Annotated in this window: 92 protein-coding genes (1 of these 92 running past the window's edge); 33 read left to right on the top strand and 59 right to left on the bottom strand. The window is 65.3% G+C overall.

Translation table 11 applies throughout. The annotated features are described in order from the left end of the window. Together U5768_RS19935 and U5768_RS19930 are read right to left on the bottom strand one after the other, a co-directional pair. A protein-coding gene (locus U5768_RS19935) for an acyclic terpene utilization AtuA family protein (protein ID WP_322032121.1) crosses the window boundary here: on the bottom strand, positions 1-407 show its 5' end (the start). 982 nt of this gene lie to the left of the window's left edge; only the first 407 of its 1,389 coding nucleotides appear in the window; it begins with the start codon at positions 405-407; its stop codon lies beyond the left edge, outside the window. Continuing rightward, positions 404-1,768: an LLM class flavin-dependent oxidoreductase gene (locus U5768_RS19930; protein WP_322032120.1), complete on the bottom strand. Its 1,365-nt coding sequence runs from the start codon at positions 1,766-1,768 to the stop codon at positions 404-406. Before U5768_RS19930 ends, U5768_RS19935 begins: the two co-directional genes overlap by 4 nt. 138 nt (positions 1,769-1,906) lie before the next feature. Between U5768_RS19930 and U5768_RS19925 the strand changes: the two genes are divergently transcribed. From U5768_RS19925 to U5768_RS19915, 3 genes are all read left to right on the top strand, one after another. Continuing rightward, positions 1,907-2,845 (top strand): LysR family transcriptional regulator, encoded by a 939-nt coding sequence (locus U5768_RS19925; protein ID WP_322032119.1) that lies wholly within the window; start codon positions 1,907-1,909, stop codon positions 2,843-2,845. A 218-nt stretch (positions 2,846-3,063) separates the two neighbouring features. Next, positions 3,064-4,434, top strand: coding sequence for an LLM class flavin-dependent oxidoreductase (locus U5768_RS19920; RefSeq protein ID WP_322032118.1), 1,371 nt, complete (start codon positions 3,064-3,066; stop codon positions 4,432-4,434). 51 nt (positions 4,435-4,485) lie between these two features. Beyond that, complete coding sequence (locus U5768_RS19915) at positions 4,486-5,844, top strand: acyclic terpene utilization AtuA family protein (RefSeq protein WP_322032117.1); 1,359 nt, start codon at positions 4,486-4,488, stop codon at positions 5,842-5,844. A 70-nt stretch (positions 5,845-5,914) separates the two neighbouring features. Here the strand turns inward: U5768_RS19915 and U5768_RS19910 are convergent, their stop codons facing one another. After that, on the bottom strand, positions 5,915-7,018 hold the full coding sequence (locus tag U5768_RS19910) for a porin (protein ID WP_322032116.1): 1,104 nt from the start codon (positions 7,016-7,018) through the stop codon (positions 5,915-5,917). A gap of 240 nt (positions 7,019-7,258) precedes the next feature. Further along, positions 7,259-8,695, bottom strand: coding sequence for an MmgE/PrpD family protein (locus tag U5768_RS19905; protein ID WP_322032115.1), 1,437 nt, complete (start codon positions 8,693-8,695; stop codon positions 7,259-7,261). A gap of 164 nt (positions 8,696-8,859) precedes the next feature. On the opposite strand from U5768_RS19905, the gene U5768_RS19900 reads away from it, so the two are divergent. Next, on the top strand, positions 8,860-9,801 hold the full coding sequence (locus tag U5768_RS19900) for a LysR family transcriptional regulator (protein ID WP_322032261.1): 942 nt from the start codon (positions 8,860-8,862) through the stop codon (positions 9,799-9,801). A gap of 10 nt (positions 9,802-9,811) precedes the next feature. Here U5768_RS19900 and U5768_RS19895 read toward each other — a convergent pair whose 3' ends face one another. The 3 genes from U5768_RS19895 to U5768_RS19885 form a co-directional block, all read right to left on the bottom strand. Then, complete coding sequence (locus tag U5768_RS19895) at positions 9,812-10,156, bottom strand: hypothetical protein (protein WP_322032114.1); 345 nt, start codon at positions 10,154-10,156, stop codon at positions 9,812-9,814. 99 nt (positions 10,157-10,255) lie between these two features. Further along, positions 10,256-11,515: an MFS transporter gene (locus tag U5768_RS19890; protein ID WP_415913948.1), complete on the bottom strand. Its 1,260-nt coding sequence runs from the start codon at positions 11,513-11,515 to the stop codon at positions 10,256-10,258. 93 nt (positions 11,516-11,608) lie between these two features. Then, entirely contained in the window at positions 11,609-12,679 is a 1,071-nt protein-coding gene (locus tag U5768_RS19885) for an ABC transporter substrate-binding protein (protein WP_322032112.1), read from the bottom strand. Between the two features lie 126 nt (positions 12,680-12,805). Here U5768_RS19885 and U5768_RS19880 point away from each other — a divergent pair, with 126 nt between their 5' ends. After that, positions 12,806-13,471, top strand: coding sequence for a response regulator transcription factor (locus U5768_RS19880; protein ID WP_321910299.1), 666 nt, complete (start codon positions 12,806-12,808; stop codon positions 13,469-13,471). Further along, positions 13,458-14,885, top strand: a complete 1,428-nt coding sequence (locus U5768_RS19875) for a sensor histidine kinase (protein WP_322032111.1) — start codon at positions 13,458-13,460, stop codon at positions 14,883-14,885. The genes U5768_RS19880 and U5768_RS19875 overlap by 14 nt, the downstream gene beginning before the upstream one ends. Before the next feature lie 88 nt (positions 14,886-14,973). On the opposite strand, the gene U5768_RS19870 is transcribed toward U5768_RS19875, so the two are convergent. The 4 genes from U5768_RS19870 to leuC form a co-directional block, all read right to left on the bottom strand. Beyond that, the gene (locus tag U5768_RS19870) at positions 14,974-16,167 is read right to left on the bottom strand and encodes a sugar transporter (protein ID WP_322032110.1); all 1,194 of its coding nucleotides are present in this window, start codon (positions 16,165-16,167) and stop codon (positions 14,974-14,976) included. 104 nt (positions 16,168-16,271) lie between these two features. Further along, complete coding sequence (locus U5768_RS19865; protein WP_322032109.1) at positions 16,272-17,594, bottom strand: MFS transporter; 1,323 nt, start codon at positions 17,592-17,594, stop codon at positions 16,272-16,274. 120 nt (positions 17,595-17,714) lie between these two features. Beyond that, positions 17,715-18,353 (bottom strand): 3-isopropylmalate dehydratase small subunit, encoded by a 639-nt coding sequence (gene leuD / locus U5768_RS19860; protein WP_322032108.1) that lies wholly within the window; start codon positions 18,351-18,353, stop codon positions 17,715-17,717. Then, the gene (gene leuC, locus U5768_RS19855) at positions 18,346-19,764 is read right to left on the bottom strand and encodes a 3-isopropylmalate dehydratase large subunit (RefSeq protein WP_322032107.1); all 1,419 of its coding nucleotides are present in this window, start codon (positions 19,762-19,764) and stop codon (positions 18,346-18,348) included. Before leuC ends, leuD begins: the two co-directional genes overlap by 8 nt. A 250-nt stretch (positions 19,765-20,014) precedes the next feature. Here leuC and U5768_RS19850 point away from each other — a divergent pair, with 250 nt between their 5' ends. Then, positions 20,015-20,923: a LysR family transcriptional regulator gene (locus U5768_RS19850; RefSeq protein WP_322032106.1), complete on the top strand. Its 909-nt coding sequence runs from the start codon at positions 20,015-20,017 to the stop codon at positions 20,921-20,923. A 292-nt stretch (positions 20,924-21,215) separates the two neighbouring features. Beyond that, positions 21,216-22,040: an alpha/beta hydrolase gene (locus tag U5768_RS19845; protein WP_322032105.1), complete on the top strand. Its 825-nt coding sequence runs from the start codon at positions 21,216-21,218 to the stop codon at positions 22,038-22,040. Between the two features lie 33 nt (positions 22,041-22,073). Here the strand turns inward: U5768_RS19845 and U5768_RS19840 are convergent, their stop codons facing one another. After that, the gene (locus U5768_RS19840; RefSeq protein WP_322032104.1) at positions 22,074-22,322 is read right to left on the bottom strand and encodes a hypothetical protein; all 249 of its coding nucleotides are present in this window, start codon (positions 22,320-22,322) and stop codon (positions 22,074-22,076) included. Positions 22,323-22,384: 62 nt separating this feature from the next. Beyond that, positions 22,385-22,801 (bottom strand): MarR family winged helix-turn-helix transcriptional regulator, encoded by a 417-nt coding sequence (locus U5768_RS19835; RefSeq protein WP_322032103.1) that lies wholly within the window; start codon positions 22,799-22,801, stop codon positions 22,385-22,387. Between the two features lie 432 nt (positions 22,802-23,233). Here U5768_RS19835 and U5768_RS19830 point away from each other — a divergent pair, with 432 nt between their 5' ends. Continuing rightward, positions 23,234-25,477, top strand: a complete 2,244-nt coding sequence (locus U5768_RS19830; protein ID WP_322032102.1) for an NADP-dependent isocitrate dehydrogenase — start codon at positions 23,234-23,236, stop codon at positions 25,475-25,477. Positions 25,478-25,602: 125 nt separating this feature from the next. Here U5768_RS19830 and ilvD read toward each other — a convergent pair whose 3' ends face one another. The 6 genes from ilvD to nirB all read right to left on the bottom strand — a co-directional run bounded on the left by ilvD (position 25,603) and on the right by nirB (position 36,156). Further along, a complete protein-coding gene (ilvD, locus tag U5768_RS19825) occupies positions 25,603-27,462 on the bottom strand; it encodes a dihydroxy-acid dehydratase (protein WP_322032101.1) in 1,860 nt (619 codons plus the stop codon). 177 nt (positions 27,463-27,639) lie between these two features. Then, entirely contained in the window at positions 27,640-28,536 is an 897-nt protein-coding gene (cynR, locus tag U5768_RS19820) for a transcriptional regulator CynR (RefSeq protein WP_322032100.1), read from the bottom strand. Between the two features lie 164 nt (positions 28,537-28,700). Continuing rightward, on the bottom strand, positions 28,701-28,949 hold the full coding sequence (locus U5768_RS19815) for a hypothetical protein (protein WP_322032099.1): 249 nt from the start codon (positions 28,947-28,949) through the stop codon (positions 28,701-28,703). A gap of 22 nt (positions 28,950-28,971) precedes the next feature. Continuing rightward, positions 28,972-33,126, bottom strand: a complete 4,155-nt coding sequence (locus U5768_RS19810; RefSeq protein WP_322032098.1) for a bifunctional nitrate reductase/sulfite reductase flavoprotein subunit alpha — start codon at positions 33,124-33,126, stop codon at positions 28,972-28,974. A gap of 73 nt (positions 33,127-33,199) precedes the next feature. After that, a complete protein-coding gene (nirD, locus tag U5768_RS19805; RefSeq protein ID WP_322032097.1) occupies positions 33,200-33,538 on the bottom strand; it encodes a nitrite reductase small subunit NirD in 339 nt (112 codons plus the stop codon). 41 nt (positions 33,539-33,579) lie between these two features. Beyond that, a complete protein-coding gene (gene nirB, locus U5768_RS19800) occupies positions 33,580-36,156 on the bottom strand; it encodes a nitrite reductase large subunit NirB (RefSeq protein WP_322032260.1) in 2,577 nt (858 codons plus the stop codon). 584 nt (positions 36,157-36,740) lie between these two features. Here nirB and cobA point away from each other — a divergent pair. Both cobA and U5768_RS19790 read left to right on the top strand, forming a co-directional pair. Then, positions 36,741-37,520 (top strand): uroporphyrinogen-III C-methyltransferase, encoded by a 780-nt coding sequence (gene cobA, locus U5768_RS19795; RefSeq protein ID WP_415913942.1) that lies wholly within the window; start codon positions 36,741-36,743, stop codon positions 37,518-37,520. A 518-nt stretch (positions 37,521-38,038) separates the two neighbouring features. After that, positions 38,039-38,749: a response regulator gene (locus U5768_RS19790; protein ID WP_322032095.1), complete on the top strand. Its 711-nt coding sequence runs from the start codon at positions 38,039-38,041 to the stop codon at positions 38,747-38,749. A 6-nt stretch (positions 38,750-38,755) separates the two neighbouring features. Here the strand turns inward: U5768_RS19790 and U5768_RS19785 are convergent, their stop codons facing one another. Both U5768_RS19785 and U5768_RS19780 read right to left on the bottom strand, forming a co-directional pair. Then, the gene (locus U5768_RS19785) at positions 38,756-40,150 is read right to left on the bottom strand and encodes an MFS transporter (RefSeq protein WP_322032094.1); all 1,395 of its coding nucleotides are present in this window, start codon (positions 40,148-40,150) and stop codon (positions 38,756-38,758) included. A 515-nt stretch (positions 40,151-40,665) separates the two neighbouring features. Beyond that, positions 40,666-41,442: an NAD(P)H-dependent oxidoreductase gene (locus tag U5768_RS19780; protein WP_322032093.1), complete on the bottom strand. Its 777-nt coding sequence runs from the start codon at positions 41,440-41,442 to the stop codon at positions 40,666-40,668. A gap of 85 nt (positions 41,443-41,527) precedes the next feature. Here U5768_RS19780 and U5768_RS19775 point away from each other — a divergent pair, with 85 nt between their 5' ends. The 5 genes from U5768_RS19775 to U5768_RS19755 all read left to right on the top strand — a co-directional run bounded on the left by U5768_RS19775 (position 41,528) and on the right by U5768_RS19755 (position 45,940). Beyond that, positions 41,528-42,424, top strand: coding sequence for a LysR family transcriptional regulator (locus U5768_RS19775; protein ID WP_322032092.1), 897 nt, complete (start codon positions 41,528-41,530; stop codon positions 42,422-42,424). A gap of 117 nt (positions 42,425-42,541) precedes the next feature. Then, positions 42,542-43,408, top strand: a complete 867-nt coding sequence (locus U5768_RS19770) for an AraC family transcriptional regulator (RefSeq protein ID WP_322032091.1) — start codon at positions 42,542-42,544, stop codon at positions 43,406-43,408. A 55-nt stretch (positions 43,409-43,463) separates the two neighbouring features. After that, on the top strand, positions 43,464-43,871 hold the full coding sequence (locus tag U5768_RS19765; RefSeq protein ID WP_322032090.1) for a cupin domain-containing protein: 408 nt from the start codon (positions 43,464-43,466) through the stop codon (positions 43,869-43,871). A 243-nt stretch (positions 43,872-44,114) separates the two neighbouring features. After that, positions 44,115-44,690, top strand: a complete 576-nt coding sequence (locus U5768_RS19760) for a helix-turn-helix domain-containing protein (protein ID WP_322032089.1) — start codon at positions 44,115-44,117, stop codon at positions 44,688-44,690. An 83-nt stretch (positions 44,691-44,773) separates the two neighbouring features. Then, entirely contained in the window at positions 44,774-45,940 is a 1,167-nt protein-coding gene (locus tag U5768_RS19755; RefSeq protein ID WP_322032088.1) for a porin, read from the top strand. Between the two features lie 94 nt (positions 45,941-46,034). Here the strand turns inward: U5768_RS19755 and U5768_RS19750 are convergent, their stop codons facing one another. Next, complete coding sequence (locus tag U5768_RS19750; protein ID WP_322032087.1) at positions 46,035-47,408, bottom strand: FAD-binding oxidoreductase; 1,374 nt, start codon at positions 47,406-47,408, stop codon at positions 46,035-46,037. Positions 47,409-47,627: 219 nt separating this feature from the next. Between U5768_RS19750 and U5768_RS19745 the strand changes: the two genes are divergently transcribed. Both U5768_RS19745 and U5768_RS19740 read left to right on the top strand, forming a co-directional pair. Further along, on the top strand, positions 47,628-47,885 hold the full coding sequence (locus tag U5768_RS19745) for a DUF4242 domain-containing protein (protein WP_322032086.1): 258 nt from the start codon (positions 47,628-47,630) through the stop codon (positions 47,883-47,885). 18 nt (positions 47,886-47,903) lie between these two features. Beyond that, positions 47,904-50,963: a helix-turn-helix transcriptional regulator gene (locus U5768_RS19740; RefSeq protein WP_322032085.1), complete on the top strand. Its 3,060-nt coding sequence runs from the start codon at positions 47,904-47,906 to the stop codon at positions 50,961-50,963. Positions 50,964-51,036: 73 nt separating this feature from the next. Here U5768_RS19740 and U5768_RS19735 read toward each other — a convergent pair whose 3' ends face one another. The 3 genes from U5768_RS19735 to U5768_RS19725 all read right to left on the bottom strand — a co-directional run bounded on the left by U5768_RS19735 (position 51,037) and on the right by U5768_RS19725 (position 52,782). Beyond that, positions 51,037-51,432 carry a carboxymuconolactone decarboxylase family protein gene (locus U5768_RS19735; protein WP_415913941.1) on the bottom strand — a complete coding sequence of 132 codons (396 nt, stop codon included), beginning with the start codon at positions 51,430-51,432 and terminating at the stop codon, positions 51,037-51,039. After that, entirely contained in the window at positions 51,362-51,805 is a 444-nt protein-coding gene (locus U5768_RS19730) for a MerR family transcriptional regulator (protein WP_322032083.1), read from the bottom strand. The genes U5768_RS19735 and U5768_RS19730 overlap by 71 nt, the downstream gene beginning before the upstream one ends. 89 nt (positions 51,806-51,894) lie before the next feature. After that, complete coding sequence (locus tag U5768_RS19725) at positions 51,895-52,782, bottom strand: LysR family transcriptional regulator (RefSeq protein ID WP_322032082.1); 888 nt, start codon at positions 52,780-52,782, stop codon at positions 51,895-51,897. Between the two features lie 106 nt (positions 52,783-52,888). Between U5768_RS19725 and U5768_RS19720 the strand changes: the two genes are divergently transcribed. After that, positions 52,889-53,488 carry a short chain dehydrogenase gene (locus tag U5768_RS19720; RefSeq protein WP_322032081.1) on the top strand — a complete coding sequence of 200 codons (600 nt, stop codon included), beginning with the start codon at positions 52,889-52,891 and terminating at the stop codon, positions 53,486-53,488. 49 nt (positions 53,489-53,537) lie between these two features. Here U5768_RS19720 and U5768_RS19715 read toward each other — a convergent pair whose 3' ends face one another. The 9 genes from U5768_RS19715 to U5768_RS19675 form a co-directional block, all read right to left on the bottom strand. Beyond that, a complete protein-coding gene (locus U5768_RS19715; protein WP_322032080.1) occupies positions 53,538-55,037 on the bottom strand; it encodes a SulP family inorganic anion transporter in 1,500 nt (499 codons plus the stop codon). Between the two features lie 448 nt (positions 55,038-55,485). Beyond that, positions 55,486-55,920: a Rap1a/Tai family immunity protein gene (locus U5768_RS19710; protein ID WP_322032079.1), complete on the bottom strand. Its 435-nt coding sequence runs from the start codon at positions 55,918-55,920 to the stop codon at positions 55,486-55,488. A gap of 158 nt (positions 55,921-56,078) precedes the next feature. Next, a complete protein-coding gene (locus tag U5768_RS19705; protein ID WP_322032078.1) occupies positions 56,079-56,780 on the bottom strand; it encodes an ABC transporter ATP-binding protein in 702 nt (233 codons plus the stop codon). Continuing rightward, a complete protein-coding gene (locus U5768_RS19700; protein ID WP_322032077.1) occupies positions 56,773-57,513 on the bottom strand; it encodes an ABC transporter ATP-binding protein in 741 nt (246 codons plus the stop codon). The genes U5768_RS19705 and U5768_RS19700 overlap by 8 nt, the downstream gene beginning before the upstream one ends. Continuing rightward, on the bottom strand, positions 57,500-58,489 hold the full coding sequence (locus U5768_RS19695; protein WP_322032076.1) for a branched-chain amino acid ABC transporter permease: 990 nt from the start codon (positions 58,487-58,489) through the stop codon (positions 57,500-57,502). Before U5768_RS19695 ends, U5768_RS19700 begins: the two co-directional genes overlap by 14 nt. 5 nt (positions 58,490-58,494) lie before the next feature. Beyond that, positions 58,495-59,367: a branched-chain amino acid ABC transporter permease gene (locus U5768_RS19690; RefSeq protein ID WP_322032075.1), complete on the bottom strand. Its 873-nt coding sequence runs from the start codon at positions 59,365-59,367 to the stop codon at positions 58,495-58,497. A 28-nt stretch (positions 59,368-59,395) separates the two neighbouring features. After that, the gene (locus tag U5768_RS19685) at positions 59,396-60,619 is read right to left on the bottom strand and encodes an ABC transporter substrate-binding protein (RefSeq protein WP_322032074.1); all 1,224 of its coding nucleotides are present in this window, start codon (positions 60,617-60,619) and stop codon (positions 59,396-59,398) included. Between the two features lie 85 nt (positions 60,620-60,704). Next, positions 60,705-61,940 carry an ABC transporter substrate-binding protein gene (locus U5768_RS19680; RefSeq protein WP_322032073.1) on the bottom strand — a complete coding sequence of 412 codons (1,236 nt, stop codon included), beginning with the start codon at positions 61,938-61,940 and terminating at the stop codon, positions 60,705-60,707. A gap of 298 nt (positions 61,941-62,238) precedes the next feature. Beyond that, complete coding sequence (locus U5768_RS19675; RefSeq protein ID WP_322032072.1) at positions 62,239-63,666, bottom strand: DNA-binding protein; 1,428 nt, start codon at positions 63,664-63,666, stop codon at positions 62,239-62,241. 276 nt (positions 63,667-63,942) lie between these two features. On the opposite strand from U5768_RS19675, the gene U5768_RS19670 reads away from it, so the two are divergent. Continuing rightward, on the top strand, positions 63,943-64,110 hold the full coding sequence (locus tag U5768_RS19670; RefSeq protein WP_322032071.1) for a hypothetical protein: 168 nt from the start codon (positions 63,943-63,945) through the stop codon (positions 64,108-64,110). A gap of 21 nt (positions 64,111-64,131) precedes the next feature. On the opposite strand, the gene U5768_RS19665 is transcribed toward U5768_RS19670, so the two are convergent. Continuing rightward, entirely contained in the window at positions 64,132-64,524 is a 393-nt protein-coding gene (locus U5768_RS19665; protein WP_322032070.1) for a carboxymuconolactone decarboxylase family protein, read from the bottom strand. Between the two features lie 122 nt (positions 64,525-64,646). On the opposite strand from U5768_RS19665, the gene U5768_RS19660 reads away from it, so the two are divergent. Next, positions 64,647-65,561, top strand: a complete 915-nt coding sequence (locus U5768_RS19660) for a LysR family transcriptional regulator (RefSeq protein WP_322032069.1) — start codon at positions 64,647-64,649, stop codon at positions 65,559-65,561. 93 nt (positions 65,562-65,654) lie between these two features. Here U5768_RS19660 and U5768_RS19655 read toward each other — a convergent pair whose 3' ends face one another. Next, positions 65,655-66,869 (bottom strand): MFS transporter, encoded by a 1,215-nt coding sequence (locus U5768_RS19655; RefSeq protein WP_322032068.1) that lies wholly within the window; start codon positions 66,867-66,869, stop codon positions 65,655-65,657. 78 nt (positions 66,870-66,947) lie between these two features. Between U5768_RS19655 and U5768_RS19650 the strand changes: the two genes are divergently transcribed. After that, positions 66,948-67,340 (top strand): transcriptional regulator, encoded by a 393-nt coding sequence (locus U5768_RS19650; RefSeq protein ID WP_322032067.1) that lies wholly within the window; start codon positions 66,948-66,950, stop codon positions 67,338-67,340. Between the two features lie 46 nt (positions 67,341-67,386). On the opposite strand, the gene U5768_RS19645 is transcribed toward U5768_RS19650, so the two are convergent. The 7 genes from U5768_RS19645 to U5768_RS19615 all read right to left on the bottom strand — a co-directional run bounded on the left by U5768_RS19645 (position 67,387) and on the right by U5768_RS19615 (position 75,374). After that, positions 67,387-68,601 (bottom strand): hypothetical protein, encoded by a 1,215-nt coding sequence (locus U5768_RS19645; RefSeq protein WP_322032066.1) that lies wholly within the window; start codon positions 68,599-68,601, stop codon positions 67,387-67,389. Between the two features lie 67 nt (positions 68,602-68,668). Beyond that, positions 68,669-69,064 (bottom strand): hypothetical protein, encoded by a 396-nt coding sequence (locus U5768_RS19640; RefSeq protein WP_322032065.1) that lies wholly within the window; start codon positions 69,062-69,064, stop codon positions 68,669-68,671. Between the two features lie 25 nt (positions 69,065-69,089). Further along, positions 69,090-70,217, bottom strand: a complete 1,128-nt coding sequence (locus U5768_RS19635) for a transporter substrate-binding domain-containing protein (RefSeq protein ID WP_322032064.1) — start codon at positions 70,215-70,217, stop codon at positions 69,090-69,092. Positions 70,218-70,465: 248 nt separating this feature from the next. Next, positions 70,466-71,605 carry a porin gene (locus tag U5768_RS19630; RefSeq protein WP_322032063.1) on the bottom strand — a complete coding sequence of 380 codons (1,140 nt, stop codon included), beginning with the start codon at positions 71,603-71,605 and terminating at the stop codon, positions 70,466-70,468. 54 nt (positions 71,606-71,659) lie between these two features. After that, positions 71,660-72,946, bottom strand: coding sequence for an MFS transporter (locus tag U5768_RS19625; protein WP_322032062.1), 1,287 nt, complete (start codon positions 72,944-72,946; stop codon positions 71,660-71,662). Between the two features lie 47 nt (positions 72,947-72,993). Further along, positions 72,994-74,439 (bottom strand): aldehyde dehydrogenase family protein, encoded by a 1,446-nt coding sequence (locus U5768_RS19620; RefSeq protein WP_322032061.1) that lies wholly within the window; start codon positions 74,437-74,439, stop codon positions 72,994-72,996. Between the two features lie 35 nt (positions 74,440-74,474). Further along, positions 74,475-75,374 (bottom strand): TauD/TfdA dioxygenase family protein, encoded by a 900-nt coding sequence (locus tag U5768_RS19615; RefSeq protein ID WP_322032060.1) that lies wholly within the window; start codon positions 75,372-75,374, stop codon positions 74,475-74,477. A gap of 106 nt (positions 75,375-75,480) precedes the next feature. On the opposite strand from U5768_RS19615, the gene U5768_RS19610 reads away from it, so the two are divergent. The 4 genes from U5768_RS19610 (at position 75,481) to U5768_RS19595 (ending at position 79,297) form a co-directional block, all read left to right on the top strand. Continuing rightward, a complete protein-coding gene (locus U5768_RS19610) occupies positions 75,481-76,164 on the top strand; it encodes a helix-turn-helix domain-containing protein (RefSeq protein WP_322032059.1) in 684 nt (227 codons plus the stop codon). Between the two features lie 146 nt (positions 76,165-76,310). Then, on the top strand, positions 76,311-77,723 hold the full coding sequence (locus U5768_RS19605) for a DUF2252 domain-containing protein (protein WP_322032058.1): 1,413 nt from the start codon (positions 76,311-76,313) through the stop codon (positions 77,721-77,723). A gap of 292 nt (positions 77,724-78,015) precedes the next feature. Beyond that, positions 78,016-78,792, top strand: coding sequence for a DUF2092 domain-containing protein (locus U5768_RS19600; protein ID WP_322032057.1), 777 nt, complete (start codon positions 78,016-78,018; stop codon positions 78,790-78,792). A gap of 4 nt (positions 78,793-78,796) precedes the next feature. Beyond that, on the top strand, positions 78,797-79,297 hold the full coding sequence (locus U5768_RS19595; protein WP_322032056.1) for a hypothetical protein: 501 nt from the start codon (positions 78,797-78,799) through the stop codon (positions 79,295-79,297). A 22-nt stretch (positions 79,298-79,319) separates the two neighbouring features. Here U5768_RS19595 and U5768_RS19590 read toward each other — a convergent pair whose 3' ends face one another. From U5768_RS19590 to U5768_RS19535, 12 genes are all read right to left on the bottom strand, one after another. Further along, positions 79,320-81,236, bottom strand: a complete 1,917-nt coding sequence (locus tag U5768_RS19590) for an ATP-binding protein (RefSeq protein WP_322032055.1) — start codon at positions 81,234-81,236, stop codon at positions 79,320-79,322. Positions 81,237-81,404: 168 nt separating this feature from the next. Beyond that, positions 81,405-82,091, bottom strand: coding sequence for a response regulator transcription factor (locus tag U5768_RS19585; RefSeq protein ID WP_322032259.1), 687 nt, complete (start codon positions 82,089-82,091; stop codon positions 81,405-81,407). A 185-nt stretch (positions 82,092-82,276) separates the two neighbouring features. Next, positions 82,277-83,191 carry a hypothetical protein gene (locus U5768_RS19580; RefSeq protein WP_322032054.1) on the bottom strand — a complete coding sequence of 305 codons (915 nt, stop codon included), beginning with the start codon at positions 83,189-83,191 and terminating at the stop codon, positions 82,277-82,279. A 99-nt stretch (positions 83,192-83,290) separates the two neighbouring features. Then, on the bottom strand, positions 83,291-85,264 hold the full coding sequence (locus U5768_RS19575) for an alkyl/aryl-sulfatase (RefSeq protein WP_415913940.1): 1,974 nt from the start codon (positions 85,262-85,264) through the stop codon (positions 83,291-83,293). Positions 85,265-85,304: 40 nt separating this feature from the next. After that, entirely contained in the window at positions 85,305-87,239 is a 1,935-nt protein-coding gene (locus tag U5768_RS19570; protein ID WP_322032052.1) for a cation-translocating P-type ATPase, read from the bottom strand. A gap of 113 nt (positions 87,240-87,352) precedes the next feature. After that, positions 87,353-88,429 carry an SPFH domain-containing protein gene (locus U5768_RS19565; protein ID WP_322032051.1) on the bottom strand — a complete coding sequence of 359 codons (1,077 nt, stop codon included), beginning with the start codon at positions 88,427-88,429 and terminating at the stop codon, positions 87,353-87,355. Positions 88,430-88,492: 63 nt separating this feature from the next. Continuing rightward, positions 88,493-88,939 carry a hypothetical protein gene (locus U5768_RS19560; protein ID WP_322032050.1) on the bottom strand — a complete coding sequence of 149 codons (447 nt, stop codon included), beginning with the start codon at positions 88,937-88,939 and terminating at the stop codon, positions 88,493-88,495. 18 nt (positions 88,940-88,957) lie between these two features. Beyond that, positions 88,958-89,536, bottom strand: coding sequence for an SPFH domain-containing protein (locus U5768_RS19555; RefSeq protein WP_322032049.1), 579 nt, complete (start codon positions 89,534-89,536; stop codon positions 88,958-88,960). Positions 89,537-89,590: 54 nt separating this feature from the next. After that, positions 89,591-91,480, bottom strand: a complete 1,890-nt coding sequence (locus tag U5768_RS19550) for an SPFH domain-containing protein (protein ID WP_322032048.1) — start codon at positions 91,478-91,480, stop codon at positions 89,591-89,593. A gap of 150 nt (positions 91,481-91,630) precedes the next feature. After that, positions 91,631-92,002 carry a response regulator gene (locus U5768_RS19545; RefSeq protein WP_322032047.1) on the bottom strand — a complete coding sequence of 124 codons (372 nt, stop codon included), beginning with the start codon at positions 92,000-92,002 and terminating at the stop codon, positions 91,631-91,633. Positions 92,003-92,070: 68 nt separating this feature from the next. Beyond that, the gene (locus tag U5768_RS19540) at positions 92,071-93,771 is read right to left on the bottom strand and encodes a ShlB/FhaC/HecB family hemolysin secretion/activation protein (RefSeq protein ID WP_322032046.1); all 1,701 of its coding nucleotides are present in this window, start codon (positions 93,769-93,771) and stop codon (positions 92,071-92,073) included. A 65-nt stretch (positions 93,772-93,836) separates the two neighbouring features. Continuing rightward, positions 93,837-103,568 carry a YDG domain-containing protein gene (locus U5768_RS19535; RefSeq protein ID WP_322032045.1) on the bottom strand — a complete coding sequence of 3,244 codons (9,732 nt, stop codon included), beginning with the start codon at positions 103,566-103,568 and terminating at the stop codon, positions 93,837-93,839. A 349-nt stretch (positions 103,569-103,917) separates the two neighbouring features. Here U5768_RS19535 and U5768_RS19530 point away from each other — a divergent pair, with 349 nt between their 5' ends. From U5768_RS19530 to U5768_RS19515, 4 genes are read left to right on the top strand one after another with little or no spacing between them, the layout of a single operon-like run. Next, entirely contained in the window at positions 103,918-104,835 is a 918-nt protein-coding gene (locus U5768_RS19530) for a formylglycine-generating enzyme family protein (protein WP_322032044.1), read from the top strand. A 48-nt stretch (positions 104,836-104,883) separates the two neighbouring features. Further along, positions 104,884-106,395 carry an arylsulfatase gene (locus U5768_RS19525; RefSeq protein ID WP_322032043.1) on the top strand — a complete coding sequence of 504 codons (1,512 nt, stop codon included), beginning with the start codon at positions 104,884-104,886 and terminating at the stop codon, positions 106,393-106,395. A gap of 59 nt (positions 106,396-106,454) precedes the next feature. Next, positions 106,455-107,318: a hypothetical protein gene (locus U5768_RS19520; RefSeq protein ID WP_322032042.1), complete on the top strand. Its 864-nt coding sequence runs from the start codon at positions 106,455-106,457 to the stop codon at positions 107,316-107,318. A 10-nt stretch (positions 107,319-107,328) separates the two neighbouring features. Next, positions 107,329-107,790 (top strand): DUF202 domain-containing protein, encoded by a 462-nt coding sequence (locus U5768_RS19515; RefSeq protein ID WP_322032041.1) that lies wholly within the window; start codon positions 107,329-107,331, stop codon positions 107,788-107,790. A gap of 7 nt (positions 107,791-107,797) precedes the next feature. Here the strand turns inward: U5768_RS19515 and U5768_RS19510 are convergent, their stop codons facing one another. The 3 genes from U5768_RS19510 to U5768_RS19500 all read right to left on the bottom strand — a co-directional run bounded on the left by U5768_RS19510 (position 107,798) and on the right by U5768_RS19500 (position 111,395). Beyond that, a complete protein-coding gene (locus U5768_RS19510) occupies positions 107,798-108,625 on the bottom strand; it encodes an IclR family transcriptional regulator (RefSeq protein WP_322032040.1) in 828 nt (275 codons plus the stop codon). An 86-nt stretch (positions 108,626-108,711) separates the two neighbouring features. Beyond that, entirely contained in the window at positions 108,712-110,037 is a 1,326-nt protein-coding gene (locus U5768_RS19505; RefSeq protein ID WP_322032039.1) for a CaiB/BaiF CoA-transferase family protein, read from the bottom strand. 50 nt (positions 110,038-110,087) lie between these two features. Further along, entirely contained in the window at positions 110,088-111,395 is a 1,308-nt protein-coding gene (locus tag U5768_RS19500) for an MFS transporter (RefSeq protein WP_322032038.1), read from the bottom strand. 286 nt (positions 111,396-111,681) lie between these two features. Between U5768_RS19500 and U5768_RS19495 the strand changes: the two genes are divergently transcribed. From U5768_RS19495 to U5768_RS19485, 3 genes are read left to right on the top strand one after another with little or no spacing between them, the layout of a single operon-like run. Next, positions 111,682-112,152 carry a MaoC family dehydratase gene (locus tag U5768_RS19495; protein ID WP_322032037.1) on the top strand — a complete coding sequence of 157 codons (471 nt, stop codon included), beginning with the start codon at positions 111,682-111,684 and terminating at the stop codon, positions 112,150-112,152. 59 nt (positions 112,153-112,211) lie between these two features. Next, complete coding sequence (locus U5768_RS19490) at positions 112,212-113,378, top strand: acyl-CoA dehydrogenase family protein (RefSeq protein ID WP_322032036.1); 1,167 nt, start codon at positions 112,212-112,214, stop codon at positions 113,376-113,378. A 28-nt stretch (positions 113,379-113,406) separates the two neighbouring features. Beyond that, the gene (locus U5768_RS19485) at positions 113,407-114,420 is read left to right on the top strand and encodes an acyl-CoA dehydrogenase family protein (RefSeq protein ID WP_322032035.1); all 1,014 of its coding nucleotides are present in this window, start codon (positions 113,407-113,409) and stop codon (positions 114,418-114,420) included. 313 nt (positions 114,421-114,733) lie between these two features. Here the strand turns inward: U5768_RS19485 and U5768_RS19480 are convergent. After that, a partial coding sequence (locus tag U5768_RS19480; RefSeq protein ID WP_322032034.1) for an electron transfer flavoprotein subunit alpha/FixB family protein occupies positions 114,734-115,343 on the bottom strand: 610 nt, incomplete at its 5' end.

The following is a 115,343-nucleotide window of genomic DNA, read 5'->3' as shown; positions in this document are numbered from 1 at the left end:
CGCCCCGCCTCATGGCGCGCGCGCACGACCGCCGCATCGACATCGGCGTAGATCGCGGCGATCTTCAGCGGCCGCCCGAATTCGCGCGCAAGCGTGCGCACCTGCTCGACCATCGCGTCGACATGCGCGCCGATGCCAGGGCCGCCTGCCGAGCCGATCAGAAGCGGAATGCGCCGCTGCGAAACGGCCTGCACCAGGAGGCGTAAATCGCGCTCATAGGCGTCGGGTTTCACGAGCGTTTCGGCGAGTCCAAGCTGGTACGGGCCGGGATCGGTCGAACCCGAATCGACCACGATCGCGTCGGCGCCCGCCTCGATGCCGCGCCAGAAGTCGTCGGCCGGAATGCCGTAGCCGAGCATGCCGACGGGCGTGAGAATGCGGACCTCTCCTTCGACACGCGGCTTCATGCGGTTTTCCTCCATGCGCGCGGCGCCGGGCGAGCGATGCCGAGCGTATCGCGCAGCGTCTCGCCCGTGTATTCCTTGCGATACAACCCGCGCCGCTGAAGCTCCGGCACGAGCAGGCGCACCACGTCTTCGTAGGAACCCGGCACGGAAAGCGCCTGAACCACGAAGCCATCGCAGGCGCTTTCGAACCATTCCTGCATTTCGTCGGCCACCTGCTTTGGAGTGCCAACGAAAACGGGACCCTCGTGCACGGTGCCGCGCCCGGATTGCTCGACGAAATCGCGCACGCTCGGATTCTTCTTGCCGCTCTTCTGGATCACGCGGTCGCGCAGGCTGTGCCACGACACGGACGCCAGTTCGGCGTCGGTAAAAGGCGCTTCGTACGGGCGCGTCGAAAAGTCCACGTTCAACACTTCGCACAGCAGCGCGAGCGAGTCGATCGGCTTCGCGAGCGAGGCGACCATTTCGTACTCGTCGCGCGCCTGAGCTTCGCTTGCGGCAACCACGATCTTGACAGCGGGTGCGACCTTCACCGCTTCTGCATCGCGTCCCGCCTCGCGCAGCGACTCCTTGAACTGCGCGTAAAGCTTGCGGCCCGCTTCCAGATTCGGATACGCCGCGAACACCAGTTCGGCCCAGCGCGCGGCGAACGCCATGCCCCGCCCGCTCTGCCCCGCCTGCAACAGCACGGGATGGCCCTGGCGCGAGCGCGGCACCGGCAGCGGTCCGCGCGACCTGAAATAGCGGCCGGCATGATCGAGACGGTGAACTTTGCCTGGTTCTGCGAAGCGTCCGCTCGCCTTGTCGACGATGAGCGCGTCGTCCTCCCACGAGTCCCAATGGCCCATCACGACTTCCATGAACTCGTCGGCGCGGTCGTAGCGCAGGTCGTGTTCGAGATGTTCTTCGCGGCCGAAATTTTCGGCCTCCGAATCGTTCAGCGAGGTCACGACGTTCCAGGCCACGCGGCCCTTCGTCATGAGATCGAGCGTGGCGAACAGGCGCGCGACGTGAAAAGGCTCGTAGTAGGTCGTGGAATAAGTCGCGCCAAGGCCGAGCCGCGAGGTGGCGCCCGCCATGGCCATGAGTATCGGGGTCGGGTCCATCTTCACCGCGCGCACGCCGTGCTCCACAGTCGCGCGATGATCGTTGCCGTAGATGTCTGGCATGGCAAGGCGGTCGTCGAAAAACGCCATGTCGAACTTGCCGTCTTCGAGCGTGCGCGCGATGCGTTGATAGTATTCGGGAGTCAGAAAGTCGCTCGCACTCGCGGGATGGCGCCAGGAGCCGACATAATTCGAGCAGTTCTGCGCCTGCAGGAAGGCAATCAGGCTCATCTGGCGGGAAGGGCTTGCTTTCATGATGGATGCTTGTGGGGGGAAGGTGAGGTGGTGTTGCGGTGCATGCCGCGCCAATTCATTGTTCGGGATTCCCCGCGCTTGAACAAATCACAAGCGTCAATACACTTATAAGCCTTGCTGATAGACCCCGTTCCCTCTATGCCCACGCCCCCCAAACCCAACGGGCGCACCCATGCATCGCCGTTGCTCAACCTCGATCTCGCGGAACTGGAAACGTTCGTCGCCGTGGCCGAAGCCGGAAGCTTCAGCGCGGCCGCGCAGCAGTTGTGCGTCACGCAGCCCGCCGTGACCGGCCGCGTGCGCCGGCTCGAAACCACGCTCGGCACGACTCTGCTGCACAGAACGACGCGGCGCGTGGAAACGACGGAACACGGCGCACGGCTGCTCGACGAAGCCAATCACGCGTTGCGCGGCCTGCGCGCCGTCGTTGCGGGGTTTCAGGAGGAAGCGCGTCTCGCGCGGCAGCGTGTTGCCGTCGCGGCCACGCCCATGCTCGCCGCGCTCGCCATGCCCGCGGTGATCCAGCGCTATTCGCAGCGCTACCCCGACGTGCAGATCGATCTGCTCGACATGCAATATCGCAACGCGCTGGAAGCAATCGACACCGGCGTAGCCGATTTCGCGCTGCTCTGCCTCGAAGCGGAAGACGAACGCTATGCGTTCGAACCGCTGCGCAGCGACGATATGGTGCTCGTCGTGCCGCCGGGGCATGCCCTCGCACAGGAGCCGCGAGTGGACGCCACCGTGTTCGTCACGCACAGCATGATGATTATCGAGCAGTACCGCGCGCTGTGCGATCGCATCGACGCAATACTCGGCTCGCGCGGTCTCTCGCTCGCGCCGGTACGCGTGGTCGGCAATCTCACCACGCTCGTGGGCATGCTCGAAGCCGGGCTCGGTATCACGCTGCTGCCGCGCGCCATTGCGCAGCGCGGCGATGCAAAGCGGCACGTGATCGTCGAAGTGGACGGCATCGACATGCGCCGCACCTTCGGCATCGTGCAGACTTCCGGCGCAAGGCCGGGCGTTGCCGCCGCGAGCTTCTGCCAGTTCCTGCGCGATACGTTCAGCGCTTGAGCACTCGCGCGGCCCGCGCGCGCCGCGCTCATTTTTGCGCCGCAGCCGGCGATCTATAGCAGTTCGCAATAAATGCATCGGTCTTTGCGAATTGCCCCTCTCACGTCCCTTCGCGATACTCGTTTCGTCCCCCGCGGCGCATTCGAGCGTCGCGGGCCGCCCCGCCAACAGGCGGCGTTGCGCGCTCGCGCGCCGCCGCTCGACGCACGAGGAAGCCCATGTCCGCCCCCCGCCAGATGACCCTGATTGCGTTTTTACAGGCGCAAAACTGCTCCAACTATGTCGGCTCGTGGCGCCACCCCGCCGCCGCGCCCGACTTTCTCGCGCCCGACTACTACCAGCGCATTGCGCGCACGCTCGAAGACGGCAAATTCGACATGGCTTTCTTCGACGACCGGCTCGCCATGCCCGACATCTACGGCGACGATCATCGCGCAACGGTCGAGCACGGCGTGCGCGCGGTGAAGCTCGACCCCACGGTCATCCTCACGGTGATGGCCATGGCCACGTCGAAGCTCGGCCTCGGCGCCACTTATTCGACGACCTACTACGAGCCGTACCACGTGGCGCGCCACTTCGCGACGCTGGATCTCATGTCGCGCGGCCGCGTGGCCTGGAACATCGTCACCTCGCTCAACGACTCCGAAGCTGCGAATTTCGGCCGCGACGAACATCTGGAGCACGACCTGCGCTACGACCGCGCCGACGAATTCATGGAAGTGGTCACGGGACTGTGGGACTCGTGGGCCGACGACGCGCTCGTATGCGACCGCGCGAGCGGTCGCTTCGCCGTGCCGGAGAAAGTCTCGCGGCTCGATTACAGCGGGCGCTTTTTCCAGTCGCGCGGCCCGCTCACGGTGCCGCGCTCGCGCCAGGGCCATCCGGTGCTGCTTCAGGCGGGCCAAAGCGGGCGCGGGCGCGCGTTCGCTGCGCGCTGGGCCGAACTGGTGTTCGCGTCGTATTCGAATCTCGAAGCGGGCCGCAAACAATATGCCGACCTCAAAGCATCGGTGGCCGAAGCCGGACGCGACCCCGCGCAAGTGAAGGTCGCGCCGGCGGTCAAGATCGTAGTGGGCGAGACCGGGTCGCTGGCGCGCGAGAAATATGCGTTGCTCGATTCGCTCGCGCGACCGGTGGACGGGCTCACACTGCTGTGCGAAGTGCTCAATGTCGACTTCTCGAAGCGCCCCATCGACGCGCCCTTTACCGATGCCGAACTGGCCGCCATGTCATGGCATGGCCTGCGCGACCGTGTGATCGCCGCGAGCGGAAAGCGCAATCCTTCGGTGCAGGACTTCGTGGAATTCTCGGGACGCGGCACGCTGCGCGAGGGTCCGACCTTCGTTGGGACACCGAAGCAGATTGCGGACGAAATGGAAGCGTGGTTCGGCAGCGCATGCGACGGATTCGTCGTCTCCGCACCGCTCGTGCCGGGAACCTATGAGGATTTCGTGCGGCTCGTCGTGCCCGAACTCCAGCGTCGCGGACTGTTCCGCCGCGAGTACGCGGGCGACACGCTGCGCGAAAACCTCGGACTCGCGCGGCCGGCAAGAGGCGCGTGGCAGCGCGAGCGCGGCGTCGCGGCCTGATGCGTCCCTTCTCTGTCGCGAGAACTGCGTCGAAAACTGGTTGAGAACACAATGAACCGAAACGAATTCAGGATCCTCACGCCGGTCGGCATGCTCGGCTATGGCATTCCCGCCGCGCATTTCTGGCGCGGCATCGAGAGCGGCGTGGACGCCATGGTCGTCGACTCGGGCTCGACGGACCCCGGCCCGTATCAGCTCGGACTCGGCGCGACGCTCGTGCCGCGCGCCGCCTACGTGCGCGACCTTTCGCTCATGCTCGAAGCGTGCCATCGCTACCGCGTGCCCATCTATATCGGCTCGGCGGGCGGACCCGGCATCGATGCGCACGTCGACGCGATGATCGACATCATCCGCGAGATATCGGCGCGCGAGGGCTACCGCTTCAACGTGGCAGCGATATACGCCGGCGTCGACAAGGCAATCGTGCACCGCAAGCTCGAAGAAGGAAGCGTGACGTCGTGCGCCTCGTCGCCACCGCTCACCCACGACGACATCGACGCCACGACACACATCGTCGCGCAGATGGGCGCCGAGCCGTTCGTGGAAGCCATGCTGCATGGCGGCGTGGATATCGTCGTGGCGGGGCGCGCCTACGATCCCGCGCCCTACGCGGCGCTCGGCATCGTGCATGATGTGCGGCCTGGCGTGTACTGGCACATGGGCAAGATCATGGAATGCGGGGCGAACTGCGCGCGCCCGAAAGGCAAGGTGATTGTCGCGACCGTGCGGCGCGACAGCTTCGATCTCGAGCCCATGAATCCCGCCGAAACCTGCACGCCGCTCTCGGTGGCCGCGCACACGCTCTACGAGAAAACGCGCCCCGACCGGCTGCCCGGCCCCGGCGGCGTGCTCGATCTGCGCGGCGCGCGTTACGAGCAGATCGACGAGCGCACCGTGCGCGTGAGCGGCAGCCAGTTCGAGCCGAGCCCGCGCTATGCCGTCAAACTGGAAGGCGCCGGGCCAATTGGCTATCGCACCGCCTTCATCGGCGGCATACGCGACCCCATTCTGATCGGGCAGATCGACGACTTCGAAGCGCGCATCCACGCGCATTTGCGCGCCGTGTATCCCGAGGTCGCGTCGGGGGAGGCGCGCTTCGTCTTTCACACCTACGGCAAGAACGGCGTGATGGGTGAACTCGAACCGCTGACGCAGCCCGCGCACGAACTCGCCCTGCTCGGCGAAGCAACGGCGCCCAACCAGGCGCTCGCCGACGCCATCTGCAGCAGTGCGCGCATCAGCGCCCTGCACTTCCCGTATCCTGGGCAGCTCGCGACCGCCGGCAATCTGGCGCTGCCGCTCAATCCGCCGGAAACGCCGCTCGGGCCGGTCTGCGCGTTCCAGGTCTACCACCTCATGGAGATCGATTCGCCGACCGCCCTCTTTCCGATACGTTATCTGGAGATTTAATCGCGCTTTGGATGCGAAAGCGGGCGATGCCGCGTTGGCGGCATCGCCCGTTTTGCGTGCTGTACGTGCTTCAGAAGCTATGCGTCATGCCCATCGTCGCGCCCACCGTCGTACCGTGCGGCGCATGCATCAAGCCGTCGAGCGAGAGGCCGATGTTTTCCGTGCCGTGGTTGTCGACCATGCCGACCTGCGCATAGAGCGAAGTGTGCCTGGAAAGGAAGTACTGCGTACCGAGTGCGGCCACGACCGAATGGCTGCTCGAATCGTCGCGATCGTCCACGTAGAACGCCGTGGCCGTGAGGTCGAGATACGGCAGCACGTGATATGCGAAACCGAGGTTGTACACGTTGTTGTTGCCGCCGCTGCGCACGTTCTCGCTGAACGTGAGCGGCGCCTTGTAGTTGGCGAACGACGCCTTCACCGTCACGGCCGAAAAGCTATAGCCCGCGCCGATGATGCGCGCCTCCACCGGCGCCGTGAACGGGTTGGCGTTGAATGCGGGCACGTCGCTCTGCGAAGCGTCGAGGATGGCCGCATCGATATTCAGGCCGCCGCGCGCATACTTGAGGAGCGCCGAATACTGCCGGCCCGCGACGAAATTGCCGGGCACGCCGCCCAATGCCATCAGCACGCTGGCCGAAAAGCCCGCAATCTCCGGCGAGGTGTATGAAATCGCGTTGGAATCGAAGATGCCGTTGAAACTGTTGCCCGCGTACACGACGATCGCGCTGCCGAACTGCGAGAAGCTGCGCGGATCGAGATCGAACGCCGCTTCCAGGTATGGCGAGTACTGCAAGCCGGCTTTGACCTCGCCGTAAGGACTCGCGAGCGAAACCCACGCCTGCCGGCCGAACAGATTGGTGTTCGAATTATCGAAACCGCCGTTCGCCACGCTGACGCCGCTTTCAATCTGGAATTTCGCGGCCAGTCCGCCGCCCAGATCCTCCTTTCCGCTCATGCCGAAACGCGATGGCGCGTAGCCGCTATTGATGAGCGAAAACTGCTTGCCGCCGTTATCGCCTTGCGCATTGAGCGTGCGGTTCGTGTAGAGCAGGCCCGCGTCCAGTTCGCCGTACAGCGTGACACTGCTTTGCGCATGGGCACACCCCGCCCAGCATGCCGCCACCGCAACGGCAATCGTCGCGGCACGGCGCTTTGCTGCCAGTCCTTTCATTTTGTCTCCATCGTTCGTTGTACTATGTAATAAATCAAAAGACTTCCATCCGGGCGCGAGACTTCACTGTTGCCGGTGAAGACGGCGCGCAGCGACTGCGGAAAATACCGGCCCCAAGCGACGCAAAGCCGCCGGATGGCGATGGGCCGAACGGCATGGCGCGCCGCCTTCGCAGTGAGGGCGGCGCGCGTTTTGCTGGTGAGACAAGCGGCGAAGCGCTATGAATGCGCGCTCAGGCGCTCAGGCGCGGCAAAGCTCCATGAGCGCGCCGAGCGAAGGCGCGCGATCGAGCGCGTAGACCTGAGCGATGATCTGCAAGGCACGCTCGCGCGATACCGCGCGCGACGCGTTGGCGATGAACTTCTCTTCCAGCGCCTGGCGCGGCAACGGACGCTCGGGCGTGCCAAGGCTCGTCGTCTTACGCACGCTCAGGCGTCGGCCATCCTTGAGTATCACGTTCACTTCGCCGGGGAAGTGGCGTGGGAAATCGCTTGCGGTATCGGGCACGCACCAGGTTTTTTCCGCGAGCGCGAGCACGTCGGGGGCGTCGAGCGGCTCGTCATGGAAGGTCGAAAGATCCACGCGTCCGCGCGCGAGCGCCACCGCCACCACGTACTGAACGCTGAAAAGCGCCGCATACGGATCGGCGGGGCGAATGCAGCGCTCGCGCGGTTCGGCCACGATCTTGTGCAGGGCCGGCGTAAGCGGACACTCGATACGCTCCACCTCGTCGGCGGAAAACTGGCCGCGCAGTTCGAGCGCGGCGTCCACGAAGGCGTGAATGAAGTGGCAGCACGGGTAGGGCTTGAGCGCGATGCCGAGCGTGTGCCACTCCTCGCCCAGACGATGTGTGGGCATTGCATCGCCGGACGGTACGCGGTCGATATGCGCCGAATAGAAACCGCGCGCGGCCTCGAATACCGTCGCGGGCCCCTTGAAACCGGCGCGCCCGAGTTCGACGGCCACCATGCCGCTATGCGCGGCCCAGCCCGGATGCATGCGCTTGAGCCACGACTTCTCGCCCACGAGAATGCCCGCGGCCATACTGCCGCACAGGCCCAGCGCCGAAGTCAGCGCACTTTCGTCGAGACGCGCGAGGCGCCCAGCGGCCGCCGCGGCCGCGAACGTGCCGCACAGCGCGGTGGGATGAAACGCGCGATCGTGCAGCGTGCCCGCGCCGACCCTGGCGAGACGGCAACCCACTTCGAGCGCGACGATAAAGGCGGCCAGCACTTCGCGGCCGCTCGCGCCGTGCGCCTGTCCCGCCGCGAATGCGGCGGCCATGGCCTGTGCGCTTGCGTGATAGATCGCGCCGATGTGCGTGTCGTCGAAGTCGAGGCCGTGCGCCAGCACGCCGTTGACAAGCGCCGCCGACGGCGCGGGCAACGCCGCGCCGCTGCCTAGCGCGTGCGCCTGTTGTCCGTCGCCGAGCGCGCGGGCCGCCGCGAGCACGGCGTCGCCGAAATCGAAGCGGGTGGAGGCGAGCGCAATGCCGATCACATCGAGCAAATGCTCGCGTGCGAGTTCGACGACTTCTCGCGGCATCGCGTCGAGGTCTGCCGTGAGCGCAAAACGGGCGAGGCGCGACGCTTCTGTTTGCGGCAGCGTGAGGTCGGCGGGGGCGCGGCTATTCGCGCGGCTATTCGAATCAGGTGCGGATACAGCACGTTCCTGCATGACATCGTCTCCATTGAAGTCGCGATTCTTCGCTGATTCTCCGCTGCGCCGTAGAGCAATCGCAGCGGGACGTCGAGTCATTCTTGGGGATTTCTCGCGATTGAACAAATCAGGATGTGCGATACACTTATAACGCCCGCCAACGAATCGCCTCACGTTTGTCTATGCATTCCCTCACCTCGCAGCAAGACCGGGAAACCGGCTCAACGCTACAAGGCATCGATCTGGTCGAGCTAGAAACTTTCATTGCGGTTGCGGAAACCGGCAGCTTCAGCGCCGCCGCCCAGCGACTCCACGTAGCCCAGCCTTCGGTAACAGGCCGCGTGCAGCGCCTCGAAACCGCGCTCGGCACCAAACTGCTGTTACGTACGACGCGCAAGGTCGAGACCACGCCGGATGGCGCGTTACTGCTCGAACAGGCCACGGAAGCGCTGCGCGGCTTGCGCCGCATCGTGGGCCAGTTCCGCTCGAACGCGCGTCTCGCGCGCCATCGCGTGGTCGTTGCGGCCACACCGATGCTGGCGGCGCATACCCTGCCCGCGCTTATCCAGCGCTACGCCGCGCGTTTTCCCGACGTGCAGGTAGAACTCTGCGATCTTCAATACGCCGACGCCCTCGCCGCGCTCGACGGCGGTACGGCGGACCTCGCCGTCCTCGCGCTCGAAGGCAACGATCCGCGCTATCGATTCGAAAAATTGTGGACGCGGGAAATGGCGCTCGTCGTGCCGCCGGGGCACGAGCTGGCCGGTCTGGAACGCGTGGACCTCGAAGTCCTTGCGCGCTTTCCGCTCATGGTCGTCGAGCAGTATCAGCCTATTGTCGGCCGCATACGCGAAGCATTGGCGCAACGCGGGCTTACGCTGCCGCCGGTACGCGCCGTCGCCAATCTGAACACCCTGCTCGGCATGTTCGACGCCGGCATGGGCGTCACCCTCCTGCCGCGCTCGAGCCTCACGCGATTCGGCAGCAACGAGCGCGCCGGCATCGAGATCGAAGGCGTGGACTTGCAGCGCCACTTCGGCATCGCCGTCGCGCGCCACAGCGAGCCCAACACTTCGACCTTGAGCTTCTGGCAGTTTCTGCGGGAAAACGTGAGCAGCGATTAAGCGCGGCGCCTCAGGTCCTGGGATGGCACTCGAAGCGGATCACGGAAGCCTGCTGCTGCAGCGCCTCGATCCCTTCGGTATGTTCGATGCCGAGGCTCGTTTGCATGCCGCGGCTTTCGCAGTAGTCGGTGGCTTCGCTTACCGCGCGTTTGTGGGCGCGCGCCCACGCGAGGCGCCCGCCTGTTGCCGACGCCGAAACGACATACGTACCCTGCTTGTCCGCCGCCGTGACGTCGCCGCCCGACGCGCAGCCCGCGAGCACCGCGCACGCCGCGACGCCGGTTACTACGACTTTGGACCAGGACCGGCTCGCGACGCCCGCAAGCCCTCCGGTCCCTTCGAAAATCCGCTGCATGAATCCCTCTCTCGTATGAGAGGAGGATTTTAGGGTTGTGCTATCGAAAGTCTATGCCAATAGAATGAATTCACCGTTACCGTAAAAAGAACAATCGCCTCAAGCCGGCACGCCCGCCATGGCGCGACCCGAACGCCCCCACGCCACCACGACGCCCACGCCAAGCACCGCGAGACACACGATCGGCACGATCATCGGCCCGAAGGCGGTGCCGGTGAGCTTGCCCGCGAGCGGCATGAGGTTCTGCGCGAAGAAGCCGCCCAGATTGCCGATGGAGTTGATGGCCGCAACGCTCGCCGCCGCCCGCGCGCCGGTGAAGTAACGCGGCGGCATGGACCAGAAGCACGGGTACAGCAGCGGAATGCATGCGCCGCCGAACACGAGCGCCACGAAGCGCAGCGGCGTGGAAGGCAGCAGGAGACTCAGCAGGAAGCCCAGCGTGCCGAGCGCCGCGACGATCGCCATCGCGCGGAGAATGCTTTTCGCGCGGCGCAGTTTCGACGGCAGCCACAGCAGGAGCAACACCGCCAGCGCCCACGGCAGCATGCTCAACAGCCCGTTCACGCTGCTCGACACGCCAAACGACTTCACGAGCGTCGGCAGCCAGTAAGTCACGCCATAAAGCGACGTCGACATCAGCATGTAGGTCGCCGCGAACAGCATCACGCGCGGGTCGAGCAGCGCCTTCCAGGGTTGCGCGTGTTCCGCGTGCTCGGGCTTCTCGCGCTCGTGCGCGGCCGCCACAAGCTGTTTTTCGCGCTCGTTCAGGAAGCGCGCTTCCTGGTACGACGCCGGCAGCAGTCTGAACACGGCGATACCCACAATCACGGCGGGCAGGCCCGTGGCGATGAACACCCACTGCCAGCCCGCGAGCCCCCACACGCCATTGAGGCTCAGCAGCCAGCCGCCCACGAGCGAGCCCACCATGTTCGCGAGCGCGCTGCCCAGCGTGAAGATGCCCAGCACGCGTGCGCGGTAGCTTTGCGGAAACCACAGCGTGAGGTAGTAGATGACGCCGGGATAGAAGCCGGCTTCGGCCACACCCAGCGCGAGACGCAGACCGCAGAACACCTTCATCGAAGTGGTGAAGCCCATCAGCACCGTAATCAAGCCCCAGGTGAGCATGATGCGCGCGAGCCACACGCGCGCGCCGAAGCGGTGCAGCGCGAGCGTGCTGGGCACTTCGAACAGGAGATAGCCGATGAAGAACAGCGACGACGCCAGGCCGAACGCCGTTTCGGTCATGTTGAGGCTGTGCACCATCTGCAGCTTGGCGAAGCCGACGTTTTGCCGGTCGATGAACGAGATCAGAAACATCACGACGAGGATCGGCATGAGTCGGCGCGCGATCTTCGACATGACGTCCTGCTCTTCTACGGACGGTTGATCGACGGTTGAGTTTGTATTCACCTGGTTCTCCTATGTTTATTTCTGCGTTGCCTGTGCGTGTATCTACGATGGACGGAAGTCCGCGAGCATCGCCACGAACATGTCGCTCCACACGCGCGGTTTCGCCTTGATCGTGCCCACCATGTACAGAAAATCCACGTACTCCATCAACTGCTCGGGCCACACCGAAAAGCGCGACTCCGGCGCGGCGAGCGTCTGCACCACATGCTCGCGCGAAGCGCCGAAGCCCGACGAATCCACATAGATTTGCGCCGCCGCGGCCTTGTCCTGCGCGATCATCCGGTTCGCCTCGTCCAGCGCCTGAAGGAACGCGCGTGCGAGCGCCGGTTCGGTGTCGACTAGGCGCCTGGGCGCGAACACCACGTCGAGCGTGAGCGGCCCGAGCACGTCCACCGAATTCACCACGCGGTGTATGCCCGGCTGCTGCAATTCGAGCGTCGAAAATGGCGGCGACGCGAAATGCGCCGTCACGCCGCCCTCGCGCCGGATCAGCGCCTGCATGGCCTGCGGATGCGGCATGCCCACGGTGATCGAATCGAGCTTCGCGAAGTGCTGCGGGCCGAGCAGTTTGCTCGCCACCATTTGCAGCACCACAGCCGAAAGCGAGGTGCGAATGCCCGGCACCGCAATGCGGTCGTTGGGCGTGAAGTCGTGCAGCGTCGCGATCTGCGGGCGGTTCGTGTTGAGCGAGAGCGCCGTGGCCGAAAGGCCGCTGATGCCGATCACCTCGACGTTCGGAATGCCGCGCGCCCGCGCCCACAATTCGATGAAGCCGGGCGCGCCCACGGCGGCGAAGTCGAGCGTGCCGGCCATCATGGCGTCGTCTACGGAATTGCCGCCGTCGAGCCTCACCCATTCCACGCTCACGTTCGCGAGCCCCTGGCGGGCCGCATGCCGTTCGAAGAGCCGCGCCTTTTCCATCACGAGCAAGGGCAGATACAGCAGGCCATAGCCCTTCGAAATGCGCACCGTGCGCGGCGCGGCCCTGAGCGGGCCGGAAGCGAGCCCCGCGGCAACGGCTGCCGCGCCGAGTCCGGCCGCGACGAGCGAGCGCCGCCGCGGCGACTTCACGCGCAGCAGCTTGCCGTCTCCAGAGGTTCGTGTCGTAATCACGTCGCTGCATCTTCCATGGTTCGCGAGATTACCGGGCGAGTCTGAGAAAATGCTGAGAAAACACGCATCATAGACCTCGGGAAAACCCGCAATCGCACCCATGAAGATTTTGGCAGGAACGGCATCATGCGCATTCTGGTGGTAGAGGACGACGCGGAAATCGGCGCGGCGGTCCGCAGCCGTCTCACGCGCCTCGGTCATGCGGTGGACCTCGAAGCGAACGGCGCCACGGCGAACAGCCTGCTCGGCGTCGAGCGCTTCGACCTGGTCGTGCTCGACGTGATGCTACCCGCCATGGACGGCTTCGCGATCCTGCGCAACCTGCGCGCGGCGGGCTCGACCACGCCGGTGCTGCTCCTCACCGCGCGCTCGGCCATCGACGACCGCGTGAGCGGCCTCGGCCTCGGCGCCGACGACTACCTCGTCAAGCCATTCGATTACCGCGAACTCGAAGCGCGCGTGCAGGCGCTCCTGCGCCGCAACAGCGGGCATGCGAACGATGTCGTGAGGCTCGGCGGTCTTGCCATCGACCGCAGCAGCCGGCTTGCCGAACTCGACGGCAAAGCGCTTTCGCTTTCGCGCCAGGAATTCGCGCTGCTCGAAATCCTCGCGAGCCGTCCGCAGCGCATTTTCCCGAAAGAGGAACTGCTGAACCAGTTATTCAGCTACGGCAACGAGCCGACCGCGAACGCGGTCGAACAATACGTCACGCGCCTGCGCAAGAAGCTGCAGGGCAGTTCGGTGGAAATCCGCACGGCGCGCGGCATGGGATATCAAATTGCCGCGCTTTGACTGGTTCCCCAAAACGCTGCTCGGCCGCACGCTGCTCTTCGTCGCGCTCGTGGTGGCGTCGGGGGCAGCGGCGCTCGCGGGCATCGCGCGCTATTACGCGGGCGTCGCTTCCGAGCGCGCCTACGATCAACTGCTTGCGGGCGCAACCATCCAGGTCGCGGAAAACCTCTACGTGCAGGGCGGCGTGCTCGCGCTCAATCCGCCGGTGGCCGCGCTTTCCACGCTCTCGCGCTATGACGTGGTCTACTACAAGGTGGTCGATGCGCGCGGCCTCGTCGTTGCGGGTTATGGCGACCTGCCCGGCCCGGCCAATACGGCGAGCGCAATGCGCGCACGCCAGGGCCCGACGTTCGCGAACGCCCGCTATCAGGGCGAGCGCGTGCGCACGGCGACCATCGGACGCTATATGCCGGACGCGCGGCCGCCCGGCTGGGCCCTCGTCACCGTCGCGCAGACCACCCACGCGCGCCAGCAACTCACGAACGATATGAGCCTGAAGGTGTGGACGCTCATTCTGCTGATGAGCGTGCTCGCCATCGGCGCAAGCGGACTTGCGATCCGGCGCGGCCTGCGCCCGCTCGCGCAGATCGAGCAAATCATCGCCGCGCGCGATCCCGCCGACCTGCGGCCCGTGGCGCACGACACGCCGAGCGAGATCAACGCGCTGATCGGCGCCATCAACGGGTTGATCGGCCGCCTCGCGGAACGCATGACGGCCATGCAGCGCTTTATCGCCGACGCCGCGCATCAGATGCGCACGCCGATTGCGCGGCTCGATGCGCAGATCGAGTTGCTCAGCACGGAGTCCGATCCCGCGCGCCACGCCGCGCGCCTCGAAGCGTTGCGCGCCACCTGTTCGGACGTGGGCCGTCTCACGGGCCAGTTGCTCAATCACGCGATGGTGATTCATCGCACGGAAGTCGTGCCGTTGCAACGCGTGGACCTGGCGAGGCTCGCGAGAGAAGTGCTGGGCCGCACGATTCCGCTTGCCGACGAACGCGACGTGAAAGTGGCGTTCGAAAGCAGCGCGCCGCAAGTGTGGATAGCGGGCGACCCCGTGAGCCTGCAGGAAGCGCTGTCGAACGTGCTGCACAACGCGCTGTTGCATGGCAAGGCCGACGATATCGTCGTCACCGTAAACGCTGCGCGGCAGGCCGTTACGCTGACCGTGACCGACAACGGCGGCGGCATCGCGCGCGAACATTGGGACGCCGCGCTGCGTCCGTTCGAGCGCATCGGCCAGGAAGGCGCGGAGCGCGCGACGGGCTCCGGCCTTGGGCTCGCCATCGTGCAGGCGGTGATGAAGGCGCACGGAGGTCGCGTAAACTTCGCGTTTCCCGCCGGGGGCGGATTTGCAGTAGTGCTGACGTTTCCCTGCGCGGAAGCCGAACCGCCTGCGGCTACGCCAACGTAGACGTCTCGCGAAAGCGCGGGAGCACGAGCATGCCGATATCGAAGCCGGCATCGCGCAGCTTCGCCGCGCCTTGGCCGCAAGCTGCGCGTCAGTGCGCTGAAGGAGGATGCGCGCGCGCGTACATGCGCAACGCGAGCCAGCACACCGCCGCCCCAAGGCCGCCCACGACGCCGCCGAAGCTGCCGATCCACGACACACCGAAGCCATTGGCGATGTGGTTGCCAAGCAGCGCGCCCGCGCCGATCCCCACGTTATAGAGGCCGGAATAGATCGAGACCGCGAGGTCCGAGGCTTCGGGCGCGAGCTTGAGCACCCATGCCTGCATGGCGAGGCCGAAGGAAACGATCGCGCCGCCCCACACCAGCGTATGAACCGACAACGTAACGATGGAGAGCGCGGCGGGAAACAGCACGAGCAGGCACACGCACACGGCAATCACGGCCGCTTGCAGGAACCGCCCCGGATCGCGCGGATAAACGCGATTGAAGCAAATGGCCGCGGGAATGCCGGCACTGCCGAACAGGATCAGGATATACGTGATGCGTTGACTGCTCTGGTTGCCCACTGCATGAATGAAGGGCTCGATATACGTATACGAAGTGAACTGCGCGGTAACGACGAGTACCGTCAGCAGATAGAGCGAAGCCAGCATCGGCTTTCGGAACAATACCGGCACGCTGCTGAACGAACCCGTTTGCTGGCTCGGCAATGCGGGCAGCATCAGGCGCAACAGCAGCAGCGCAAACGCCGCCGCGCCCGCGATGACGAAGAACGTCTGCCGCCAGCCCAGCGTTTCGCCAATCACGCGCCCGAGTGGAATGCCGGCCACCATGGCGATAGACGAGCCCATGCCGAGCATGGCGAGCGCACGGCTCTTGTTGCCGGGCGGCGCGAGCCTCACCACCAGCGAAACGGAGATCGACCAGAATATCGCGTGCGCAAAGGCAATGCCGATCCGGCCAATCATCAGCACCGTAAAATTCCACGCCATGCCGGTCACGATATGGCTGGCGACGAAGAGCGCGAATATCCAGGCCAGCAGCTTGCGGCGTTCGACGTTGCGCGTGAGCAGCATCAACGGCAGCGACGCCACCGCTACCGTCCACGCATAGATCGTCAGCATGAGGCCGACGTCGGTCGGCTCCATGTGCAGGCTCTCGCCAATGGCGCTCAGTAGCGCGACGGGCACGAATTCCGTCGTGTTGAAAATAAAGGCCGAGAGCGCCAATACGAGCACGCCCCACCAGGCGTGTCCCGAAGAAACCGGTTCAGGCGTCGACATACGAAAGAGGCGGGAATCGATAAAGGGCGATTATCGCGTATCAAGCGGATTGCCATGCCTGAACCGTACAGGAGTTCTTCCGGCCCTGCGTCTTCGCCGCCGGCTCATTGGCTTACGCGCACCATCGCGCGCCGCGCGCGCCGCCCGAACGCACAGGCGAGCGCGGCCGAAACGAAGAGCGTGGCGCTCACGAAATACAGCCCCAGCGAATAATCGCCGCTCATATCGCGCAACCGTCCGATCACCATCGGGCCGATCGTGCCGCCGATGAGGCTGCCCATCGCATTGATGATCGCAATGCCTGCCGCCGCGGCGGAGCCCGACAGAAACTGCGTGGGCATGCTCCACAGCGGCGGCTTCGCCGCGTTGATGCCGAAGTTCGCAATCGAAAGCCCGACGATCAGCACGACGGCGTTGGCGGCATGTCCGGACATCAGCATGCCGATACCGGCCGCGAGACACGCAATCGCAACGTGCAGGCGGCGTTCGTTCGTGCGGTCCGAGTTGCGCGCCCACAGCACCATCGTCAAGACTGCGAACAGATTCGGTATCGCGTTTACCAGGCCCAGTTCGAAGTAGCTGAAGCCGAAGCGGTGGATGATCATCGGCGCCCAGATGCCGACGGCGTAGAGGCCCGTCGAGGTCCCCGCATACACGAGCGCGAGCAGCAGCACGCGCGGGTCCTTCACCGCCCCCCACACGCTCGACTGGCTCTGCGCCGCCTTCGCTTCGCGTTCGCGCCGCATTTCGCCGCTCAGCCACTGGCGCTCGGCGGGCGCGAGCCACTGCGCATCTTCGGGCCGGTCGGTCAGATAGAAGTACGAAACGATTCCGAGCAGCACGGTCGGCGCGCCTTCGACGAGAAAGAGCCACTGCCAGCCATGCAGATGCGCCGCGCCCTCCAGGCTCATGAGCGCGCCGGAGATGGGCGAGCCGATCATGTTCGACAGCGGCGCGGCGGTCATGAACATCGCCGTGACGAACGCGCGATGGCGCGCGGGAAACCAGAAGCTCAGATAGAGAATGATGCCGGGAAAAAAGCCCGCTTCCGCGAGGCCCAGCACGAAGCGCAGCGTATAAAAGCTGTACGGGCCCGTAACGAACGCCGTGGCCGCGGAAAGCAGCCCCCACGCAACCATCAGCAGTGCGATCCATCGGCGGGCGCCAACGCGCTGCAACGCGAGATTGGACGGCATGCCCGCCGCGATATAGCCGACGAAGAAAATCCCCGCGCCCACGCCGAACATGGCCTGCGTGAGCCCGATGTCGTGATTCATCGTGAGTCCCGCGAAGCCGACGTTCACGCGGTTCAGAAAGCTGAGGAAATACAGCACGATGATGAACGGCGTGATGCGCCGTGAAACCTTGCGCACGACGCTCGATTCCAGCGTGGCGGCGTCCTGCGGATGGACTGCGGCAATGTTCATGGGTTGTCTCCGTTTGGGCGCACTGGCCGCGTTCGGCGGTCGCCTCGCAGAAAATGCGCCTCTGTGCCGTTGCGTGCGTTGCACGAATGGTCTGGTTATGAATGGGGGTTAGCCGCGAGGTTAGCCGAGCCGCTGCTGCGCCGGCAGGTCGATGCGGCTCCAGGGCTGCGCTGCCCAGTGCTTCGCTTCGAAGGCGTCGATCGCTTCCTGCTGGCGCAGCGTCATGCCGATCATGTCGAGCCCTTCCACGAGCATCTGCTTCTGGCGCTGGGGCAGCGAGAACGCATGGCGCTTGCCTGAAGGCGCGATCACGACTCCGTTATCGACGTCGATCGACACGTGCTTGTCGTCGCCGCTCGCGACTTCCGCGACCAGCGCCTCGATCTGTTGGGGCGGCAGCGTAACGAGCAACAGCCGGTTATTCGTCGCATTGAAGTAGAAAATCTCGCCGTAGCTCGGCGCAATCACGGCTTCGAAACCCGCCTGCTGCAGCCCCCACACCGCATGCTCGCGGCTCGATCCACAGCCGAAATTCGAGCCGCCGATCAGCACTTTCGCACCGCGATACTCAGGCCGGTTAAACACGAAAGCCTCGCGCGCCCGGCCATCGGCATCGAAACGCAAATCGTATAGCAGCCCGCGTGCGAGGCCCGATTTGTCGATGCCGAGCAGAAACTGCTTGGGCATGATCTGGTCGGTGTCGAGGTTGTTGACGGGCAGCGGCGCGGCAACGCCCGAGATCGTGAACGGCTTAGCCATGAGCAAGCTCCTTGCGAATGTCGACGATGCGGCCCGCAATCGCGGCGGCGGCGGCCATCGCGGGACTCATCAAATGCGTTTTGCTGTCGCGCCCCTGGCGCCCTTCGAAGTTGCGGTTCGTCGTCGAGGCGCAGCGCTCGCCCGGCGCGAGCACGTCGTCGTTCATCGCGAGGCACATCGAGCAGCCCGGCTGGCGCCACTCGAAGCCCGCGTCGATCAGCGTGCGCGCAATGCCTTCGCGCTCGGCCTGGTCGCGCACCATGCCCGAACCCGGCACGACCATCGCGCGCACCGTCGCGGCCACCTTGCGCCCGCGCACGACCTGGGCGACCGCGCGCAGGTCTTCGATGCGCGCATTCGTGCAGGAGCCGATGAATACGCGGTCGATCGGCGTGCCCTCGATCGGCGCGCCTTCGGCCAGACCGATGTAATCGAGCGCCTTGTGCAGCGTCGCGGCGTCGAGCCCCGCGCCTTCGGCCGCTGCGGGAATGCGGCCGTCCACCGGCACGGCCTGGTCCGGGCTCGTGCCCCACGTCACGTATGGAGCGACGCGGGCGGCGTCGAAGCGATGCTCGACATCGAAATGGGCGTGGTCGTCGGAACGCAGTTTCGACCACGCGTTGCAGGCCGCGTCGAGCGTCTTTGCATCGAGGTCGCGCACCTTGCCGGCCACGTAGTCGAGCGTCGTGCGGTCCGGCGCGATCAGCGCGGCGCGCGCGCCCGCCTCCACGGTCATGTTGCACAGGGTCATGCGCGCCTCGGCGGAAAGCGCGGCGACCGCTTCGCCCGCATATTCCACGGCGTAGCCGCGCGCGCCCTGCGCGCCGATCTTCGCGATAACGTGCAGCACGAGATCCTTCGACGTCGTGCCCGGCGGCAGCACGCCGTCCACGACGATGCGCATGTCCTTCGCGACGCGATACACGAGCGTCTGCGTCGCCAATACGTGCTCGACTTCCGAGGTGCCGATGCCGAAGCCCAGCGCGCCCAGTGCGCCGTAAGTGGTCGTGTGGCTGTCGCCGCACAGCACGACCATGCCGGGGCGAATCAGCCCGATCTCGGGCGCGACCACATGCTCGATGCCCTGCATGGCGTCGTGAATGTCGAACAGATGAATGCCTTGCTCCACGCAGTTGCGCGTGAAATTCGCGGCCTGCTTCGCGGCATCGGCAATCTCGATCGTGCGCGCGGCCACGGGCACCGGCTTGCTGGGAATCACGTGATCGACCACGCCCATCTGCTGGCGCGGCCGGCGCACGCGCAGGCCCTTCTCGCGCAAGCCCGCGAAAGCTTGCGGGCTCGTGTACTCGTTCATGATGTGCAGATCGGCGTAAAGCAGAACGTGCTCGGCGTCGATAATCGATACGGTGTGCGAATCAACCAGTTTTCGGTAAAGCGTGTGTGAGGACATGACGAAGCCCGACTAGAAAATGACGAACGAATCAGCACAGGAGAAACGGCAGCGCCCCGCCTTTCACGCCCGCGTTCCAGCGATCGGGTGGACGCGAACGCCGTCGATATCCGCCGGCGCCGGGGTGAAACCTTCGAACATGCTTGTCTCCCGAGGTTGCATGCAGTCTAATTGATGCCTTCAGCGATTGGGTTTCCGCAAAAGCAATCCGGTCGTAACTTCCAGGAACGAATCGCACGGGAGCCAAGTCGTGGATGCTTTCTCCGATCTGAATCTGTTCGCGCTCGTGGCGCGCAACCGCAATCTGGCGGCGGCGGCGCGCGAATTGGGCGTCACGCCGCCAGCGGTCAGCAAGCGGCTCGCGCAACTGGAGCAGCGCCTGGGCGTGCGGCTCGTGAACCGCACCACGCGGCGTCTTTCGCTCACGCCGGAAGGCGAGCTTTACCTCGCGAACGGCTCGCGCATCCTCGACGAACTCTCGGAACTGGAACACCTCGTCACGCGCAGCCGCGGCGAGCCGGCCGGGCTGCTGCGCGTGAACGCGTCGTTCGGTTTTGGCCGCGCGCGCGTGGCGCCCGCCGTGTCGGCTTACGTCGAGCGCTTTCCCTCGATGAAAATTCAACTGCAATTGACGGAGCGCCCGCTCAGCCTCCAGGAAGAAGGCTTCGATCTCGGCATCCGCTTCGGCGAGGTGCCCGACGCGCGCATCAACGCGCGTTTGCTGCTGAAGAACCGGCGCATCGTGTGCGCCGCGCCGGCGTATGTGACGCGGCACGGCACGCCCTCCGCGCCGCACGATCTCACGCGCCACGCGTGCATCGTGCTGCGCGAAAACGATTCGGCCTACGGCACGTGGCACTTTTCGCGGGGCAAGCGCGCGGAAACCGTGAAGGTCGACGGCGCGCTGTCGAGCAACGACGGCAGCGCCGTGCTGCGCTGGGCGCTCGACGGGCGCGGCATCGTCGTACGCTCGCAGTGGGAAATCGCCGGGCACATCGAGCGCGGCGAACTCGTGCCGCTGCTGGCCGACTGGGCGCTGCCCAACGCCGATATTCACGCGATCTATCTCGAACGCAACAAGCTCTCTGCGAAGCTGCGCAGCTTTGTCGATTTTCTCGGCGACTACCTGGGCAATACGCCCGGCGCGGAAATGACCTAGCCGCGCGTACGGGCGGCTCGCGGGTTCACGAGCCGTCTGCAAACGTCACTCGCGCCGCGAAGATTTCGGGGCCGCACAGCTTCGTCTCATCGCTCGGGCGTTCTCTCTATACTGGGTCGCGTGCTTCCCGCCTCGTTCGTCTCGTACGATTACGCGCAGGTTCCGGCACGCTCCACCCGCATTGCCCATCCCCGGCCGCCGCCACACCGACGCGCGCAGCGCGAATGCGCGCGCGGCACGCGCCGGCGTCCGTCTGCTTTGTGACGCTGTACTTTGAAACCGGAGAGTTTCCATGAGCACCTTCACCACCCGCGATGGCACGTCGATCTACTACAAGGACTGGGGCAGCGGCAAACCCGTCGTGTTCTCTCACGGCTGGCCGCTGACCGCCGACGCCTGGGACGCCCAGATGCTCTTTCTCGTGCAAAACGGTTTTCGCACGATCGCACACGACCGCCGCGGCCACGGCCGCTCCGATCAGCCCGCGAAGGGCAACGACATGGACACATGGGCCGACGACCTCGCCGACCTGCTCGACAAGCTCGACGTGAACGACGCCACGCTCGTCGGCCACTCCACGGGCGGCGGCGAAGTCGCGCGCTATATCGGCCGCCATGGCACGAAGCGCGTGTCGGGCGCGGTGCTGATCGGCGCGGTGCCGCCCATCATGATCAAGAGCGAGAAGAATCCGGGCGGCCTGCCCAAGGACGTGTTCGACGGCATCCGCAAAGGCGTGATCGCCGATCGCTCGCTGTTCTTCAAGGACCTCGCCACGCCGTTCTACGGTTACAACCGCAGCAGCGCGAAGGTCTCGCAGGGCGTGATCGATTCGTTCTGGCAACAAGGCATGCTGGGCGGCATCCTCGCGCTGCACGACTGCGTGCACGAGTTCTCCGAAGTCGACTACACGGAAGACCTCAAGAAGTTCGACGTGCCCACGCTGATCCTGCACGGCGACGACGACCAGATCGTGCCGATCGACGACTCGGGCAAACTCTCCGCGAAGATCGTCAAGGACGCGACGCTCAAGGTCTACCCGGGCGGCCCGCACGGCATGTGCACGACGATGGCCGACCAGGTCAACGCCGACCTGCTCGCGTTCCTCAACCGCAAATAACAAGGCACGTAACAGCGCGCGCGGCGTGCCCGCTCAACGCGAGCACGCCGTCAACGCTTCGACGTATTGCGCCTGCCACGCCGGGTCTTGCGCGAACGCCGCGAGATCCGCGTGCAGATCGTTCGCGTAGGCCGCCATGCACGCGCGGTTGTTCGCTTCCATGGCGCGCGGCATCACGAGAATGGCCGCAATCACGCCGCCCACCGCCAGCGCGGCGATCGCGACGCCCGTCGCCCAACGCCAGGCTTCATCGCCGCTCCCTTTTAGCGCCGCTTCGTTCATCGCTCTTCTCCTTATTGATTAGCAAGACAATCATTTGGCTTTTAAAAAAGACGCGAACGCCTTTACGCGAGTCCTTTGCGTACCTTGCGCATGGCGCTGACCGTCGATTCGAACAGGTCCGCGCCCACCTGCGCACGCAAACGCCGCGCAACGTCGGCGCTGGCGCCGTTGATCGGGCCGTCGAGCGCCGTGCCGCTCGCCGTGGGAAAGAGGCCCCACTCGCGGCCGTCGGCTTCGCCCTGGCGGCGCGCGAGCAGGTCTTTCTCGCAGAGGTTGTCCACGAGGCGCGTTGCGGTGGGCCGCGCAATGCCGAGCGTTTGCGCAACGTCGCTCGCCAGGCACCCGGGCTTCGCGAGCACCACGCGCAGCACAAAGCCTTGCGCGGGCGTGAGGCCGAACGGCGCATAGGCGGCGCTCCACTCACGCTCGACGAGACGGGCGAGCGCCGACGAATTGAAGTAAAGGCAGTGATCGAACATGAGCGAATAAGACCATGAATTGATTAGCAAGGCAACTGTTATCGCGGGTCGCAGCGAGGCTCGCGAGACAAAATTCTTATATAAGACTCGCCGATTCACTTGCGTTTTCACAAGGGTCTTTACCAGCTTGACAGGATATACGGGGTACGATCCGCAAAAGCTCTCGCCTACGGCCGAATCTGGTATATCGTGCTGCAAAGCCTTATGCAACGGGCCTCCCGCACGAAAACGTTTTCAGCCAAAGGCAGGCCGAACAAGGCAAACGTGCCGCATTTCTCATCAATTAACATGGCGCAAGCGCTTTCCACGATATGAAATACATGCACGCTTGCTCCCCGGCCGAGCGCAAAATCAGGCAAAATCCAGGTGTTTCGCCGACTGCGCGCAGCCGGTGGTGTTATCACCCCGTTTTTGAACCCCGCCAAGAAGCCGATGAGTACCCAGCAACCCACCATCATCTATACCCTGACCGATGAAGCGCCGCTGCTCGCCACCAGCGCGTTTCTGCCGATCATCCGCACCTTCGCTGCGCCGGCCGGCGTGAACGTCGAGACCAGCGATATCTCCGTTGCGGGCCGTATCCTCGGCGAGTTCCCGGAATTCCTCACGGAAGAACAGCGCGTGCCGGACAATCTGGCCGAACTGGGCCGTCTCACGCAGTTGCCGGAAACGAACATCATCAAGCTGCCGAACATCAGCGCATCGGTGCCGCAGCTCGTCGCCGCGATCAAGGAACTCCAGGGCAAGGGCTACAAGGTCCCTGACTTCCCCGAAGATCCGAAGACCGACGAAGAAAAGGCCATCCAGAAGCGCTACTCGAAGTGCCTCGGCTCGGCCGTGAACCCGGTGCTGCGCGAAGGCAACTCGGACCGCCGCGCGCCGCTCGCCGTCAAGAACTACGCGAAGAAGCACCCGCACAGCATGGGCGAGTGGAGCATGGCTTCGCGCACCCACGTCGCGCACATGAAGCACGGCGACTTCTACCACGGCGAAAAGTCGGTCACGAACGACAAGGCGCGCGAAGTGCGCATGGAACTCGTGACGAAGGGCGGCGAAACCATCGTCCTCAAGCCGAAGGTCTCGCTCCAGGCTGGCGAAATCGTCGACAGCATGTTCATGAGCAAGAAGGCCCTGCTGGCTTTCTACGAAGACCAGATGGAAGACGCGCGCAAGACCGGCGTCATGCTTTCGCTGCACGTGAAGGCGACCATGATGAAGGTTTCGCACCCCATCGTGTTCGGCCACGCCGTGCGCGTGTTCTACAAGGACGCGTTCGCGAAGCACGCCAGGCTGTTCGAGCAACTGGGCGTAAACGTCAACAACGGCCTCGTCGATCTCTACACGAAGATCGAAACGCTGCCGGAATCGCAGCGCGAAGAAGTCATCCGCGACATGCACGCGTGCCACGAGCACCGTCCGGCGCTCGCCATGGTCGACTCGGCCAAGGGCATCTCGAACCTGCACGCACCGAACGACGTGATCGTCGACGCTTCGATGCCCGCGATGATCCGCGCCGGCGGCAAGATGTGGGGCGCCGATGGCCGCCCGGCTGACACGAAGTGCCTGATTCCGGAAAGCACGTTCGCGCGCATCTACCAGGAAATCATCAACTTCTGCAAGACCAACGGCGCGTTCGACCCGAAGACCATGGGCACGGTGCCGAACGTCGGCCTGATGGCGCAGAAGGCGGAAGAGTACGGTTCGCACGACAAGACGTTCGAAATCCCGCAGGACGGCACGGCGCGCATCGTCGACAACGCAAGCAACGAAGTGCTCGACGCGCTCACGCAGGAAGTCGAGCAAGGCGACATCTGGCGCATGTGCCTCGTGAAGGACGCGCCGATCCGCGACTGGGTCAAGCTCGCCGTCACGCGCGCAAAGAACTCGAACACGCCGGCCGTGTTCTGGCTCGACCCGTACCGTCCGCACGAAAACGAAGTGATCAAGAAGGTCGAAACGTACCTGAAGGATTACGACACGAACGGCCTGGACATCCAGATCATGTCGCAAGTGCGCGCAATGCGTTACACGCTCGAGCGCGTGATCCGCGGTCTGGACACGATCTCGGTCACGGGCAATATCCTGCGCGACTACCTCACCGACCTGTTCCCGATCATGGAACTGGGCACCTCGGCGAAGATGCTGTCGATCGTTCCGCTGATGGCCGGCGGCGGCATGTACGAAACGGGCGCGGGCGGTTCGGCTCCGAAGCACGTGCAGCAACTGGTTCAGGAAGACCATCTGCGCTGGGACTCGCTCGGCGAATTCCTCGCGCTGGCCGTGTCGCTCGAAGACCTCGGCATCAAGACGAACAACGCACGCGCCAAGCTGCTCGCGAAGACGCTCGACGCCGCCACCGGCAAGCTGCTCGACAACAACAAGGGCCCGTCGCCGAAGACCGGCGAGCTGGACAACCGCGGCAGCCAGTTCTATCTGTCGATGTACTGGGCGCAAGAGCTGGCCGCGCAGAAGGACGACGCGGAACTCGCCGCTCACTTCGCGCCGCTCGCGAAGGCACTGGCCGGTAACGAGCAGAAGATCGTCGGCGAACTCGCCGCTGTTCAGGGCAAGCCGGTCGATATCGGCGGCTACTACAAGCCGGACTTCGCGAAGCTCGCTGAAGTCATGCGCCCGAGCGCGACGTTCAACGCCGCACTCGAAGCCGCTGCGAAGTAAGCAATGGAATGCGTTCCCCGCTTCGGCGGGGAACGGACTTCCCAAATGAATCGAGCCTCCCGCATCGCTGTGGGAGGCTCGATTTTTTTTGGCGGCCTTCACAGGCCGCCTGGTGCTCAAAAGGCCTAATCGTCGAGCAGCGAGAGATCGCGCACGGCGCCCTTGTCCGCCGACATCACGAGCTTGGCATAAGCCTTCAACGCCGCCGACACCTTGCGCGGGCGCGCCTTCGCCGGCTTCCAGCCGTTCGCGTTCTGCTCTTCGCGGCGGCGCGCCAGTTCCTCGTCGGAAACCAGCACGTTGATCGTGCGGTTCGGAATGTCGATGCGGATCTTGTCGCCGTCGCGCACGAGGCCGATCGCGCCGCCCGCCGCCGCTTCCGGCGAGCAGTGACCGATCGACAGGCCCGAGGTGCCGCCGGAGAAGCGGCCGTCGGTCAGCAGCGCGCACGCCTTGCCGAGACCCTTCGACTTGATGTAGCTCGTGGGGTACAGCATTTCCTGCATGCCGGGGCCGCCCTTCGGGCCTTCGTAACGGACGATCACGATGTCGCCGGCCTTGACCTTGTCGGCGAGGATGTTTTCGACCGCTTCGTCCTGCGACTCGGTCACGTGCGCCGTGCCTTCGAACACGAGAATGCTGTCGTCCACGCCCGCCGTCTTCACCACGCAGCCGTCGAGCGCGATGTTGCCCGTCAGCACGGCGAGGCCGCCTTCCTTCGAGAACGCGTGCTCGTACGAGCGGATGCAGCCTTCGGCGCGGTCCGAATCGAGGCTCGGCCAGCGGGTGTTCTGGCTGAACGCGACCTGGCTGGGAACGCCGGCGGGACCCGCCATGTAGAACGTCTTGACCGCTTCGTCCTGCGTGAGCGTGATGTCCCATTGCTTGAGCGCGTCGCCAAGCGTGGGCGCATGCACGGTCGGCACGTCGGTGTGCAGCTTGCCCGCGCGCTCCAGCTCGCCCAGGATCGCCATGATGCCGCCCGCCCGGTGCACGTCTTCGATGTGGTACTTGTTCGTGTTCGGCGCGACCTTGCACAACTGCGGCACGACGCGCGAAAGGCGGTCGATGTCGGCCATGCCGAACTCGATGCCCGCTTCCTGCGCGATGGCGAGCAAGTGCAGGATGGTATTGGTCGAACCGCCCATGGCGATGTCGAGCGTCATGGCGTTTTCGAACGCCTTGAAGCCCACCGAACGCGGCAGCACGCGCTCGTCTTCCTGCTCGTAGTACTGGCGCGCGAGTTCGACGATACGACGGCCGGCGCGCTTGAAGAGTTGCTCGCGATCCGCGTGCGTGGCGACCACGGTGCCGTTGCCCGGCAGCGAGAGGCCCAGCGCTTCGGTCAGGCAGTTCATCGAGTTGGCCGTGAACATGCCCGAGCACGAACCGCAGGTCGGGCAGGCGGAGCGCTCGACTTCGGCCACTTCGGCGTCGGAGTACTTGCTGTCGGCGGCGATCACCATCGCGTCGATCAGGTCGAGCTTCTTGACTTCGATGGCCTTCGTCACCGGATTCGCGAGGCGCGTCTTGCCCGCTTCCATCGGGCCGCCGGAGACGAAGATCACGGGAATGTTCAGGCGCATGGCGGCCATGAGCATGCCCGGGGTGATCTTGTCGCAGTTCGAGATGCAGACCATGGCGTCGGCGCAGTGCGCGTTGACCATGTATTCCACCGAATCGGCGATGATGTCGCGGCTCGGCAGCGAATAGAGCATGCCGTCGTGGCCCATGGCGATGCCGTCGTCCACGGCGATCGTGTTGAATTCCTTGGCCACGCCGCCCGCGGCTTCGATTTCGCGCGCGACGAGCTGGCCGAGGTCCTTCAGATGCACGTGGCCGGGAACGAACTGGGTGAACGAGTTGACGACCGCGATGATCGGCTTGGCGAAGTCTTCGTCTTTCATGCCGGTGGCGCGCCAGAGGGAACGCGCGCCTGCCATGTTGCGGCCGGCGGTGGAGGTTTTGGAACGGTATGCGGGCATTGTGGCTGTAGGAGAAAAATCGCAGAAAGGAAGCGGGCCACGGGAATAAGGCCCCACGCACGCCCTTGCGAACAACCTCTTGAGCTGCGCTCTGGGCAAACTTTGCGATTATCCCACAGGGATGGGGGGCGCGTTGGCGGGAGCGCTGGGCGCGGGGCTACCCAGGCGGCGCCCGCCTCAGGCTTCGCCCAACCCCTCTTGCGCAATCAACCCCAGCACCACGTCTGAAAACGCGTTGGCGGCGAGCGTGCTCGACGCATGCCGCCTTTTGAGCAGCGCGACGGTGCGCTGCGGCAACGCGGGCACGACGGGCAGCGTGACGAGCCCGCGATGCTCGCGCAGCACCGCCGAAGGCAGCAGCGTGGCAAGCGTGCCGTCCTTCACGAGCTTGAGCACCGTGCCCACCGAATTGGCCTGCAACATCACGCGCGGAATCAACTGATGCGCGCGGAAATAGGCATCGGCGAAGCGGCGCACCACGAAGTCGGGGCTCAGCAGCGCAAGCGGCATGGCCGCGAGCTGGTCCGCCGTGACCTCCGCGCGGCGTCGCGCGAGCGGATGGCGCGTGGCCACGAGCAGCGCCATGTGCTCGGCAAAAAGCGGTCGCACTTCGATTTCGTCGGAGCGCACGTCCGTGAAGCCAACGCCGAGATCGAGTTCGTCGCGCTCGAGCCCGCCTTCGATGTCTTCCAGCGGCCGCTCGCTCACTTCGAGCGCGATTGCCGGGTGCGCCTCGCGAAAACCGCGCAGCGCCGGGCCGATCAGATATTCCGCGAACGTGGGCGTATACGCGAGCCGCAGCAGGCCGCGCGTGAGGTCGCGCACCTCGTGCAGCGCGCGCTTGCCGGCGTCGAGATGCGCGAGCGCCTGGCGCGCGTGCTCGATGTACACGCGCCCGAATTCGGTGAGGCTGATGGCGCGGCCGCTGCGGTCGAACAGCGCACCGCCTAGATCGTTTTCCAGTTGGCGGATCTGCTGCGAAAGCGCGGGCTGCGAAACGTGCAGCACTTCGGCGGCGCGCGTGAAATTCTTCAACTCCGCCACGGTGAGCACGTAACGTATCGAGCGAAGCATCAAGATGGCTGTCTCCCGAATCTCTGCGGATTTTTTTCATAAGGTGCGCTTATCGTCACGATCCAAATATCGTCTTGGACGTGGCTGCGCGCCCTGAGCAAAATGGATTGCGACGGCGGCGATGCGCTGCGCGGTACGCGCGGCATTGCGCGCCGCACACCATTCTACCGGGGAGCAAACGGATGTTCGAGTCGATCGCGATGAGCGTGGCGGCGGTGTTCGCAGGCTCGTGCCTGACGTTTCTCATCGCCGTCCTGCTGCCCGAACCCGTCGCGGCCAAAGGCGCCAAAGGCGGTCTTTACGCCGGGCTCGGCAATGAAGATGAAAGTTTCGCGTGCGCGGATCAGGCGCGCACGCGCCGGTTTCGCGCGCTTAAAACATGGCGTGCAGGCGGCGGCCTCCTGCAGAGCCACGCTGAAGCCGTGCCGCGCCCCGTCAGTAGACGTCGCGCACGTAACGTTTGTCCCGTCCGAGCGCACTGACGTAGTCGTGGGCGGCTTCGGCGCTCATGCCGCCATGGGCCGCCACCGCCTCGCGGAGCGCTGCGTCCACGTCCTTCGCCATGCGGCTCGCATCGCCGCACACGTACAGGTGCGCTCCTTCCTGCAGCCACGCCCATAGCTGCGCGCCCTGCTCGCGCATGCGGTCCTGCACGTAGACTTTCTCGCTCTGGTCGCGCGAAAACGCGAGGTCGAGCCGGTTCAGGTGGCCGTCCTTGCGCATTTGCTCCAGTTCGTCGCGGTAGTAGAAGTCGGTGGCCGCGTGCTGCTCGCCGAAGAAGAGCCAGTTGCGGCCCGTGTCGCCGCGCGCCTGGCGCTCGTGCAGAAACGCGCGGAACGGCGCGACACCCGTGCCGGGGCCGACCATGATCATCGGCGCGTCGCCGTTGCGCGGCGGCCTGAAATGCGTGCTCTTTTGCACGAACACGGGCACGCTGCCCTCATGCGCACGGTCGGCGAGGAAGGTCGAGGCCACGCCCTTGCGCTCGCGCCGGCCGTTGTTGTAACGCACCGCCGAAACGGTCAGATGCACCTCGCCCGCATGCGCCTTCGGGCTCGACGAAATCGAATATAAGCGCGGCTGCAGCCGCTTGAGCATGCCGAGCAGTTCCGGCGCGCTCACGTCGACGGGGTATTCGTGGAGCACGTCGGCGAGCTGCTGGCCCCAGAGCCAGTTGCGCAGGTCGCCCTTGCGGGTTTCGTCCAGCATGGCGGCGAGGCCCCGCGAGCGCGTACGCGACGCAATGAACGCCAACGCGTCGGCGGTCGGGCGCGCTATTTCGTAGTGCTTGCCAAGCGCCTCGCCAAGGCGCATCTCGCCGTGGCCGCTCACGGCGACCGGCGTGTCGGCCGCAAGGCGCGTGAGGCCCAGCAATTCGTCCACCAGCGCAGGGCAGTTGGTCGGCCACACGCCGAGCGCGTCGCCCGCTTCGTAGTCGAGGCCCGCTTCGCTCGTCGCGAGCGAGAAGTAGCGCGTGTCTTTCGTCGCGCCCTTCATGTTCAGGCGCACGTTCTTCAGCAGCTTCGAGGCGGCCGGGCGCGCCCTGGTGGTCGCGCAGCCGGGCAGCACTTCGGGGATCGAGCCGTCGGCGGGCACGGCGTGCAGCGCCGCGTCTTCCTGCTTGATACGCACGACGATGCGATCGAGCCATGCGTCGGCGGCGCTCTGGTATTCGCTGTCGCAATCCACGCGCTCCATGAGACGCGTGGCGCCCAGCGCTTCGAGGCGTGCGTCGAGCTTGCGGCCGTGGCCGCAGAACGCGTCGTAGTTGCGGTCGCCGAGGGCGAGCACCGAGAAGCGCAGCGACGCGAGACGCGGCGCGTTTTCTGCCGCGAGCGCGCTCCAGAACCCTTCGCCGTTGTCGGGCGCGTCGCCGTCGCCAAAGGTGCTGGTCATCAGGAGTGCATATTGTGCCTTTTCGAGGGTCGCGAGCGGATAATCCGCCATGCAGGCGGTGCGAATCTCGAAGCCCGATTCCATCAGTTGTGTCGCGGATCGCTCAACGAGCGATTCGACGTTGCCCGTTTGCGAGGCCCACAGCAGCACGACTTTCGGACGCGTATGCGCGATGCGTACGCCGTGCGGTTTTTCTTCCGGCGCGGCTGACGAGGGCGGCGCGGCGGGCGGCGCCGTACGCGCGGCGGGCTCGCCGCGGCTAAAGAGACCGGCCAGCAGGCCGTCCAGCCATACCCGCGTGTCGGCGGGAAACGGCGCGTGCGCGGGCAGCGTCGGCACGCCAATGGGCTCGGCCGCCCGCAACGTGCGCAGGCCGCCCACAAAGCCCGCGAGGTACTGACGTTGCGCGTCGCCCAGTTGCGGTGCGGCGACGTCGTCGAGGCCGAGCAGCGTCGAAAAGGCATCGATACGGGACATGTCGTATTCCTGAGTCGGGTTGGCGGCCCGCGGCGCGCGCCCGGTCTCGCGCGGCGTGGATGGCGGACCGACGCGCGAGAGCGCCACCGCGCAGAATTTCAGTTCGGGCTGCTGGGAAATGGGATCGACCGCATCGCTCGTGACCGCGTTGACGCAAAGTTCCTCGCCATACACGTCGTTCCAGTGCATGGGCGCGAAGCAGTTGCCGGGGCGCACGCGCTCGCTCACCAGCGCGGGCAGCACCACGCGCCCGCGGCGCGAGCGCACTTCCACGCGGTCCTTCGCGGCAATGCCGAGCGCGGCGGCGTCCTCGGGATGAATCTCGACGAAGGGCCCCGGGTTGCGCTTGTTGAGCATCGCCACCTTGCCGGTTTTCGTCATGGTGTGCCACTGGTGCTGCAAGCGGCCCGTGTTGAACACGATCGGGAACGTGCCATCGGGCAGTTCGGCCGGCGCGACATGCGGGCGCGCGAAGAACACGCCCTTGCCGTGCGGCGTGGCGAAGGCGATGCGCGGGCGCGTGCCGTCTGCGTTTTCCTTGAGCGTTTGACTCACGCCGTCGTTCACATAGCGCAGCGGATTGCGGTCGCTCGCGGCATGAGGCGCGACAGGCCATTGCAGCGGCGTTTCGCGCAGTTTCGCGTAGGTCGCGCCGCGCAGGTCGTAACCCGTCTTCGGGTTCGCGAAGCGCGTGATTTCGTCGAACACCTCGGCGGCGCTCGCGTAGTCGAATGCGTGCGCGAATCCCATTTCGCACGCCACGCGCGCGATGATCTGCCAGTCGGGCAGCGCCTCGCCCGGCGGCTCGACGGCCTGCTGCATGAGCGTCATGTTGCGCTCGGAGTTGATCATCACGCCCTCGGCCTCGGCCCAGAGCGCGCCGGGCAGCAGCACGTCGGCGTACTGATTTGTTTCGGTGTCCAGAAAAGCGTCCTGCGCGATCACCAGTTCGGCGGCCCTCAGACCCGCGACCACCGTTTGCCGGTTCGCGACGCTCGCCACGGGGTTCGTGCAAATGATCCAGCACGCCTTGATCTCGCCCGCCGCCATGCGCGAAAACATGTCGACGGCGCCTCCGCCCGCCTTCGCGGGCAGCGTGCCGGGCGCGACGCCCCACGCCGCTTCGACGAACGCGCGATCGTCTTCGGCGAGTGCCGTGCGCTGGCCAGGCAAGCCCGGCCCCATGTAGCCCATCTCGCGGCCGCCCATCGCGTTCGGTTGCCCCGTGAGCGAGAACGGCCCGCTGCCCGGGCGGCAAATCCTGCCCGTCGCCAGATGCAGGTTGCAGATCGCGTTAGTGCTCCACGTGCCATGCGTGCTCTGGTTCAGGCCCATGGTCCAGCAGCTCATCCACTCGGGCGCCTCGCCGATCATCTGCGCGGCGCGGCGAATGTCGTCAGCCGCGAGACCCGTGATTTCGGCGACCTTTTCCGGCGTGTAGTCGTCGAGAAACGCGGGCATCGCGTCCCATCCTTCGGTGTACTGTGCAATGAAACCGGCGTCCGTGTGGCCATTTTTGTGCAGCAAGTGCAGCAGGCCGTTGAGCAGCGCGAGATCGGCGCCCGGCGCGATCTGCAAAAAGAGCGACGCCTTTTCCGCAGTCGCCGTGCGGCGCGGGTCCACGACAATGAGTTTCGCGCCCGCCTTCACGCGGTCCATCATGCGCAGGAACAGGATCGGATGGCAGTCCGCCATGTTCGCGCCGATCACGAAGAAAAGGTCCGCCTTGTCGAAGTCCTGGTACGAGCCCGGCGGCCCGTCCGCGCCCAGCGAGAGCTTGTAGCCGCTGCTCGCGCTCGCCATGCACAGACGCGAGTTCGACTCGATGTTGTTCGTGCGCACGAAGCCCTTGGCAAGCTTGTTCACGAGGTACTGCGCCTCGATCGACATTTGCCCCGAAACATAGAACGAAAGCGCGTCGGGGCCGTGCGCGTCGAGCGTCGAGCGCAGGCGGCGCGCCGTATCCGCGATTGCCTGCGCGAGCGGCAGCGGCACCGGGTCTTCGTCGCGCGCGCGACGCACGAAGGCGCGCTCAAGACGGCCCGACTTGCGCAGCGCCACGTGCGCCGACGACCCTTTCGTGCAGAGGCGGCCGAAGTTGGCCGGATGCTCGGCGTCGCCGGAGATCCTCGCAACCCGGCCGTCCTCCACATGCAGGATCATCCCGCAGCCCACGCCGCAGTACGGGCAAACGCTTTTTACGCTTTCGATGCTCATGCGGTCGATCGATATCGGCTTGAAGCGGTTTCAGAGCGCGCGGCGCTTCGTGCTCGCCGCGCCGTCATGTGGGTCAGGCGGCAATCCAGACCTGACCGTTTTCCACGCGTGCGGGAAACGCGTGGACCGAGTGCTGCGGCGCTTCGATGCACTCGCCGGTAGAGAGATCGAAGTGATGCTTGTAGATGGGCGAGGCCACCACGACGCGCTCGCCGAAGCTGCCCACGAGGCCGCGAGAGAGCACTGCGGCATGCGAGTTCGGATCGTAGTTGCCGATGGCATAGACGCGCGCGGCGCCGTCGTCGACATGGAAGACGGCGACCTGCTCGCCATTCACGAGCGCACACACGCCGGTGTTCGGCACGATGTCGTTGAGCGTGCAGACGGGCACCCAGTTGCTATCGTTGCTCATTTCGTAGTCCTTGGTTCGATGAGAGGAAATCAGCAGGGGAATCAAGCGGTTTCGACGACTACGGGAATTTCAGTCAGCGACTCATAACGGGCGGCCCGGGAAACCTGCGTGCGTTCCTCTGGAGTGGCCGGGCGAATCTGGCCGCGCTCTTCGATGAAGGTCACGTGCTGGTCGCCCGCGTCGCTGTTGACGAAGTGGCGGAAGCGCCGGCGCGTTTCAGGATCGGTCACGGCCTTCTTCCATTCGCATTCGTAGGTGTCCACCACGAGCTGCATTTCCGCTTCGAGTTCGGCGCCAAGGCCAAGCTTGTCGTGCACGACCACGTCGATCAGATAATCGAGGCCGCCTTCGAGGTTGTCGCGCCACACACTCGTACGTTGCAGGCGGTCGGCCGTGCGCACGTAGAACATGAGGAAACGGTCGACGTAACGCATGAGCGTCGCCTGGTCGAGATCGGACGCGAGCAGTTCCGCATGGCGCGGCTTCATGCCGCCGTTGCCGCACACGTAAAGGTTCCAGCCCTTTTCGGTTGCGATGATGCCGACGTCCTTGCCCTGCGCCTCCGCACATTCGCGCGTGCAGCCCGACACGCCGAACTTGATCTTGTGCGGCGCGCGCAGGCCCTTGTAGCGGTTTTCGAGTTCGATTGCGAAGCCTACCGAGTCGCCCACGCCGTAGCGGCACCACGTCGAGCCCACGCACGACTTCACCGTGCGCAGGGCCTTGCCGTAGGCATGACCCGATTCGAAGCCCGCCGCGATCAGTTCTTCCCAGACGAAGGGCAATTGCTCGACGCGCGCCCCGAAGAGGTCCACGCGCTGGCCGCCCGTGATCTTCGTGTAAAGGCCGTATTTCTTCGCCACCTGCCCCACGGCGATCAAGCCTTCGGGCGTGACCTCGCCGCCCGGCATGCGCGGCACCACCGAATACGTACCGTCGCGTTGAATGTTGGCGAGGTAGTAATCGTTCGAATCCTGCAGGCTCGCGTGTTCTTTCTTCAGCACGAATTCGTTCCAGCACGACGCCAGAATGCCGCCGACCGCGGGCTTGCAGATATCGCAGCCGAGTCCCTTGCCATGCTTCGCGAGCAATTCGCCGAAGGTCTTGATGCCTTCCACGCGCACGATGTGATAAAGCTCCTGGCGCGAATAACGGAAGTGCTCGCACAGATGATTGTTGACGGCGAGACCCTGGCGCTTCATCTCCGACTTCATGACCTGCGTGACGAGCGGCACGCAGCCGCCGCACGACGTCCCGGCATTACACGCGCCTTTTACCGCCGCGATGGTCGTCGCGCCTTCGCACACGGCCGCACAAATTTCGGACTTCGAAACGTTGTTGCATGAGCAGATCTGCGCGGCGTCGGGCAATGCTTCCACGCCGAGCGCGGGCCTGGCCTTCCCGTCGGCCTGCGGCAGGATCATGAATTCCGGCGACTCCGGCAGCTCGATGCCGTTGAGCATCGTCTGCAGCAGCGTGCCGTATTCGCTCGCGTCGCCCACCATCACCGCGCCGAGCAGCTTCTTGCCGCAGTCGGACACCACAATCTTCTTGTAGACCTCGCGACGCTCGTCGGCGTAGCGGTACGAACGGCTGCCGGGCGTCTTGCCGTGGGCGTCGCCGATGCTCGCCACGTCCACGCCCATCAGCTTGAGCCTGGTGCTCATATCGGCGCCCGCGAAGGTCGACGCGTCGCCCATTAGCGCCTTCGCCACGATGCGCGCCATGTCGTAGCCGGGTGCGACGAGGCCGAAGATCTGCCCTTGCCAGAGCGCGCATTCGCCGATGGCGTAGATGTTCGCGTCGCTCGTGCGGCACTGGTCGTCGATCACGATGCCGCCGCGCACGCCGGTTTCGAGGCCGCAAGCGCGGGCGATTTCGTCGCGCGGGCGAATGCCGGCGGAGAACACGATCATGTCGGCGTCGAGATGCGTGCCGTCGGCAAACTGCATGCGGTTGGCCGCGGTTTCGCCGTCCACGATGGCCAGAGTGGTCTTCTGCGTATGCACGCTCACACCGAGCGCCTCGATCTTGCCGCGCAGCATGCGGCCGCCGTCGTCGTCCACCTGCACCGCCATGAGGCGCGGCGCGAATTCCACCACGTGCGTGTCGAGGCCCAGGTCGCGCAGGGCTTTCGCGCATTCGAGGCCGAGCAGGCCGCCGCCCACCACCACGCCCGACTTCGCCCGCGCGCCGCGCGCCTGCATCGCTTCGAGGTCCGAAATGGTTCGGTACACGAAGCAATCGGCGCGGTCGTTGCCCGCGATAGGCGGCACGAACGCCGAGGAACCGGTGGCCAGCACAAGTTTGTCGTACGAAAGCGTCTCGCCGTTGGACACCGCAATGGTGCGCGCTTCGCGATCGATCGACACTGCTTTTGCATTCAGCACGAGGCGCACGTTCTCGCGATCGAAGAAGCCGGGCGCCACGAGCGAAAGATCGTCCGCCGACTTGCCCGCGAAGAATCCGGAGAGGTGCACGCGATCATAAGCAGCACGTGGCTCCTCGCAGAGCACGGTCACTCGCGCATTGATACGGGTGTCGAGCGCGCTGTCCGCAAGGATGCATTCGAGAAACTTGTGGCCCACCATGCCATGCCCGACGACCACGATCTCCATCGCGGCGGCGCTGTTCACTGCGTTCGTTGCTTGCACCATGCTGAGCCCCTGCCAATAAAAAAGGCGTCCCGCGATACCCGCTTCTCGCGAAGCCGGATTCGGGGGACGCCGTTGCCCTGAATACGAAACCCTCGTGCGCTGCGCGACTGCTTGCAGCCGAATCTCCATTGATTCGCTATGGCACTTGCTGCGAAGTCATACGCAAGCAATGTGCCAATTGGCGACCATTCAGCGCAAGGCCCGGTCTGGCGGACCTGGACGGCTCGCGCGCGGGGCGTCTACTCGTTCGTGGGCCTGCGCATCGTGATGCAGGGCGGCACAAGGTTGGTGCTGTGCAGCACATCGGGTGTGCGCGTTGAGGGTTCCTGCGTCCGCTCGGCGCGTGCGAGCGCATACTGGTCTGGAACTTGCCTGAACCGAAGCGTCCGGCAACGACGCCGGGCAATGCAACCCAGAGCCGCGCGATGCGCGCCTCGATTCGAGCTGACTGGACAATGGCGTCCCCTCGTCGCAAGCGGCGAGCGGACGCCTTTTTGTATGGCGCGCCCGGCGTGGGCGCACGCAATACCACGCAATACGAAAGGATGACGACGATGACGACAGGCAATGAAGGCAAGGTCACGCTGCTAAGCGCAGGTCCGGGCGATCTCGATCTCCTCACGCTGAAGGCGGCGAAAGTGCTCGCGAGCGCCGATGTCGTGCTGCTCGACGATCTCGTGAACCCGGAGATCGTCACGCTCGCGCCGCAGGCCCGTGTGATCCGCGTGGGCAAGCGAGGCGGCTGCCGCTCCACGCCGCAAGCGTTCATTGAGCGCTTGATGCAACGCTATGCGCGCCGCGGCCTGCACGTAGCGCGTGTGAAAGGCGGCGACGCACTGCTGTTCGGCCGCGCGGGGGAGGAACTCGCAGCATTGCGCAAAGCGGGCGTGACGGTGGAGATCGTGAACGGCGTTTCCGCGGCATTCGCGGCGGCGGCAGGGCTCGGCGTCTCGCTCACGCACCGCGATCATTGCCAGGGCGCGATATTCGTGACGGCGCATTTGCGCGACCATAGCGAGCCCGACTGGCACGCACTCGCCGCAACGGGCATGACGCTCGCCATTTACATGGGCGTGAGCCGCATTGATTCGCTGTGCGCCACCCTCGCCAGCGCGCTCCCTCCGGCGACGCCCGCCGCCGCCGTGCAGTGGGCGGGCAGCGCTAACGAGCGCCGCGTAACGGGCACGCTCGGCACGATCGCGGCGCACGTTCGTGCGGCTGGCCTTGGCAGCCCGGCCATCATTCTCGTGGGCAACGCGATTGGCGAGGCGGCTTCGCTCAGGCTGCCTTCATACGACGAAGAGGTGCGACGGCTAAGCGCGTAAGCCTGCTGCCACGTTCAGAGGTTCGCATGGCTGCGCAACGATGGAGAGTGCGAGTCATTTTCTTTCAAGCTGCACCTTGTACCGGGAATCCACCTTTCATCAAGAATATAATTAATCGACAAAATCATTATCGAACGGTCTTTCATTTTTCGGCTGCGAAATTGATCCCGCTTTAGCATCTCTACGCTTTCATTTCGATTAGAAGCGCGAACAACAGTAAGAGAATTGCGCTTAAGCACTGTCTTTTTAACACTCCCTGACCTTCATCCTACCTAACTCCTACGCACCTCATGGAAATCCCCGATTAAATGGCGATTAACATGAAAGCCTCAGGAAGGGTTTCGTTGCCTAGAATGCAGCCATCAGCGTAGCAAACCGTTTTGAAAAACGATTCAACGTTGGGGAGACTGGCGATGCAACAATTTTTTCAGGAATTACGCCAATACCCGCTTCCAGGCGAATACGGAATTCCTCGCGAAAACAACCATAACCAGAAGACGCAGGTAAGGAACAACACGATGAAGTTGTTGCTAGTCGAGCAAAATCCGAGGCTTGCTCAATGGCTCGTCGGCCTGCTGCGCACGGCGAATTTCACTGTCGACTGCGTGGCCGACGGCGACGCGGCAGACTTCGTGCTGAAGTCCCAGCACTATGATCTCGTGCTGCTCGAAGTGCATTTGCCGGGCTTGAGCGGCATGAGCGTGCTTACGCGTTTGCGGCGCCGGCGCGACAACCTCCCCGTGCTGATGCTGGCCGCGCACGGCGAGATCGAGGACAAGGTGGCGTGCTTCAACGCGGGCGCCGACGACTACCTCGTGAAGCCTTTCGACACGCGCGAACTGCTCGCTCGCATCAGGGCGCTGATACGGCGCCAGGCGAACGACAAGGCCGCGTGCCTGAGTTGCGGCGACCTGCACTATCACACCGGCACACGCACCTTTAGCCACAACGGCGCGCCGCTGAATTTGCGCCGCCGCGAGCACTCCATTCTCGAAACGCTCATGCTGCATCAAGGCAGCACCGTTTCGAAGCGCACGCTCATGGAGAGCCTGTTCGGCCTCGATGAAGAACCGAGCCGCGACGCCATCGACATCTACATTCACCGCTTGCGCAAGCATCTCGTGAATTCGAACGCGCAGATCCTGACTTTGCGCGGCCTCGGCTATATCCTGCGCGTGAAGGACGCCGCGTTGCTCAAGCCCGACTCGGAGCCGTGCCTGGAAACTTAGGCACCCTTAATGGCTCGCGCCGGCCGGAGCGCCTTGCACGACCGCGGGCGCCATCGCCGGTTCCTGGGGGAGCGCCCATTCGAGCCAGCGTGCGCGGTGCAGCACCACCAGACCGAATGCTGCGGCGGCGATCACACCGAACGTCGCGAAGCCCATCTGGTAGCTGCCGGTGCTCTCTCTCGCCATGCCCATGACGACCGGCAAATAGAAACCGCCGATCCCGCCCGCCGCGCCGATGATGCCCGACATCAGCCCCGTGCGGCCCTGCCAGCGGCGCGCGACGAGCTGGAACGTCGCGCCATTGCCGAGTCCGAAGCACACGTAGGTGAACGCGAGCAGTGCAATGCCGGCGGCGAACGGCGGCATCCACAACGCAAAGGCGAAGTCGCACACCGAGATCGCCGCAAGCAGCACCACGAGCGCGCGCACGCCGGAGACGCGATCCGCGATCAGGCCGCCGAGCGGGCGCACCATCGCACCGGTCAGGGCGAGCAACGACATCACCACGCCGGCTTCGAGTTTCGGTACCTGGTAGAGCGAAACAAGCAGCGTCGAGATATAGGACGACATGCCGACGAATCCGCCGAACGTGATGCTGTACACGAGCATCACGACCCACGTGTCGCCTTCGGTGAGCACCGCGCGATAGTGGCGCGGCAGCACGGCAATGGCGAGCAGCGCGCCGAACACCGGCAATAGCAGCACCCCCGTCTTGCCTGCGCCGAACATGCCCGCATGCACGGCGAGCACCAGCGCGATAAGGCCGGCAAGCGTGATGCCGAACGAGCGCATTGCCCGCAGCGCGCTGCCCGACTTCTGGCCGAGATCGCGGGCCCAGAAGACAACCGCCACGGCGGCGAGCGCGAGCAGCGGCAACGCCGCGCCCGTGGCGCGCGCCCAGCCATAGTGGGCGGCGAGGCCCGGAAAGAGAAAGCCGTCAAGCACTGCGCCGATGTTGCCTGCCGCAGCGAGTCCCAGTACAAGGCCCTGCACCTTCGGCGGATAGTTGCTACCGGCCATCGGCAGCGCCACGGCGAAGCTCGCGCCGCCTACGCCGAGCAGTACGCCCAGCACGAGCAACACGGTGTAGGACGGCGTGCCTGGCATGATCAGCAATACGGCAGCGGGAATCGCCGAGAGCGCGATGCCCATCAGCGCGACACGGCGGCCATCGCAGGCCTGATACAGATTGCCGAGCGTCACGCGCAAGATCGCCGCGCCAAGCACGGGCACCGCCACGAGCAGGCCCAGTTCGGCCGGCGTCATTGCAATGTCCTTCTGGACGAACGGCGCGAGCGGGCCGAACATCACCCACACCGTGAAGCCGGTATCGAAGTACAGGAAGCACGCGATCAGCGCGCGCCAGTTACCGCTCTTGAGCGAACTTACCAGGTCTTTCACGAGGTTTCTCCCCAATAGTGTCTTTCGGGCGCGCTGCCGCGCATTTCGGATTCGCCGCTCGCGGCATCGTCATAGTTAGCAGTGCAAATCGCATCGCCAAAGGTTTGCGCCACCATGTCGCTTACCGCGACGCGCACAAAAAAAGCGTCCCGAAGCGGCTCCCCATTCACGTTGTGCCATGGAGTGCCGCTTCGGGACGCCGTTGCCCCGCTTGATCGACTGATCCCGCACACGGCGGGACGATGATGCAATTCATTGGAGCCGTCGTTGGCCCCGCCAGCGATAAAGCAATACGTATGCCACTGGCTCGCGGCCCGAGCACGTGCGACCGCGCAATGCCCGACTGGCGCGGCTTTGGCGCACGCGCCGCGCGCGTCGCGTGCGCGGCTCAATCCGCCAGCGTTCCACCAATGATGGGCTTGAGATGACTACTGCTGGTGCACCGCAGCGAAGCCCCGCACCATCGCCGGGCACCGTCGTGCCCTTCGGCGCGAGCGCACCGCGAGCGCGCTACGCTACCCAACGTGCGCTGCAAACCCCGTACGTTCCGGCGCCACCTCGGCGCGCAGCGTGAGCGCGGGGATTTCATACGCACCGCCATTCTGCTTGCGGAACGCAATGGGCGCGGTGTGCTCCAGCGCGTCGAGGCGTGCGCCGAGCGCATCACGCGTTTGCGCATAGCGCGCCTCGTCCATGCGCCCCGTCTGGTAAACGAGAAACGGCGGCAGCACGTCGTAGCCCGGGTAATACAGCACGCCGTGATGAATCGGGAAGAGAATGTCGTCGATCGGCCCGTTCACGCCGCGCGGCCCGTAGTGCGATGCCCAGCCGCCCATCGTGACGACGAGCATCGCGCGCTTGCCGGCGAGCGTGCCTTCGCCGTAACGGTCTCCCCAGCGCGCTTCGGAGTGCTCGCCCACGCCGTAGGCAAAGCCGTACGCGAAAACACGCTCCACCCAGCCCTTGAGGATGGCAGGCATGGAGAACCACCAGAGCGGAAACTGCAGGATGAGCGTATCGGCCCATAAAAGCTTGGCCTGCTCCCGTGCGATATCGCCGGCCTGAAGGCCGTTCTCGAAAGCGTGCTTCGAGTCGAGCGACGGGTGAAACAGCGCGTCGTCGCGGCGCTCAATGCTGTCTTGCGCGTCGAGCGCCGCTTTCCAGTTCATGGCGTAGAGGTCCGACACCTGCACGGCGTGACCCGCCGCCTCAAGATGCTGGATGGTGAAATCCCTGAGCGCGCCGTTGAGGGACTTCGGTTCGGGATGGGCGTAGACAAGCAGGATATTCATGGCGATGGGCTCTGTGTTCTGACACGTACCCAGCTTAGTTGGCCGGCTGCTATAGTGGAAATGAATAGCGGAAATACCAGCCATTATGTCCATTAATTTGCGCAGTCTCGATCTCAACCTTCTCGTTACGCTCGACGTGCTGCTTGCCGAGCATAATGTGACACGTGCAGCGCGGCGGCTGAACTTCTCGCAACCCGCGGTCAGCGTGCATCTCGCGAAGCTGCGGGAGGTATTGGGCGATCCGCTGTTGCTGCCCGGGCCGCGCGGCATGCAGCCCACGGCTCGCGCGCTGGCGTTGCGCGAGCCGCTGCGCGAGGCGCTCGAATCGCTCCAGCGCGCGATCGCGCCCGAAAGTCCGTTCGATCCGCGCGCCGCGCGCGACACGTGGCGCGTGGCCGCGAGCGATTACGGCGAATCCACCATCGCGCTGCCGGCGCTGCGCGGGTTGCGCGAGGCCGCGCCGCAAACGCGCCTTGCCGTGGTGGAACTCGCGCCCGCGCGCATCGCGAAGCAGGCGGCGCAGGGCGAGATCGATCTGGCGTTCCACACCACCAGCGACGCGCCCGGGAACCTGCGCCGGCGAGCGCTCTTCACCGAGCGCTACGTGCTTGCGGGCCGCGCGGGCCATCCGCGTCTCAAGCGGCGCCCGAACGTCACGCAGTTCTGCGCGCTGGAACACGTCATCGTTTCGCCCGACGGCGGCGGATTTCACGGCGTCACCGACGAAACGCTGTCGCAAGCGGGGCTCACGCGGCGCGTCGTGCTTTCCGTCCCGCACTTTCTTTTCGTCATTTCCGTACTCGAACGCAGCGACCTCGTCGCCATGCTGCCGTGGCGGCTCGTGCGCGAACGCGCGGCGTTGCGCGTGGTCGAGCCGCCCATCGAAGTGCCCGGCTATGAAATGTGCATGCTCTGGCACGAGCGCTCGCACCGCGACCCCGCGCATCGCTGGCTGCGGGAGCAGATCGCCCAAGCCGTATGACACCTAGCGAGGCCCGCGGGTGCGGCGCGCCTGTGCCACAATCCTCGTGGCGCCGCGCATGCCCTCGACTACCCTTGCGGGCCCTTTACCGCGCCGCGACGCACCAGGCCAACCACCATGAATCCGACCCATCCCGCGCGCCACGCCGACTGGCTGCTGCGCGCCGAACCCGTTGCGGGCGTTGAACGCATCGAAGCCTTCTTTCAGGGGAAGGCGTATGCGATGCATCGTCACGACACCTATGCGATCGGCCGCACGCTGGCGGGCGTGCAGAGCTTCAAGTACCGGCGCGGCACGACCCACAGTCTCCCGGGCCATACGATGGTGCTGCATCCCGACGAGCCGCACGATGGCCAGGCCGGCACCGGCGAAGGCTTTCGCTACCGCATGATCTATGTGCAGCCCGCCGTGTTCCAGCAGGTGCTGGGCGGCCGCGCACTGCCTTTCATCGAGGGCGGCGTGACGGGCGATCCCCGCTTATGGGCCGCAACCGAGGCGCTGATGCGACAGGTGTCGCAAGGACTCGACCCGTTCGAGCAGAGCGACGCGCTCGCGGAACTGGCGCACGCGCTCGCCGCAGTGGCAGGCACGCCGCCGCCGCGATCGAAGGGCGACTTCGCAAGCGCGCAGCGCGCCCGCGAATACCTCGACGCACAGTGCCAGCAGGCTGTCTCGCTCGACGCGCTCGAGCAGGCCGTGGGACGCGACCGCTGGAGCCTTTCGCGCGACTTTCGCACCTTCTATGGGACGAGCCCCTACCGCTACCTGACGCAACGGCGCCTAGACGCGGCGCGCACGATGATGCTGCGCGGCATGGCGCTCGCCGACGTCGCGGCCTGCGCGGGCTTCACGGACCAGTCGCACATGACACGCCATTTCACGAAGACCTTCGGCATCGCGCCGGCGCGATGGTTGCGCATCGCGAGTGGCGCTGCGGAGCATGCCGTCACGATCGTGCAAGACGCGCGTCGCCAGGGCGCGTAGTCTCGGCCTGGTCGATATCCACGACTTAAGCGCAATTCAGCGCAGGGAGCCGCATATGACAGCCGAACGGACAGCCACACCCCCCGCCGCGCGCGGCCAGGGCCAGACCATCGACCTGCTCGGGAAGATCGCCCTGATCGAAGGCCACTGGCAACCGCGCGTGGTTGCCGAGATGAACGACTATCAGTTCAAGGTCGTGAAGCTGACTGGAGATTTCGTCTGGCACAGCCACGCCGACACCGACGAAACGTTCATCGTGCTCGAAGGCGAGTTGCGCATCGACACGCGCGAGGGCCCTATCGTCGTGCGCGCGGGCCAATTGGCCGTCGTGCCGAAAGGCGCCGAACACAAGCCCTGCGCAATGGGCGAAGTGAAGCTCCTGCTGATCGAACCGCGCGGCGTGGCCAATACCGGCGACGGCGCACGCAGCGAGCGCACGGTGGAAAACGATCTCTGGATCTGAGCATCGCGTTCTTCATGAAACCACCCCGCGCGCTCGCACGTGGCGCGCGATCATCGCGAGTCCGCGGCCGCCGGATCGCACCACCCACGGTTTACAATTTCATTTCTCGAACGTTCCCCGTGGCCGATCCCACCGGTGCACCGGGGTGATGCCAGACGCCCGCCGGGGTGATATATATCGCAAGCGCATCAAACGATATTTACTTCCATCAAACTAATTTTGACGACAAAAAACGTTCCTGATATGGTCTCGACATCTGGCAAGCACGACCCTACGGCGGTGGCGCTCGGCGAAAAGATTCGCGCCCTGCGCCAGCGGCTCGGACAGACGCTCGACCAGACGGCAACGGCGGCCGGTATTTCCAAGCCGTTTCTGTCCCAGGTGGAGCGCGGTCATGCGTCGCCGTCGCTGACTTCGCTCGCGGGCATCGCCAAGGCGCTGGGTGTCACGGTGCAGTATTTCGTCGAAACGCCGTCGGAGGAGCGCTCGGTCAAGCGCGGCAGCAAGCTGGAGTTCTTCGGCTTCGCGGATTCGGCGAACCTGTTCGCGCGACTCACGAATACCGCAGGCGGGCGGCAGCTCGAAGCGATACTCGTGCGTCTCCCAAAGGGCGTGAAGCGCTCGGAAGTCACGACGCACGCAGGGGAGGAATTCCTCTACGTGATCGAGGGCGAGGTCACGCTGGAACTGGAGGGCAAGCCGTTCGTGCTGCATGCGGGCGACTCGGCACACTACCAGTCGACGGTGCCGCATGGCTGGAGTAACGAAGGCAAGAAGGAGGCGGTCGTGGTCTGGGTAGGGACGCCACGACTGTTTTAACGAGGAGAGGGGCCAGGCGCGGCACAACCGACTGGTCTCCAGGTTTTCAATAAGATCAGGACGACGAATTGAAGGACGACCAGATGAACAACAACAAGATCAAGGCAGGCGTTATCGCCGTTGCCGCTTTCGCAGCATCCCCCTTTGCAATGGCCCAGTCGTCAGTCACCCTGTACGGCATGCTTGACGCAGGTATCGGCTACACCTCGAACGTCGGCGGCCACTCGAAGTTCAGCCTCGATGGCGGCGCCTCCGGTTCGAACAAGTGGGGCATGCAGGGTCAGGAAGACCTCGGCGGCGGTCTCAAGGCAGTCTTCAAGCTCGAAAACGGTTTCAACATTGCGACCGGCGGCATCGGCGGCCAGGGCCCTATCGGCTCCTCGCGTTCGCTGTTCAACCGCCAGGCTTACGTCGGCCTCACGTCGGACCAGTACGGTACGCTGCGCATGGGCCGCCAGATCGACGCCGTGACGGAAATGGTTCAGGGCCTCACGGGCGACGCGATTTCGGCGTCGGCGTTCTCGACCCCGGGTGACGTCGACAACAACGACAACACCACGAACCAGAACAACGCGGTCAAGTACATTTCGCCGATCTTCCACGGCTTCCAGGCCGAAGGCGCGTACTCGTTCGGCGGCGTTGCCGGCGCCATGGGTTCGGGCCAATCGTGGTCGGCAGCGGCAGACTACGCTCAAGGTGGCCTGACGGTCGCCGGCGGCTACTTCAAGGCGGTGAACCAGGGCGAGAACGGCTGGCAGAACGCGACGGCGCAACCGTCGTTCGGCGGCGCGCTGGGCTATCCGAGTTCGGGCTACTACGGTGGCAATGCATTCAAGAGCGCGGGCATCGCACAGGTCGCGGGCCAGTACCAGTTTGGCCAGTACACGGCAGGCCTGCGCTACTCGAACGCGCAGTACCAGGGCAACGGCAGCCAGGAGTCGATTCACTTCAACGTGATCGGCGCCCTTCTGCAGTACCAGGCAACGCCGGCACTGTCGCTGGCGGCGGGCTACACGTACGTGTACGGTTCGGAAGCCACGCCCGCGCAGGCTGCTGAAGGCCGCACGATGGCGTCGATCAACCAGGCGTCGCTGGGTGCAACGTACGCGCTGTCGAAGCTCACCTCGGTCTACGTGATGGGCGCCTACGTGCATGCTCAGGGCGCTCAGGCGTCGGCTGCGGACTTCGGCAACACCGCATCGGGCGGCAACCAGGTTCAAGCCAACATTGGCATGTACCACCGCTTCTAATCGCAGGTTCGCGGGGTAGTGGAAACCGGGGTAGTGGAAACATTACCCCGACGAAGAAGCGCCATCGCAAGCATGAACCTGGTTGGTCAAACAGTCATGCGGGCCGGATGTTCTGATTCACACGGAACAGGTTTTCCGGGTCGTACTCGCGCTTGATAGCGGACAGTCGCGAGTAGTTGTCCCGGAAACTGGCCTTCACCCTGTCCTCGCCTTCTTCCATCATGAAGTTCACGTACGCTCCGCCAGCCGAGTGAGGGTGTAACGCGGTCTGATAATCGCGAGCCCACGCACTGATGGCGTCCGCGTTCGCGGGATCGGGATCGACGCCGACAAACACCGCCGCCCAGCGTGCATCGCGATAACTGAACGCTGTCTCGTTGCGGCCCACTCGATGCGCGGCTCCGTCTACCGGATACAGATGCATGGTCGAGTGCATCGACGGCATCCGTTCTGCGTACTGCACGTGCAGCGCGATCGCTTCATCAGACAATTCGTTTAAAAAGTCGGCGCGCCAATACCATTGCAAGCCCGGTGGATAGAGGCCGTCGAATGCGCTCTGCAACACGGGAAATGGCATCGTTTGCACGCCGTGCAGCATCGGCCCGGTTGCCAGCACCGGGGCAAAAGCCGATTCGGCTTTCGCGGGATCGCCGCTCCAGCACCACACCACCGCACATACCTTCTGCAAGTGCAGCGGTTCGGGAAACGGCGGCCCGGGCGGCACGGTCATGAGCGCGAAAAAGCCGTTGAGTTCGTCCGGCGCATCGGCCATGAACGCGCGATACCACTGCATGATTTCCGTCGTGCGTGCGAGCGGCCACAGCGTCGGACCGGCAACGACTTCCGAAACCGGATGCAGCCGGTATTTGAATGAAGTGACGACACCAAAATTGCCGCCGCCGCCGCGCAACGCCCAAAAGAGATCGCTGTTGCTGTCCTCGCTTGCCGTGACGAGCCGTCCGTCGGCGAGCACCACGTCGGCCGAAAGCAGATTGTCAATCGCAAGCCCATAGTGGCGCGTCAAATGGCCGATGCCGCCCCCCAGCGTGAGGCCACCGACACCGGTCGTGCTGATAATTCCGCTCGGCGTGGCAAGCCCGAACGCATGCGTCGCATGATCGACGCTGCCCCACTGGCACCCGCCTTCCACGCGGACGGTGCGCGCGGATGGATCGACGCGGATGCCCCGCATCGCCGCGAGGTCGATCACGAGGCCATCGTCGCAGATACCGAGGCCGCCGCCGTTGTGTCCGCCGCCCCGCACGGCCAGCAGCAGCCCTTGCTCGCGTGCGAAATTCACGGATGCGATGACGTCCGCCACATCCGCGCATCGCGCGATCAGCTTCGGCCGCTTCGAAATCATCGCGTTGTAGACCTTGCGCGCATCGTCATAGGCGCCGTCGGCGGGCTGGACGAGCGTTCCCCGAAGGCCGGCGCGCCAGGCCGTCAAGTCATTGTCGCTGAACATGTCGATCTCCCCGGTTTCCACACGTTCACGGTAGACCGGCGGGCGCGGCTCGACCATCCACAGGATTGATCAAATTGCACGGCGACGCCGCGTTCGGCGGATAGTCGATTCTGACTACCGCGACGCCGCGCGAGCTTGACACGCCTGATGGGCGTCACTACAACGTAACTGCGCGTAACTGCGGCTCGTCGCAAGTCGTTAGTCAGACGGGAGAAGGCCGTGTCACTATTTCTCATCGAACGCCAGTTCGCCGACGAATTGAAGCTCGACGCCGCGGGCGCCGTGGCGCTCAAGGAAATCAACGACGCGAATGGCGTCAACTGGCTGTTTTCATTCCTGTCGGCGGACAGGCGCAAAACCTACTGCCTGTATGAGGCACCGAGCGCCGAGGCGATTCGCGAAGCGGCCAGACTCGCCGGCCTGCCGGCCGACGTCGTGGTGGAGGTCAGCGAATTGCGGCCGGAGGCGTTTAGCTAGCCATCGGAGGCCAATCCGATGCAGTGCCCGTTGTGTCGTCGGGACAATCGCGAGGACGCCCGCTTCTGCGATGCCTGCGGAACGCGTCTCGCGGCGCACGCGGACGATGAGCGTACCGCGACGGCGAGCGTGGGCCGCGAAAGCGAACTCGCCGCGCTCGTCGACCTGCTCGGACGAACGGCGGCCGGCCATGGCGCGATCGCCATGCTGGCCGGCGAACCCGGCATCGGCAAATCACACACTGCGCAGGCGCTTGCCCAACGCGCCGCCGGCGTGCGGGTGCTATGGGGCCGTTGCAACGAGGAGCCGGGCGCGCCGCCCTATTGGCCATGGCTTCAGATCATGCGGGTCTGGCTCGAAGGCCATGACGAAGAGGCGTTGCGCACCATGCTCGCCGCAGCCGCGCCGGTTGCGGAGGTTCTCCCCGAGATCGGCCGGCGGCTCGGCAATCACGCCCCTTTGCTGCCGACCTCCGATCCGCTGCAACAGCGTTTCCGCCTGTTCGACGCCATCGCCACCTTCTGGAGACTCGCGGCGGCAAGCGAGCCGCTGCTGCTGATCATCGACAATCTCCATTGGGCGGACGCGTCGTCGCTGCGGTTGCTGGAGTTTCTCGCGCCGGAGATCGAGCATCAGCGCATCCTGCTGCTCGCCACGTATCGCGACATCGAATTGAACCGCCAGCATCCGCTGTCGCTCACCCTCGGCGACCTGGCCCGGTACGGTCATTTCCATCGCTTGCGTCTTGCCGGCCTCACCCAACCGGAAACGGAGGCGTTGATCGCCCAGTCGGGCGGCAAGGGCTTCACGCCGGCGCTGCTCGATGCAATCTATGAGCAGACCGAAGGAAATCCCTTGTTCGTCGGCGAGACAACGCGTCTGCTGATTCAGGAGGGCGTGCTCGGACGCCGCGCGCAGGAACGGCCGAACGAGCCGCGCGCCGCGCCGGGCGTTCGCATTCCCGAAGGCGTGAAGGAAGTGATCGGGCGACGCCTGAACCGCCTTTCGGCAATGACGAATCATGTGCTCGAACGGGCCGCGCTGATCGGCAGGACATTCGACCTTCAGTTGCTGCAGCGCGTGCTGGACGAGCCGCTCGCGGAACACATACGGAATACGATCGAAGAAGCCCTGCAATCGCGCATCGTCGAAGCGGAGGAGCGGCCGGGCTGGTTCCAGTTTTCGCACGCGGTGATTCGCGAGACGTTATACGGCGAGATCGCGATACCGACCCGCAGCGGGCTCCATCTACGTGTCGCGCAGGCCATTGAAACCCTGTATGCCGATGATGCGGACCGTCACCTGCCAGCACTTGCGCATCATTACGCACGCGCGCTGCCCGGCGCGGACGCCGCGCGCGCGGCCGATATCGCGCGGCGCGCCGCCGAACGCGCAACCGGGCTGCTCGCACACGAAGAAGCGGCTCGCTACTATCGCCTGGCGCTCCAGGCTGCGGACATGACCCGTGCCTGCGATCCGGCTTTGAAGTGCCGGCTTCTCAACGCGCTCGGTGAATCGCTGACGCTTGCGGGTGAATATCTGCAGGCGCGCGCAGCGTTCGAACAGGCTACGTTGCTGGCGCGCGAGGCACACGCGATCGAAGAGATGACGAGCGCCGCGCTCGGCTTCGAGCGGGCTAGCTGGGCGCCGGGGCTTCCAGGACAGACGGCGGCGCGGCTGCTGCGCGAAGCGCTCGCCGCGCAGGACAGCGGCGACAGCACGATGAAGGCTCATTTGCTCAGCTCGCTTGCGCGGGCGTTGATCTTCAGCGGCGAAGACGCCCAGGCCGAGATCGTGCACCAGCAGGCGGTGGCGATGGCCCGGCGCAGCGGCGACAACGACACGCTGGTCGCGACGCTGGTCTCCACGCTGTCTGCACGCTGGCAGCCGGAGCGCAGTGCGCAGCGGCTGCGCGACATCGAGGAGGCGCGGCAACTGGCCGAGCGCTCGAACAACGTTCTGGGCGCGCTCGACGCACAGGCCTGGCAACTGTTCGAACTGATGGAACTGGGCGACCTTTCAACGTGGCGCGTGCAGCTCGAGCAATTCGAGCGGCGCGCGGCAGACTTGCGGCAGCCGTTCGAACGCTACGTGGGCGCCACCTCGCGCGCGACCTTTGCGTTGATGCAGGGCAGGTTCGACGACGCCGCGCGCCTGATCGAACAGGCCCTGCAGATCGGCCGCCGCATGCCCGGGCTGGATGCGCCGGGCGTGTACGGTATGCAGATGTTCACGTTGCGCTTCGAGCAAGGGCGTTTGCGTGACCTCGCGCCGCTCGTGAGGTGCTTCGTGGACGCGATGCCCAAGGCGGGCACATGGCGTCCAGGCCTCGCGTTGCTCTACTCGGAGATCGGCCTCGTCGACGAAGCGCGTAGCGAGTTCGAGGCGCTCGCTGCCGACCGTTTCGCGATCGTCCGCCACGACGCACTGCGCGCGGCCAGCCTTGCGTATCTGGCGCAGGTGTGCGCGCGGCTCGACGACACGGATCGCGCGGATACGCTGTACTCGATGCTGCTCCCTTACGACGGCCGCAATCTGCTGATCGGGACAACGGTCGGGTGCCTGGGCGCGGCGTCGTCGCTGCTCGGCCTGCTCGCGACGACACGGCGCGAATGGTGCGACGCCGAGCGTCACTTCGAAAGCGCGCTGGCGATGAACCGCCGGCAGGGCGCCGAACCCGCCCTCGCGCGCACGCGCGTGCGCTACGCGTCGATGCGGCTTGCGCGCAACGCCGAAGGCGACGCCGATGCGGCGCGCCTGCTGCTGGACGACGCGCGCACGGCGGCGCAGAGCATGGGCATGCGAGCGCTAGTCGAACAGATCGACGACGTGCGGCGCATGATCGCGCACGCACCGTCCATGGTCTATCCGGCCGGATTGAGCGCGCGTGAAGCCGAGGTGCTGCTGCTGGTATCGAGCGGGCTCGGCAATCGTGAAATCGCCGGGCGGCTCTTTTTGAGTCCGAACACGGTTGCCAATCACATTCGGGCCATTCTTGCCAAGACGCATTGCGCCAATCGAACCGAGGCGGCGGCATTTGCAATCCGCCATGGCCTCACGGAAAAGCGCGGGACGTGACCGCCGTTGATCTGACGCGACGCACGCGACGCGGCGGCGCGGTGCCGCCGCCGTGTCGTGCGTGCCGTGCGCATCAACCCTCGCGGGCGAACACCTCGCGTGCCGCGAAGAGCCCATTGAGCGCCGCGGGAAAGCCCGCATACACGGCCATCTGCATGATCGTCTCGACGATTTCCTCGCGTGAGAGGCCCACATTCAGGCCAGCCGCGATATGCACCTTGAGCTGCGGCTGCGCATGGCCGATGGCCGTGAGCGCCGCGATGGTGGCGATCTCGCGCGAGCGCAGGTCCAGCCCGGGCCGCGAGTAGATGTCGCCAAACGGAAATTCGAGCAGATACTGCGCGAAGTCCGGCGCAATATCGGCAAGCGAGTCGATCACGTGCTCGCCGCCGCTGCCATCAATCGCCGAGAGCATGCGCTTGCCTCTTGCGAGGCGGCTTTCCTGCTGGGCGGCGCTGACCTGATTCATCGTTTCGTGCATTTTCGTTCCTTTGCATGGCGTGGGAATAACCGTCGATCTTTTTGTCGAGGACGAGAAGACACGCGTTGAGTTCGGCCACCTGCGCGCGCACCGCATCGCGATGCGCCGCCAGCAACTCGCCGCGCTCGCGTTCGGTCGACACACCCGCCGCGCGCAGTTGCGCGTAGCGCAACATGCCCTGGATCGGCATGCCCGTGGTCTTCAGCCGGCCCAGGAACTCGATCCAGTCGAGCACCGAGCGGTCGTAAGCGCGCTGGCCCGTTTCGTCGCGCACGGCATAGGGAATCAGCCCGATGCGCTCGTAGTAGCGGATCGTGTGGGCCGAAAGGCCCGTGAGCGCGGCCAGTTCGCCAATCTTCATGCGTTTCTCCTCATCGACGGTTTGCATGTTGGGACTTCGAGTGCACTCCAGGTCAAGCACTTTTTTTGCGCCGGCGAAAAGCGGTCCGCTCACCGCAGAATCCGCCCCGCCCGCTCGACCAGAAACTCCACGAAACTTCGGATCTTTGGCAGCGGCTGCCGGTCCTGCCGGTATAACACGTGAACAGGACGGCTCCCGGGAACCGCCGCGTCGAGCACGCTCACGAGCCGCCCGGAGGCCAGTGCGTCCGCCACCAGGATGCGCGGCTGCAACAGCAGGCCCGCTCCGTGCAGCCCCGCTTCGCGCAGCGCGAAGCCGTCGTTGCAGACGAACGCGGGGTCTTCGGGCCAGTGGCCGCCGCCTGGCAGCCGCCAGCTATTGCGCCGGTGCCACAGACTCAGCCCAAGGCAGCGGTGCGACGCGAGATCGGCCAGCGTTTGCGGCACGCCGTGGCGCGCCAGATAGCCGGGAGCGGCGCAGATCGTCATGCGGTATTGCCCGAGCGGGCGCGCGACGAGGTCGAGATCGGCGTCGAGTTCGCCCACACGGATGGCCAGGTCGAACCCTTCGTCAACGAGATCGACCATGCTGTTGCTTAGATCGAGGTCGATATGCACCTGCGGATGCGCGGCCTGATAGTCGGCGGCGAGCGGCGCGATCACGCAGGCGCCGACGGTCCGCGCCGCACTCACGCGCAGGCGCCCGCGCGGCGCGGCCCGCAAGCTTTCCACCGACGACTCCGCCTGCGCCAGTTGCTCCAGCAGCTTGCGGCTTTCCTCGTAGAAGCGGCGCCCCGCATCGGTCAGGCTTTGCGCACGCGTGTTGCGCTGGAGCAGTTGCGCACCCAGATGCTTCTCCAGTTGGCCGACATATTTGCCGACCATCACCGGGCTCAGGTCGAGCTTGCGCGCGGCCGCGCTGAAACTGCCGCAGTCCACGGCCTCCACGAACGCTTCAATGCTGCGCAACCGGTCCATGATTGCTAACCCAGAGTTTCAAGTGAGCAAAATTATTGCGCATTTATCTCTTTTCGCGTCGGGAAGATAGTGGCGGCTCATCCGTAACTTTGAGAGGAACACCGACATGAAGATCATCATCGTAGGCGCTGCGGGCGTCATCGGGCGGGCCGTTGCGCATGCGCTGGGCAAGCATCACACCGTTCTCGCGGCGGGGCGCACGAGCGGCGACTACCGCGTCGATCTGACCGACGACGCCAGCGTCACCGCACTCTTTCGCGAGACCGGTCCCGTCGACGCCATCGTTTCGGCGGCCGGCAACATGCATTTCGGCCCGCTTTCGCAGATGAGCGCCGCGCAGTTCGACATCGGCCTTCAGGACAAACTGCTGGGACAGGTGCGGCTCGCGCTGATCGGCCAGCATCATCTGAACGAAGGCGGCTCGATCACGCTCACGGCGGGAAGCGTGAGCGAGGACCCCATCGCACAAGGGGCGAATGCGACCACGGTCAATGCCGCGCTCGAAGGGTTCGTGCTCGCCGCCGCGACTGAACTGCGCGGCAATCGGCGCATCAATGTGATCAGTCCGGGGTTGCTGACCGAGTCGTGGGAAACGTACGGCGCGTTCTTTCCGGGCCACGAGACCGTGCCCGCCAGTCGCGTGGCGCTCGCGTATCAGCGTAGTGTGGAAGGCGTGCAGACGGGGCGCGTGTATCGCGTCGTGTAAGCGCAAACAAAAAAGGCGGGGAATCCCCCGCCTCGCCTCGCCTTTCACGTCACGCGGAAACCCGCAGCTCGACATCCGCCCGCGCGAGCAATCCGCTGCAACGCGCCGAAAGATGCGCGAACACGACCCACTTGCCCGCGCGCTCGTAGCGCCCCTGCACCGCTTCGAGCGCGGCGATGGCGGAGTGGTCCGCCACGTGCAGATGCGCACAGTCGATCGTGACGTGCGCGGGATCGTTCTGCGGATCGAACAGCGTCTGGAAGTGCGTGGCCGAGGCGAAGAACAGCGTGCCGCGCGGCACGTACACACGCTCGCCCGAGGCGGTGTCACGGGTATCGCAGCGCAATTCGCGCGCATGATGCCACGCGAAATTGAGCGAGGCGATCACGATGCCGCACAGCACCGCCGTCGCGAGATCCGTGCATACGGTGATGATTGTGACCGCAACGATCACCACGGCGTCGTTGCGCGGCACCTTGTGCAGCACGCGCAGCGAACCCCACGCGAAGGTTTGCGCGGCCACCACGAACATCACGCCCACGAGCGCCGCCAGCGGAATGCGCTCGATCAGCGGCGAAAGGAACAGGATGTAGAGCAGGATCATCACGCCGCTCGTCACGCCCGAAATGCGCGCGCGGCCGCCGGAGCCGAGATTGATGACGGTCTGGCCGATCATCGCGCAGCCGCCCATCGCGCCGAACAGGCCTGAGGCGACATTCGCCGCGCCGAGCGCGACGCACTCGCGGTTGGGGCGGCCGCGCGTGGCCGTCACGTCGTCGGTGAGGTTGAGCGTGAGGAGCGTTTCCAGGAGGCCGACCATCGCCATCAGCACGGCATAAGGCAGCACGATCTTCAACGTGGCGAGGTCGAATGGCACGGCGGGCAGCGCGAACGCGGGCAGGCCGCCCGCGATGTGCGCCATGTCGCCGAGCGTGCGCACCGGCAAATGCAGCAACTGCGCGGCAAGCCCCACACCGACGATCGCCACGAGCGCGGGCGGCGCGGCCTTCGTCACGCGCGGCAGCACGAACACGACCGCCACGGTGAGCGCGACGAGCCCTGCCATGAGCGCGAGCGCCGGGCCGTGCATCCACTGCGGTCCCTGCGGGCCGGGCACCTTGAAGTGCTCGAACTGCGCACGCGCAATGATGATGGCAAGGCCGTTGACGAAGCCGAGCATTACCGGATGCGGCACCATGCGGATCAGCTTGCCCATGCGCAGCGCGCCGAACAGCATCATGACGACGCCGCTCAGCACGACCGTCGCGAACAGATACTGCGGCCCATGCTGAACCACGAGCGCGACGATCACCACGGCCATCGATCCCGCCGCGCCCGAAATCATCCCGGGCCGGCCGCCGAACAGCGCCGTGATCGTGCAGATGAAGAACGCGCCATACAGGCCCGCGAGCGGATTGAGGCGCGCGACGAGCGCGAAGGCGATGCACTCGGGCACGAGCGCAAACGACGACGTGATGCCCGCGAGCAGATCGCTACGCAGCAACGAAAAACGGGAAGGACGGCGCAAGCCGGAACGATCGGATTCCATGGAGCGGTGTGGATTTGCGGCGGATTGGCTGAATGTCGGCGCCACGCCCCACGTGACGCGATGGCTCGAATCGGGGGCGGGAGGATCGGGGCGCGAAAGCGGCGGCGTGGCGCCGTTTCGAAGCGGCCCGCGCGGGCAGGCGCGCGGTGATCCGGCGGACGAAAGGGCGCATCGTAGCATGATTGCGGCGGGGGGACGGGGGGCGGTGGGGGAGTCGTGTCGCTCCCTCAGCGCGCGCCGAGACGGCCAACGACTCGACACTATGCTCCCGCCGCAGATTCGCTCGCACCCAGTCCATCAGTTGCGCGAGACGGCTGGCTTCGTCGGGCGGCGTAACCGGGTGGCTCGACGAAGGCTTCGAGCTAGCCGCCGAAACAGCGGCATAGCGCCGCCGGCGCGCACGTGTAGATACGATTCGCCGAAGTGGAGCGTTAAACGCGCCCCGCGCTTACCTGCAAGGAAACGTCCCAACCAGCGCCTTGTAAACGACAGCCGCCGTGGGTTCGAGAACATGGTCGAGGTTTCGCTTCATCCACGTCGTAACGGCGGCGAGTTGATCCTTGCGGCTGACATTCGGAGGAATGCAGTACCGTGGCCGCTGCTTGTCGAGGAGCGACTGCACCAGCACGCCGTTCGCGTAGCCGGCGTAGTACATGAGGCACGCGTCGAGATTCTCGGGCCTTTGACAGACGCCGAGAAAGACGTCGCCCTGATCGATCGTAGGGACTTGCCCCTGGTTTTGGGTCTGGACCGCCGCCGGTCCCGGTGCGGGGGCCGGCGCAGGAGCCGGCTGAACGGTCTGCCCAAACGGCGTCTGCGCGAACGCGCTGCCGCCGCCCAGCGCGGTAGCGAGAACCAGTCCTGCAAGGAAGAGCTTTTTCATTTCGGGGAGAACCTGTATGTGCGAAAAATCCAGTCGCGTGACGGGGGCCACGCGCCGAGCGCGCAGCATACCGTCAGACCGGTTTCGCCAGGTTGTCCCTCGTCAGCGTTTCGCTTCGCTGCCCCACGCCTTCCGCAGATTCGCACTCGCGATAAAAACTAGCGCGCGAAGTACATGTCGTGAAGCTCATCCACGTTCACGTCCTTTGCGCGCGCGGCGAACGTGACCTTGCCGCCCTGCATGAGATACACCTGATCGGCCAGACGCAGCGCCATGTTGGTGTTTTGCTCCACGAGCACGATCGTGCGCCCCGCAGCCTTCAGGCGTTCGAGAATCGCGAACACTTCCTGCACCATCACAGGCGCAAGCCCGAGCGAGGGCTCGTCGATCAGCATGAGTTGCGGCGACGACATGAGCCCGCGCCCCAACGCCAGCATCTGCGCCTGGCCGCCGGAGAGCGTGCCCGCAGGCAACGCGCGGCGCTCCTTGAGCAGCGGAAACAGCGCATACACTTCTTCGAGCTGCGATTTCGCCGCGGCGCGCCGCGCTTTTGCGAACGCGCCCAGCATCAGGTTCTCCTCGATCGACATGTCGCGGAAAATCATGCGCCCCTCGGGCACCATCGCAATGCCGCGCTGCGCCATGTCCCAGGTCGGCACGCCCGCCAGCGGCGCGCCTTCAAAGGTGATCTGGCCGCGCTCCAGCGGCACGAGCCCCATGATCGCGCGCAGCAGCGTGGTCTTGCCCGCGCCGTTCGGACCCACGATGGTCGTGACCTCGCCGCTCGCGATAGTGAGCGAAACGTCCCACAACACGTTGATCGCACCATAACCGGCGCGTGCGCTGCTGACCTCAAGCATGGGCGGCCTCCCCCGTATAGCTGCGCACGACTTCGGGGTCGCGGAACACGTCGGCGGGCGGGCCATCGGCGATCAGCTTGCCGAAGTTGAGCACGCACACGCGGCGGCACAGGTTCATCACGGTTTCGATATCGTGCTCGATGATCAGGATACCTACGTTATAGCGCTCATGGACCGCGAGCAGCGTTTGCATGAAGCGGCGCTTGGTGGCCGTCTCCAGCCCGCCCAGCACTTCGTCAAGCAGCAGCAGCTTGGGCCCCGTGGCGAGCGCCTTCGCGACTTCGAGCGCCTTGAGTTCGGTGAGCGCGAGTTCCGTGGCCGCGTCGCGCTGCGCCTTGCCTTCGAGACCCATGAACGCGAGAATTTCGTCGATGCGCGCCTCGTCCACGCGCCCGGTGCCGAAGCGTTGCGCGACGATCAGGTTCTCGCGCACCGTAAGTTCGTGCATGGGCTGCGGCACCTGGAACGTACGCCCGATGCCAAGGCGCGCGCGCCGGTAAAGCGGCGCTTTCAAAAGATCGACGTCGCCGAAACGGATCGAGCCGCTCGTGGGCCGCACGAGCCCCGAAATCGCGTTGAAGAGCGTGGTCTTGCCCGCGCCGTTCGGGCCGACCAGCCCCACCACGTCGCGCGTGCCGAGCGAGAGCGTGACGCTGTTGACCGCCGTAATGCCGCCAAAGCGTATCGATACGTCCTGCAAGCGCAGTTCCGCCGCCTGTTCAGCTTGCTGCATACACACCTCGCCGGGTACGTTTGAAGCGCAGCGCGGTCAGACCCGCGGGGCTCACGATGATCATCGCCACGAGCAGGATGCCCAGCACGATCTGGTGACCCGTGGGCAAGAGGCTCTTGAGCACGAGCTGATCCACGAGATAAACCGTGACCGCGCCCACGAGCGGCCCGAGTATGGTGCGGTATCCGCCGCAAATCGCCGCGATGATCGGCACGACCGCCCAGCTCGCGTTGAACGCGTAATCGGGTTCGAGAAAGTTGATGTAGTGCGCGTTGAACGCGCCCACGAGCCCCGTCATGAGCGCCGAGAGCATCAGCATGGCGAGTTTGAGCATCACGCTGTTCACGCCCACCACGCGCGTGGCGTCTTCCGACTCATGCATCGCGCGCAGCGCGAGCCCCACGTGGCTGCCGCGCAGCCGCGCGTAAATCGCGGCGAACACGAGCACGAGCGTGAGCACGACAAGATAGCCGCCGCTCTTGCTGCCGAAGTCGAAGGCCGCCACTTTCGGCAGCCCCGGAATGCTCGACAGACCGCTCGCGCCGCCCGTGAGCCCCGACCACTCGGTCGCGATGATGCGGAAGATCTGCGCATACGCGAGAATGGCGAGCGCGAAGTACGGGCCCTTCAGGCGCAGCGCGGGCGCCATGGCGAGCGAGGCGATTGCCGCGCCCACGCCGCCCGCGAGCATCGCGGGAAACACGGGCCAGCCGGCCTTGAGCGTGAGGAGCGCGGAAATATACGAACCCACGCCGAAAAACGCCGCGTGTCCGAAGCTCACCATGCCGCCCAGGTTGCCGAGCAGCGCCCAGGCGAGCGCCACGCCAGCAATCGTGAGCGAAGCCACCGCGAGACTCATGAGATACAGGTTCTGCCCGAGCACGAGCGGCACGCCGGCATACAGCACGGCCAGAACCACGGCGAGCGCAACCATGCGCGGACCGGACCACGCCGTTGTGGTTTTCAATGTCGACATCGATCTCATCCCCTTCGTTTCGCCACGCCGAACAAACCGTTCGGCAGCACGTAGAGCACGAGCAGAAACAGCAGCATGCCCGCGAGTTCCTGCAGCGCCGAACTGGCGAGCGTGACCGTGAGCGCCTCGGTAATGCCGAGCAGCATCGCGCCCGCCAGCACACCCGGGATCGACCCCACGCCCGCGAGCACCGTGATGATGAACGCCTTGACGGTGAGCGCCTCGCCAATCGAAGGCTGGATCGCGCTCGACGCGTAGATCGACACGCCCGCGCACGAAGCGAGCAGCCCCGCCACGACGAACGAGATCAGTTCGGTCTTGCGCGGATCGATGCCCATGAGGCGCGCCGCGTCGCGGTTGCTGGAAATCGCGCGCACGGCGCGGCCATACCACGAACGCGAGAGCCACCACCAGAGCGCGAGCATCAGCACCACGCTGATACCGAACGACAGCACTTCGCTGCGCATGGAAAGCAGGTCGCCGAGCATCACGCTGTCCTGCAGCCATGCGCTGCCGGTCGAACGCACATCGGCGCCCCACCCCAGCAGGACGGCGTTGGTCAGCACGATGCCGACGCCGTAGGTGAGGATCAGCGAATTCAACTCGCGGTCGCGCTTGATGCGGCTCACCAGATACCACGCGATGGCCGCGGCCGCGCACACCACGGGAATCGCCACCGGAATCGCGAATACGGGGTTCAGGCCGAGCCTGGTCTCGAACGTATAGGCGATATAGGCGGCGAGCAGCACCAGTTCGCCGTGGGCGAGATTGATGATGCGCATCGAGCCGAACACGAGTGCGAGCCCGAGTGCGACGAGCGCATACGCGCCGCCCACGAGAACGCCGGAATACAGCGATTGCAGCAACAGGTCCGTCATCGCGGCTCCCCCTTCGTTGCGCGCGCAATTACCACGGTAGCGCGGGATAGTTCAGCTTGCCCGTGGCGCGTTCCTTCGGCCACACGAGCACGATGCGGTCGCCCTGGATTTGCGCCATGTTGTTCTGGAACGACGGGTTGTCGCCGTTGGCCGCGAAGCTCACCTTGCCGATCAGCGTGTCGTGCGGCCTCGCGCGCAGTTCGACGGCTATGCCGTCCTGCTTGAGCGTGCCCGCGTCGGCGGCGCGCGCCATGGCGTCGAAGAGCAGACGCGACTGCACGTAGGCAAATTCGGCCACGTAGTCGGGCTCCTTGTGAAACGCGGCCTGGTAGGACTCGACGAACGTCTTGCCTTCGGCCGAGCCGAACTGCGCCGGATGCGGCAGCATCGCGCAACCAATCACGTTGTTCACGAGGTCGGGGAACTCGCTCGTCATCTTCGGCGTGGCGATCGACCATGCGCCCATCACGGCCTTCAGTTGCGGGCGCAACACCTTCGCCGCGCGCAGAATGCCGATATAGTCGTTCTCGTAGCCGATCATCAGGAGTACTTCAGGCTTGTCCTGCAAGCGCACCTTGTTCACGAGCGGCTTGAAATCCGTCATCGTGGGATCGAATGCGTGCACGGTCACCGTTGCGCCTTGTGCGCGCATTTGCGTGGAAACTTCGTTGCTGAGGTCGGTGGTGGCCTGCTTCGTCGAAGCGAGAATCGATACCGACTTCACGCCCATGGCGTTCAACTGCCCCACCACGGCCTTCGAATAGCCCGATGCGGGCCCGATGCGGAAAAAGCGCTTGAGGCCGCGCGTGGTCATCGCGCTGTCCACCGCGCCTGAGGTGATGTAGACGATGCCGGCCTTGTCGGCCGCTTCCGAAGCGGGGCTCACCGAATTGGAGCCGTAGCCGCCCGTAATGGCGAGCACGCCTTGCGAAGCGAGCTTCTCCACCGCCGAAACGGCCTTGGCGGGCTGCGCTTCGTCGTCGATCACGGTGAGCGCGACCTTGTGTTTGCCGCCGCTCTTGTTGAAGAGATCGGCGGCGAGCTTGATGCCTTCGAGCTGCGCGTTGCCGGCGCGCGCCATCGAGCCGGTAAGCGGCAATTCCACGCCTACGGGAAGCGTGTCGGCAAAAGCCGCGGGCGTGTGGGCGAGCAGCGCGCAGGCGCTGGCCGCGCCCACGCTGGTACGAACCCATGTGCGAAAGAGCGCGCGCACGAGGGCGCGCGGCTTGCTGCGAGTAGCGAAGCGGACCATCGAACCTCCAAACCCTGGTTTCGGTGACGTGTAGCGGCGCCGCTCGTATGCGGCGCTCTTTTTGTTTCGTTGTGCTATGTGTTGCCTACCACGGCACGGCCGGGTACGCCGGCTTCGCCGTCGCATAGTTCGCGGGCCAGACGAGCGCGAGCTTGCCGTCCTGCGCGAACTGGCCCATGTGCGCCACGTAATTCGTGTTGTCGCCGCGCGCGTCGAATGCCACCTTGCCGAGGAACGTGTCGTCGCGCTGCGTGGCGCGAAGCGTGTCGGCCAGACCGCCCTTGTCGAGCGTGCCCGCTTTCTGCGCGGCTGCAATCGCGTCGAAGAGCAGTTGCGCGTAGACGAACGACGTCTGCGACTGATAGTTCGACGTGGTCTTGAAGAGCCGCTGGTACGTATCGGAAAAGTCGCGCTGATCCGCCGAGCGGTAGTCCGCCGGCGAGGACAGCACGGTCGCGCCGTACACGTGCGGCACGAGATCGGGGAACGTTGCCGCCATCTTCGGGCTCGCGAACGCCCACGGCGCCGCAATCGCCTTCAGGTCGGGCTTGAGCACGCGCGAGGCCCGCAGGATGCCCACGTAGTCGTTTTCGTAGCCGAGCATCGCCATGGCGTCGGGCTTGTCCTGCAGCTTGATCTTGTTGATGAGCGGCTTGAAGTCGCTGATCGAAGGATCGTAGGCGTGCAGGAAGGTCTTGACGCCCTGTGCCTTGAGCGCCGTGTCGAGTTGCCTTGCGAGGTCGCTCGTCGCGTCCTTCGTCGAGTAGACGATCGCCACCGACTTCACGCCCAGCGTGTTGAACAGACCCGCCATGCCCTTCGTGTAGCCGGGCGTGTTGCTCACTCGGAAGAAGTTCTTCAGCCCGCGCGTGACCATGTCGTCGCTGGTGCCGCCCGAGGTCACGTAGACGAGACCGGCCTTGTTCGCGGCCTCCGAGGCCGGGCCGGCGCAGTTCGAATTGGCCGCGCCCGCAATCGCCACCACGTGCTGCGAGGCGAGCTGCTCGACGGCGGCGACGGCCTTGGCCGGGTTCGATTCGTCGTCCACGGCGACGAGCGTGATCTTGTCCTGCGGATGACGCCGGTTATAGATGTCGGCCGCGACCTGGATGCCGCGATACATTTCGGTGCCCGCCTGCGCGAGCGGGCCGGTGAGCGGCAGTTCCACACCCACACGCCATTGCGTCGCATGCGCGAGCGACGGCGCGAGCGCGATGGCGAGAGCCGCTGCCAGCGCGCTGCGCAGGCGCATCCGCGCGCGCCGCTCGCCTCCGGGTTTGCCGATGCTCCTGTGCTGCGAGCGCGTCTTGAGTCGCGTCATGTCTCCGCCTTTGCCGCCGGGGCTTTTATGTACTTTGAAGTGTTGCTGCGGCGGCCGCTGGATTCGCCTGGACGCGCCACTGGACAGGAGCCAGTGTGGTTCAGGCCCGCGAACCTAACAATTCGTTTTCGGGAAACGGGGCGTTCGGCTGGCTGGAAGTCGGCATTTGTCCCGATACCTGAGCCGTGCGGACTTCAAACTCACGGGCGCAGGCGCAAAAAAAACCGCTGCACTCGGGCAGCGGTCATCTGGGAACGGCTCGGCGCACCGCATTCGCGATGCGCCATTCACGGTGCGTTCAAGCCGTCGCGTTTTCGGTGGCCAGCTTCGAAACCATGCCGGTTTTGGCGTCGTAGGCATAGCCCTGTTGCTCGAGATGAGCGGTAACGGCTTCGACGACCACCTGCTGCTGGGACTCCTTGCGCAGCAGTTCATGCTCCGGCACGACCTGGCCCAGTTCGGCGGCGAGACGGCGACTCAGCGAGGCTTCGCCGGCGCTGCGGGCAAGACCCACGATCGCCTTTTCGTTGGCCTGGGCCAGTTGCTGCTTCAGACCGTTCGCATACTCGGACCAGCGCTTGATGTTCTCGCGTGCGTCGGTAATCGCGGCGGCATGCGTCGCCGTCTCGCGGGCAAGCTGGGCCTTCAGCGCCTCGACTTCTTCCGGATCGGCGGCTGCCGGCTGCGCCTCGCTCAAGCTCGAAGCCGCAGTGTTGGCGAATTCGCCCAGTTCGGCAAATTCGGTCGCGCGCTGCTGCGCCGCCTCGGCGCGTTCCTGTGCTTCGCTCAGGCTCGCCGAGAGACGGGCGATTTCAGAGGCGTCGGCCGTGCGCTCGTCACCCAGGCTGGCAAGCTGCTGCTGGGCGTTTTCCAGTTCGGCGGCGGCGGCATCGCGCTCGGCCTGCGCACCGGCGACCTGCTCGCGCTGGGCCGCGTGGGCTTCCTGCTCGGCCTGCAACGCCGCGCGAATCGCTTCCAGTTCGCCTTCGAGCTTCGCAACGGCCTGCGCATGCTCTGCTTCCCGCGCTGCGCGTTCGGCTTCGTCATGTTCGGTCGCGGCGGCAGGCTCGGCCTGCTCAGCCGCCGCAGCGGCTTCGGCTGCTGCCGCGGCTTGCGCGGCCTGGCTCGCGTGCGCTTCGCGCTCGGCGCGCTCGGCGGTCAGTTCGGCGACCGCGCGCTCCAGTTCGGCTTCGAGCGTCGATACGCGCTGCGCCAGTTCCCCGGCGCGCTGTTCCGCTGCCTCGGCGCGCTGCATCGCGCTCGCGATGTCTTCCTGCAGGCCCGACCCCGCATCTTCCTTCGTCTCGTACGCACGCGTCATCTTGTCCAGTTGGACTTGCAGGGAATCGAGCTCCTGGACCGTGGTTTGCAGTTCCTCGAGCGCGTTGTCGCGTTCGTTGCACGCATCCTCGACGCGCTCGCGCATCGACAGCAGCCGGCGCGCCACCGCACGCTCGGCTTCGTCCTGCGCCGAAGTCCACAGCCGGTCGAGCGCGTCGCGCATCGCGTCGGTCACGGTTTCCGGCAGCGCCGGGCGTTCCACGACCTGCGGCACGCGCGGCGCGCGCTCTTCGCGCCACTTGCGCAGCGACGCAGCGACTGCGACCACCGATCCGGTATGCACTTCGGACCAGATGGCCATGGGAGAAACCTTCTGGCCCTCATCTGCCATGCGGTTCGCGATTTCAGCAACCAGGTCGTCCGTGATCGTAATGCTGCTTGACATATCCGCCTCAAGAAAGTGCGAGCCCACCCCGCGTTTCTAGAGATTGTCGGGCAACCGCCCCACGGTTAATCGATGGAAAAGCCGGGTTTAAGGCGGGGTGTTCATGGAATTGCGCCCGCCGGGACGAAAAATATTCATCCGTTCCTGTCCGCTTTCAAGCTGAACACGCGCGCCGGCGCGTGCGCAAATGGTCAGGATTGAGGCCTCTCACTCTCGGGGACTTCAATGCCTATCCAGAGTTCGAAGCGGAATTCGAAGCGGAATTCGCCGTCGGTCATGGAACTGCGCGCGCGGGACCCTCGCCCCGCCGCGGCGGAGTTCGACAGCATCGGGCGCTGGCTGACAGTTGCCGTATCGCGCCTCACGGGCGTTCATGCATGGCGCAGCCTGGTCGGCTTCCTGAATTCCATTCCCGACAGCAACGACGACTTCGGATTCTATTGATGCTCGACACGCGCCATGCGCTCAGCCCGCCACGGCCGCTGCGTTCAGGATGTCCTTCACCGCGACCAACGCGTTCCGGACCGCCGCCCCGCCGGCGTAGAACATCAGTTGCAGGATCGCCTCGATGATCTGCTCCCGCGTCGCCCCGGCGCGCAACGCCGCCTGCGTATGGGCGCGCAGTTGCGTGACCGGATGCCCAAGCGTCACGCAGGAGGCGATCACCACCAGTTCCCGCGTCACCCTGTCGAGGCCCGGGCGGCTGGCGATCCCGCCCAGCGCCCATTCGATCGACATCTCGGCAAAGTCCGGGCACAGCCCGTCCATGTCGCTGATCAGCGCGTTCGCCGCGCCATCGCCAAACAGTTGGTCGAGACAGGCGACGCCGCGCGAGCGTAGTTCGGGGTTGGAAATCAAGGTGTTCTCCTTTCTGAACCGTTGGCATGACCGGAAGTGGCCATGGCGTCCACTTTATTCAGTAACCGCAGGGCGATAAACACCGATATACTTTCGATATTCAATAATGCGATTTTATAATCATGGACAGGCTCGAAACCATGGCCGTTTTCGTGCGGGTGGTGGAGCGCGGCAGCTTCGCGGCCGCCGCCGAGGAATTCCGGATTTCCGCTGCCATGGCCGGCGTGCATGTCCGCACACTGGAAGAACGCCTGGGCGCGCGCCTGATCAATCGCACGACGCGCCGTCACAGCGTGACCGAAATCGGCCGGCTTTATTACGACCGCTGCAAGCAGATCCTCGCCGACGTCGTCGATGCGGAAGCCAGCGCCGCGCAACTGAAGGCGCGTCCGCAAGGGCGGCTCAAGGTCGCGACGCCGGTTTCGTTCGGAGTCCATGCTATTGCGCCGTCCTGCCAGGACTATATGGCCGGGAATCCCGAAGTCTCCATCGACCTCGTGGTCAGCGACCGCCCCGTCGATATGCTGGAAGAAGGCATCGACGTGGCGATCCGCATCGGCGAGCTTGAGGATTCGTCCATGATTGCGCGGCCGCTCATGCCCTACCGCTCGCTGATCTGCGCCGCGCCGGACTATTTGCGCACGCATGGCACGCCGCTTCAACCCTCGGACCTGTCCGGTCACCGTTGCCTCGGCTTCGCTCATCCCGTCGCGTCGAAGGAATGGACACTGCACGGGCCGCAAGGGGCGATCCGCGTTCCCGTTTCGCTCGCGCTGACCGTCAACAACGGCGAAGCGCTGCGCATGGCGGCGCTCAGCGGTCTGGGCATCGTCATGCAGCCCGAAATCCTGCTGCGCGACGACCTTCGCGCCGGCCGCCTCGTGGCGCTGCTGCGGGAATTCCAGCCGCGCCCCATACCGATGCACGTCCTGACTTTCCCCGACCGGAAGCCCACACCCAAAGTCCGCAGCTTCGTGGACTTCCTTTGCGCACGATTCAGAAACGATGCGCCAGCAACGAATGCGCACGCCGTGTAGCGCGGACTTTTACCGCGCCGCGAGGTGGTGCAACGAAAAAGCTGTAGCGGCGCGACGACCGGCGGCGCTCCCGCAATGCGCCCTGGTGCAGGACTACGCTCCCGCCGCGCGCCGCCCCGCCCATGCGCCACCCGCGAGCGCGATCGTGCCCAGCACCAGCGCGAACGCCGTTCCGGCGACAGCGAGCCCTACGGCATCGATCAGATAACCCGTCGCAACGGGTAACAGCCCGGCCGGAATATAGCCGCCGATGTTCAGAACCGCATTGGCCTGCGCGCGATTATGGTCGGGCACGTTCAGTCCGATCAGCATCAATCCGCCCAGTTGTCCGAGCCCTTGCCCCGCTCCCGCGAACAACGCGGCGACGATCAATGCCGGCGTGAACGAAGCATGAATCGCCAGGATGAGGCTGGCCATCGCCACGGCTGTCGCAGCGGCGCTCGCGCGAAAGATACGCGCGACGGGCCATTTCCGCACGAGGAACTGGACGCCGACGGCTGTGAAGAACATCGCGCACGCCATGGCGCCCGCGAGCGACGGGCTGCGAACGCCGAGCAATCGCGCCAGCAACGACGGCCCTAACGCGAGCACGAACGACGTTGCCGTTATGCCGGGTCCGAATGTCGCGATGCCGCAGAGAACATGCAGACGGTTGGCGGCCGGTACATGCGGCATGCGCAACCGAAGCGGGCCGCGCGTTGGCGCACGATGCGCGGGCACACGCAACGCCACGCCCAGCGCGGCGAGCAGCACTACCGCCTCGACGGCGAAGATCGGCGCGATGGGACGAGCGAGCGTTTGCGCCGCTGCACCGGCCCATAGCGGCCCGAGCCCCGCGCCGAGCACCATGGCGACGGAGGCGAGCAAGGCGGCCGTCGATTTGCGTTCTATGCCGCCCGCATCGACCACGGCGGCCATCCCGGCCGACACGATGACGCCCACGGAAACGCCGCTCAGCAAGCGCCCTAACGCGAGCATCGCAATGGAATCCGCGTGGGCGAACAGCCAGCACGCGGCGAGCGCGGCGAGAAGCCCCGGAATCAAAACCGGCTTGCGCCCGTAGTGATCGGACAACTGGCCCGCTACCAGCAGCGTGCCAAGCAACCCCGCGATATACAGCGCGAAGATCACCGTGAGCGTGCCCGACGAAAAGCCGAGTTGCGCCTGCCAGCGCACATAGAGCGGCGTGGGCGAATTCGACAGCATGAATACGGCGGTGACCATCGACGCCGCCATCCACATACGCGCCGACGAAAAGCGCAAGCCGCTGGGCGTGCGGCCGCAAACTGAAACCGAAGGTTGAGACACGACGACTCTCCTGTACGAGTTTTTTCGAACTATACCGTAGTTCGAAAAAACTCGTACAAGTGATATAGTCGGATCATCATGACCAAAACCCGCACGCCGCCCGACCTCCCGCCGCCGCTGGAAGAGCCCGCGACCGACAACCTGCGCCTCGAGGACATCCTCGCCGCGCTAGCCGATCCGCTAAGGCTGCTCATCGTTCGCAAGCTGATGATGGAATCCGACGCGTATGACCACCCCTGCGGCTGGTTCGGCATCGACCGGCCCAAGTCGTCGCTCACGCATCACTTCAAGGCGCTGCGGGAGGCCGGTGTGATTCGACAGCGGCAATATGGGCTCGAACGCCGCAGCCGCCTGCGCCGCGAAGATCTCGAAGCGCGTTTTCCGGGGCTCCTCGCGCTCGTGAAAAACTGGCAGCCGCCAACGGCTGCGCGCGCGATCGGCAAACCGGCTCGCAAACGCGCGGCCCATTGAAGCCGGCGCGACGCCCGCAAGCAAGTAAGCAAGCAAGAGCGGCAGCCTAGATGAGCGTCTTGATGGCCTTGCCGAGAATGGTCGCGAGCGGCACTTGCAGGAGAACTACGCAAAGCATCGGCACCACGGCCGGAATAGCGACGGCGGCAATCGCCACCCTGCTCACCGGTATCCACCGCGTGGCGTTGACGGCGTCGTAGACCGCGTGGATATCGGCAACAGGGCCCAGTTCCGGCGCGTCGAGAATTTGCGGCGTTCCTATGTCTCGTCCATGAATCCAGCGCAAGTGAACAAGCCGGTCATGGTGCGCCACGAGGCTCGCGTATTCGAGCAAGGCGCGGCGCTTCAACCGGCCCAGCGCCACGCACAGCGGAACGAACGGGATCAGAAAGACGACTGATGCCAGCAGCGCGCTCGTCAGAAGCAACGCTTTCATGTCGAGCGGATTCACGCCGTGATAAACAACGTCGTGCGCAAATGATGCAGCGGCCGCCGACGAGATCGCGAGCGCAACCGGGCTAAACATGAACGCCAGCCGCTCGACGAAGCTCAAACCACCCGCGCGATCGGGATGCGTGGGCACGAGAGAAAGCGGCATGCCCGCGATTCTCAGCAGCAGCACGAACAGCAGAAAAGCGCGCCACAGCCACGCCAGCAGCAAGATGACGAACAGCGGGCGTATCACCAGCAGGAACCACCAGCCGGCAAACGTGATGTCGTTGAGGCCCGCTGGCGTGTGGCCCCAGGCCACGTCCTCCGTGCGCGTGAAAATGGCGCCGATGGTGGACCATGCGAGCGTCGCGCCGATAATGACGACCCACGGCAGCGCGCGCGAGCGCAGACGGCCCACATCCGCAATGCGAGCGCGGAATTCGGCGGTGGCCTCCGCCGTGACGATGCCCATCTCGACGCACCGCCGCAGGAATGCCGGGACGGCATCGTTGGCGATTTCCTCGGCAAGAATCATCAATGGAATGGCGAACAGGCAACGCACGTGGAGGCCAAAGTGCGCGGCAAACGATGCGTCTCCCGTTCCCTCCCAGGCTCGCCCCGTGACTACGGCCCAAATGGCGACGGGAAGCCAGCTCACCGCCGCAAAGAACAGCGCACGCCGGAGTGCGCTCATGCTCGGGCCGGAAATCAGTCCGATCTGCCGCTGCGCCCGGAAGATAACGTCGTCGCGCACAAGCGACAGATCGAGCCCATTCCCGGCGTTTCTGGCGGACCACGCTTCATGCAACTCGTTCTTCGAATCCGGCATCGGCTTCTCCTGGGCGGGATGTACGCGGCTCGCGAGATTGCTTCAGGACACCTGAAGAGTCGCGCATTCACGGCGCATTTTGTTCGACCGGCGTCAGCCTTCGGCGTCTCTCCTGCGCATGGCTGAACACGCGCGCCCTTTCTGTCGAAGCCAGCACGCGCCGCCGCGTAACGGATCGGCCGCACGTGCCCATTCCCATTACGGCGTCGTATTCGCACCGGCGAAGCCCTTTAAATCGCGCGAAAAACTCGTCCCCAGGCAGCCCGTTATGCAGCGACAGCAGCGCGCCGTAATCGACTTCGCGGGGTTGGCCGAGCGTAGCAATCGCGAGTTCGAGCACGCGATAGCGCTCGGAGCGCGGCGTGTTCTTTCCGAATAGCGAATGCAACTCCTGGTATGTAACCAGCCGCCTGTGGTCGGCGGCGCTTCGAAGAAGGCACACGACTTGTTGAACGATCTCCATCGACGTGGTTCTCCCGAGTCCTGGGTCAACCCGCCGGCTGTCGCCCAAACCACTTTCTGTAAATCTGCTCGTAAGTGCCGTCTTCGAACATTGCAAGCAGGGCTTCGTTGATGGACTTACGTAGCTGACTTCCACCGGGCAACGCAATTCCGTACTTCTCAGGCCGGAAAATGGGCCCCACCACGGCCAGCTCTCCATTTCCGAGCCGCGCCGCCCAGTATTGAAGCGTCGGCGCATCGTAGACGATCGCTTGCACGTCGCCTTGCGCCAGCACCCGGAATCCGTCGTCGGCACTGCTCACGCTGATGAATTTCAGGCCGTGTTGAGTGAGGTAGTCCGCAGCGATCGTTCCCGGCACGGTAGCGATCGATTTGCCGGGCAGGTCGTCCGGTCCCCGGATGCTCGACTGCAGCCGCGCCACGGTCTGCGAGGACGTAACGGTTGCCGTGAGCTGGGCGATCAGCACGACGCCGATCAGCCACATCGTCGGCACCAGCACGCGTTTCCAGATGCCTGGCGCGTCGCGCTCGCCGTGCTCGCCCGTTGCAATGATCAGCATGGTCACCCAGACTCCTTCGCCGATGGCACGCCAATAGGGTTTCTGGAAACTGCGATCGTCCTTTTTCTCCATGAGCCAGACAACGTTGGCAAGCAGGAAAACGATGGCGGCGGCCACGCCCACGAACTGTCCGATTGCGAGCCACGGAATGGACCGGATGGTGGCGAGAAACGAATTGTCGTTTCGCGCGTGCACCATGATTTGCAGGCCGGAATCGAAATAGGGAATCGAGAAGTCCACCCGGCTTTCCCGCTCGGGCGTCATCGTGATGGCCGAGATGGCGGCGTCCGCGTTCCCGCTTTGCACGTAGGGAAGCAACCCGGCTTGCGTAGCGACGGGATACCACGCGACGTTGCGGTGCAGGCGACGCGCAATTTCGTTAAAGATGTCGATGCTGAACCCTTCGGGCACCGTCGTCCCGGGCAGCACGAAAGGGGCGATGTTCGCCGTGGCGACGCGCAACGGAGCGGGATTCTGCGAGTCCACGCTCCCGGCCGGCGGCGCGGGTTCGTTGCCCACAGCAAAGAGATTCGTCGTGAGCGAAGCGAGAACGACGAAGCCGAACCCCAGCCGCCACGACATTGGCTTGCTCATTGCATCGCTCCAGAAACCGCGCGTGTGAGTTCCCAGCTATTTCAGCGCAACTTCTGGCGATATGCCTGTCGCGCGCCGGACGCTACCAGCATAATTTAGCGGCTGATGGAGTGAAACTAAAGCGTGCGTACACATATTGCCCCAAAGGGCAATCGCATTGCCCTTACTACCTGGCGTCGCGCGCGGAAAATAATGTTCGCTAACGAATGGCGGCAAGCAATGGAAGGGCGCGATCGCGCCCTTCCCTTTCAGAACATATGCCGCAAGCCCATCATCATGCCGAGCTGCGTGGTTTTCGCCGCTGCGCTCACGCCAACGAATCCCTGCAATTGCGCGCCCACCAGGCCGCCGCGATATAACGAGTAATCGGCTTCCGCATAAACACTCGTCGCACGCGAAAGGTCGTAGTCGGCCAGCAACTGGAATTGCGTCGCGTTGCCGTCGCCGCTCTGCGCCTTGCCGCTTTGCAGCGTGCGCCACACGTTGGCCGAGAAATGGGTGTTGTTGCCCACCAGTTGCGAAATGCCGCCGAAGAACATCTCACGCGAGGAGAACGTATTGAACTTGAGCGCAGTGAGTTGCGGGGCCGTGAACGGACCATTCGGGAAATTGCCCACGAAACCGCGGTCCTGCCGGTTCATCGCCCATCCGAAGTTGACGGTGGTTTCGGCAAACGTATAGGCGGCTCCCGCCGTCCACGCCTTGAAGTGGGCGGAACTGTTGATCGAGTCGCGCGAGTCGAGATAGCCTGCGCCAACGCGCAACGGCCATTGCGGAATATAGGCGATCGAGGCGCCGATCTGGCTGCCCGCGCCGAACGCGCCCGCTTGTCCGCCGAAAGCATATGAAAGCTCCAGCGTGACGTCCTGCCAGCGCGCCGCGTATTTCGCCATGTTGCTCGTCCAGACGCCTTGCGCCATGGCGACTTCGGGGCGGAACTGATAGACCGTCGGTAACCACGATGCGCTCACGTAAGTTCTGAGTACGGCATCTGCGAGCGGGTTGGTCTGCCGACCGAGCGTGAGCCGGCCAAGCGTGGAGGACTGCAAGCCGACATAGGCCGTATTGAAGAACGGATAACCGGGATCGCTCGCACCGGAGTTCGGGAAGAACCGGTTTTCAAGCTGGAAGACCACGCGATTGCCGCCCCCGAGATCTTCCGCACCGAGCATGCCCCAGTTGCTTTCGCTCAGTCCGCCATTGGCGAGTTGAACCTTGTCGTCGCCGGCGGCGTTAGCGTGAGTCGTATAGCGTATTGCCGTATCGACCAGTCCGTAGAGCGTCACCGACGATTGCGCGTACGCCGCCGAGCCAAAGGCCGCCAGTGCCGCTGCGCACCCCACCCGCGCCGCCGTACTGAGCTTGAACTGCCTGGTATTGCCTTTCATCCAGTCTCCTGTCGTAGTTATCATGTCGTTATGACGATTGTTATCCGCGCGCTGTCAAACCGTAAGACGGCGCGCGAGCCGCTCCAGCGAGCGTTCGGGATTGAGCACGACGAGGCCGCCCAGCGCCAGCACGACAAGCAGCGCGCCCGTCAACAGCAAGCCTTGCTCGAAACCCACCGCCACGTTGTCGTGCGCGCCTCGAATCAGCCAGCCCACGACGGGCGGCGCGACGATCCCGGCGATCCACGCTACCGAGTATTCGATCGCGAGCGCCGCGCCGCGCTGCGCCGGCGGGGCGATCTGCGCGACCATTGCGGGGCCGAGCGAATAAATGATCGGCGTAGTGGAAATAGCGAGCGCAATCAGCACGACCTTGGTGAGCGAACCGAAATCGCCCACGGCGGCCGCCACGAGCAAAGCGCCGCCCACCGCAAGGCAGCCGCACACAAACGCGCCGCGGGCAATGCGCGAGGGCACGCCGCGCGTCATCATTCGCTGCGACCATGCGGAAAGCACGAGGCTCACCGGCGCGCTCACAACCAGCACGGCCGCGAACAGTTGCCCCGCGCGCTTGGGCGCAAAGCCAAGCCCCTGATTCAGGTAGGGCGGCAACCAGGTGAGCACGAGCGCCAGCGTCAGAAACGCCGCGAAATGCAGCGCGATGATGCAAACCACCGTGCGGTCCGTCAGCAGCGTGCGATAGCGAATTCGCTTCGCGATGCTAACCGTATCGCCGCCGCTGGCGAGCTTCGTTGCGTGCGCATCGAGCGGGCCTTCGCGGCCGACCGCGAGCCATAGGACCGCCCACGCGAGCCCAAGCACGGCCAGCACGATGAAGTTGGTGCGCCAACCCCACTGCGCGTCGATCCACGGCACCGCAATGCCCGCCACGACCATGCCGAACACGCCGCCTTGCTGGAACACCGACACAGGCAGATTGCGACGCGCGTCGGGAAACCACTTGTAGCAAGCGTGAATCGCGATGGGCTGCGCCGGCCCTTCGCCCGCACCCAGCAGCACACGGCAGGCGATCAAGGCAGCGAGCGACGAGCCGAACGCGATGGGAAGCTGCACCACGGCCCACAATACGGCCATGCCGAGCAACAGCCATCGCGTGGGCCAGCGATTCGCGAGGAAGCCGCCCGCCACGCCCGTCACGGCGAACAGAAAGAAGAAGCTGCCCGCGAGCAGTCCGTATTGCGCGGGCGAGAGGCCGAGTTCTTCCATGAGCGGGGTCGCAACGAGACCCAGCACCACCTTGTCGATGAAGTTGATCGCGACGAGGAGGAACAACATGGCTGCCATGAACCATGCGCGTCCGGGTTGATAGGTGGGTTGCATGCTTGATTTTTCCGTAGTGAGGCGCGTAGTGCGGACCGCGTTGCGGCTCAGGAGGGTTTGCCGGCGCTCTTGCCGAAATACCAGCGCAAGACCAGGCGCTGAACGATGCGGCCGTAAGGCGGATGGAACAATTCGACCGGAAACCAGCGATGCTCCGCGAACACCGCCTTGGCATGCGAAAGCTCGCGAAAGCCCTCTTCGCCGTGGTAATTGCCCATCCCCGACATGCCCGTGCCGCCGAAAGGCAGCGAGTGGTTCATCGCATGCCAGCCCCAGTCGTTGAGCGTGACGCCGCCCGAATGCGTTTCCCGCATCACGCGCTCGCGTTCGCGGGCGTCGGAGCCGAACCAGTAGAGCGCGAGCGGACGTTCGTTGCGGCGGACGTAATCGAGCGCGTCGTCGAATGCTTCGTAGTCCATCACAGGCAGGATCGGCCCGAAAATCTCCTCGCGGGCAATGCGCATGCGCGGCTGTACGCCGGTGACGATGTGCAGCGGCAACTGGCGGCCGTCCTTCGGATACGGTCCGCAAACCGTCACCGTCGCGCCGAGCGCGCGCGCGTCGTCGATGAGGTCGAGCATGCGGCGATGCGCGCGCGCATCGATCATCGACGTCTGCTTCGCGGCTTCGCCGGTCCATGCTTCGAACGCGCGCGCCGCTGCGGCGGTGAACGCTTCAACGGACTCGCGCGGCACCAATGCGTAATCAGGAGCGACGCAAATCTGCCCGGCGTTCACCGTCTTGCCGTGCACGATACGGCGCGCCGCGCGCGCGAGATCGGCCGAGCGCGAGACGAGCGCCGGCGATTTGCCGCCCAGTTCGAGCGTCACGGGGGTAAGGTTGTCCGCGGCCGCACGCATCACTTCGCGCCCGACGGCGGGAGAGCCCGTAAACACGAGATGATCGAAGGGCAGCGCGCAAAAGCGCTTCGCGCACTGCGCGTCGCCTTCGATCACGTCGAACTCGTCTTCGCCAAGCGCATCGGCAAGAAGCGCACGCAACGCGCGCGACGAAGCCGGCGCGTATTCCGATGTCTTGATCAGGCAGCGATTTCCCGCGGCGAGCGCGGTCGCGAGCGGCCCGAGCGCCAGATAAAACGGAAAGTTCCAGGGCACCACGATGCCGACCACGCCTTTGGGCTGATACTGCACGGCCGCGCGATTCGTGCTGAACAACAGTTCGGGCGAGCGCCGCGAAGGCCGCATCCAGCGCCGCAAGTGGCGAAGCAGATGTTCGATGTGCAACAGGGAAGGCAGCAGGTCGACGAGCATCGTCTCGTCGGCGGCGCGTACGCCGAAGTCTGCGGCGGCGGCCGCCGCGCAGTCGGCCGAGTGACGGCGCAATGCGTCGCGCAGCCGGCGCAACGTGCTGCGCCGTTGTTCGTAGTCCGGATAAGGCGCGGCCGCAAACGCCGCGCGCAGCGTCGCGAACCGCGCCGCGACGGGATCGTCCGCGCTTTGCGCCGTGCGCCATTCTTGATCGATCAGCTTCATGGTGGTGGTCTCCCGGGCTTCGCAGCGGCTGGCGCTCAAACCGGCACGTCGCCGATGATCGTCGCGCGCAGCATGCGGCGGCGAGCCGGGAAGTAGTCCTGAATGGCGTAGTGCTGCGTCGAGCGGTTGTCCCAGAACGCAATGGTGTTGGGCTGCCACTTCAGGCGCACCTGAAATTCGGGCACGGCGGCCTGGCGATACAGGTATTGCAGCAGGTCCATTTCCGCGAGGCGGAAATCAAAACCGAATCGCACTTCGTTTTTCTCGATGTAATTCGCCAGATGCGTCGTGAACGCCTCGTTCACGTACAGCACGCGCTCGCCCGTCTCCGGGTGCGTACGAACGACCGGGTGCATAACGGGCGGAAATGCGGCGCGCCGCGCTTCGCGCTCCTCGGCGGTCATGCGCGTGCCGAAAGCCGGCAGCAGATCGTGTACGGCAACGAGTCCTTCCAGCGCGTCGCGCGCAGCCTCGGGCAGCCGCGCATACGCTTCGGCCATGTTGACCCAGATAGTGTCGCCGCCCACCTTCGGGCATTCGATACAGCGCAGCATCGAGCCCATCGAAGGGCGTGCGCGCCAGCTCACATCCGAGTGATAGACGTTCTCGCGGCCCGGAATCTTGCTGTCGCCGCCCAGCATCACAAGCTCGGGATGATCGGGGTGATGGGGAAAAACCGGATGCACTTCCAGTTCGCCGAAACGCTGCGCAAGCGCGACCTGCTGCGCCGCGCTGATGTCCTGATCGCGAAACACCAGCAGCTTGTGCTTGAGCAGCGCGGCGCGCAATGCGGCGTACTGGTCGTCGTCGAGCGGCTGCGTAAGGTCGATATTGCCGATTTCCGCGCCAATGACAGGCGACATCGGCTCGATGGTGAAAGACGTCTTGAGGGCACCCGCGCTGACGACAGCGGGGCTTTCGGTGATGGCGTGCATGACTCTCTCCATGGTGATTCGTCCCTTCCCGACAAAAGATACCGTCGAGTATCGTTTGGAAAGATACTATTGGGTATCATTTAGGAGGTCAACCGAGGGTTTTCCCATGTCACACCACAATGAAAAGCCGTTGTCGGAGTCGCTGGAAAGCGGCGACGGATTCGTCGCGCCGCGTTACCGCAGCGGCCAGCGCTCCGCGGACGCGTTGCTCGAAGCCGGCCGGTTTCTGCTCGCCGACATCAGCTACGAAGCGCTCAGCATCAACGACCTGTGCAGCCAGGCGAATCTCACGAAGGGCGCGTTCTATCGCCGGTTCGAAAGCAAGGACGCGTTCTTTCTCGCCATGCAGCGGCTCGCGCTAGACGACGCGGAGCGCGTGCTGCATTCGCTCATGCAGGAAATGGATCAGCACGGCAACGCGACGAAAGCCGCCGGCCATCTGCGTCTCGTGGTGGACGCGGTGCGCGCGTGGCACCTGCGGCATCGCGGTGTGATCCGCGCGTCGTTGCAGCGCCGCGACCATACGACCGACGGCTGGCAGCCGTTCAAGGAATTTGCGCGGGGATTCGTCGATGAGGTTGCGAGCCGTCTCGCTCGCCTCCCGGAACTGCGCCGCAACAAGGAAGCCGCGACAAGGCTGAAAATCGGCTTCCAGAGTGTCATCGCCACGATGGTCAATGCGGCGCTGAACGACCCCGGACCCTTGCATCTCTCCGATACGGCAATGACGGAGGCGCTTACTGAAATGCTCGCGCTTTACGTGGCCGGCTCCGCCGCCGCGTCGCCTTGATTGCGGCAAACCATACAGGGCCGCTCGCGGTTCGATGCTAGACTCGATTTCAACGGCTCCCTCTGCGCGGAGCCGTTGGCGCAGCGCTTCCCGGCCTCTGCCGCGCCCGCGATAACATTTCGGATAACCAACAGAAAGGTGCGAATATGGCGACGATCCAGAGTCTGGAAGCCCGCAAAGCAATCGGCCGGGAAGCGCGCGAGCGCGCGAAGCGTTCGCAGCACGCCATGACCGGCGACACCGACCGCGACCCGGTTGCGTTGCTTCAGCAAAACAGCACGGGCCGAGTCGAGGCGCTGGTTCCGCTTCGCTACGGGCGCATGTCGCTTTCGCCCTTCACCTTCTATCGCGGCAGCGCAATACTCCAGGCGCACGACCTGGCCGGAACCGCGAACACGGGGATTGTCTTTCCCATTTGCGGCGACGCGCATCTGATGAATTTCGGCGGTTTCGCGACGCCCGAGCGGCAACTCGTATTCGATCTCAACGACTTCGACGAGGTCGCCACCGGCCCCTGGGAGTGGGACGTCAAGCGGCTCGCCGCGAGCTTCGCCGTTGCGGGGGGGCACCTGGCGGTGGGACGCGGCGCGATCGGCGATCTGGTCGCCACGGCCGTACTCGAGTATCGCAACCGCATGCATGAGTACTCGCAATACAGCACGCTGGAACTTTGGCACGACATCGTCACCTTCGAGCGCATGATCGAATCCGCCGCTACAGAAGAGGGCCGGCGACTGGTCGTCAAGACAATGGAGAAGGCCGCCGGACGCACGAACGAAAGCATGCTGGAAAAAATGGCCGTACAAACCGGGGGCCGCTGGACCATTCAGGACGCCCCGCCCGCGCTGTTCCACCCCGCCGGTCCCAATTCGTTGCTCGGCAAGGCCGAAGCCTGGGCCAACACAGACGCATGGCAAGGGAAACTCAACGCCGCCTTCGACGATTATCTCGGCACGCTTTCGTCCGAGCGGCGCGCGCTGCTCAGCGAATTCGAACTCCAGGACATCGCCTTCAAGGTGGTGGGCGTGGGGAGTGTCGGCACATTTTGCCTGGTCATGCTAATGATCGACGGACATGGCAAGCCCCTGTTCCTCCAGGTGAAGGAGGCGCGCGAGTCGGTCGTCGCGCGCTATTTTCCCGCCGACGGTCCCGCGCACCAGGGCCAGCGCGTCGTCGCGGGACAGCGTTTGCTCCAGGCCGCAAGCGATGCCTTTCTGGGCTGGACCACGGGGCCCGCGAAGCGCGAGTTCTATTTCCGCAAGCTGCGCGACATGAAGGTGTCCGCCGAAGTGGAGCGCATGAGCAACCCGGTCCTGCAAGGCTACGCGCGCTTCTGTGGCTGGGCGCTTGCGCGCGCGCACGCAAAGGCCGGCGGCAAGGCGATAGAGATCGCGTCCTATCTCGGCAACGGCGAGCGTTTTGCGCAGGCGCTGACCGATTATGCGTTCGCCTATGCGGATCAGAACGAAAAGGATTATGAAACGTTCATGCGCGCATGCCGCGCGGGCAAGATCGAAGCACGCAGCGACGAAGACATGGCTGCGGATTTTCGCGTCTGATACGGCTCATTATTCCACGCATATTTCACTCGCATTCCATTCGGGCCGCCGCACACCGCGGCGGCCTGAACTGACTCGTTATTTGCCGATCGTTATACAGAATCCATTGCCGCGGCCATAGGGATTTTGGGCAATCGAATTTCCCCTTCGGGCAATATCGGGCAAAAGCCTTTTCTTTCATTCCGTCGGCCACTACAGTACGCACTGTGTGCGCAACGCGTTCCAGAAAAGCGCCAGCGTCACCCCACATCGACGCTTTTGCGACGGTTCAGTCGCACGCCGGGAGAACACGATGAAGAAGAAGGCATTAGGCATTGCCATGCTCGCAGCGGCCGTCATTGCGCCACACGTGAGCGCGCAAACGGCATCGACGCCCACTGCGGCGAGTGCCGCCGTTGCCGTAGACCCGGCAGCCGAGCAAGCGCTCCACACCATGGGCGCTTACCTTCAGTCGCTCAAGCGTTTTACCGTCACCACCCAGCTAACCGGCGAGCGTGTGCTGGAAGACGGCCAGAAGCTCCAGCACACGGCGAACGCCACGCTCGACGTCGACCGGCCCAACCGCATCCGCGCCATCATGACGAGCGCGCGAAGTCATCGCGAGATCGTCTATGACGGCAAGAACGTCACGCTCTTCACGCCCGCGCAAAATTACTATTCGACCGTGGCTTTCGACGGCACTGTCGGCGCGCTGATCGATCAGTTGCGCGACCGTTATGGCGTCGAATTCCCGCTTGCCGATCTGTTCGTCTGGGGTACGCCGCAGGCGCCCACGGGCCAGTTCGAATCCGCCATGTATGCGGGCCAGGATTACGTGGGCTATGACCTCTGCGATCACTACGCGTTCAGGCAAAAGGATCTCGACTGGCAAATCTGGATCACGACGGGTGATCACCCGTTGCCGCGCAAACTCGTGATCACGCGACGCGACGACGACGCTCGCCCGCAATCCGTCTCCATCATCGACTGGACCGTTCGCCCCGACTTCAAGGACGCGATATTTACGTTCAAGCCGCCATCAGGCGCGAAGAAAATCGAATTCGTTCCTGTCGCCGCGAACAAGGGGTAAGCCGATGAAAACCGCATTCAACCGTCATCGCACTGTTTTCGTTCCGACCGTGCTCGCCTTCTGTCTTGCGTTTGCTTCGCCGCTGCCCGTTAGCGCAGCGGGGCGCGGCGGCGGCGCTCACGCCGCCCGCGAGCATGCGGGCGGCGGCCCGCGTGGAGGCGGCGCGCGTGGAGGCGGGCCGCAGGTGAACAGCGCGCGCGCCGACGCGCGTACGCGCAATGTCCGCAACACGAGCGTGAATAACGTCAACGTGAATCGCAACGTCAACGTCAATGCAAACGTCGACCGGCATGGCGGGTGGGACAACGACTACCATCCCGTCGCGACGGCGGCCGCGGTCACCGCCGCCGTTGGCGTGACATCCGCAGTGGTCGGATCGATGGTGCGCTCCGTGCCTTCGAATTGCGTGCCCGTCAACTACGGCGGCATGGTTTATCAGCAATGCGGAAGCACGTGGTATCAGCCTCAGGGTTCGCAATACATCGTGGTGAATCCGCCGTATTGACGGCCTCGCACATGGCCGTGCGTCACGAACGAAGCGGTGCGCCGACACCTGCGTTCGCCGTATCGGCCAACTCGTTCAAACGGGGTAGCCGGACGATGAATTCCGTGCCGCCGCCCTGGCGTCTTGCCACATCGACATGCCCGTGATGGGCTTCGACGATCGAGCGGACAATGGACAAGCCCAATCCCATCCCGTGCGGCTTGGTCGTGTAGAACGGCTCGAAGAGGCGCCGCACGCTGGCGCCGAAGCCGCTGCCGCGGTCGGACACGGAGAATTCGACGTCATCGGCCACGCGCCTCGTGGCAAGGGTCAGCACGCGGCTGGATGGGTCGGTGTCCTGCATCGCGTCCATGGCGTTGATCGCAAGGTTGAGCATGACTTGCTGGAGCTGCACGGGATCGCCCATTATTTCGGCATCCTCAGCATCGAATTTCGTCTCCACGACGATGTTGCGCCGCTTCGCTTCCGGGGCGATCAGCTTGAGCGCGAATTGCAAGGTGCTATCCAGCGGCAGCGGCGCGAAGACGACGCCCTGCTTCTGCAGCAAACTGCGCAGACGCTGTACCACGTCGTTGGCCCGCAATGCATCGCGCTTGACGTCGGAAAGAATTTCTTCGAGTTCCGTGCCATCCACATGCGCGGCCTTGATCAGCAACTCCGCTGCATCCGCATTGCTCAGAATCGCACCCAGCGGCTGCCCCACCTCATGCGCGATCGAAGCGCTCAATTCACCCACCGTTGCAAAACGCGCGGCCCGCGCGAGTTCCCCACGGCGCGCGGTGGCGTCGGCTTCCGCTAGCCGCCGATGGCGGCGTTGCGCGAGCAACGCAACAATGGTGATGGCCTGCGCCAGAATGACCGCCAGCGCGCCCAGCACCACGCCGCGATACTCGCGAAAAATCGAGCGCGGAAAATTGATCAACCGGCAATCGGCGGGCAATGCAGAAGTGGAAAGGCCATATCGCTCGAGTTGTGTCACGTTGGCCGTGCAGCGGGCGGGCAACGACGGAATGACGAGCCCTTGTACGTTGCCGCCATTGCGCAGGATGGACAACGCCGCATCCGCGGTCAGGCGCCCGTTTTCCTCGAAGTCGTACATGGCTCCCGCGGTCACGCCGCCTTCGAGATAGGTCGCGTACCACGCGTAGATCGGCGCGCCCGACGCGGCCACGAGGCCCGGCACGAGTTGGTACGGGAAGAAACGATGACCGTCGCGATCCCGGTACATCGTCGTGTAGACCACTGCCGTGCGCGTGTCAAGGCGCGAGAGCCGCTGCTCGATCTCGTTTAGCGACAGCCCCCTCCACACTTCGACCGAAGTCCACCGGCCCGCGCGCGTTGCCGCGGCCGCGACGACGCCGTCCATGAAAGAATAGTCGACGTCGCTCGTGCCTCCGACCACTACGAGTCGATGCGCATCCCGCTGAAGATTCTCCGCGATGGCGAGCGTCTTCGTCACGTCGATGGGAAACGGCACGTGAGCGAATCCCACGGGGAGCGTGCGTTGCGCGAACCATCTTTCGGGCACACTGGTCAACAGCACGGGCGCGCCGGGCCATAGCTGCGCATGGTAGTCCAATGCGAAATCGGCGGCGTGGTTGCCTATTCCCACGACCAGATCGACACGCTGATCCGCATACTTCTTGCGCATCAATGCGAGGAATTCGGGTGTGAGATCGGCCGCGCCGAAGCGAAAGCCGTCTAGCGCCTCGAGAAAGACTTCCGCGCCGTGCGGCGAGGACGAATCCAGAATGCTTCTGATTGCCCTGATCTGCACCAGCGCGGCGGGCTGGATCGGATCGGTGCCGGTGAGAATCACCACGCGCGCGGGTTCCGCCGCCAGCGAAGCCGTGGAGGCGGTCAGCAAAAACGAAGCAACCAATAAACCGCGAAAGCGCCGTCCGCCGATTCCATGGCAATCGATCAGGATCGCTAACATCCCACGGAATACCTCGAACGAGGCGGACAATAGTTCTCTGCAAACATGTATCGCTATGTCTCGTTGCAGCACGCGCGGCAATGCTGTCTCCACCATTGAAGTTATGCCGGGGGAAGCATAAGTTGTTCCGGAAACGCCCTGCTGCGCGATACCGGCGCGCCCGGCGTTCTACACTGCAAGCGACAACCCTTCCGTTCGACGGAGCAGCTCGGCGAGCGATCCCGCGCCGACCTTGCGCATGAGTTCCGCGCGGCAGCTTTTGATCGTGCGCTCCGATAAACCCAGATCGGCAGCGATCTGTTTGTTGAGCCGGCCAGCCACGATGCCTCTCAGGACAGTGCGCTCACGCTCGCCCAGGGCGATCCCGGATGCGGGTGCGCGCGAGGGCGCGGGACGCGCTTGCGGCTCGGCCACGATCAGGTCGAGCGCCGCTTCCAGCGCCTCCAGCAATTTTTGGCGCTCGAACGGCTTGACGAGAAAATCCACGGCGCCGGCCTTCATGGCCTGTACGGTTTTGGGAACGTCGCTATATGCGCTCATGAATACGACCGGAAGCGCGCATGGCTGGCGCCGCAGCGTCTGCTGAAGGTCAAGGCCGCTCGGGCCGCCCAGTTCCAGATCGACCAGCAGGCAACCCGCCCACTCGCCAGGTTCGCTAACGAGAAATTCTCCCGCAGAAGCATAAGCGCGAACCGAATAACCCGCGCTTTCAAGAAGTCGTTTTAATGCCAACCGCATGGAGGCATCGTCTTCGACAACGTGAATCGTTTTCGTGGAATTGCTATTCACGATAAGACTCCATTTCGATAAATGGATCCGTATTCGATCTACCGATTCCGTGCCCTCATTCGCCATTTCAGTCAATGAGGGAACATGGAAAAGGTTATAGCAATTTTCACAACTTTCTGTTTGCTAACTGCGCCTGGCCTGCTGAATGCCGGCCCATTGCATTCGCCGTGGTATATGCAAACATTTCACCATAATTCAGCGCGCGACCCGAGGGGACATCGATATGGAATCGGAAACCTGAGTCGACCGATTCAAAAGCTAAGCGCGATGCCGAGCGACGCGCCCGTGATATCGCGCCCGAACGCATACCGCGCGACGACGCGCAAGCGGGAAAAGAGCTTCGTCACCGCGCCGGTGTCGATTTCGAGACCCACGCCTAACGACGTCAGTTGATTGAAGCCAAGAACGTCCGCCTGGCTGCCCAGGTAAGTCGAGTGGGAAAGTTCGAGCACGTATCGCAGCGGCCGGTTGAGCGCCAGCAGGCCCGTCGGTGCGCGCCAGCGCGCGTAAAGGTTCGTCGACTCGGCGTTTGCATGCCCGCGAACCGCACTGGAGGAACCAAAGCTCTGCAGGAAAATGTCTGTATATCGCAGCTCGAGATCGAATTCGTAGGGCTCCATGCGCGGATACCAGCCGATCATCAGCGAGCCGCCGACTCCATAGGCGTTGAGCGAACCATTACGAATGAAATCGATGTTTCGATCCGTTTTGCGATTAACGAGGAATTGCGCGGCGCTCGCGTCGCTGAATACCTCGCCGAGCGAGATATTAAAGATTGGCCGAATCACGAGATCCTTTTTCTCGTTCAACGGAAAGTCCCATCCTATGCCGCCCGTTGCCGCCACATTCGTCCAGCGGGTCGGCAACTGGCGTTCCACCTGGCCGTCCGAAGCAACAAAGGTCGGGTCGTAGCGCGATCCGCCCAATGCGCCTTCGAGATAGAGCGGAAAACCCGGACTCAACGTAAAGCCGCCGCCGAACTGCGTCATGTTCAACGAAGGATTCGCGGTCTCCGCGTTGCGAATGGACAGCGAACTCGCGGAGAGGTCTGGCGTGACGGTGTACGACAGCAGGGCGAGCACCGCGTTCGCGCGCTTCTGCACGTCGGGACCGGTGAAAGTCGGTCCCGACGACGATTGCGCGAAGGCCGCGACCGGCGAGATCAACGCGGCCGTAATAGTTAGCAGTGCAGCCGTCGCCGCGCGCCGCGGCCCTCGACATCGTCTGCATGACTGAGCTTCCATGATGCCGATGGAGCGCGCAGGTCAGGGACGCGGCGTTACGATCGGGAACAACGGATTGAAGCTGTCGGTGAGCGAAAGCAGTTCCGAAATCTTGCCCCGGTCGCCATCCACTTTCGCGCGCCCGGCCTGCACCTCCTTGTCGAGATTGGTCTGGTGCAACATGATGTTGTCGAGGCTCGACTTCGGCATGGTGAGCGTGACGTCCGGACTCGGGTCCTGCTTCCCTTCGTTATAAATAAGCACGGAATTTTCGAGGTGAACCGCGTACTCCTTATGCAGGTCGGGGAAAATCCAGTTGACCGAAATCTTCTTGCCGTCGGCCTTGTCTCCATCGATGTGCATCGAAAGGAATTCGAGCGCCATTTCCGGCGTCATCGCGCGAATCGTGTCCGGACTGGCGGTCTGAACCGCCGGAATCTTGGGAATGCCGTTACGCAGTTCATAGGCGCCCATCAGGTAGACGTCGCGCCAGGGACCGGCTTCGGACTGATAGCCGAGTTGTTCGAGCGCATCGGCTTCGAGATTCTTCGCTTCCTGATTGTTCGGGTCGGCATAGACAGCCAGATTCATCACCTGGGCCACCCAGCGGTAATCGCCCTTGCCATACGCGTCGCGCGCTTTGGTGATGACGGCGGGCACACCGCCCATGAAATCCATGGTCCGCTTCGCCGTGTCCACGGGCGGCAGCGGGTGCAGATCCGCCGGATTACCGCTGTACCAGCCCATATACCGCTGATAAACGGCCTTCGCATCGTGGACCACGGTGCCGTAGTAGCCGTGGTTGTACCACTCCTTGTCGAGGCTCGGCGGCAGTTTCACCATGTCGCCGATCTCGTCCATCGTATAGCCCATGTTCAACAGGCGCAGCGACTGGTCGTGAACGAACTTGTACGTATCACGCTGCTTGGCAAGGTAATCGTTGATGCGCGCGTTCTCCCACATCGGCCAGTGGTGCGACGCGAACACAACCTGAACCTGCGGGCCGAACATGTCGATGGTCGTGTCGAGCGCCTGCCACCATTTGTTGGCGTCGCGCACCTGCGCGCCGCGCAGCGTATAGAGGTTGTGCAGCGTGTGGGTGGCGTCTTCCGCCGCGCACAGCGCCTTGTATTTCGGGAAATAGAACAGCATCTCCGCCGGCGCTTCCGTTCCGGGCGCCATCTGGAACACCACTTCCAGGCCGTCGATCGTGTGCCGTTCGCCGGTCTTGTGAATGATGTCCGTGGGCGGGATCAACGTGACGGTGCCGTTCGACGTGGTCTTGCCGAGGCCGCCGTCCACCTGCCCCTTCGCGTCGCGCGGCAGGAGGGAGCCGTACATGTAGATCGCGCGGCGGCTCATGGCATTGCCGGCGAACACGTTTTCGCTCACGGCTTCTTCGAGGAACCCTTCGGGCGCGTAAATCTTCACCTTGCCGGCTTTCACGTCGGCTTCGTTCACGACGCCCTTCACACCGCCATAGTGATCGACGTGGCTGTGCGTATAAATCACGGCGACCACGGGCTTTTTCGGGCGATGCTGATAATAAAGATCGAGCCCCGCCTTGGCGACTTCCGCGGAAATCAGCGGGTCGATGACGATGACGCCGTGATCCGTTTCAACGATCGTCATGTCGGACAGGTCGAAGCCGCGAATCTGGTAGATGCCGTCCGTGACCTTGTAGAGGCCGTTGTTCATGTTCAACTGGGCGTTGCGCCACAGGCTCGGATTGACCGTCGCGGGCGCGTTCTGCGTTTGCAGGAACTGGTAGCCGTCGAGCGTCCAGACAACCTTGCCGTCGGGACCCTTCACGCTGATGTTGGGCAACGTCGCGATAAACCCGCGCTGGGCGTCTTCGTAGTCCTGACGATCGCTCATCGGCAGCGTCTTGAGCAGATCCGCGTTGGCCTGCTGCGTAGAGGGGGTGGCGTCTTTGGTGCCGTCCGCGGCGAACGCGGCTCCGAGGCAGAGCGGGATAACGGCGAGCGGCGTGATGAGCTTGGCTTTCATTGGCATCCTCGTGATTGGAGCGGTTAAGACGACGTCGTTTTCGTTTTCAGATGTTGCGGTTGGATACCTGAGGCGTGGACGAAGGCGCAGCGGGCTCGCCGCCCGGCTCGAAGAAGCGAAGCAGCCTGCCCGCGTTGGCGAGTACGACGAAGGTGCCCAGATTGTGCAGGACTGCGATCCATACGGCGTCCGCCAGGCCAAGCGCCGCGATTGCGATGACCACGGCCGTCCACACGACACCGATGACGGCATTGACCGCGGCAGTCCGGCGGCACAAACGGCCGAGCTTCACGCAGGCCGGAATACGCCGCAGGTCGTCGCCGAGCAGAACGACATCGGCGCTCGCCACGGCAATATCGACGCCGCGCCCGCCAATGGCGATGCTCGTCGCGGCAGCCTTGATCGCCAGCACGTCGTTGATGCCATCGCCGACCACCAGCGGGCGTCGCCCCTCGGCAAGCGCCCGCTTCACGAAATCGAGCTTGTCGTGCGGCAAGGCGTCGGCAACGATCTCGTCGATACCGAGCTGCGCGGCGACCTTGCGCGCGACGCGCTCGCGATCGCCGGTGAGCAACGTTTGGCGCGTGAGGCCGAGCGCGCGCAACTGCTCGAGCGCCTCGGCCGCCTCGGGCCGCAGCGCATCGGCGAACGCGAACCATGCGAGCAGTTTTCCGTCGAGCGCGATACCCGCGAGCGGCCCGTCGTGCCGCGATGCGGGCGCGCAAAGCCCCAGCACGTGCTCGCGCAGCAGCGCTTCGCGGCCGAATACCGCGAGCCCGTGCCCGGTCTGCGCCACGACACCCAGCCCGCCCAGCTCGCGCGTGGCCTCCTCGCCGGCCGGCAGGTAGCCGCGATCCTTCGTATAGCGCTGCAATGCGCGGCTCACCGGATGCGTACTGCCCCGGCTCAGTTGCGCGGCTAGCGCGAAGGTTTGCGCGGCGTCGGCATGCGTGGCCAGTTCGACATCGACGATACGCAGTTCGCCATGCGTGAGCGTGCCGGTTTTATCGATGATGAGCGTATCGAGGTCCGCCACGCGGTCGAGAAACGCCGCGTTGCGCAGCAGCAGTCCGTGGGGCGCGCCCGCGGCGATGCCCGCGACCGCGGTGGCGGGCGCCGCGAGCACGAGCGCGCAAGGGCACGCGGCGACAACCACGGCGAGCATCGTCGCGGGGTTGGTGGAAACGAACCACACGAGCGCCGCGCAAATCAGCACGAGCGCCAGATAGCCGCCCATGTAGCGCTCCAGCGCCTCGGTCACGGGCGGCTTGGCGCGCTCCGCGTGTTCGAGCAGCGCCACGATCTTGCCGAGCGTGGACTGCTGCCCGACGCGCGTCACGCGGATGCGCAGCGCGCCATCCAGATTCATCGCGCCGCCATAGACCTCGTCGCCGGGCTTGACGTCCTGCGGCAGCGATTCGCCGCTGATCGCGCCGTTGTCGACGGAGGAACGGCCCGCGGTCACGACGCCGTCCGCCGCGATGCGCGCGCCCGCCGCCACCTCCAGCAAGTCGCCGCGCGCGAGCGCTTCGGCGGCCACCTCCTCCACGCCGCCGTCCGGCTTCACGCGGCGCGCATGCGTGGCCGAAAGCCGCGCGAGCGCGCGGATCGCTTCCTGCGAGCCGAGCACGCTGCGTTCTTCCAGGGCGTGTCCAAAGGTCATCACGACAGGCAGCAACGCGGCGGTTGTCATGTCGCCCGTCGCCCAGGCGGCGAGCATGGCGAGCGCGATCAACCGGTCGGTGACGCCATGCAGGCTCGGATACCGGAGGCTATGCCACGCGCTCGCGAACACCGGCCCCGCGACGAGCACCGAAGCCACCCCGGCGAGCACCTCCGGAAACTCCCCCGCCTGGCCCGGCACGTAGCGCCACGCGAACGACAGGATCAGCAGCCCCGCCGCCGCGAGCGCCAGCGCGATGCGGCGCGAGATGGCGCGGCGCTCGGCGGGTGCGAGCGCAATGCCGGGCCCGTGCGTCATGCCGGCGTGGGCCTGCGTCTCGTCCCCGCGCGCATCGGGTGAGGGAGCGGGCTCGTGAGAGGGCTCATGAGGGGGCGCGACGGTTTGGCATGCGAAGGAATCGGCGTTTGCGTTCACGGAGTCTTTCCCGGAAGTACGAGGCTCGATGTGTCGTAGGGATCGATCGTCGTCACGTGCCCCGCTCTGGCGAGAATCTGCTGGATGCGGTCGCGATACGTTCGCGCCAGCAATCCACGGTCGCTGTTGGCGTCAAGCGGCGCTTCGAGTTGCAGGATGGTCTGCGTTTGCGCCTGGGCCGTCGCGACGCGTTCGGTCGCGTTCGCTCGCGCGCTCTGGAGGATCTGGTCGGCGTGCTGCTGGGCGTCCTGGCGTGTGGTTTCCGCCGCCGTGCGCGCGTCCGCGATATTGCGTTGCGCCGTTTGCAAGGAGCTGAGCACCGAATTGAACGCATCGACCGCCGCCGCGGGCACGTTTGCCTGAACGTCCACGCGCGAGACCTCGATGCCCAGCCCGGCGTGATGCGCTTCAAGCAACTGCAGGCGCCGCTCGACCGCGCGGGCGATATCGTCGCGCAACTGTTCGCGCTGAGCGGCCATCCGCGAGTCGCCTGAAAGCAACTCGGGACGCGCAACCAGGATGGCGTCCAGGTCGCGCGAAGCACTCACTTCCGCAACCGCGGATGCCGTCAGCCGTTCCAGCGCGGGCGCGAGCAGCGGTTGCTGAACCGCATAGTCGTACGGCGAAGTCACGCGGTAGTAAAGCGTTGCGCCGAGTTGCACGACCGCCGTGTCGCCGGTGAGCACGTAACCGGAGCCCGCGAGCGCGTCCGAAAACGGCGTGCCGTTCGTCCCCATCGCGGCGTCCGGGTGAAAGCCCCACGAAGACATGTCGTTGAACGGCAGCGTCGTGTCGGTGGGCGGCGCGTTCGGCGCGGGGTCGAGCGCGCGGGCGCGCGCGTCACGGTCGAGCGAGGCGATACGCTGTTCGAGCACGCGCGCGGGGCCTGGCAGAAGCACGACCGTTTCGAACGGACGCGGCCACGCAAGCAACAATCCCGCGCTGCGCATGCGGACGAACTTTCCGAAGCGCATCACCACGGCCTGGCTATCCGGCGGAACGCGCTTGACGTTTGAAACGCCCCATGCAATGGCCGCTATCGTTGCGAGCGCAACCAGAAACCAGAAGCCCATGCGCACCGCCTGCGCGGCGGGGCCGGGGGCGCGCGGCCTGGCGGGCGTCGAGCGCGGCGGTGCTCATCGCGTGCGGCGCCCGTTGACGGATTCGGCACGCTCGGCGCGCGCACCGCCGTCGAGGCCGGCCGGGCCCTGTACGAGCACGCGGAACGGCGCGGCATCGGTGCGCACGATCAGATTCGTGTTGGCGTTGACGACCGTGGAAAGCGTGTCGAGCGAACGCAGCATCGTGTAGAGCTGCGGATTGCCCGCGTAACTCTTGCCGTAGATCGCCGCCGCGTCGCGCCGCGATTGTGCTTCGATGCTGGCCGCCTGCGCGGTCGCGTCGGCCACCTCGATACGCGCGTCGCGGTCCGCGTCGGAGCGAATCTGGGCCGCCTCGCGCTTGCCTTGCGCCGTGCGTTCCGCCGCCACCGTCTCGCGTTCCGCGCGCATGCGCTCGACCGTGGCCGACAGCGTGGCGGCGGGCAGCGTCAGGCGCTCCAGACCCACCTGCACGGCGTGCACGCCGTAGGTCGAGTAAATCTACGCGTCGATCTGCTTGCGCAGTTCGTCCTCGTACGCCTCGATCCTCACATCATGCGCATTGGTGTTGACCAGCGTGGCGAGATCGAAGCCCGATGTCGTCGTCTGCAACGCGGAGCCCAGCAACGAACGGATCTGGCGCGCGGCTTCGTCGGGTTCGTTGCGCACGGCGCGCACGAAGCGGCTTACGTCGGCGTCGTTGGCGGGCACGCGCCACGCCACCCAGGCCTGCACGAGAATGCGCAAACCGTCGCGTGTGCCCACGTCCTGCAAGCCGCTCGACGTCGTGTGCAAGCGCAGATCGACAGGCACGGTCGCTTCGATCGGCGCGGGCAGGCGCCAGGCGAGGCCCGGTTCGAGAACGATCCGCACGGGTTCGCCAAAGCGCGTGACGAGAGCGCCCTCGCCCTCGCGCACCTGCACGAGGCTTGCGGCGGCAAGCGCGACCGCCACGCACAGCGCCGCAAGCGCGACACGCCACGCAAAGCCCTTGCCGCTGCCCCGCATCCCGCCATGCGAGTGATGATGATGCGCGTGCCCCGCATGGTCATGATGCAGGTGAAGATGTGAGCCGCTCAAGGTCTGCTCCACAAGAATGAAAGCGGGTGGCCGTCAACGGGCGGCGCGGGCCGCTCAATACAGGCGTTTGGCTCCCGCGGCGTCGCCTGCGTTGTACGCGCGCAGATCGATGGTCGCGCGGTTGCCCGCCACGAGGCGATCGTCGATCACCGTGAGGTTGGCGTTCTGCAGCCCGCGGGCGAGATTGCGCAGGTAGTATTCGAATGCGAATGCGCCTCCCCCGGCTTGCGCCGCCGCGACGTCCGCCGCGAAGGTGGTCTGCTGAACGTTGGCCGCGCCAAGCGTTTCCGCCGCCGCCGCGCTCGCGGCAGCCACCGTGGCATGGGCCGTTTGCGCGGCGTCGCCCAGCACGCCCGCCGCAAGCCCCCGTGCCTCGGCGACGCTTGCCTTCGCGCGAATCTGCGCGGCCTGAACGCCATGCCAGGCAGCCGACGCGCCAGCCGGTGGGTGCACGCTCTCGATCACCACGGCAACGACTTCGATGCCGCTGCCGAGCGTGTCGAGCCGCTGCTGGATGGCGCCGCGCAACCGCTCCGCGATGACGGTCTGGCGAGCTTCGACAAGCGCATCCAGCGTGTGGGACGAGAGATAGCGCACGACCTCGCGGCTCGCGATGGCGCGCAGCATCGCGGCCATGTCGCTCGTGCGATACAGCGCGGCGCGCGCGTCGGCGTCGCCTGGGCCGACGCGATAATCGAGCCGCACGTCGGCGCTCACCGTTTCGAAATTCTGCTGACGGCCGGTGCCGCCCGCGATGACCTGGGTCGTCTCCCATTGATGCGCGACGTCCCAGAGCCGGTTCAACTGCTCCGGCGCGCGTGCGTCGGCGGGAATCGATGGGCTCGCGTCGCCGCGCGCCTCGTCGGTCGTCCCGGAGATCACGATCTGGCGCACCGCGCCATTGTCGAGTAAGCGGCGCGCGCCGAACGGCCAGGGCAAGCCGACATGCAATCCAGGCTGCCACACGGCCACGGGCGCGCCGAAGCGCTCGTACACCGCGCGCTGATCGGGCCGAAGAATCGTCACGCCGGTCAGCAGCCACGCGCACGCGACGAGCGTCGCGCACGCCGCCGGCAGCATCTTCAAGGTGCTATGGACCACCCAGCTTTGCCGCAGATCGATGCCGTAGCGATGGCGAAGCGCCGCGCCCATTTCGGCGGGCGAGGCCGGGCGCTGCATCAGGCATTGCGCGAGCGCGCTGTCGACGAGTTGCAAGGGCGTGCGCAATGTCGCCGGCGGGGCAAACCACGCGAGGACGCTGCGCAGGGCATGCTCCGCCGCTATCGCCGCGGGCAGGATCGCGACGATGAAGGCAAGCCAGCGCGCGTCCACACCCGCCCACGCGTATAGCGCGGCGCACGCCGCCGCGCCGAGGAACACGGCAAGCGCGGCGCGCAGCGCGGCGGTCAGCACACGCGGCGCGCGGCTTTCGCCCGCGCGCGCCGCGAAGAAACGTTCCGTCACGAGCGTGACGAACGCGAGCGCCAGCATGACGCCACAGGCAATCGCCACGGAGTGCGAAGCGATTGGCGTCGTGGCGTGAGCCCTTCGCTCGAAAACAGGAAAAGTCGAGACGCATAGCGCCAGGGAAAGCGCGGACCCAACGAGCACGGCCCACGGCCATGGACGGATCGCGCGGACACTCGCCGGCACGATCCGTACGAATGCGTATCGCCTTCGCCAGGGCGAAAAGCGCGTCGCTTTCGCACGATCCTCATGGCGCACCGGCGCGCGGGCGCCCAGCCACGCGCCCCACGCGACGAGAAAGACATTCACCGCAGCCGCGCCCGCGGGCGCGACCCAGCGGAACTCCGCCCAGGTTGCCCGCCAGCACACAGCGACGCCGAACACGACGCCCAGCAGCAAGCTGACGACGGCCACGCGCGCGAACACGCGTGCATCCTGCTCGCTGCGGTCATACGTACCGTTTTCGTGACGTTGCATTATCCGTTTCCCCATACGGTTCACACGAACAGTCGAGGCGCAACAGCTCATAGCAGAGTGTCGTACGGTATGCAGCCGTCCGCTATAGGTACTCGGGGCAACTCGAATTTCCCCTTCGGGCAATCGAACGGTACGGGCGAATCCCGTTCGTCAGCCGTTCTTGCTCAACGCCTGCCGTACAGCGTCGAGAAGCGCTTCGCCCGTAAAGGGCTTGGTTAGCAGCGGGTAGTCCCCGATGCTGCGCACGGCGCGCCGGGTCGCCGACCCGTCGTAGGCCGTCGTGAATACCGCGGGCGGGCGCGGAATGACCAGGGTTCCGTAGAATTCGGGCCCAGAGGCGCCCGGCAAATGAACATCGAGAATCAGACAGTGCGCGGACGACGCCCACCCGGAAGCATCGGCATCTTCCGCGGACCGGAACGACCGTGTATTGAATCCCGAGTGCCGCAACAAACGATCGAGCGCACGGCGCAAGCTGGCGTCATCCTCGAGAATCACGATCAGATGTGCGTTTCCATTCATGCGCCACCCTTCATGCGCCATCCTGTTGGAGGCTGGCCGGGTGTCATCCCGGTTTCGCCGCTGCACTGCTAGAACGACTTGCGCAACTGCACCCAGCAGTGCACGGAAGTATTGGCATTGGCGCTCAGTATTTCCGGCGTGCGCCCAAACGGGAACGCCACGCTCGCGCTGAGCAAGAGCTTGTACGGTCCGTTCCACTGCACGCCGAAACCGGCGCTGCTCAACTGTCCGGTGTTCGGCCCCGGAACGAACGGGTTCTTGTACTGCTGCACCCACCCCGTATCGACGAAGACGGAAAACTGCCAGATGCCCGGTATGTTCTGGAACGTAGCGTCGTGGCGGTACTCGACGGTGGCGAGATAGCCGCGCGAGCCGGACAGCACGCCCACGTCGTAGCCGCGCACGCTATCGGGACCGCCCAGGTAGAACTGCTCGGAGGTGTCGAGGTTCTTGCTCGACGTTTGCCCGGAAAAGCCGAAGTACAGCGCGTCGCTGCGCGTGAACTGCTGCAGGCGCGACAGTGAGAGCGAGAGCTTGACGTAATGACCCGCCGTGTCCGCGCCGAGCTGGTCGATAAGGTCGGTCTGCCAGTTGTTCGCCGCGAGCACGCCGTAAGTCATCGCGAGGCGCGCATTGGTCACGCCCGTGGAGTCGATCTGATCGCCGGCGAGCGTGGTGGTCACGCTGTTGGTGTGGCGATCGTTCTGGAGTCCTATGATATCGATGTTGTCGTTGAGCCTGCGGAAGTCGTATTCGATCTGCCCGTAAAGATTGCCGCGCGTATTGCGGATGATCGGCTGCGCGAGCACCACGCCGCCGACGAAGGCCGAACCATGCGCCTGAAGATCGGAAAGGTCGTTGCCGAGGTGATAGTCGAGCCCCGACACCGTGGCCCCGAGCGTGGTGCCCTGCCCGTTGAGCAGATAGCGATAATCCATGCGTCCATAGGTCATGCCGTGGCCCGAGGTCAACGCGCTGAAATCGAGCAGATCGCCCTGGTTGAACACGCCGTTGATGTTCAGGTCGCCGCTGCCTCGCACGCGCCCGCTATAGGGATCGCCGAAGTTGTCCACGCCCGCGTCGCCGGTGAAACGCTGCTGGGGCGTCACGTCGACGAGCAGGTCGGACGTGCCCACCTGTTGCCCCGGCCGCAGCGTCGAACTCACCTCCGCGCCCGGAATGTCCTGCATCAGCAAGAGCGTGCGTTCGAGCTGGAATTCGCTCACCGGCTGCCCCGACTGCAGCGCCGCGAGCGTATTGTTCAGCACGCGGTCCGACACGCGGCTCTGGTTGTTCAGCGAGACCGCGCCGTAGCGCGCCTCGGCCACGTCGATGCGCACGACGCCGTTCTCGATCGTCTGCGCGGGCACATAGGCCGTGGCGAGCGGGAAGCCGTGTTCGTGATAGACGTCGCTGATCTTGTCGGCGAGCGCGTTCAGGTCGCTCAGCGTGAGATTTTTGCCTTCGCTCGACGCCACCACCGCATGCAGCAGCTCGGTAGGCAGTTGCGTATTGCCCGTGATTTCGATCTTGACCACGGCGAACGTCCGCGTGTTGTCCGCGGGCGCGCCTCTGGGCGGCTGGATCGTGAGATCGAGGTTCGAAGGCGGCGGCTGCAGCGAGGGCTGCGGCGCCTGCTGGAGCAACTGGCCGCTGTTCGGCGGCGACGGCACGCGCACTTGCGCGTGAGCCGCGAAAGCCGATCCGGCGAGCGCGACGGCGAGGCGGATTCGTGTTTTGCGCAGCCGGTTCGAGCGAATCTCGATCATGGTATGAAGATGCCGTAGGTCGCGCTTGCCGCGCGTGCGTCGTCTTTTTCCTGCGCCGGGAAGTCTCAGTTCGCGGGCAGCCGAACCCCTCCGTTGAGCACGGTGAGCGCGAGGCCCGAATGGAAATCCGTGCGCGCCACATTGCGCTCGTTGGGGTGGTCTTCCTGTTTCTGGTTGCCCGCATAGTCGCCCTGCGCGGAATCGGAGGCGGTGCCGTACGGCGTGCTCGTCTCGTCCGGTCCGAGCGGCGCCTGCACGCTCGCCAGCGCGCCGGAAGGCACGGGAGCCACGGGCGTGATGATGTCCGCGGTCAGGCCCGATGGTTGCACGAGCACATAGTTGCCCGCGTCGGCGCCGCTTGCCGTCATCGCCGTGCTCACCGGCTTGTGGAAACCGACCGACGGATTGTCGAAGTAGCCCACGGTGTCGTTGCCCAAGGTCACGCTGTCGTGGCCGAGCACGCCGGAAAGCGTCGCGCCCGAAAGCGCATCGAGCACGGTGCCGTTGTAGGTCCGGTTGCTCGTCAGCGTGTCCACCACGATCAGCGGCGCGGGCGTGACCGTCACCCAGTCCACGCCACCCGCCAGCGTGTAGTTGCCGGCGAGCGCGACGCCGTTGCCGCTTAGCGTATAGCCGCCGAGGCCGCCCGGCGCGAACGCATTCTGGCTGCCGACGTTCTTCGTCGCGAGCGTGCCGGTGCCGGAGAGCGTGAGCGTTTCGCCGTTCACGCCATGCAGCACGCCATTCGCGCCGAACAGGCTCGCCGCCGCGCCGTTCGTCGCGTCGTACACGCGGCTGCCCGTGAGATCGAGCACGGCGGGCGTGATATTGGCGGACGTGCTTGCCGTCGTGTTGAACGTGTAGTTGCGGGCGTCCGCGCCGCTGCCTGTAATGCCCGTCACGAAAACCGGAATGCCGCTGCCCGCATTCGGCGTGACGAAATTCGCCGACTGCGCGCTGAAGCTCACATTGTCGCCGGCCAGAATGCCGTTGCTCGCGAGGCCGACCGAAGCTGCGGTGGTGCCGTCGTAGACCTTGCTGTTACCCGTCGCGGTGACGGTGACGGCAAGCGGCGTGATGGTGACCCAATCGACGCCGCCAGCCAACGTGTAGTTGCTGGCAAGCGTCGAACCGTTGCCGGTCAGCTTGAACCCGTTGAGTGCGCCGGGTGCGAACGGCTTCTGCTGCCCGGCGTCCTGATTCACGAGATTGCCCTCGCCGGAAAGCGTCAGCGTCTGGCCGTCCACGCCGGTTAGCACGCCGTTGTTGCCGAACAGGTTCGCGCTCGCCTGGTTCGTGCCGTTGTAGACGCGCGTGCCCCTCAGGATCAGCACGAACGGGAAAATGTCGGCCGTCGCGACTGTCGACGTGTTGTACGTGTAGTTGCCGAGATCGCTGCCCGTACCGGTGATGCCCGCCACATTGACCGGAATGCCGTTGCCCGCGTTCGGCGTGGCGAAGTTCGCGCTGCCTGCCGCGAAGCTGGCCGTGTCGCCCGCTACAAGTCCACTCACGGTCAGTCCGCTGAGCGTTGCCGCGGTGGTCGCGTCGTACGTCTTGTTCTGCGCGATGGCCGTGATCGTCAGCGCGCGCGGCGTAATGTCCGCGCTCGTCGTCACGACCTTGCTGCCGAACGAGTAGTTGGCGATATCCGTGCCGTTGCCGTACAGGCCCACCGAGATCGGAATGTTCTGGCCGACGTTGGCCGTGGCGAAGTCGGCCGAGTTGTAGCCGACCGACGCGTTGTCGCCCGCCACGAGGCCGGTCACGGTGAAGCTGCCCAGTTGCGCGGCCGTCGTGCCGTCGTAGACCTTGTTCTCGCCGGTGGCCGCGACCGTCACCGGCCTGGGCGTGATGTTGACCGAGTCGCCCACGCCCGAGCCGAGCGTGTAATTGGTGGTGAGCGCGCCGCCGTTTCCGGCAAGCGTGAAGCCCGCCAGGCCGTTGGCGGCGAAGGGCTGCTTCGCGTTCACGTTCTTGCCCGCGAGCGTGCCGGCGCCGGAGAGCGTGAGCGTTTCGCCGTCCACGCCCGTGAGTACGCCGTTGTTGCCGAACAGGCTCGCCGCCGCGCCCGTCGTGCCGTCGTAAATGCGCGTGCCCTGCAGCACCAGCACGTAGGGGTAGATGTCGGCGGCAGTCGTCGCGCTGGCGTTGAACGTGTAGTTGCCCGCGTCGGCGCCGCTCGCCGTGATGCCGTTCACCGCGACCGCAATGCCGTTGCCCGCGTTCGGCGTGGCGAAAGTCGCGCTGCCGAAGCCGAAATTCACGTGGTCGCCCGCCAGCACGCCGCTGGGGGTGATCGTCGCCGTGGCGTCGGTGGTGCCGTTGTAATAGCGGCTCTGGGCCGTCGCGCTGACCGATACCGCGAGCGGGTTGATGGTCACCCAGTCCGTTCCGCCCGCGAACGTGTAGTTGCCTGCGAGCGCCGCGCCGTTGCCCGTGAGCGTGAAGCCCGCGAGGCCGTTGGCCGCGAACGGCACCTGCGGGCCGGCGTTCTTCGTCGCGAGCGTGCCGGTGCCGGAAAGCGTGAGCGTTTCGCCGTTCACGCCCGCGAGCACGCCGCTGGTGCCGAACAGGCTCGCCGCCGCACCCGCCGTGCCGTCGTACGCACGCGAGCCCGTGAGGCTCAGCACGACCGGCAGAATGTTCGCCGTCGTCGTCGCGAAGCTGTTGTACGCGTAGTTGGCCGCATCCGCGCCGCTCGCGGTGATGCCGTTCACCGTCACGGTAATGCCGTTGCCCGCGTTCGGCGTGGCGAAGTTCGCGCCCGCGAAACCGAAGTTCACCGTGTCGCCGGCCAGCACGCCGGTCGTGGCCACCGTGGCCGTGGCGGCCGTCGAGCCGTCGTAGGTCTTGTTTTGCGCGCTCGCGCCCACGACGATCGGGCGCGCCGTGATGTCGCCCGTGAGCCCCGTGGGCTGCGTCAGCACGTAGTTGCTGGCGTCGGTGCCGCTGATGGTCATCGTCGATGGCGCTACCGCCTTGCCGGTGCCCACGTTCTTGTCCGCGAACGTGCCCGTCGTGTCGTTGCCGAGCGCGACGCTGTCGCCGCCGAGCACGCCGGAAAGCGCCGCCCCGCTCAGCGTGGCGTTCGTGGTGGCGTCGTAGACCTTCGTGTTCACCGTGGTCCCGGTCACGGTGAGCGTGGCGGGCGTGATGTTGACCCAGTCGGTGCCGCCCACGAACGTATAGTTGCTGGCCAGCGCGCCGTTGTTGCCGGTGAGCGTGAAGCCCGCAAGACCATTGGCGGCAAACGCCTGCTGCGGGTTCACGTTCTTGCTCGCGAGCGTGCCGGTGCCGGAGAGCGTCAGCGTCTCGCTGTTTGCGCCGCTCAGCGTGCCGTTGCTGCCGAACAGGCTCGCGTTCGCGTTCGCCGTGGCGTCGTACACGCGCGTGCCCTGCAGGCTCAGCACGAACGGCGTGATGTTGGCCGTAGTGGTCGCGCTCGTATTCGTGAACGTGTAGTTGCCCGCGTCCGCGCCCGTTTCGGTGATGCCCGAAACCGTCACCGTCTTGCCCGTGCCGACATCCTTCGTATCGAACGTCGCGGACTGGTCGTTGTAGACCACCTGGTCGCCCGGCACGACGCCGGGGCTGTTGAGCCTAACGGTTGCCGCCGTGGTGCCGTCGTAGACCTTGTTGCTGGCCGTCGCGACCACCGTAACGCCGAGCGGCGTGATGCTCGCGAAGAGGCCGCTGGGCTGATTGAGCGTGTAATTGCCCGCATCCGTGCCCGAAATCGTCATGCTCGTGGTCACCGGCTTGTCGGTGCCCACGTTCTTGTCGTTGAACCGGCCCTGGGTCGCGTTGCCCAGGGTCACGCTGTCGCTGCCCAGCACGCCGTTGAGCGTGGCGCCTTGCAGCACCGCATTGGCGTTGCCGTCGTACACCTTGTCCTGCGCCACCGTGTTGTACACGTAGAGTTGCGCGGGCGTGACGCTCACCCAGTCGGTGCCGCCCGCCAGCGTATAGTTGCTCGCCTTCGCCGAGCCGTCGCCGGTAAGCGTGTAGCCGCTCAGGCCGTTCGTGGCGAACGGTTTCTGATTGCCCACGTTCTTGTTGTTCAGTTGCCCGGTGCCGCTGAGCGTGAGCGTCTCGCCGTTCTGGCCTTGCAGCGTGCCGTTCGAGCCGAACAGCGTGGCCGCTGCATTCGGCGTGGTGTCGTACACACGCGTGCCCTGCAGATTCAGCACGCGCGGCGTGATGCTGGCCACGGTGTCCGCCGTCGTATTGGCGAACGTGTAATTGGCCGCATCGGCGCCACTCTCCGAAATGCCGCTCACATGCACCGCGAGGTTGTTGCCTACGTCGGACTGCGAAAAGTTCGCCGCCGTGTCGCTGAAGCTCACCTGGTCGCCCGCTACAACTGCGGTACTGCCCAGATTGACCCGCGCCGCCGTCGTGCCGTCGTATTGCTTGTCGATGCCGGTAGCCGTGACCGTTGCCGCCAGCGGCGTGATACTGGCGGTGATGCCCGTTGGCTGGACCAGCGTGTAATTGGCCGCGTCGGTGCCCGAGATCGTCATGCTCGTCGCCACCGGCTTGTTCGTGCCCACGTTCTTGGTGTTGAAGGTGCCCGTCGTATCGTTGCCGAGCGCCACGCTGTCGCCGCCGATCACGCCGCTCAGCAGCGCGTTCTGCAAGGTCGCCGTCCTCGTGCCGTCGTAGACCTTGTCGAGCGCGATCGTATTGAGCACGGTGAGTTGCGCAGCCGTGATGGTGACCCAGTCGGTGCCGCCCAGCAGCGTGTAATTGCTCGCAAGACCGCCGTTGGAACCGTTGCCGAGCGCCAGCGTGCCGAGATTCGAGAACGGCACCTGCCTGCCCACGTTCTTGCTGGTCAGCGTGCCGGCGCCGGTCAGGCTCAGCGTTTCGCCGTTCACGCCGTTGACCACGCCGCCGCTCGAGAACAGGCTTGCATCGGCGCCGGTCGTGGCGTCGTACATGCGCGTGCCGGTGAGATTGATGACCTTCGCCGTGATCTCGCCGAGCGTGCCGGTCGCCTCCGTGGGCAGCGCGTAATTCGACAGGTTCGTGCCGAGCGCCGCTGAGTAGTCCGAAGGTTCGAGCGTCGCGCTGACGCCCACGTGCGTGCCGACGTTGGGCGACTGGTAGCCGCTCGCGGCCGTTTGCGTGACCGTGGCGCTCTGGGTCCCCACGAAGCCCGTAATCGTGAAGTCCGACGCGCCGAGCGTGACCGACTTCGTGCCGTCGTATTGCTTGACCGGATTGCCGGTGATGGTGACCGCGAGCGGCGCGGGCGTGATGTCGGCGAACAGGTTCTGAGGCTGCTGCACGGTGTAATTGCCTGCCTGCGCGCCGGCCAGCGTGAAGCCGCTCGCGGTGACCTGCAGGTTCGTGCCTGCGTTCGCCGTGGCGAACTGGCCCGCCGCGCTGCCCGAGGCCAGCGTGACGTTGTCGCTGCCCAGCACGCCCGTTAGCGTCGCGCCGCTGCTGTTGATCGTGGCCGCGGTCGTGCTGTCGTACACCTTGTTGTTCGCCACGGCGCCGTTCACGACAAGCTGCGCGGGCGAGATGTTCGCGCTCAGCCCCGCGAGCGGCTGCAGCGTATAGTTGGCCGCCGCACTGCCCGAAATGCTGAAGCCGCTCGCCGTCACGGCGATATTGTTGCCGACGTTGGCCTGCGCGAACGTGCCCGTGGTGGACGTGTTGAGCGTGACATTGCCCGCATCGGAAGGCACCACGCCCGAGAGCGAGGCGCTGCTCACGTTGAGCGTGTCGGCGGTCGTCGTGTCGTAGACCTTGTTGGTCGCGTAGGCATTGATGATGTAAAGCGGCGCGGGCGTGATGATGCCCGGCCCCGAGGCCGTCGTGGGCAACAGGTAATTGCTGAGCAGCGTGCCGCTATTGGCGGTGTAGTTGCCGGGCACGAGCGATCCGCTCACGATCCAGTTGCCCGCGTTCGCCGTCGCGTAGTTGAATTGCGCGGTCGGCGTGACGCTCGCGCCCTCGCCGCTCACGAAGCCGATAGCCTGCAGGTTGCTGCTGGTCACGCGCGCGATCGTGTCGCCGTTGTACACCTTCCTCGGCAGGCCGATCACGGCGACCGTGAGCTGGGCCGGAAGAATGGTGCCGGTCCCGTAGGCCGTCACCGGAAACGAGTAATCGCTCAGGTCCGTGCCGGCGCCGGGCGTGAGATCCGCCGCCGCCAGCGCCGCCGTCACGGCCTGCGAACCCGCATTCTTCGTCGCGTACTGGCCGGTTATCGTGTGCGAAACCGTCGCGCTGTCCGTGCCCACGAAGCCGCTGAACGTGAAATCGCTCGCGGGAATCGTGGCGATCGTGTTGCCGTCGTAAGTCTTCGACGGATTATCGGTGATCGATGCGCTCAGGCCGCCGCTGACAGGCCGCGGCACGATCGTGCCCATGCCCGATGCCACAGTCGGCAGCGCGTAGTTGGACAGCAGCGTATTCGGGCCCGCCTGGAAGTCGCCCGCGGGCAGCGTCGTGCTCACGCCCTGGTAACCCACGTTGCGCGTCGCGTAGTCGCCGGTCGGCGGATACGGATTCAGGCTGATCGATTCGCCGGGAATCGCGCCGAGCACCTCGTAATTGTCGGGGCCGAGGAAGGCCGTGGTCGTGCCGTCGAAGACCTTGGTCGGATTGTTGACGATGTTGACTTCGACCGGCGCGGGCGTGATGACCCCAGTCGGCGAAATGACCGAACCCGGGAACGTGTAATTCGACATTTTCGTGCCGGCTGCCGGCACGAAATCCGACGGCGTGAGCACCGCCGTGACCGTAATGCCCGTTCCCGCATTCGGCGTGGCATAGCTCGCCGAGGCCTGCCCGATGGTGGCGCTCTGGCCGCCCACGAATCCGGAAATCGTGTAGTTATCCTGATTCAGCGTGGCATTGGCGCTGCCGTCGTACACCTTGGTCGGCGAGCCCAGGAACGTGATCGTGAGCGGCGCGGGCGTGATATTCGCGGTGAGGCCGGAAATGCCGGTCACGGAATAGTTGCCCGCCGCCGAGCCCGTGAGCTTCATGCCGTTGACGGAAACGGCCAGGTTGTTGCCGACGTCGGACTGGCTGAACGCGCCCGTGGCTGCGCTCGTGGAGAGCGACACGTTGCCGGTGTCCGAGGGCACGACGCCCGTGATCGTCGCGCCGCCCAGGTTGAGCGCCGCTGTCGTGGTGGCGTCGTAGACCTTGTCGTTCGCGCTCACGCCGGTAATCGTCACGGACTTCGGCGTGATGTTCGCGGCGAGATACGTGGGCAGCGAAATCTGGTAATCGCCCGCCTTCGCGCCCGTGAGCACGAGGCCCGAGGGCACCACGGAAATGTGGTTCCCCACGTTGGGGGTAACAAACGCGCCGCTCGCGCCGCTCGCGTCGAGCGAAACCTGCCCGCTGTCCGAACTGATCACGCCGAAGAGCGAGGCGCCGCTCGTGTTGAGCGTGGCGGCGCGCGTGCCGTCGTACACCTTGTTGCTGGCGATGAGCCCGCTCACGAGCAGCGACGCGGGCGTGATGGTGCCCGTGCCCGTGGCCGAAACGGGCAGCGTGTAGTTCGCGAGATTCGTGCCGCTGCTCGCGACGAAATTGGTCGACGTGAAAGACGCATTGACGGGAATCCCGCTGCCCGCGTCGGCGCTCGCATACGAAACGGAGCTGGCCTGATTCACGCTCGCGCCCTGGCCTGCCACGAAGCCCGTGAAGCGATAGTTGCTGGCCGTGAGCGGCGCCGACGTCGTGCCGTCGTACACCTTGGTCGGATCGTTGACGATGCTGACCGTGAGCGGCGCGGGCGTGATCGTGCCGATTTCGGCCGAGGCCGTGCCTTTCGCCTGGTAGCCGTAGGCGGTAATGCCGCTTGAGGTGTGGATGACCACGCCCGCAAACGTCGTCGGCGAATTCACCGTAATGCCGGTTCCCGCGTTCGACGTGGCATAGGCGCCCGTTGCGCTCGCAACGACGTCGCCGTTCACGAGCCCGGTGGTCTGCAAGTTCGCGTTGGTGAGATCCGCGACCGTCGTGCCGTCGTAGACCTTGCTCACGCTGCCCGTGAGGCCGGTCAGCGTGATGGTGGGCGCGAGGCTGTAGAGAAAGCCGTTGCCGGATGCCGCCGGCGTGGTGCCGGTGGTCCCGTAAGGCGCGTTGTACTGGACATACGCGGGCGTGAGGCCGCCCGCCGTGTCTCGCCTCGGGTCGGTCGAGTAGACGAGCCACGGCGCCGAGGTTCCCGTGCTCACGGCCGAGCTGCCCGCGTTGTTCACGAAGTTGGCCTTCGTCGCGAGCACGACGCCCGCCCCGCCCGTCACGGACGCGCCCGCCGCGATCGTCAGGTTGCCCGCGCCCGCCTGCATGGTGACGGCGCCCGCGCCAGTCACGGGCGCGTTCACGTAGATCGCGTTGAGCGCCTCGAGCGTGAGGCTCGCGGCCGCGTTGGTCCAGCCGATGGCCGCGTTGACGTTGATGTCGCCCGCACCCGGCGACTGCACGCCTGCGCCGGTCGTGCCCGACGCGGTGGTCTGCTCGACGACGTTCGTGCCGCCGTTCAGCGTGTTCGAAATCTGCGTCGCCGCATTGGTGTCGATGGTGAGATCGGTCGGATCCACGAGCCACGTACCCGCGCGCCCATAGGGCGCCGCCGCCGTGATGCGCGTGTCGGGCGCAATGCTGAAATGCGCGGCCGACGTTTCGATCGAGCCGCCGTTGCCGCCGTTGGGCGCGCTCGCGTCGAGCGTGCCGCCCACGTTCACCTGCCCCGCCTCCATGCCGCCCAGCAGCACGATCTTGCCCTCGTGGTCCTCGACAGTCTGCGCGCGGATCTTGCCCGTATTGTTCACGGCGCTGGCAAGCAGCGTGTCTTTCGCGCCGGCGGTCATGATCACCTGGCCGCCGTCGGCCACCAGAAGCTGCCGGTTTTCGGCGAGCGTATTGAGCGTGCTCGCATCCACCTGAATGTGGACGAGCCGCGAACCGTCGAACGTGAGGGTCGCCGCGCTCGCGCCCGCGAGCGCGATGGTGCCGAGCCGCGCGCTAACGACGCCCTGGTTGGATACGCGATTGCCAAGGAGTACGACATAACCGCCGTCGGCCGCCGTGATCGTGCCCTCGTTGACGACGCTGCCCTGCCCGTTGCCGCTGAAGCGCCGCGAGTTGCTGCCGGGACTGGCGGGATCGACGTCGAGCGTGGAGGCCACGATGCCGCCGACGTTCACGCGCGCGGACGGCCCGAACAGCACGCCGTTCGGATTGACGAGCCAGACCTGGCCGTTGGCGTTGAGCTTGCCGAGCACGGCGCTCGGCGTGCTTCCGAGAATGCGGTTGACCGCGAGCGCGCTGCTGCCCGGCTGGACGAAATTCACCGTCTGGGCCGCGCCCACGTTAAAACTTTGCCAGTTCAGTTGCAGCGTCGGGCTGCCCTGCTGGATTGTCGTAATCGCGCCCGACTGCTGGATCGACCCGACACCCGAAACGATCTGGCCGCCGCTGGGTCCGCCCGCCGCGTACGCAAGACTCATCCACAGGAAAGGCGCGCCGCCGGCGAGGATCGCAACGGCGCGGCGAACGCCTCTGCCTGCGCGGCATGCGCCTCGGCCCGCGCGCCGGCTTGCGAGTTCGGATGCGACGACCCATTGCCTGAGGGACCGATTCCAGCACAGCCGGTAGATGTGGTTCATGGCGTCGTCCATCGTCGGCGAGGAACACCCCGCGCTCACGCCCTGCGTGGATCGACGCGAATGCGCGTCCACGGACGCTGCGCTGCCAGGTGTGACAGTCCAGACCGGTTTGCTGCGCTCGAACCGCACAGCATAGGGGTTCACCACGAAAGTTTCGTAAGTTCAGCCAGGAATTTCCATAGGGACTCGGGGCAACCGCCGTTGCCCCTTCGGGCAAGGAACGATTGCATACGGTCATCGCCGGGCGAGCGCCGGGCGATGAACGCGGGCCGCGCCCGATTGCCCTTGAGGGCAATCCTTTTGCCCCTACTACCGATAGCGGAACGCAGTCGCCGCTCACATACTGGATTCCCGTGCATCGCTCGCGGGCATGTCGCCCCGCGCGCCGCTCCGGTAGCGCCGACGCAGTCCAACACCCTGGCTGATCATGGTCCATCCCGCACCTGAAGCGATTAACGCCCCCTCTGAAACCGCCTCGCCGGCCGCGCCGGAAAACATGGTCCGCATTCCGGGCGGCACGTTCCTCATGGGCTCGAACGAGCACTACCCCGAAGAAGCGCCGGCGCACAAGGTGCGCGTTCGCGACTTCTGGATCGATCGCCATACGGTGACGAACGCCCGGTTCCGGCAATTCGTCGAGGCGACGGAATACGTGACCTCGGCCGAGCGCCCAGCCAACCCCGACGACTATCCCGGCGCGTTGCCCGAGATGCTGGCCCCTTCCTCGGTGACGTTCGCCAGACCCCCGCACCGCGTCGATCTACGCAACCACTACAACTGGTGGGCCTATACGCGCGGTGCGGACTGGCGTCATCCGCGCGGGCCGGCCAGCTCGCTGGAAGGGCTCGACGATCATCCCGTGGTGCACGTCTCCTATGAGGACGCCGCCGCTTACGCGCACTGGGCGGGCAAGGATCTGCCCACCGAAGCCGAATGGGAATTCGCCGCGCGCGGCGGCCTGGACGGTGCGGAGTTCGTGTGGGGCGACGAGTTCACGCCCGAAGGCCGGCAGATGGCCAACACGTGGCAAGGCGAGTTCCCGTGGCAGAACCTGCTCGAGGACGGCTACGAATGGACCGCGCCGGTTGGCTCGTTTCCGCCCAACGGCTACGGCCTGTACGAGATGGCCGGCAACGTGTGGGAGTGGACGAGCGACTGGTACCAGGACCACGGCAAGATCGTGAAGGCGTGCTGCACGCTCGACAATCCGCGCGGCGCAACGCGCGAGTCGAGCGTCGACCCGCGCACGCCCCAGCTCACGATTCCGCGCAAGGTCATGAAGGGCGGCTCGTACCTGTGCGCGCCGAATTACTGCAGGCGTTACCGGCCCGCAGCCCGGATGGCGCAGCCTGTCGATACCTCCACGTGCCATGTGGGCTTTCGTTGCGTGGTTCGCGACAACGCCTGCGGTTGAATCCCACACCGCTACCGTCAACGGTAGCTCTACGACAAGGAGTGTTCCATGGCGGGCAAGAAGAAACCCAACTTCCTTATCCTCTGGGGCGATGACATCGGCCAGTCCAATCTCAGCATTTTCTCGAAAGGGCTGATGGGCTATCGCACACCCAACATCGACAGCATCGGCGAAGCGGGCGCGGTATTCACCGACTACTACGGCGAACAGAGTTGCACGGCCGGCCGCGCGTCGTTCATCACGGGGCAGTGCGGGTTGCGTACCGGGCTGACCAAGGTGGGGCTGCCGGGCGCCGCGCTCGGCATGCGCGCCGAGGACCCCAATATTCCCGAGCTGCTCAAGGATCTCGGCTACAGCACCGGCCAGTTCGGCAAGAACCACTTCGGCGACCGCGACGAGCATCTGCCCACGATGCACGGCTTCGACGAATTCTTCGGCAACCTGTACCACCTCAATGCCGAGGAAGAACCTGAACTGCCCGACTATCCCGATCCCAAGGAGTTTCCGGACTTCCACAAGAATTACGGCCCGCGCGGCGTGCTGCATTGCTGGTCCGACGGCAAGGGCGGCCAGAAGATCGACAACACCGGGCCGCTGACCAAAAAGCGGATGGAAACCATCGACACCGAGTTTCTGGCGGCCGCGAAGGAGTTCATCCAGAAAGCGCACAAGGAAGACAAGCCGTTCTTCCTCTGGTTCAACACCTCGCACATGCACTTTCGCACGCATATCGAGGACCGCATTCGCGGTCAGGCAGGTCGTTGGCAGTCCGAATATCACGACTGCATGGTCGAGCACGACAAGCATATCGGCGAGATGCTCGCGCTGCTCGACGAACTGGGCATCGCGGACGACACGATGGTCATGTACAGCACCGACAACGGTCCGCACATGAACTCCTGGCCCGACGCGGGCATGACGCCGTTTCGCAACGAGAAAAACTCCAACTGGGAAGGCGCGTACCGCGTGCCCTGCGTCGTGCGCTGGCCTGGCGTGATCGAGCCAGGCACCGTGTGCAACGAGATCGTGAGCCACCTCGACTGGCTGCCCACCATCGTGGAGGCAGCGGGCAACCCGAACGTCAAGGAGGAGCTGAAAAAGGGCTTCAAGGCCAACGGCAAGGACTTCAAGGTGCATCTCGACGGTTTCAGCCTGTTGCCGTACTTCACCGGCAAGGCTAAGAAGCCGGAGCGAAAGGGCTTCTTCTATTTCACCGACGACGGCGACCTCGCGTGCCTGCGCTTCGACAACTGGAAGGTCGTCTTCATGGAGCAGCGCACGACCGGCACGTTGAGGATATGGGCAGAGCCGCTCGTTACGCTGCGCGTGCCGAAGATCTTCAACCTGCGCACCGACCCGTACGAGCGAGCCGACGTCACATCGAATACTTACTACGACTGGCTGCTCGATCACGTGTTCATTCTCGTGCCCGCGCAGGCCGGCGTGGCCGAGTTCCTGCAGACGTTCAAGGAATTCCCGCCGCGCCAGAAAGCGGCCAGCTTCGGCGTGGACCAGGTGATCGAAAAGATGATGGATGCCGCCGGCGGCGGTCATCGCTAATCGCTCGGGCGGCGTTCGTCGGGACGCCGCCCGGGTTCTCGCCCATCGCCAGGATATCCATGGACGCCAGGGACCTGATTCTCCTCGCGCTCAAGTGCGCCATCGCGGCAACGGTGTTCACCTACGGTCTACAGGCAACGCGCGACGACTTCCTCTACATCGCGCACCGGCCGGGCCTGCTGCTGCGCTCGCTCGTCGCCATGCTGGTGATCATGCCGCTCATCGTGGTCGCGTGCGTGTACTACCTCGATTTGCCGCAGCCCACCGCCGTGGTGCTCGTCGCGCTCGCCATCTCGCCGGTGCCGCCGCTGTTGCCGAGGAAGCACAAGAAGGCGGGCGGGGTCGCGCCCTATGGTCTGGGCCTGCTCGTCGTCCTCGCGCTGGTTTCCATCGTCACGGTGCCGCTCTCGGCGGCGCTGCTCGACTGGCTCTTCGCGCGGGCGATGAGGGTCGCGCCGTTCGCGCTGGTCAAGATCGTGCTGACCATGATCATCGCGCCTCTGGCGGCCGGACTTCTTGTGTCGAAGCTGATGCCGCGCGCGGCGCACTACCTGCTCACGCCCGTGCGCCGCGTCGCCACGCTGCTGCTGTTCGCGGGCGCCCTCGTGCTGCTCGCGGGCACCTGGCATGCGATCTGGTCGGCCACCGGCCACTGGACGGTGCTCGCCATCGTTGCCTTCGTCCTCGCGGGGCTCGTTGTCGGGCACTCGCTCGGCGGACCCGAACCGGAGCACGCGTCGGTGCTGGCGCTGTCCACCGCTTCGCGCCATCCCGCTATCGCGCTGACCATCTCCGCGATGAACTTTCCCGGCGAGCAGTTCGCGCCCACGCTGGTGCTCTATCTGATTCTCTGCACGCTCCTCGCCATTCCTTACGTGAAATGGCAACGCAGCCGCTCGGCCCTTTCGTCCGGCACGCCCTGAAGGTCACGTCATGCCAGCTCCTCACGACCGCGAAACCGCCTCCATCCCGGACACGGATCTGTCCGCCCCCCTGAAGCCCGACGAAGGCACGCTGCAAACGCGCGCGCGCACCTCGCTCGCGATCGAGCGGACCTTTCTCGCCGCCGAACGCACGCTCATGGCGTGGCTGCGCACCGCGCTCTCGATGATCAGCTTCGGCTTCACGCTGGCGAAGTTCTTCGAGTACGTGGCGGGCCAGAAGGGCGCGCCCATTGTGGGGCGCTTCGGGGCGACCTGGTCGCCGCGCGTGGTCGGCACGGCCATGGTCGTGATCGGGACGGTGGCCTTGCTGGTCGCCGTCGTCCAGCACAAGCGCCGCGTCAACGCATTGCGTCGCGAGGGACTCTTGCCGCAATGGAATCTCGCCTACTGGGTCGGCATTGCCGTGGCGGCGCTTGGCGCGTTCGCGCTCGGCGCGCTCGTGCTGGACTGATTTGCGCTTACCGGGGCGCACTCGTGCGGTTCGGCCCCGCATAGCCCAGCAGCGCCGATACTTCCACCGCGCCGCGCGCGATCAGCGCCTTGAAGCGCTCCATGCCCGGCACGCCGCGGCTCACCGGCGTGCCCATCACGAGCGCCGCGATCACCGCGCCCGACTCGTCGCGTATCGGCGCGGAGAAGCCCACTACGTCGGCGGAACTTTGCTCGACCGTGACGGCCACGCCGGTCTCGGCCACTTCCTTGAGGAGCGCCTTCAACTCGCGCTTTTGCGTGCGCGTGGCGGGCGTGTGGGCGCGCAACTCGGCCGTGCGGAAATACTCGGTCTGCTGCGCCTCGCTCATCGCGGCCAGCAGCACGCGGCCGCCCGAGGAGGAAAACAGTTCGCGCCGCTCGCCTATGCCCGCAATGAAGCGAATCGCGTTGCGGCTTTCCGCCGACATCACGTAGACCATCGAAGGCCGGTCGCTCGCGAGCTGACCGATGAGGATCGTTTCGCCCGCCTCGAGCGCGAGGCGCTCCATGACCGGGCGTGCGATTTCCGGAAAGCGCCGCTGCGCGACGATGGCTGCACCGAGCTTGAATGCTTCCACGCCCAGCGCGTATTTGCCGCCGTCGTGCGAGAGATAGTGCGCATGCGTGAGCGCGCGCAGCAACGCGAGCAGACTCGTTTTCGGCGTGGCGCTCAGTTCCGCGAGTTCGGTGAGCGTGGCGCCCTGCGGATGGTCGGCGAGAATGCGCAGCACCTGCACGATGCGCGTAGTCGCCCGCGGTCCGGGCGACGCGGTGGATTCGGTGCCCGGCTCGCGGTCTTCGGGGGGGTGCGCCATGGATCGATTGACGGTTGAACGGTGCGAAAAATTATACATGTCGCCCTGCTCCCGAAAGCGATGCGGACCGTACGGCCAGTGCGCGCTCACGCGGCTTCCTCATGCTCGCCGCGTGCGTGCGTTCGCGCGTGCGTGTCGATCGCGCCGCTCTCGCACAGCGCGTCGATGCGTGCGGCGTCGAGGCCGAGCAGACCGTCGAGCAGCGCGCGCGTGTGCTCGCCGAGCAAGGGCGGCGGCACGTCGTATTGCACGGGCGTGGCCGACAATCGCAGCGGGCTCGCCACGCTCGGCGACGTCCCCGCCAGCGGATGCGCAATGCGGCGCACCGTTTCGCGCGCGTGCGCATGCGCGCAGCCGAACGCCTGCGCCACGTCGTTGATCGGACCGCACGGCACGCCGCACGCTTCGAGCGCTTCGATCCACGCGTCGCGCGTGCGCGTGCGAAACGCTTTTTCGAGCACCGGCAATAGCAGCGCGCGATTCACGCTGCGCGCGCTGTTGGTGGCGAAGCGCGGGTCCGCCGCGAGTTCGTTCAGATCCATCGCGCCGCACAGCGAGCGGAACTGGCTGTCGTTGCCGCACGCGAGAATCAGATGACCGTCGCTGGCCGCGAAGGTCTGGTACGGCACCACGTTCGGATGCGCGTTGCCGAGGCGCCGCGGCGCCTCGCCCGTGCACAGATAGTTCATCGACTGGTTCGCGAGCATCGCCATCTGGCAGTCGAGCAGCGCGATGTCGATGTGCTGGCCGAGGCCGCTGCGCTGCCGCTCGATCACGGCGGCCAGCACGCCCGTTGTCGCGTACATGCCGGCCATGAGGTCGGTAACGGCCACGCCGACTTTTTGCGGACCGCCGCCGGGCGTGCCGTCGGGCTCGCCCGTCACGCTCATGAGACCGCCCATGCCCTGAATGAGGAAGTCGTATCCCGCGCGGTGCGCGAGCGGCCCGCTCTGCCCGAACCCCGTAACCGAGCAGTAGATGAGCGCGGGATTGAGCGCCGCGAGGCTTTCGTAGTCGAGCCCGTACTTCTTCAGGCCGCCCACCTTGAAGTTCTCCACCAGCACGTCGCACCTGCGCGCGAGTTCGCGGATCAGCGCGGCGCCTTCGGGCGCGGCGATGTCCACCGCCATCGAAAGCTTGCCGCGGTTCGCGCACTGGTAATACGCGCTCTCCACGGTGTCGCGCCCCGCTTCGTCGCGCAGGTAAGGCGGCCCCCAGGAGCGCGTTTCGTCGCCGGCTCCTGGCCGCTCGATCTTGATCACCTGCGCGCCGAGATCCGCGAGATTCTGCGTGCACCACGGCCCCGCCAGCACGCGGGAAAGATCGAGCACCCGTATGCCTTCCAGCGGACGGCCGCGTTGTTGTCGTGACTGCGCTTTCGTCTGCTGCGATGCTTCTTTCGTCTGCTGCATGTGAAATGACCTCTGCCTGGATTACGGGACTACACGTTCATGCGCGTTGTTCATTCGAGCGGCTTGCCCGCCGTTTCGGGCATGCGCCAATAGGTGAAAAGACTCACGGCCGCGCCCGCGCACACGTAGGCGAGAAACCATCCTTCCCGCTGCTGCGATTGCAGCCACGTCATGAGGTACGGCGTCGTGCCGCCGAGCAGGGCGACCACGAGGTTGTATGCGGCGCCAATGCCGATGCCGCGCACCGCGGTCGAGAACAGCTCGGCCATGATCGCGGGCGCGATGGCCGAATACAGCCCGTAAGTCAGCAGACCGAAACATTCGACGAGCAGCATCGAAGTCATGCTCGACCCAATCGAGCGCACCACGGGATAGAGAAACACCAGGTAAGCCGTGGCGAACACGATCAGTTGCGGACGACGCCCGAAACGATCCGACAACGCGCCGAAGAACGGCTGCGCGAGCATGAAGATGGCAATGCTCAGCGTGCTGGCCAGAAACGCGTCGGCTGGCGTCGCGCCCGCGTGCCGGATCGCGTAGATCGGCATGAAGCTGATGAAGAGATAAAAGCTGAATGCGCCGAGCACGCTAATGCCCACGAGGCGCACGACGGCCGTGCGATGCTGCTTCCACGTCCACCAGAGCGAACGGCGCTCGATGCGGCCAGAGCGGCGCAATTGCTCGAACGCGTGCGTTTCGCCCACGTGGCGGCGCATCCAGAAGCCCGCGAGCGAGCCGCAGCCGCCAATGAAAAACGGAATGCGCCAGCCCCACGCCATCAGCGCTTCCTTCGACATCGTGTTCGTCATCACACTGGCAAGCCCGGAAGCGAGCAACAGCCCCGCCGCGATACTGAAGAACAGGAAGCTGCCATACAGCCCTCGACGCTTCGCAGGCGCGGATTCCGCGAGGAACGTCGTGGCCGCGCCGTATTCGCCGCCCACGGAAAGCCCTTGCACCATGCGCAGCACCGTCATGAGCACGGGCGCGAACACGCCGATGGTCGCGTAAGCAGGCAGCACGGAGATCAGCAACGACGAGCCCGCCATCATCATGATGGTGAGCGTGAGCGCGGCGCGCCGGCCGAAGCGGTCGGAGAAGCCGCCGATCACCCAGCCGCCCAGCGGCCGCATGAAGAAGCCCACGGCGAACACGGCGAAAGTCGCGAGCAGCGAGGCGGTGTCGTTCTCCGCGGGAAAGAACTGCTTGCCGAAGTAGATCGCGAAGGTCGTGTACACCGACCAGTCGAACCACTCCACCACGTTGCCGACGCTGCCGGCGAATATGACGCTGGCCGTGCGTCGCGGCGCCGCCTGGGCAGCCGCGCCGGCCTGCGCGATCTCGGGGTTGGCGTTCATCCAGCTTGTCTCCTTGATTCCTGTTTTCAGGTTTATTCGAACCGGTATTCGTGTTCCGAATGTAGCATCAGATTCCGAATACAGAACCAACGTAGTGCTTGGCGTATACCCTCGAAACACCGATTTTTCAGGCTATTTCTCTTTATAAACAGTTGCTTATAGCTCAACCATGCTCAACCGACGCCGTTCCGATATTCGAACGACGTTGCCGATATCGAAACACACTTCTAGAATCGGACCACGCTATCGGCGCGGCGCGCCATCCAACTATCGGAGGAAGACAGACATGACGACACACGAGGACGCCCAACTGCTCGGACGCGGTTTCTACTGGCAGGAGTTGCAGGCGGGTCAGCGCTTTCGCACGTTCCGGCGCACGGTCACGGAAACCGACCTCGTCAATTTCATTTCGGCCACCGGCATGCTGGAGGCGATCTTCATCGACGCGCATTTCGAGCACGGCGCCATGAGCGGACGCCCCGTGCCTGGCGCGCTCACGAGCGGCCTGATCGAAGGCTTGCTGTTCCAGACCATGGTGCAAGGCACCGGGCTCGCCATGCTCGAGTTCTCGATGAAGGCGCACGCGCCCGTGCTCGTGAACGACACGATCTACGGCGTGGTGGAAGTCGAGGACGTGAAGCCCACCTCGAAGCACAATCGCGCCGTGGTCACGAGCCGCGTGGAAGTGCGCAACCAGCGCGACGAGCTGGTGCTCTCGTACACGGTCAAGCGCATGCTCGCCGGCCGCCCCGAATGAGCGCGCAAGCGCCCGATGACTTCGCACTGCCAGGAACTGCGCGTTAAGCGCAGCACGTCATGAACGACTCTTTCGTACTCAGAACGATTCCCCCCGAAGACGAAGCCTTGCGCGCGCCGGTGCGCGCATTCCTTGCCGAAGCGCTCAAAGGCGTGCCGCCCGCCGTGCGCGCGCGTTCGTGGCTCGGCTTCGACGCCGGCTTCAGCCGCCAGCTCGCCGCGCACGGCTGGCTGGGCCTCACGCTGCCGCGCGAATATGGCGGCGGCGGCCGCAGTCCGTTCGCGCGCTTCGTGCTCGTGGAGGAACTGCTTGCGGCCGGCGCGCCGGTGTCGGCCCACTGGATCGCCGACCGCCAGAGCGGCCCGCTCATCGCCCGCTATGGCACCGATGAGCAGAAGGCGTTTTATTTGCCGCGCATCTGCAAGGCCGAGGCGTTTTTCTGCATCGGCATGAGCGAGCCGAATGCGGGCTCCGACCTCGCGAGCGTGCGCACGCGCGCCGAGCGCACGGCCAATGGCTGGCGCCTCTCGGGCCGCAAGATCTGGACAACCAACGCGCCGCACTCGCACTTCATGATTGCGCTCGTGCGCACCTCGGGCGCACCCGAGGATCGCCATCGCGGGCTCTCGCAACTGATCGTCGATTTATCGCTGCCGGGTGTGCATATCGCGCCGATCCGCGACCTCACGGGCGATGCCCACTTCTCCGAAGTCGCTTTCGACGATGTCGAACTGCCAGAAAACGCGCTGATCGGCACCGAAGGCGCGGGCTGGGAACAGGTCACCGCCGAACTGGCGTTCGAGCGCAGCGGCCCCGAGCGCATTTATTCGAGCATCGTGCTGCTCGAAGAATGGGCGCATACGTTGCGCGAGGCCGCCCGCGCGACGCATGCGCCGGCTGGCGAGAGCGAGCGCCGCACGCTAGGCGCGCTCGTGACCGAACTGGCCACGTTGCGCGCGATGTCGGTGGCCGTCACGGGCGCGCTCGCCGACGGTGCGAGCCCCGCCACGCAGGCCGCGCTCGTCAAAGACCTCGGCACCAGTTTCGAACAGAACGTGCCCACACTGATCGGCGACGCGCTGGGCGCGCATCCGCAGCAAGCCGTCGCAAGCGATCTTGCCGATACGCTCGACTACGTGACGAAAATCGCGCCGTCGTACTCGCTGCGCGGCGGCACGCGCGAAATCCTGCGCGGCATGATCGCGCGCGGCCTGGGCCTGCGCTAAACGAACGAAGAACAGGGAGAAGAACACCATGGACGACATGCTCACCGAATCGGCGCGCAACGTGCTCGCGCGTCATTGCACACCGCAATTCGTGCGCACCGTGGAAGCGGCGCGCGAGCGCGATGCGGGGCGCGCCCTGTGGGACCAGCTCGACGCGCTCGGCTTTCTCGATGCGCTCGTACCCGAGGAAAAAGGCGGCTCGGGCATGCGCCTCGCCGCGGCGGCGGGCGCACTGTTCGAATTCGGCGCGCACGCGTTGCCGCTGCCCGCCGCGCACACCATGATCGCGCGCGAGCTGCTTGCGCGCTCGGGCGTCGAAGCCCCGCGCGGACCCATCGCCATCGCGCTCGGCCATGCCGCGCGGCACGGCGCGGCGTTCGTGCCCTACGGTCTCGTGGCCGACACGCTGATCGTCGAAACCGTCGATGGGGCGAGCCTCGTTCCGCTCGCAAGCGCCGAGTTGCGCGCGCATGGCGACAGCCTCGACGCCACGCTCACCTACCGCGCGCACGCGGCGCGCGCGCTGCCCGCCACCGTGCGCGGCCTGGGCGAGCTGGGCGCGCTCGCCACGGCGGCGACCATGGCGGGCGGCATGCAGCGCGTGTTCGACATCACGCTCGGCTACGTGAACGAGCGCCAGCAGTTCGGCCGCTCGCTTGGCAAGTTCCAGGCCGTGCAGCAGCAGTTGAGCGTCATGGCCGAGCACGTGGCCGCCACGCGTGTCGCGGCGCAGCTTGGCTGCACGGGACATCACACTTCGGAACAGCGCATCGCGGCGGCCATTGCGAAGGCGCGCGCGAGCCGCGCAGCGCCGCTGGTCGCGAACGGCGCGCATGCGCTAGTGGGCGCGATGGGCATTACCGCCGAGTACGATCTGCAGCTTTATACGCGACGGTTGCACGCGCAACGTCTTCAATACGGTTCGGAATCGTTCTGGGACGATGTGGTCGGCACGCACGCCATCGATCACTGGAGCAACGTCGCTGCGGGCGTCATCGGCATTTACGATGCGCTCGACGAGGCGGCGGCGGTCGGCACGTAAGCCCCCATCGGCCTGTACTCGCCATGGTGTCCGAAACCCATCGCCGGAACGCGGGGCTCCGGCGGAAATACGCACCATGAGCCGTTGTCATGCAGGAAGAACACGAGCGACAGTGCGCCATTCGTGCGTTCGACCTCGATGCAAACGTGGCGCCATGGCTTGCTCCTGGCACGACGAAAGCGTGTTATCCGAACCCGCCTGGCGGCTTCCGAACCGAACCAGGATTCGACAACGTCACGCAGCGATCTTTCACGGACGTTCATCCGCCCCTCCTGCAAATCCGCGCATCCCAATGGAATGCCCGTGAGTGACCTCAAACGGCGCCGGCCAGTTCCGGCACGACCGTGAACAGGTCGCCCACGAGGCCGTAATCGGCCACGCTGAAGATCGGTGCTTCTTCGTCCTTGTTGATCGCGACGATGACCTTCGAGTCCTTCATGCCCGCCAGATGCTGGATCGCACCCGAGATGCCGACCGCCACGTACAGTTGCGGCGCGACGATCTTGCCCGTCTGGCCGACCTGATAATCGTTCGGCACGTAGCCCGCATCGACCGCTGCGCGCGAGGCGCCGAGCGCGGCGTTGAGCTTGTCGGCGAGCGGCTCCAGCACTTGCGTGTAGTTCTCGCCGCTGCCCAGACCCCGGCCACCCGAGACGATGATCTTCGCGCTCGTGAGTTCCGGGCGGTCGAGCTTCGTGACTTCACGGCCGACGAACTGCGAAAGACCGCTGTCGGCTGCGGCGTCGAGCTTTTCGACAGCTGCGCTGCCGCCTTCTGCCGCGACTGCATCGAATGCCGTCGCACGCACGGTGATGACCTTGATCGCATCTTGAGACTGCACCGTCGCGATGGCGTTGCCCGCGTAGATCGGACGCTCGAACGTGTCGGGCGAATCCACGGCGGTGATGTCGCTGATCTGTGCG

The sequence above is a fragment of the Paraburkholderia sp. J76 genome, assembly GCF_905220295.1.
In the GTDB taxonomy this organism is placed as follows: domain Bacteria; phylum Pseudomonadota; class Gammaproteobacteria; order Burkholderiales; family Burkholderiaceae; genus Paraburkholderia.
This window is presented reverse-complemented; position numbering and strand designations above follow the sequence as displayed.

Excerpts from the sequence above, each read along its gene's own strand:
- nirD (WP_322032097.1), bottom strand. The coding sequence starts at position 33,538 with ATGAGCAACGATAGCAACTGGGTGCCCGTCTGCACGCTCAACGACATC.
- U5768_RS19705 (WP_322032078.1), bottom strand. The coding sequence starts at position 56,780 with ATGCTTGAGGTCAGCAGCGCACGCGCCGGTTATGGTGCGATCAACGTG.
- U5768_RS19615 (WP_322032060.1), bottom strand. The coding sequence starts at position 75,374 with ATGCACGCCATCACCGAAAGCCCCGCTGTCGTCAGCGCGGGTGCCCTC.
- U5768_RS19770 (WP_322032091.1), top strand. The coding sequence starts at position 42,542 with ATGAATCCGACCCATCCCGCGCGCCACGCCGACTGGCTGCTGCGCGCC.
- U5768_RS19700 (WP_322032077.1), bottom strand. The coding sequence starts at position 57,513 with ATGCAGCAAGCTGAACAGGCGGCGGAACTGCGCTTGCAGGACGTATCG.
- U5768_RS19485 (WP_322032035.1), top strand. The coding sequence starts at position 113,407 with ATGGACGACATGCTCACCGAATCGGCGCGCAACGTGCTCGCGCGTCAT.
- U5768_RS19790 (WP_322032095.1), top strand. The coding sequence starts at position 38,039 with ATGAAGTTGTTGCTAGTCGAGCAAAATCCGAGGCTTGCTCAATGGCTC.
- U5768_RS19760 (WP_322032089.1), top strand. The coding sequence starts at position 44,115 with ATGGTCTCGACATCTGGCAAGCACGACCCTACGGCGGTGGCGCTCGGC.
- U5768_RS19570 (WP_322032052.1), bottom strand. The coding sequence starts at position 87,239 with ATGACGCACGGGCCCGGCATTGCGCTCGCACCCGCCGAGCGCCGCGCC.
- cobA (WP_415913942.1), top strand. The coding sequence starts at position 36,741 with ATGACGACGATGACGACAGGCAATGAAGGCAAGGTCACGCTGCTAAGC.
- U5768_RS19545 (WP_322032047.1), bottom strand. The coding sequence starts at position 92,002 with ATGAATGGAAACGCACATCTGATCGTGATTCTCGAGGATGACGCCAGC.
- U5768_RS19925 (WP_322032119.1), top strand. The coding sequence starts at position 1,907 with ATGCCCACGCCCCCCAAACCCAACGGGCGCACCCATGCATCGCCGTTG.
- U5768_RS19590 (WP_322032055.1), bottom strand. The coding sequence starts at position 81,236 with ATGTTAGCGATCCTGATCGATTGCCATGGAATCGGCGGACGGCGCTTT.
- U5768_RS19495 (WP_322032037.1), top strand. The coding sequence starts at position 111,682 with ATGACGACACACGAGGACGCCCAACTGCTCGGACGCGGTTTCTACTGG.
- U5768_RS19625 (WP_322032062.1), bottom strand. The coding sequence starts at position 72,946 with ATGCAACCCACCTATCAACCCGGACGCGCATGGTTCATGGCAGCCATG.
- U5768_RS19605 (WP_322032058.1), top strand. The coding sequence starts at position 76,311 with ATGGCGACGATCCAGAGTCTGGAAGCCCGCAAAGCAATCGGCCGGGAA.
- U5768_RS19600 (WP_322032057.1), top strand. The coding sequence starts at position 78,016 with ATGAAGAAGAAGGCATTAGGCATTGCCATGCTCGCAGCGGCCGTCATT.
- cynR (WP_322032100.1), bottom strand. The coding sequence starts at position 28,536 with ATGCTTCGCTCGATACGTTACGTGCTCACCGTGGCGGAGTTGAAGAAT.
- U5768_RS19780 (WP_322032093.1), bottom strand. The coding sequence starts at position 41,442 with ATGAATATCCTGCTTGTCTACGCCCATCCCGAACCGAAGTCCCTCAAC.
- U5768_RS19740 (WP_322032085.1), top strand. The coding sequence starts at position 47,904 with ATGCAGTGCCCGTTGTGTCGTCGGGACAATCGCGAGGACGCCCGCTTC.
- U5768_RS19630 (WP_322032063.1), bottom strand. The coding sequence starts at position 71,605 with ATGAAAGGCAATACCAGGCAGTTCAAGCTCAGTACGGCGGCGCGGGTG.
- U5768_RS19565 (WP_322032051.1), bottom strand. The coding sequence starts at position 88,429 with ATGGGCTTCTGGTTTCTGGTTGCGCTCGCAACGATAGCGGCCATTGCA.
- U5768_RS19900 (WP_322032261.1), top strand. The coding sequence starts at position 8,860 with ATGCATTCCCTCACCTCGCAGCAAGACCGGGAAACCGGCTCAACGCTA.
- U5768_RS19575 (WP_415913940.1), bottom strand. The coding sequence starts at position 85,264 with ATGCCAATGAAAGCCAAGCTCATCACGCCGCTCGCCGTTATCCCGCTC.
- U5768_RS19840 (WP_322032104.1), bottom strand. The coding sequence starts at position 22,322 with ATGAACGAAGCGGCGCTAAAAGGGAGCGGCGATGAAGCCTGGCGTTGG.
- ilvD (WP_322032101.1), bottom strand. The coding sequence starts at position 27,462 with ATGCCCGCATACCGTTCCAAAACCTCCACCGCCGGCCGCAACATGGCA.
- U5768_RS19765 (WP_322032090.1), top strand. The coding sequence starts at position 43,464 with ATGACAGCCGAACGGACAGCCACACCCCCCGCCGCGCGCGGCCAGGGC.
- U5768_RS19645 (WP_322032066.1), bottom strand. The coding sequence starts at position 68,601 with ATGCCGGATTCGAAGAACGAGTTGCATGAAGCGTGGTCCGCCAGAAAC.
- U5768_RS19910 (WP_322032116.1), bottom strand. The coding sequence starts at position 7,018 with ATGAAAGGACTGGCAGCAAAGCGCCGTGCCGCGACGATTGCCGTTGCG.
- U5768_RS19775 (WP_322032092.1), top strand. The coding sequence starts at position 41,528 with ATGTCCATTAATTTGCGCAGTCTCGATCTCAACCTTCTCGTTACGCTC.
- U5768_RS19640 (WP_322032065.1), bottom strand. The coding sequence starts at position 69,064 with ATGGAGATCGTTCAACAAGTCGTGTGCCTTCTTCGAAGCGCCGCCGAC.
- U5768_RS19730 (WP_322032083.1), bottom strand. The coding sequence starts at position 51,805 with ATGAAGATTGGCGAACTGGCCGCGCTCACGGGCCTTTCGGCCCACACG.
- U5768_RS19895 (WP_322032114.1), bottom strand. The coding sequence starts at position 10,156 with ATGCAGCGGATTTTCGAAGGGACCGGAGGGCTTGCGGGCGTCGCGAGC.
- U5768_RS19865 (WP_322032109.1), bottom strand. The coding sequence starts at position 17,594 with ATGAACATTGCCGCAGTCCATCCGCAGGACGCCGCCACGCTGGAATCG.
- U5768_RS19585 (WP_322032259.1), bottom strand. The coding sequence starts at position 82,091 with ATGGCGAATGAGGGCACGGAATCGGTAGATCGAATACGGATCCATTTA.
- leuC (WP_322032107.1), bottom strand. The coding sequence starts at position 19,764 with ATGTCCTCACACACGCTTTACCGAAAACTGGTTGATTCGCACACCGTA.
- U5768_RS19715 (WP_322032080.1), bottom strand. The coding sequence starts at position 55,037 with ATGGAATCCGATCGTTCCGGCTTGCGCCGTCCTTCCCGTTTTTCGTTG.
- U5768_RS19835 (WP_322032103.1), bottom strand. The coding sequence starts at position 22,801 with ATGTTCGATCACTGCCTTTACTTCAATTCGTCGGCGCTCGCCCGTCTC.
- U5768_RS19725 (WP_322032082.1), bottom strand. The coding sequence starts at position 52,782 with ATGGACCGGTTGCGCAGCATTGAAGCGTTCGTGGAGGCCGTGGACTGC.
- U5768_RS19515 (WP_322032041.1), top strand. The coding sequence starts at position 107,329 with ATGCCAGCTCCTCACGACCGCGAAACCGCCTCCATCCCGGACACGGAT.
- U5768_RS19710 (WP_322032079.1), bottom strand. The coding sequence starts at position 55,920 with ATGAAAAAGCTCTTCCTTGCAGGACTGGTTCTCGCTACCGCGCTGGGC.
- U5768_RS19595 (WP_322032056.1), top strand. The coding sequence starts at position 78,797 with ATGAAAACCGCATTCAACCGTCATCGCACTGTTTTCGTTCCGACCGTG.
- U5768_RS19830 (WP_322032102.1), top strand. The coding sequence starts at position 23,234 with ATGAGTACCCAGCAACCCACCATCATCTATACCCTGACCGATGAAGCG.
- U5768_RS19930 (WP_322032120.1), bottom strand. The coding sequence starts at position 1,768 with ATGAAAGCAAGCCCTTCCCGCCAGATGAGCCTGATTGCCTTCCTGCAG.
- U5768_RS19750 (WP_322032087.1), bottom strand. The coding sequence starts at position 47,408 with ATGTTCAGCGACAATGACTTGACGGCCTGGCGCGCCGGCCTTCGGGGA.
- U5768_RS19660 (WP_322032069.1), top strand. The coding sequence starts at position 64,647 with ATGGACAGGCTCGAAACCATGGCCGTTTTCGTGCGGGTGGTGGAGCGC.
- U5768_RS19880 (WP_321910299.1), top strand. The coding sequence starts at position 12,806 with ATGCGCATTCTGGTGGTAGAGGACGACGCGGAAATCGGCGCGGCGGTC.
- U5768_RS19650 (WP_322032067.1), top strand. The coding sequence starts at position 66,948 with ATGACCAAAACCCGCACGCCGCCCGACCTCCCGCCGCCGCTGGAAGAG.
- U5768_RS19755 (WP_322032088.1), top strand. The coding sequence starts at position 44,774 with ATGAACAACAACAAGATCAAGGCAGGCGTTATCGCCGTTGCCGCTTTC.
- U5768_RS19685 (WP_322032074.1), bottom strand. The coding sequence starts at position 60,619 with ATGGTCCGCTTCGCTACTCGCAGCAAGCCGCGCGCCCTCGTGCGCGCG.
- U5768_RS19670 (WP_322032071.1), top strand. The coding sequence starts at position 63,943 with ATGGAACTGCGCGCGCGGGACCCTCGCCCCGCCGCGGCGGAGTTCGAC.
- leuD (WP_322032108.1), bottom strand. The coding sequence starts at position 18,353 with ATGGCTAAGCCGTTCACGATCTCGGGCGTTGCCGCGCCGCTGCCCGTC.
- U5768_RS19610 (WP_322032059.1), top strand. The coding sequence starts at position 75,481 with ATGTCACACCACAATGAAAAGCCGTTGTCGGAGTCGCTGGAAAGCGGC.
- U5768_RS19525 (WP_322032043.1), top strand. The coding sequence starts at position 104,884 with ATGGCGGGCAAGAAGAAACCCAACTTCCTTATCCTCTGGGGCGATGAC.
- U5768_RS19915 (WP_322032117.1), top strand. The coding sequence starts at position 4,486 with ATGAACCGAAACGAATTCAGGATCCTCACGCCGGTCGGCATGCTCGGC.
- U5768_RS19675 (WP_322032072.1), bottom strand. The coding sequence starts at position 63,666 with ATGTCAAGCAGCATTACGATCACGGACGACCTGGTTGCTGAAATCGCG.
- U5768_RS19550 (WP_322032048.1), bottom strand. The coding sequence starts at position 91,480 with ATGCAACGTCACGAAAACGGTACGTATGACCGCAGCGAGCAGGATGCA.
- U5768_RS19905 (WP_322032115.1), bottom strand. The coding sequence starts at position 8,695 with ATGCAGGAACGTGCTGTATCCGCACCTGATTCGAATAGCCGCGCGAAT.
- U5768_RS19920 (WP_322032118.1), top strand. The coding sequence starts at position 3,064 with ATGTCCGCCCCCCGCCAGATGACCCTGATTGCGTTTTTACAGGCGCAA.
- U5768_RS19680 (WP_322032073.1), bottom strand. The coding sequence starts at position 61,940 with ATGACGCGACTCAAGACGCGCTCGCAGCACAGGAGCATCGGCAAACCC.
- U5768_RS19845 (WP_322032105.1), top strand. The coding sequence starts at position 21,216 with ATGAGCACCTTCACCACCCGCGATGGCACGTCGATCTACTACAAGGAC.
- nirB (WP_322032260.1), bottom strand. The coding sequence starts at position 36,156 with ATGGAGATCGTGGTCGTCGGGCATGGCATGGTGGGCCACAAGTTTCTC.
- U5768_RS19695 (WP_322032076.1), bottom strand. The coding sequence starts at position 58,489 with ATGTCGACATTGAAAACCACAACGGCGTGGTCCGGTCCGCGCATGGTT.
- U5768_RS19810 (WP_322032098.1), bottom strand. The coding sequence starts at position 33,126 with ATGAGCATCGAAAGCGTAAAAAGCGTTTGCCCGTACTGCGGCGTGGGC.
- U5768_RS19520 (WP_322032042.1), top strand. The coding sequence starts at position 106,455 with ATGGACGCCAGGGACCTGATTCTCCTCGCGCTCAAGTGCGCCATCGCG.
- U5768_RS19510 (WP_322032040.1), bottom strand. The coding sequence starts at position 108,625 with ATGGCGCACCCCCCCGAAGACCGCGAGCCGGGCACCGAATCCACCGCG.
- U5768_RS19870 (WP_322032110.1), bottom strand. The coding sequence starts at position 16,167 with ATGTCGACGCCTGAACCGGTTTCTTCGGGACACGCCTGGTGGGGCGTG.
- U5768_RS19635 (WP_322032064.1), bottom strand. The coding sequence starts at position 70,217 with ATGAGCAAGCCAATGTCGTGGCGGCTGGGGTTCGGCTTCGTCGTTCTC.
- U5768_RS19690 (WP_322032075.1), bottom strand. The coding sequence starts at position 59,367 with ATGACGGACCTGTTGCTGCAATCGCTGTATTCCGGCGTTCTCGTGGGC.
- U5768_RS19735 (WP_415913941.1), bottom strand. The coding sequence starts at position 51,432 with ATGAATCAGGTCAGCGCCGCCCAGCAGGAAAGCCGCCTCGCAAGAGGC.
- U5768_RS19530 (WP_322032044.1), top strand. The coding sequence starts at position 103,918 with ATGGTCCGCATTCCGGGCGGCACGTTCCTCATGGGCTCGAACGAGCAC.
- U5768_RS19720 (WP_322032081.1), top strand. The coding sequence starts at position 52,889 with ATGAAGATCATCATCGTAGGCGCTGCGGGCGTCATCGGGCGGGCCGTT.
- U5768_RS19540 (WP_322032046.1), bottom strand. The coding sequence starts at position 93,771 with ATGATCGAGATTCGCTCGAACCGGCTGCGCAAAACACGAATCCGCCTC.
- U5768_RS19890 (WP_415913948.1), bottom strand. The coding sequence starts at position 11,515 with ATGTCGAAGATCGCGCGCCGACTCATGCCGATCCTCGTCGTGATGTTT.
- U5768_RS19490 (WP_322032036.1), top strand. The coding sequence starts at position 112,212 with ATGAACGACTCTTTCGTACTCAGAACGATTCCCCCCGAAGACGAAGCC.
- U5768_RS19500 (WP_322032038.1), bottom strand. The coding sequence starts at position 111,395 with ATGAACGCCAACCCCGAGATCGCGCAGGCCGGCGCGGCTGCCCAGGCG.
- U5768_RS19620 (WP_322032061.1), bottom strand. The coding sequence starts at position 74,439 with ATGAAGCTGATCGATCAAGAATGGCGCACGGCGCAAAGCGCGGACGAT.
- U5768_RS19505 (WP_322032039.1), bottom strand. The coding sequence starts at position 110,037 with ATGCAGCAGACGAAAGAAGCATCGCAGCAGACGAAAGCGCAGTCACGA.